Consider the following 115,343-nt stretch of genomic DNA (forward strand, 5'->3'; position numbering starts at 1 on the left):
CGGCTGCGGCTGCGGGTCCGAGCCGGAGAGGTCGCCGGCGGCCAGGGCGGCGACGGCGTGGTGGCGGGCGATCCGGTGGGCACCAGGGCCGGCAGCGCCGCCGCCGTGACCGCCGCGATCGACCAGCCGCGCGACGGCACCTGCGGGCGGGTCAGCAGGGCGCCGACCGCCGCCCCGACCAGCACGCGGACCGCCGCGGCGAGCAGGCTCGGCGAGGGTGGGCGTCGATCCCGGCGGCCGGCCGCAGCAAGGCGGCCTACCCGCTGCCGTTGGCGCCCTCGATCCGGACCGGGGTGCCGGCGGGGACGCCGAGGTGGGCGTCCGGCAGCACCCAGGGGCCGGTTCAGGCCGTAACGGCGGCCCACTGCTCGCGGTTCAGGACTGCTTCGCCTTCTCGGGGGTCAGCTCGCTGGGCCGTACGATCACGAAACCCTCGCCCTGCAGCATCAGTTGCACGGCCTCCCCGGACCCGCCCCGGATCATCGAGCCGAGGGACTGGGACCGGTGCAGCGAGGTGTTCAGCTGGGCGCTCCAGCCGACGACGGCGTCGGTGTCCACGTACACGGGCTGGTTGGTGGTGACCGGGATGACCAGGGGGCTGCCGTCGCAGATCACGGCGAGCTTGCCGTACCCGGCGAAGACGCTGTTGAAGAGACCGCCGCCGGTCATCCCGGCGCCCTTCACGGTCTTGATGTCGTAGGAGAGGGTCGCGTCGAAGCACAGGACGTTGCGGCCGTTGACGGTGAGCGCGTCGCCCTGCTCGACGTCGATGATGAAGCAGTTCTGGGCCTCGTGCGCGAACCATGCCTCGCCCTGCCCGCGGACGGCCATCAGCGGCAGGCCCTCGCCGGTGACGGCGCGCTTGAGCATGCCGCCCAGGCCCTGCCCCTTGCGCTCGAACTGGAGGTTGCCCCGGTAGGCGATCATCGATCCCTGCCGGGCGTGCATCTCACCGTTGACGGCGTACTTGACCGACTTCGCGTTCTGGAGGGTCATGCCGGGCACCGTCGCCTGCTGCGCCATGTTCTCGGACGCGAAAAGATCGCTTTTCATGCGGGCATCGTGTCCCGGAACTACCCATTCCGCCAAGAACGGCCCCCGGGCGGGCTGGCAGACTGTCCTGGTGAGCAGCAACGACGCCCCCCAGTTCGTCCTCCCCCTCGTCGTCCGGATCGAGCGCGCCGAGCCCCCGGCCCGTACCGACGCGCTGGAGACCGCCGCACGCGCGGTGCTGGTCATGCTGTCGGACGACCGCTCGCTCGGTGACGGGGAATGGGCCGGCGCCGTACGGGCCTGGGAGGACGCGCGGATCCGCAAGGTGGTGCGCCGGGCGCGCGGGACGGAATGGCGCAGGGCCTCGCAGCTGCCGGGCATCACGGTCACGGGCGCCTCGGCGGAGGTACGGGTCTTCCCGCCCGTCCCGCTGGACGGCTGGCCCAAGGAGCTGGCCAAGCTCCAGGTGTCGGGCACGGAACTGGACGACACCGGCGAGCCGGCCGGGACGCGCCCCGGGCAGGCGCTGCTGTGGCTCAACCCGGACCTGCGGATGTCCACCGGCAAGGAGATGGCGCAGGTCGGCCATGGCGCCCAGCTGCTGTGGCGGGCGATGACGGACGAGGACCGCGAGACCTGGCGGGCCGCCGGTTTCCCGCTCGCGGTGCGCACGGCGGGCCCCGGCCGGTGGACCGGACTGACCGCCTCGGGGCGCCCGTTGGTCCGGGACGCGGGTTTCACGGAGATCGCTCCCGGGTCCTGCACGGTGGTCGCCGACTTCCCCGCGCGGGGCCGCTGAAGGGGGCTCCGATTTCCGGCGCGGGGCGACTGAACGAGCCCGTCCCTGTATACGTACCTCCCAGTAATGCCATCAGGTTCGGGAGGCACCACCTTGTTGTTGCGACGCATCAACGGCTCGACACTCATCATCGCGGCCCTCGTCGTCACGGTCGGCGCGCTGGCGTTCCCGGTCTGGTCGTACGCCGACCGGTCCGGGACCGGCCAGGCCAACCTCAACGCGTCGACCGTGGCGACCCAGTGGGGGCCGCTGTCGGCGACGGACCGCGACTTCCTGGTGAAGGTGCGGCTGGCGGGGCTCTGGGAACTGCCGGCCGGTCAGCAGGCCATCGAGCGTGCCCCCAGCCAGGCCATCAAGGACGCGGGCGACCACCTCGTCGTCGGCCACACCGACCTCGACCAGCGGGCGCGTGACGTGGCGGCGAAGCTGGGGGTGGAGCTGCCCAACCAGCCGACAGAGCAGCAACAGGGCTGGCTGCGGGAACTGTCGGCGGCCGGCGGCGAGGAGTACGAGCGCAAGTTCGCCAACCTGCTGCGCAACGCGCACGGCAAGGTGTTCGGCCTCATCGCCCAGGTACGGCACACCACGCGCAACACGCTGATACGGCAGCTGGCGAGCGATGCCAACCAGACGGTGCTGGACCACATCACGATGCTGGAGGCGACGGGCAAGGTCGACTTCGACGCGATCGCCGACGAGGCGGCGGGGAACGCGACCGCGAGCCCGTCGGGTCCGCCCGCGCCCAACGGGAACCTTCCGCCCGCTCCGTCCCCGGCGGTGCCGTCCGGTACGGACCAGTCGTTCACCTCCCGGCCCTCGACGCAACCCGGCCCTCCGACGGCCGTCAACACGATCCGCCCGTAACCTCAAATCAAGCTCTGAACTGCGGTTCTCCCGTTTCGGGGTTCCTCTCGCGGGGCCATCACCCCTCCGATCGACACAGGAGGAGGGGGACATGGGGGAACTGGGTACCGGCATCGGCTGGCGTCCGGAGATCGCGGACACGGTGGAGGGGCTGGCCGGGGTGGACTGGGTGGAGGTGGTCGCGGAGAACATCTGCGTCGGCCACCTCCCCGACTCCCTTCTGCGGCTGCGCGAGCGGGGTGTCACGGTCGTCCCGCACGGCGTGTCGCTGGGCCTGGGCGGCGCGGACCGGCCGGACGAGGGGCGGCTCGCGGAGCTGGCGGCGAAGGCCACGGCGCTGGGGGCCCCGCTGGTGACCGAGCACATCGCCTTCGTACGGGCCGGGGGGCGGCTCACCGCGTCGCCCGCCCTGGAGGCGGGTCACCTCCTGCCGGTCCCGCGTACCTGGGACGCGCTGGACGTGCTGTGCGAGAACGTCCGCATCGCGCAGGACGCGCTTCCGGTGCCGCTGGCGCTGGAGAACATCGCGGCACTGTTCTCCTGGCCGGGTGAGGAGCTGACGGAGGGGCAGTTCCTGGCCGAGCTGGTGGAGCGCACGGGTGCCCGCCTCCTGATCGACGTGGCGAACCTGCACACCAACCACGTCAACCGGGGCGAGGACCCGGCCAAGGCCCTGGCGGAGCTGCCGGTCGAGGCCGTCGCGTACGTCCACGTGGCGGGCGGTATCGAGCGGGACGGCGTCTGGCACGACAGCCACGCCCACCCGGTGCCCCCCGCGGTCCTGGACATCCTGTCGGATCTCGCCTCCCGGGCCACCCCGCCGGGCGTGCTGCTGGAGCGGGACGACGACTTCCCGCCGGCGGAGGACCTGGCGGGGGAACTCGCCGCGATCCGCGCGACGGTGCGGAGCGCGGCGATACGCCCGAGGGCCTCGGCCGACGGCGCTGGTGCCGGTGCCGCAGCCGGTGTTGGTACTGCAGCCGGTGCTGGTGCCGCTGCCGAAGCGGGGGCTGATGCCGAAACCGGCGGCTGTGCTGGTGGCGAAGCCGGTGCTGGTGCTGGCGCCGGTGCCGGTGCCGGTGCCGGTATCGAACCCGGTACAGAAGCCGATGCTGCTACCGAAGCCGGCGGCTGTGCCGGGGCGGGGGCGAGGGCCGGGACGACAGCCGGGGCGGACCGGTCCGTGCCGGAGCCGGAGGCCGGGGGCGTCCGGCAGCGGGTGGGGATCGCGCAGGCCGCGCTGCTGTCGGCGCTGGTGGCCGGGACGCCCGCACCCGAGGGGTTCGACCACACGCGGCTGCGGGTGCAGACCCGGGCGCTGGCCGGCAAGCGGGCCGGGGTCGTCGCCAAGGTCGCGCCCGAGCTGCCGGAGATCCTCGGCGGCGGGTACCGCCCCGCGTTCCTCGCCTACGCCGCGTCCCGCCCCATGCGCGGCGGATACCGGCGCGACGCGCTCGACTTCGCGGAGCACCTCCTGATCGCCGGCCACCCGGAGGACCCCGGCGCCCGCCGACGGCTCACCGCATGGTGGCGGGATCGCGCCGGGGCGCGGCCACCGCGCCGGACCGGCCGGCTGGTACGTGCCGCCCGCGCCGCGTTCGCCGGGAGGCGGGCCGCGTGAACGCCGTCGCGTTGCTCCTCCACATCGCCGTCGCCGTCTCCTCGGTCCTCCTCGTCAACGGCGTGGCCGCCCACCGGCGCGGCCCCGGCGGCCCCATCCACCACCGGGTGGAGGCCGCGTTCCTCAACGGCGGGCCCGCCCGGGTCGTCGACTCCGCACTCGCCTCGCTCGCGGCGGACGGCCGCGTGGCCGTCGGCGGGCCGGGCATCGTGCACGTCGTCCGTGCCGTCGCCCACGACCCCGTCGAGCACGCCGTACTGCGGCAGATCTCCGTCGCGCCCAGCGGCGCCCTGCACGCGGTGCGGCTCGCCGCCATGCGCGACCCCGCCGTGCAGGAGATCGGCGACCGGCTCGCCGACCGCGGGCTGATCGTGCCGCGCGACGCGGGGCGCACGTGGCGGCGGTGGGGCAACGTCCAGGCGGTCTGCTGCTTCCTGCTCCTCATGGCCTCCGTCGCGGCGACCGTCGCCGAGTACGCCACCGCCGACTTCGGCGACGACATCCCGTTCCCCTTCGTCGTCAAGGTGCTGCCCGCTCTGATCGCCGGTCTGGTGACCGCGCTGATCTGCGCCAACGTCAGCAGTCGCCGGCTCACCGGAGCGGGCCGCCGGGCCGTCGCCGTGTACCGCCGGGCCCACGCCCACCTGATCGGGCCGGGGGACCTGGTGGCGCTGCACGGGCTGCGCGCCCTGCCCGACCCCGTCCTGCGGGAGCAGCTCCTCGCGGCGGCGCGATTGTCCGGCCGGAGGGGCTCCGGAGGGGGCACGCAGCAGGACGAGCTGTTCGTGACCACGACGGTCGCCGTGTGGTGCGCGAGCGCCGACACGGGCGGATCCAGCTGCGGAGGCGGCTGCGGCGGAGGTGGAGGAGGAAGCTCCGCGTGCAGCAGCGGATCCGGCTGCGGAGGCGGAGGAGGCAGCGGCGGCGGGTCCAGCTGCGGAGGAGGAGGGTCCAGTTGCGGAGGAGGAGGCGGCGGAGGCGGGGGCGACTGACCGGGGGCGCAACCCGCCGACGTACCGCCTGGACGACCCGGGGGCGGGAGGTCCTGTGAGAAGACGCCGGTGCGGCGCGCTGGCCGCGCGCCGCACCCGGAGCCGGACCCGGTGTCGCTGGAGCGGCGGGCGCGCGCCCGCCGTCTGATCTTCCGGGTCGGTGGGTGACGCGCGGGCGGCGTCCGTCGAGGAACGGCGCCCGCCCGTCACCGGGCCGGTCAGGTCGGGGCCCTCAGGCGAGACCCGCGACCAGGTCCGCGACCGACTTGCGCCGGCCGGTGTAGAACGGGACCTCTTCCCGGACGTGCATCCGCGCCTCAGAGGCACGCAGGTGACGCATCAGGTCCACGATCCGGTACAGCTCGTCCGCCTCGAAGGCGAGGATCCACTCGTAGTCGCCGAGCGAGAACGAGGCGACCGTGTTGGCGCGCACGTCCGGGAAGCCGCGGGCCATCTTGCCGTGGTCGGCGAGCATCCGGCGCCGGTCCTCGTCGGGCAGGAGGTACCAGTCGTAGGAGCGCACGAAGGGGTACACCGAGACGTAGTCACGCGGCGTCTCGTCGGCGAGGAACGCCGGGATGTGGGACCGGTTGAACTCGGCGGGGCGGTGCAGCGCCATGTTGGACCACACCGGCTCCAGCGCGCGGCCGACCTTGGTGCGGCGGAAGAGGTTGTACGCCTCCTGGAGCGCGTCCGAGGTCTCGGCGTGCCACCAGATCATGAGGTCGGCGTCGGCGCGCAGACCGGACACGTCGTACGTGCCGCGCACGGTGACGTCCTTGGCGGCGAGCTGGTCGAACAGCTCCTGGACCTCGTCGGCGTAACCGGTCCGGTCCTCGGGCAGGACGTCGCGCAGCTTGAAGACGGACCACAGGGTGTAGCGGATGACCTCGTTGAGGTCCTTCGCCTTCTTACCGGCGTTCGGGATCTTTTCGGGCGCACTCATGGGGCTATTCTCGCTCGTCACTCTGGGTGCCATGCGCCAGGGTCGGCGTGGCGAGGATCTCGTCGGCCGCGCGCCGCGCGCTCGCGATGGTCGCGGGGATGCCGACGCCGTCGTAGGCGGCTCCACAGACCCGCAGACCGGGCAGCTTGGCGACGGCGTCACGGATGCGGGCGACCCGGGCGAGGTGGCCGACGGGGTACTGGGGCAGACCGCCGATCCAGCGGGTGACCTCGGTGGCGACGGGCGCGGCGGCCAACCCGGTGGCGTGCGCGAGGTCCGTCAGGGAGACGGACACGAGGTCGGCGTCCTCGCGGTGCAGGTACTCCTCCTCGCCGTACCGGCCGACGGAGGTACGCAGGACGACGAGGTCGTCGGAGCCTTCGTCGGTCCACTTCCACTTCTGGGAGGAGAAGGTGGACGCCTTGATGGTGCGGCCGTCGACGGGCGGGACCAGGAAGCCGGAACCCGCGGGCAGTACCCTTTCGAGCTCCGCGCGCCGGAAGGCGAGGGTGACCAGGGCCATGGAGGCGTACTCGACGGTGGCCAGTTCGGCGGCGGCGGCCGGGGACTCGATGGCGAGCAGCTCGGAGGCGGACCAGGCCGGGGTCGCGACGATGACGGCGTCGGCGCGCAGTACACGGTCGCCGGTACGGACGTCCCAGCCCCCGGCGCGGGCACCGGACCCGCCGGAGCGGCCGGTGTCGCCACCCGCGTGCCGGATGAGGGCGTGGACGGGCGTGTCGGTGAGGATCTCGCCACCCCGCGCGGTGATGGCGTCGGCCACCGCGCCCGGCAGGGTGCCGATACCGCCCGCGATACCCATGAAGGCGGGCCCGGTCTGCCGGCGGCCCTCCTGCTGGAGGGAGCGGACGGCAGCGGTGAGGGAGCCGTGGGAGCGGGCGGCCTCGAAGAGCTTGGGGACTGCGGCACGCATCGAGATGCGGTAGGCGTCGCCCGCGTACACCCCGCCGAGGAGCGGTTCCACGAGCCGGTCGACGACCTCGCGGCCGAGGCGGTCGGCCACATAGCGGCCGACGGCCACGTCGTCGCCGAGGGCGGCCGGGTCGGCGGGGGGCAGGTCCCTCTCGTGTTCGATACGGGCGAGCCCTTCTGCGGACAGCAGCCCGGTGAGGGCGGCGGCGTCACCGGGGACGCCCATGACGTGCCCCTTGGGCATCGGCCGGAGCGCGTCGCGGGTCCAGACGGAGGCACTGGCGGTGGCGGGCGGCTGGAGGCGGTCGCCGAGGCCGACGGCGCGGGCGAGGTCCGTCGCCTCGGGGCGGCGGGCGAGCATCGACTCGGCGCCGAGGTCCACGCGGGTGCCCGCGATCTCGCCCGCGTGAAGCTTGCCGCCGAGCCGGGTGGTGGCCTCCAGCAGCGTCACGCGCCGCCCGGCGACGGCCAGCCGGTGGGCGGCGGCGAGGCCCGCGATCCCGCCGCCGATGACGACGACGTGGCCGCCTCTGGAGGTGTCGCCTGTGTCCGCGTTCATGTCCCCACTCTCTCAAACGCCGTTCCGCGTGCCGACCGTGACCTGTCGGTGAGCCGTGGACCGGCGACCGGCCCCCCACCCTGTTCGTCCGACCGGCGGCACACGATTCGCCGTGAGCAACCGGAGAGCTGACGGGCGTGTCCCGTCACAGGCTCGCGGCCGCGCTGCCAACCGCCTCGCTCACGCTCGCCGGGTACGTGGAGCCCGCCGGGGAGCGGGACGACGGCGTACCGGACGTCGGGGACGCGCCGGCGACGGCCACGAAGTGGCCCGGGAGCCAGGAGGAACGTACGGGTCCGGAGGGTGCCGCGTCGTAGCGTGGTCCGCATGGGACAGCTGGGACGAGAACGACTGTTGATCATCGGTGGGGACGCGGCCGGCATGTCCGCCGCGTCCCAGGCCCGCCGGCTGAGGGGCCGGGGCGAGCTGGACGTCGTCGCGTTCGAGCGGGGGCACTTCACCTCGTACTCGGCGTGCGGGATCCCGTACTGGGTCGGCGGTGACGTCGACGGGCCGGACCGGCTCATCGCCCGCACCCCGGAGGAGCACCGCGAGCGCGGTATCGACCTGCGGCTGCGGACGGAGGTGGCCCAACTCGACCTGGACCGGGGGCGGGTGCGGGTGCGGGACCTGGAGTCGGGCGCCGAGTCGTGGGAGGGCTACGACAAGCTGGTGATCGCGACCGGCGCCCGTCCGGTGCGGCCACCGCTGCCGGGCATCGACGCGGCGGGCGTGCACGGGGTGCAGACGCTGGACGACGGGCAGGCCCTGCTGGACACGCTGACCGGGCTGAACGGCGGGCCGGAGCGGCGCGCGGTGGTGGTGGGCGCCGGGTACATCGGGGTCGAGATGGCCGAGGCGCTGCTCACCCGCGGTTACGAGGTGACCGTCCTGAACCGGGGCGAGCAGCCGATGTCCACGCTGGACCCGGACATGGGGCGGCTGGTGCGGGAGGCGATGGACGGCCTCGGCATCACCACGGTCGGCGGCGCGGACGTCACCGGGATCCTGACGGGTGACGGGGGCCGGGTGCGGGCGGTCGCCACGGAGGACGGCGAGTATCCGGCGGACGTCGTCGCGCTGGGCATGGGCGTGGAACCGGAGACGACCCTGGCGCGGGAGGCCGGGTTGCCGGTCGGCGAGTACGGCGGGCTGCTCACCGACCTGTCGATGCGGGTGCGCGGCCGGGAGGAGGTCTGGGCGGGCGGCGACTGCGTGGAGGTGCTGGACCTGGTCTCGGGCCGTGAGCGGCACATACCGCTGGGCACGCACGCCAACAAGCACGGCCAGGTCATCGGCTCCAACGTGGCGGGTGGGTACGGCACGTTCCCGGGTGTCGTGGGGACGGCGGTCAGCAAGGTGTGCTCGCTGGAGATCGCCCGCACCGGGCTGCGCGAGAAGGACGCCGAGGCGGTGGGGCTGCGGTTCGTGACGGTGACGGTGGAGTCGACGAGCCGGGCCGGGTACTACCCGGGCGCCGCCCCGATGACGGTCAAGATGCTGGCCGAGCGCCGGACGGGCCGGCTGCTGGGCTGCCAGATCGTGGGCCGCGAGGGCGCGGCGAAGCGGGTGGACATCGCGGCGGTGGCGCTGACGGCCGGGATGACGGTCGAGCAGATCACGGCACTGGACCTGGGCTACGCCCCGCCGTTCTCACCGGTGTGGGACCCGGTCCAGGTCGCTGCCCGCAAGGCCGTGGCGGCGGTGCGGAACGCGGGCGCGTAGGGCCGGGGTCGAGCGCGGGCGTGAGGACCGGACGTCGCGTCACCACGGCCTGCCGATCCGCCCGTCGCCCACCGGCCGCGATCGGCGCCGGCCTGCCGGACGGGTCACCGGTGACGGTGTCGTTCGACGGGACGGGCCGGATCGCGCCGGTGGGCGTCGCCGCCCGGTGGCCGCGTCGTCAGCGCGCGGTGCGCGTGTGGACGTACTCGACCAGGCGGGTCAGGGCGTCCGGGTCGGTGGTCGGCAGGACGCCGTGGCCGAGGTTGAAGATGTGACCCTCCAGCCCGGCGGCGGCGTCCAGGACCTCGCGGGTCTTGGTCTCGACCGCCTCGGGGGTGGAGAAGAGGACGGCGGGGTCGAGGTTGCCCTGGAGCGCCTTGCCGGGGCCGACGCGGCGGGCGGCCTCGTCCAGCGGGACGCGCCAGTCGACGCCGACGACATCGGCGCCCGCCTCGCCCATGAGGCCGAGCAGCTCGCCGGTCCCGACGCCGAAGTGGATGCGCGGTACGCCGTACTGCTCGACGGCCCGGAACACCTTTGCGGACGCGGGCATGACCGAGCGGCGGTAGTCGGCGGGGGCGAGGGCGCCGACCCACGAGTCGAAGAGCTGGATCGCGGAGGCGCCGGCCTCGATCTGGACCTTCAGGAAGGCGGCGGTGATGTCGGCGAGGCGGTCCAGCAGGTCGGCCCAGAGCTCGGGGTCGCCGTACATGAGAGCCTTGGTGTGCTCGTGGTTGCGGGACGGACCGCCCTCGACGAGGTAGCTCGCGAGGGTGAAGGGCGCGCCCGCGAAGCCGATCAGCGGGGTGGTGCCGAGCTCACCGGTGAGCATGCCGATGGCCTCGGTGACGTAGCGGACGTCGTCGGGCGTGAGGGCGCGCAGCCGGTCGAGGTCGGCGCGGCGCCGGATCGGTTCGGCGACGACGGGGCCGACGCCCGGCTTGATGTCGAGGTCGATGCCGATGGCCTTGAGGGGGACCACGATGTCGCTGAAGAAGATCGCGGCGTCGACCTTGTGCCGCCGCACCGGCTGGAGCGTGATCTCCGTTACCAGCTCGGGCCGCATGCACGACTCCAGCATGGGGATGCCTTCGCGGACCTTCAGGTACTCGGGCAGCGACCGTCCCGCCTGCCGCATGAACCACACGGGCGTGTGCGGCACGGGCTCGCGCCTGCACGCCTTCATGAACGCGGAGTCGTAGGTCTTCGTCTGCTGGCCCGAAGGGCTGTCAATGGCACTCACGCCCAGAATCTTCGCATGTACGGCCAAGCGGCTGGCGTGGTGCGGGTGTCCCTCCCCGCGCGGGGCCGTCCTTCCGCCTACTCTTCCCCGCATGGCTGCGGCTCAGGGACAGTTCTCCGATCACTCCGACGACGCCGAGGGAACGACCGAAGGGGAGGGTACCTCCGTCCCGTCCGCCTTCCGGCTGGCGGTGGACGCGCTGCGCGGGACGCGGTTGCGGCCGGAGATCGAGGTCGAACCGTCCAGGCCTCCGCAGCGGCTCGCCCCCTACGCGTACGCCCTGGAGGCGGCGGTCGTCGAGGGCGACGAGGACCTGGCGGACGGCCGCCTGGTACTGCTGCACGACCCGGCCGGACACGACGCCTGGCAGGGCACCTTCCGGCTGGTGACGCTGGTGCGCGCGGAGCTGGAGCCGGAGATGGCGGCCGACCCGCTGCTGCCCGAGGTGTCCTGGTCGTGGCTGACGGGCGCGCTGGAGGCGCGGAGCCTGCCGTTCGAGGAGGCGTCGGGCACCGTCACCCGTGCGGGGTCTCACTACTTCGGTGGACTCTCCGACCGCCGCCCGGCGACGCAGATCGAGATCCGGGCGTCCTGGACACCGCGCGAGGGCCGGGGCGGGGTGCCCGACACGGGGGCGCACCTGGCGGCCTGGTGCGACCTGCTGTGCCAGATCGCGGGCCTCCCGCCGTCCGCCCCGGGGCCCCTGGACCCGGGCTCGGCGGCCGTGGTCTCGCTCCCCCAGCGCCGCGGCCCGCAGCACCCGTAGGGCGCCGCCCGCGAAGGTGCCCCCACCGGGGCCCGGCGGCGGCCCCTGCCCCTGCTTCACGCACCGGCCCGCCCGCCCGGCCTGCCCGCCCCGCCCACCGGTACCGGCCTTCCGCCGGGCCCGGGAGCCCCTCGGCGGCCGCGCCGCCGACCGGGCCCGCCGGCGCCGCGCCGCCGCCAGGTCCGCACCGCCCGGGCCCGTCCGTCGACCGTGCCGTCGCCGCGGGGGCGGTGACGGCACCCGGCGCGGGGCGTCGATCGGCTCCGCGGCCACCACCGGCTCGGGCCCGACCTCCTTCGAGCGGGTCGGCCGCCGCCCCGTGGCCGCCGTCCCGACGAACCGCCGACGCCCACCGCCACCCTGGGCATCCACCGGGCCGGGAAGCCCGCCGGCGGCGGACCGGCCCGCGAGCGGGGTGCCACCGCACGCCGCACGGCCGGTACCGAGCCACCGGCGCGCCGGAACCCACACCGCCGCCCGCGCACCGCGAGCCGCGCGCCGCCGCCCGTGCCCTCCCGTCGCCGCCTACAACCGCCGTCGCCGTCCGGGGCGCCGGGACGACCGGGCGGCCTGCGCGGCGGTACCGGGGCGGGCGGACAGCAGGGTCGGGCGCGGCGGCGAGGCCGGGACGGCTGCGGGCGGGCCCCGACCGGGTCCGCGTTCAGCGCCCGCGGGGGTGGCGCCGGGGCTCGGCGACCGCCGCGCCGCGCATCGATGCGACGCCCAACCGGGGCGGCGGGGCGTCAAGGCGACGCCTCCGGGCGTCACCGTGGGGACGACGGGGTTCCGCGCGGGCGTAGGCTGCGCGCTTCCGGCGCCGCGGCCGGACGCGGCGAACGGCCGACGCCCGTGTTCCCCGCCCTCACCGGCTTCAATCCGGCGCTCGGGGCATGGCGCGGGGGGCCGGCGGGCGCCCCGCGCGGGATGGGGCGCTCGTAGGATGATCGATCGCCCGTCCGAATTGCCCCAATTGTTACTCACTAAATCGTGATCTTCCCCTAAAGGCGGGCGCATGGGCTGCCGAAGAGGTCTGTGACCCTTCAAACACGGTTCGCCCGGCTTCTTCCCCGAGCCGGCTGTGTCCCGCACCTTCCCAGGAGGCCTGGTGTCCGTTCTCCTCGAGCAGCCCGCAAGCCTGGTCGCCTACCGCCCGAACAAGCCGACGGCCATGGTCGTCGTGGCCGACCCGCGCGTCCGCTCCACCGTCACCCGCCACCTGTGGGCTCTCGGAGTGCGTGACGTCATCGAGGCGTCGTCCATCGCGGAGGCTCGTCCCCGCGTCGGCAGCCCGCGCGACATCTGCGTTGCCGACGTCCACCTGCCCGATGGCTCCGGGCTCACCCTGCTGTCCGAGACCCGTGCCGCCGGCTGGCCCAACGGGCTCGCGCTTTCGGCGGCCGACGACATCGGCGCCGTACGCAACGCCCTCGCCGGGGGCGTCAAGGGCTATGTCGTCACCGGTACCCGTACGAACATCGGCCACCCGACCCGGCCCGGCGCCGCCCCCATCGGCGCCGCGGCCGCTCGGCTCGGCCACCGCCGCCCCCCGGGTGCCCCGAGCCACCCGGGCGGCTACCGCGAGCTCTCCGGCCGTGAGGTCGAGGTGCTCCGACTGGTCGCGGAGGGCCAGTCGAACAAGGCCATCGGCGTGTCGATGGGCCTGTCCGCGCTGACCGTCAAGAGCCACCTGGCACGGATCGCCCGCAAGCTGGGCACCGGCGACCGGGCCGGGATGGTCGCCGTGGCACTTCGTACGGGAATCATCCACTGACCGGTTCACCCCACCCCCGCGCCCGTCGACGGAACGTTCCGTCGGCGGGCGCCTGCCGTTGACAGATACCCTTGACAGGTGACCGACGCCCAAGAGACCGCAGCAGAGACAGCACTGCGCACCGCCGGGGGCGGCCCTCCGGACGACGGCGTCGCAGACGGCGTAGTCGACGAGACGCCGATCCCCTTGCTCGAGCCCCGCGAGGGCATCCCGCCCGTGGTGGCCGACGAGCATGCCCTCGCCGACGTGATCGCCGCCTTCGCGCGTGGCACCGGCCCCGTGGCCGTCGACGCCGAGCGCGCGTCGGGGTACCGCTACGGCCAGCGCGCCTACCTCGTGCAGCTGCGCCGCGAGGGCGCGGGCAGCGCGCTGATCGACCCGGTCGGCTGCCCGGACCTGTCCGGGCTCGGCGAGGCGCTGGCCGGCGTGGAGTGGATCCTGCACGCCGCCACCCAGGACCTGCCGTGCCTGCGCGAAATAGGCATGATGCCCACCCGGCTGTTCGACACCGAGCTGGCCGGCCGCCTGGCGGGCTTCCCGCGCGTCGGCCTCGGCGCGATGGTGGAGTCGGTGCTGGGGTACGCCCTGGAGAAGGGCCACTCGGCGGTGGACTGGTCGACCCGTCCGCTGCCCGAGCCCTGGCTCCGGTACGCCGCGCTGGACGTCGAGCTCCTCGTCGACCTGCGTGACGCGCTGGAGAAGGAGCTGGACCGGCAGGGCAAGCTGGAGTGGGCGTACCAGGAGTTCGACGCGATCGCCTCCGCCCCGCCGCCCCCGCCCCGCAAGGACCCGTGGCGCCGGACGTCCGGCATGCACAAGGTCCGCCGGCGCCGGCAGATGGCGGTCGTACGGGAGCTGTGGACCGCCCGCGACCGGATCGCCCAGCGGCGTGACGTGTCGCCCGGCAAGGTGCTGAGCGACGCCGCGATCGTCGAGGCGGCCCTCGCCCTGCCCCCCAATGTGCAGGCGCTGACCGCTCTGCCCGGGTTCGGGCACCGCATGGGCCGCCGCCAGCTGGAGCAGTGGCAGGCGGCGGTGGACCGGGCGAAGGCGCTGCCCGACGCCGAGCTGCCGCAGCCGGGCCAGCCGGTGCAGGGGCCGCCCCCGCCGCGCGCCTGGGCAGACAAGGACCCGGTCGCCGCGGCGCGGCTCTCCGCGGCCCGTACGGCCGTCTCGGCGCTCGCCGAGTCGCTGAACCTGCCGCCGGAGAACCTGATCACGCCGGACACGGTGCGCCGGGTGTGCTGGGAGCCGCCCGCCGAGATCACCGCCGAGTCGGTGGCGGGCGCGCTCGCCGGATACGGCGCGCGGCCCTGGCAGATCGAGCAGGTCACGCCGGTGCTGGCGACGGCGCTGACAAACGCCGAGGGCTGACCTCCGGCCCGGCGGCCCCCGCCCGGCACGTCGGCACGGCCGGGGGCGCCGCCGTGCCGGGGGCCGGGCCGATCCCGCCGTCCGGTCGTACCGAAGACGCCCTGGGTCCCGCCGTCGGCCTCGCGCTGTCCGTGCCAGTGCTTCGGCGGACCGTGCGCGTTCCCGCGCCGGATCCCTCCCGACGGGACGTGCCCGGTGCGGGACGGCCCGGCCACGAGCTTGTGGTGCCCGCAGCGGCGTCGGGGGGCGCCGGGCAGGGAGGTCGAGCTCCGGGTCCGGGTCCGGGTCCGGCGGCGTGGTGTTCACGTGCCCGCCGTGGTTCCCGTACAGGATGAGGGCGGGCACACTTCCGCCGAGGACGCCGCCCCGCGTCCGCCGTCGCCCCGTTCCGGCGGACGGTGTCCCGGGTCCGGCCGGGGCCCTCCGGTGTCCCCCGTGTCCACCGACCGTTCCGGCCCGTCGGGCAGAGGCCGTTCTCCTCGGCCGTTGCGGAGTGTGACCTTCACCGCTCCGGGCGGGGGGACTGTGCAGCCTGGTTACCCGCAAGTAGCATGGGGTGTGCAAGCGCGCGCTTAGCCGCGTGCCCGCAGCAGTGCCATCCCGCACCCTGGAGGAGAGCCATCGTGCCTCGTACCATCAGGGACGTCGTCTTCGTCGACGGCGTCCGCACCCCGTTCGGCAAGGCGGGCCCGAAGGGCATCTACCACGAGACCCGCGCCGACGATCTCGTCGTGAAGGCCATCCGGGAGCTGCTGCGCCGCAACCCCGGCCTGGACCCCGCGAAGATCGACGAGGTCGCCATCGCCGCGACCACCCAGATCGGCGACCAGGGCCTGACCATCGGCCGCACCGCCGGCATCCTCGCGGGCCTGCCGCAGTCGGTGCCCGGTTACTCCGTCGACCGCATGTGCGCCGGCGCGCTGACCGCCGTGACCTCGGTCGCCGGCTCGGTCGCCTTCGGTGCGTACGACGCCGTCATCGCCGGTGGTGTCGAGCACATGGGCCGCCACCCCATGGGCGAGGGCGTCGACCCGAACCCGCGGTTCGTCAGCGAGAAGCTGGTCGACGAGTCCGCCCTGTTCATGGGCATGACCGCCGAGAACCTGCACGACCGCTACCCGCACATCACCAAGCAGCGCGCCGACGAGTACGCCGTGCGCTCCCAGGAGAAGGCCGCCAAGGCGTACGCCAACGGCAAGATCCAGGCCGACCTGGTGCCGATCTCGGTACGCCGCACCAACGCCGAGGCCGGCGAGACCGGCTGGGGCCTGGTCACCGCCGACGAGCCGATGCGCCCGGGTACGACCCTGGAGTCGCTGGCGAACCTGAAGACGCCGTTCCGCGTCCACGGCAACGTCACCGCCGGTAACGCCGCGGGGCTCAACGACGGCGCCACCGCGTCGATCATCGCGTCCGAGGACTTCGCCCGCGAGAACGGCCTGCCGGTCAAGATGCGCCTCGTCTCGTACGCCTTCGCCGGCGTCGAGCCGGAGGTCATGGGCTACGGCCCGATCCCGGCGACCGAGAAGGCCCTCGCCAAGGCCGGACTCTCGATCGAGGACATCAACCTCTTCGAAATCAACGAGGCCTTCGCCGTCCAGGTGCTGGCCTTCCTCGACCACTACGGCATCGCCGACGACGACGCGCGCGTCAACCAGTACGGCGGCGCCATCGCCTTCGGCCACCCCCTCGCCTCCTCCGGCGTACGTCTGATGACGCAGCTGGCGCGGCAGTTCGAGGAGCAGCCTGAGGTCCGTTACGGCCTCACCACCATGTGCGTCGGCTTCGGCATGGGCGCCACGGTCATCTGGGAAAACCCCCACTGGGAGGGCAAGTGAGCACCACCGCTGAGCTTCTGAAGGGTGCGGCCGAGCTGTTCCCGGACGAGGTCGTCACCACCGCCCACGTACGCCACTTCGACCTGCCGTCCGCGGCCGGCCGGTTCGCGCTGATCACGCTGGACAACGGCTTCGACCACACCAAGCCGACCACCTTCGGGCCGCAGTCGCTGGCGAATCTCAACACCGCCATCGACCAGGTCGAGAAGGAGGCGGCCGAGGGCACCATCGTCGGTGCCGGCATCACCGGCAAGCCGTTCATCTTCGCCGTCGGCGCCGACCTCAAGGGCGTCGAGCTGCTCAAGCGCCACGAGGACGCACTGGCCATCGGCAAGGGCGGCCACGACGTCTTCAAGCGGCTGTCGTCGCTGGGCGTGCCGACGTTCGCGTACTACAACGGCGCGGCCATGGGCGGCGGTGTCGAGGTCGGTCTGCACTGCACCTACCGCACCGTGTCGGCGGCCCTGCCGGCGTTCTCGCTGCCCGAGGTCTTCCTGGGCCTGGTCCCCGGCTGGGGCGGCTGCGCCATCCTGCCGAACCTGATCGGCGCCGACCGCGCGGTCTCGGTGATCATCGAGAACTCGCTCAACCAGAACAAGCAGCTCAAGGGCGCGCAGGTCCACGAGCTCGGTATCGCCGACGCGATCTTCGAGGGCGCGGACTTCCTGGAGCAGTCGCTGCTGTGGACCGCGGCCGTCCTCAAGGGCGAGATCGTGGTCGAGCGCGCGGACGTCGACCGCGGCGAGGCCTGGGACGCGGCGGTCGCCCGCGGCCGGTTCATCGCGGACTCCAAGGTGCACGGTGCGGCCCCGGCCGCGTACCGCGCCCTGGACATCATCGAGGCGGCCAAGGACGGCGACCTCCAGAAGGGCTTCGACGCCGAGGACGCGGCGCTGGCCGACCTCATCATGGGCGGCGAGCTGCGCGCCGGCATCTACGCCTTCAACCTGGTCCAGAAGCGCGCCAAGCGCCCGGCCGGCGCGCCGGACAAGAGCCTGGCCCGCCCGGTCAGCAAGGTCGGCGTCGTCGGCGCGGGTCTGATGGCCTCGCAGCTGGCGCTGCTCTTCCTGCGCCGCCTCGAGGTGCCGGTCGTCCTGACGGACATCGACCAGGAGCGCGTCGACAAGGGCGTGGGCTACGTCCACGGCGAGATCGACAAGCTGCTCGGCAAGGGCCGCATCAACCAGGACAAGGCCAACCGCCTCAAGGGCCTGGTGTCGGGCGTCCTGGACAAGGCCGAGGGCTTCGCGGACGCGGACTTCATCATCGAGGCCGTGTTCGAGGAGATGTCGGTCAAGCAGAAGGTGTTCGCGGAGGTCGAGGCGGTCGCCCCGGCGCACGCGATCCTCGCCACCAACACCTCCTCGCTGTCGGTGTCGGAGATGGCCTCCAAGCTCCAGCACCCGGAGCGTGTGGTCGGCTTCCACTTCTTCAACCCGGTCGCGGTCCTCCCGCTGCTGGAGATCGTCCGCGGTGAGCAGACGGACGACGCGTCGCTGGCGACCGCGTTCGGTGTCGCGAAGAAGCTGAAGAAGACGGCCGTCCTGACGAAGGACGCCCCGGCGTTCGTGGTGAACCGCATCCTCACCCGCTTCATGGGCGAGATCCAGAACGTCATCGACGAGGGCACGCCGGTGGAGACCGCGGAGAAGGCCATCGAGCCACTCGGTCTGCCGATGTCCCCGCTGGTGCTCCTGGAGCTGGTCGGCCCGGCGATCGGCCTGCACGTCTCCGAGACGCTGAACCGTGCCTTCCCGGACCGCTTCACCGTCTCCCCGAACCTCGCGGCCGTCGTCAAGGCGGGCAAGCGCGGCTTCTACGTCTACGACTCGGGCAAGCCCGAGCTGGACCCCGAGGTCGCGGCGCTGCTGAAGCAGGGCGACGTCGTCCTGACCGAGCAGCAGGTGCGGGACCGCGTCCTGGACGCGGTGGCGCAGGAGATCGGTCTGATGCTGGACGAGGGTGTCGTCGCCGAGGCCCAGGACATCGACCTCTGCCTCATCACGGGTGCCGGCTGGCCCTTCCACCTGGGCGGCATCACGCCGTACCTGGACCGCGAGGGCGTGTCGGAGCGCGTGAACGGCAAGCGTTTCCTGGCGCAGGGCGTGGCGAGCGTCCCGGCGTAACGCGCCACCAAGCGAGCCTGCCGGACGGGCCGCGGGGGACTTCCCCCCGCGGCCCGTCCGCCGTTCTCCGGCCCGGCGGAGCCGCCGCTCCCCGGACCGCTCTCCCGCGCGGGCTCGGGGGGGGGACCGGGCACGGGGCGGGGGGCACGGCGCGATCCGGCACGGGGCGGCCGGGGAAGCCCCGCGCTTCGGAACCCCGCCCCGACGGTGGCCGCCCGTGCGGCGCGCCGGGGCGGCCGGGGTGCGGTCAGGGGGTGGCGAGCGCGGCGAGGACGGCCTCGCCGTACTTGGCGAGCTTGTTCTCGCCCACGCCGCTGACGCCGCCCAGTTCCTCGATGGTCGTGGGCGGGGCCGCGGCGATCTCGCGGAGGGTGGCGTCGTGGAAGATGACGTACGCGGGCACGCCCTGCTCCTTCGCGGTCGCCGCGCGCCAGGCGCGGAGCCGTTCGAAGACCGGCTGGGCCTCCTCGGGCAGGTCGGCGACCGCGGCGCGCTTGGCGGCGGCGCCGGACCTGCCCGCCCGGGCCGGGCGTTCCGGTTCGCTGCGCAGCAGCACCTCGCGGCGGCCGCCCAGGACGTCGGCGGAGGTGTCGGTCAGGACCAGCGTGCCGTAGTCGCCCTCGACCGCGAGGAGGCCCTGGGCGAGGAGCTGGCGCACGACGCCGCGCCACTGGGACTCGTTCAGCTCGGCACCGATTCCGAAGACGCTCAGGGCGTCGTGGTCGAACTGGATGACCTTCGCCGTCTTGCGGCCCAGCAGGATGTCGATGATCTGGCCGGCGCCGAACTTCTGGTTCCGCTCCCGCTTCAGCCGGACGACGGCCGACAGCAGCTTCTGGGCGGCGATCGTGCCGTCCCACGACTTCGGCGGCGACAGGCAGGTGTCGCAGTTGCCGCACGCCGTCGACTCCTGGCCGAAGTAGGCCAGCAGCCGCACCCGGCGGCACTCCACCGTCTCGCACAGCGCGAGCATGGCGTCGAGGTGCGCGGCGAGCCTGCGGCGGTGCTCGGCGTCGCCCTCGGAGCCGTCGATCATCTTGCGCTGCTGGACGACGTCCTGGAGCCCGTACGCCAGCCACGCCGTGGACGGCAGCCCGTCGCGCCCGGCGCGGCCGGTCTCCTGGTAGTAGCCCTCCACCGACTTCGGCAGGTCGAGGTGGGCCACGAAGCGTACGTCGGGCTTGTCGATGCCCATACCGAAGGCGATCGTCGCGACGACGACGAGCCCGTCCTCGCGGAGGAACCGGGACTGGTTCCGGGCGCGGGTCGCCGCGTCGAGGCCCGCGTGGTACGGGACGGCGTCGACGCCGTTCTCCACCAGGAACGCCGACGTCTTCTCGACGGAGGCCCGAGACAGGCAGTACACGATGCCCGCGTCGCCCGCGTGCTCGCCGCGGATCAGCTCCAGCAGCTGCCGCCTGGGCTCGTTCTTGGGGGCGATGCGGTACTGGATGTTGGGGCGGTCGAAGCTCGCCACGAAGTGCCGGGCGTCGTCGAGGTTCAGCCGCGTGGCGATCTCGGCGTGGGTGGCGCGGGTGGCGGTCGCCGTGAGGGCGATGCGCGGCACGTCCGGCCACCGCTCGTGGAGCGTGGACAGCTGGAGGTAGTCGGGCCGGAAGTCGTGGCCCCACTGGGCGACGCAGTGCGCCTCGTCGATGGCGAACAGCGAGATGCTGCCGCGCCGCAGCAGCTGGAGCGTGGACTCGACCCGCAGCCGCTCCGGCGCCAGGTACAGCAGGTCCAGCTCACCGGCGGCGAACTCGGCCTCCACCAGCCGCCGCTCGTCCAGGTCCTGGGTGGAGTTGAGGAACCCGGCGCGCACCCCGGCCGCCCGCAGCGCGTCGACCTGGTCCTGCATGAGGGCGATGAGCGGCGAGACGACGACTCCGACGCCCGGGCGCACCAGTGCGGGGATCTGGTAGCAGAGCGACTTGCCGCCACCGGTCGGCATGAGGACCAGGGCGTCACCGCCGCCCACCACATGGTCGATGATCTCCCGCTGCTGCCCTCGGAAGGAGTCGTAGCCGAAGACCTTGCCCAGCACCCGCAGGGCGTCGTCGGTCTCGTGGTGGTCGCCGGGGGAAGTCATCCGCCGATTCTACGAGCGGCCGCCCCGAACGGCCCAAACGGCGATCGGGGCGGCCGGCGGTCTGCTACGGCGACGGCTACGGCTACGGCTACGGCTACGGCTACGAGGCCTTGGTGCCCGCCGGCTGCCCGCGACGGCCCAGACGGCTGCGGGAGCGCCCGTACAGGAAGTAGACGACGATGCCGATCGCCATCCAGACGGCGAAGCGGAACCACGTCTCGTTCGGCAGGTTGAGCATCAGCCACACCGAGGCGGCCACGGACAGGATCGGGACGGCCGGCACCCAGGGGGTGCGGAACGCCCGCGGCAGGTCGGGGCGGGTGCGGCGCAGGATGATCACGCCGATCGCGACGACCACGAAGGCGAAGAGGGTGCCGATGTTCACCAGGGTCGCCAGCTCGTCGATGCTGGTGAAGCCGGCGACGAAGGCGATGACCACGCCGAGCAGGATGGTGGGCCGGTACGGGGTGCGGAACCTCGGGTGCGTGACGGAGAAGAACCGCGGCAGCAGCCCGTCGCGGCTCATCGCGAAGAACACCCGGGTCTGGCCGAGGAGCAGGATGAGGCACACGGTCGTGAGGCCGACCGAGGCGCCGAAGCTGATCACACCGGCGAAGAAGGGGCGTCCCACCGACTTGAAGGCGTCGGCGAGCGGTGCGCTGACGGACAGGTCGGAGTAATGCTGCATGCCGGTGACGACCAGGGAGACCGCCACGTACAGCACGGTGCAGATGAGGAGCGAGCCGAGGATGCCGCGCGGCATGTCCCGCTGCGGCACCTTGGTCTCCTCGGCGGCGGTGGCGACGACGTCGAAGCCGATGAAGGCGAAGAAGACGACGGAGGCGGCGGTGAAGATGCCCATGACGCCGAAGTTCGTCGGCTCGTAGCCGAAGACCGTCTGGACCAGGGAGGCGTCCCAGCCGGACTGGGTCTCCGGGGTCACCGCCTCGGGGATGAAGGGCGAGTAGTTGTCCCCGACGACGAAGAACAGCCCCGCGATGATCACGATCATGACCACGGTGACCTTGATGGCCACCACGATCGCGGTGATGCGGGCCGACAGCTTCATCCCGACGACCAGGACCGCGGTGAGCACCAGGACCAGGACGAAGGCGAGCAGGTCGAAGGTGCCGCCCACCGCGTCGGGGCCCTGGAGCCAGGCGGGCAGGTGCCAGTCGACGTTGTCCATCAGCGAGCGCACGTAGCCGGACCAGCCGACGGCGACCACCGCGGTGCCGAGGGCGAACTCCAGGACGAGGTCCCAGCCGATGATCCACGCCGGCAGCTCGCCGAGCGAGGCGTACGCGAAGGTGTACGCCGAACCGGCCACGGGCACCGTGGAGGCGAACTCTGCGTAGCACAGGGCGGCCAGCGCGCAGACGATACCGGCGGCGACGAACGCCAGCGCGGTCGCCGGTCCCGCGTTCTCCTTCGCGACCTTGCCCGTGAGGACGAAGATGCCGGTGCCGATGATGACGCCGACGCCGAAGACCGTCAGGTCCCAGGCGGACAGCGACTTCTTCAGTGCGTGTTCGGGCTCCTCGGTGTCCTGGATCGACTGCTCGACGCTCTTGGTCCGGAACATCCCGGTGTCGCGTGACTGCTGGCCCATACTCACCGGCGTACCTCCGTAGCCATCGGCCTCTCCCGCCCATGATCGAGAGGGGCACACCGGCCGCGCCCGCCCTGGGAAGCCCATTCACACGAATGGACCGGCCGGAAACCCCTCGGGGTGCTCCGACCGGCCCAACGCGCTGCCCGACGCGCTGCCCGGCGGGCGGCGCTACGGGACGGCGTCAGTCGCGGGTGGCCTCGACCTCCGCCTGCTCGTACCTGCCGTCCAGCTTGGAGACCAGGCCGGTGACCTGGCGGGCGATGTCCGGGGCGGTGAGCCCGATCTCGGTCATGACCTCCTTGCGGGAGGCGTGGTCGAGGAAGCGCGGCGGGATGCCGAAGTCGCGCAGCGGTACGTCGACGCCGGCGTCGCGCAGTGCCTGGGCGACCGCACAGCCGACGCCGCCGACGCGGCCGTTGTCCTCGACGGTGACGACGACGCGGTGGCGGTCGGCGAGCGGCGCCATGGCCTCGTCGACCGGCTTGACCCAGCGCGGGTCGACGACGGTGGTGGAGATGCCCTGCTTGTCGAGCAGATCGGCGATCTCCAGGCACATGGGAGCGAGCGCGCCGACGGAGACCAGCAGGACGTCCGGCCGGTCGGCGCCAGCCTCGCGCAGCACGTCCATGCCGCCGATCCGGCCCACGGCCTCGACGGCCGGGCCGACCGCGCCCTTGGAGTAGCGCACGACGGTCGGCGCGTCGTCGACCTCGACGGCCTCGCGCAGCTGCGCGCGGACCTGGTCGGCGTCGCGCGGGGCGGCGATCCGCAGGCCGGGGACGACCTGGAGGATCGACATGTCCCACATGCCGTTGTGGGAGGCGCCGTCGGTGCCGGTGACGCCGGCCCGGTCGAGGACGAACGTCACTCCGCACTTGTGCAGGGCGACGTCCATCAGGACCTGGTCGAAGGCGCGGTTGAGGAACGTGGCGTACACGGCGAACACCGGGTGGAGGCCGCCGGTGGCGAGGCCGGCCGCGGAGACGGCCCCGTGTTGCTCGGCGATGCCGACGTCGTAGACCCGGTCGGGAAAGGCCTTCGCGAACTTGTCGAGGCCGACCGGCTGGAGCATGGCCGCGGTGATGGCGACGATGTCCTCGCGCTCATGGCCGAGCTCGACCATCTCGTCGGCGAAGACGCCGGTCCAGTCGGCGCCGGAGGAGGAGATCGGCAGGCCGGTGTCCGGGTGGATCTTGCCGACGGCGTGGAAGCGGTCGGCCTCGTCGGCCAGGGCGGGCTGGTAGCCGCGGCCCTTCTCGGTGAGGCAGTGCACGATGACCGGTCCGCCGAACCGCTTGGCGCGGGTCAGCGCGGACTCCAGGGCCTCGATGTCGTGGCCGTCGATGGGGCCGACGTACTTCAGGCCGAGGTCCTCGAACATGCCCTGCGGCGCGATGAAGTCCTTCAGGCCCTTCTTGGCGCCGTGCAGCGTCTCGTACAGCGGCTTCCCCACGACCGGCGTGCGGTCGAGGATCTCCTTCGTACGGGCCAGGAAGCGCTCGTAGCCGTCGGTGGTGCGGAGCGTGGCGAGGTGGTTGGCGAGGCCGCCGATGGTGGGGGCGTAGGAGCGCTCGTTGTCGTTGACGACGATGACGAGCGGGCGGTCCTTGGCCTCGGCGATGTTGTTGAGCGCCTCCCAGGCCATACCGCCGGTGAGGGCGCCGTCACCGATGACGGCGACGACGTGGTCGTCCCGGTCGAGGACCTCGTTGGCCTTGGCCAGGCCGTCGGCCCAGCCGAGGACGGTGGAGGCGTGGCTGTTCTCGATGACGTCGTGCTCGGACTCGGCGCGCGCCGGGTAGCCGGACAGGCCGCCCTTCATCTTGAGCCTGGAGAAGTCCTGGCGGCCGGTGAGCAGCTTGTGGACGTAGGACTGGTGACCGGTGTCCCAGAGGATCTTGTCCTTGGGGGACTCGAAGACCCGGTGCAGGGCGATGGTCAGCTCGACCACGCCCAGATTGGGACCGAGGTGGCCGCCGGTCTTGGAGACGGCGTCCACCAGGAAGGACCGGATCTCCGCGGCCAGCTGGTCCAGCTGCTCCGGGGAGAGCCGGTCGAGGTCGCGCGGGCCCGTGATACGGGTCAGCAGAGCCACCCGTGCCTCCTTGCGTGTTGAGCTGGTCGAGCTGCCGATTTTGCCGAGTCTAATGTTCCGCCGCGGACGGTGGTCATCGGGCGGTGCGTAATCGCGTCGCGTCATGGGCTCAGACGCGGCAATGCCCGGCGCCGGTTGAGGGCGCCGGGCATTGCGGTGGTCACATTCGACCACAGGACGGGGTCACACTAAGCGCGGCCTGCGGTCTTCTGCGTACGGCGGGAGACCGAGTCGATCACGACGGCGGCGAGGAGCACCGCGCCGGTGATCATGTACTGGATCTCGGACGCCATGCCGAGCATGTTCAGGCCCTGCTGGATCGACTGGATCACGATCATGCCGAGCAGCGCGGACCAGACCTTGCCGCGGCCGCCGAAGAGGCTGGTGCCGCCGATGACGGCCGCCGCGATGACGAGCATCAGGGTGTTGCCGCCGCCCAGGCTCTTGGTCGCACCGCCGGAGAGGCTGGCCACGAAGAGACCGCCGAAGGCGGCGAGCAGGCCCGAGAGGCCGAAGACCAGGATGCGGACCCGGTCGACGTTGATACCGGCGCGGCGGGCCGCCTCGGCGTTGCCACCGACCGCGAAGACCTGCCGGCCGAAGGTGGTGCGGCGGGCGACGAAGTCGGCGACGACCAGGACGGCGAGGAAGAGCACCAGCGCGAGCGGCAGGCCGCGGGCGCCGGCGGGCTCGTTGAGGACGTACGCCACGACGAAGCACAGGACGGCGACGAAGCCGGCGCGCAGCACGATCTCGCCGACCGGGCGGGCCGGCAGCGCGGCGGCCTTGCGGCGCTTGCTGTCCAGCAGGAGCGAGCCCGCGTAGGCGAGGACGGCGACCAGGGCGAGGCCGTACGCGGCGGCCTTGTCCTCGAAGTAGTAGCCGGTCAGGTGCTCCACGACGCTGCCGGTAGGGGCGTTGATGGAGCCCTCCTGGCCCATGAGCCAGATCTGCAGGCCGCTCCAGCCGAGGAAGCCGGCGAGGGTGACGACGAACGCCGGTACGCCGATCTTGGCGAAGAAGAAGCCGTGGAGGAGGCCGAGGGCGAGGCCGGAGAGGACGGCGATGGCGACGGCGAGCCAGTCGTTCATGCCGTTGCTGACGTTGAGGACCGCCCAGACGGCGGCGCCGACGCCCGCCACGGAACCGACCGACAGGTCGATCTCGCCGAGGAGCAGGACGAAGACGATGCCGACCGCCATGATGCCGAGGCCGGAGGTGTAGACGGCGATGTTGGCGACGGAACTGGCGGAGAGGAAGTTGCTGTTCTGCGACTGGAAGACGATCGCGATGACGACGAGGCCGATGAACACCGGCAGGGAGCCCAGCTCGCCCCCGCGCACCTTGCGGGTGAACTCGGTCCAGTAGCCCTTGAGGCCCTCTTCGCGGACGAGCAGGCGCGGGTCGACGGCCGGGACGGGGGCGGCGGACTGCTCCGCGCCGGGGGCGGGGGTCTTGGTGAGGTCGCTCACTTCGCGTCCTCCTTCGTGGCCGTACGCGCCTGCCGGCGGGTCACGGCGTTGTCCGTGGCGCCGGTGATCGCGGCGATGATTTCTTCGTGGCTGGTGTCCTTGACGTCGAAGACACCGTTGTTGCGGCCCAGGCGCAGGACGGCGACCTTGTCGGCGACGGCGCGTACGTCGGCCATGTTGTGGCTGATGAGGATGACGCCGTGGCCGCGCTCACGCAGCCGCTCGACCAGGTCGAGCACCTGGGCGGTCTGCTCGACGCCGAGGGCGGCGGTCGGCTCGTCCAGGATGACGATCTTGGGGTCGCCGATCAGGGCGCGGGCGATGGCGACGACCTGGCGCTGACCGCCGGAGAGGGCGGCGACCGGGATGCGGACGCTCGGGATGCGGATGGACAGGGTGTCCAGCAACTCCTTGGCGCGCTTCTCCATCGCGATCTCGTCGAGGACGGAGAGGCTCTTCAGCTCGCTGCCGAGGAAGAGGTTGGCGACGACGTCGAGGTTGTCGCAGAGCGCGAGGTCCTGGTAGACGGTCGCGACGCCGAGTTCCTGGGCGTCGTTCGGCCGCTGGATCCTGACCTCGCTGCCCTCCCACTCGATGGCGCCTTCATCGATGGGGTGGACTCCCGAGATGGTCTTGACGAGCGTCGACTTGCCGGCGCCGTTGTCGCCGACCAGGGCGACGACCTCACCGGCGTGGATCTCCAGGTCTACGTCGGTGAGCGCTTGGACGGCGCCGAACCGCTTGGAGACTCCGCGCAACGCCAACACGGGCGTAGCGAACACGTGAATCATCTCCTTCGCCGCCTGTCCGGCGGGGATGGTGGTGCGTGAGGCATGAGGGGTGGGACCCGTCCGGCCGGCTGCCCGGTGCGGGCCGCGTACCGACGCCGCGTCCCAACGCCGTGTGCCGGGGCCGTGCGGCCGAGGGGTGCGCCGGAGGCCGTGTGTCCGGGGGGGCCGGCCGGAGCGCGGGGCGCCTTCGGTGGCCGGTCGCCGGGCGGGGCGGGGCGGTGGTGGCTGGACGGTGGTGGCTGGACGGTGGCGGATACGGCTCGCGGCGTGCGTGGCCGGGCCGGCACGGAGGGGTCCGGGGAGGTGAGTCCGGCGCCCGCCCGCGCTCGCGGGGCGTGGAGGGGCGGGCACCGGACCGGTCCGGGAGGAGCCGGTGCTACTTGATGCCGGCGGCGGCGCAGGCGGCCTTGTACTCGGCCGTGCAGATGTCCGCGGCCTTGTAGACCTTGTCCGCGACGATCGTGGAGGCGATGTTCTCCTTGGTCACGATCTGCGCGTCGTACAGCTTGGCCGGGATGTCCTTGAACTCACCGGTGAGGCTGGTGACCTTGGTCGGGGTGAGGGCGGCGATGTCCTCGCCCTTGAGGAGCTTGACCGCGATCTCGGCGGTGGTCTCGGCCTCCGGCTTGATCTGCTTGTAGATCGTGAAGGCCTGGTCGCCCGTCAGGATGCGCTGGAGACCGGCGAGCTCGGCGTCCTGGCCACCGACCGGGACCTTGACGCCCTGCTTCTTGAGGGCGGTGATGATGCCACCGGCCATGCCGTCGTTGGCGGAGTAGACACCCTGGAAGCCGTTCTTGCCCAGGGAGTCGATGGCGGCGCCCATCTTCTTGTTGGCCTCGTCCGGGGACCAGTCCGGGATGTCCTGCTCGTAGACGACCTTCTTGACGCCGGTGTCCAGGACGCTGTGGGCGCCCTTCTTGAAGAGCGGGGCGTTGGGGTCGGTCGGCGAGCCGTTGATCATGACAACGTTGCTCTCCTTGGCCTTGGCGCCGAGCGCCTTGACCAGGGCCTCGCCCTGGAGGCGGCCGATCTTCTCGTTGTCGTAACTGACGTAAGCGGCGATCGGGCCCTCGGCCAGGCGGTCGTACGCGACGACCTTGACGCCCTTCTTCTCGGCCTGCTGCACCCAGGACTTGGTGGCCTTGTAGTCGACCGCGTCGAGGATGATCACCTTGACGCCCTGCGTGACGAGCGCGTCGAACTGCTTCTTCTGGGTCTCGGTGTCCTGCGCGGCGTTGTTGTACTTGACCTCGCAGTCGCCGCACAGTTCCTTGATCTTCGCCTCGATGATCGGGCGGTCGAACGTCTCGTAGCGGGTCGTCTTGTTCTCCGGCAGCAGCAGACCGATGGTCTTGCCGTCGCCTCCACCGTCGCCGGCGTCACCGTCGCCCGCCTTGCCACAAGCGGCGAGGGAAGCGGCCATCGATACCGCTGCCGTGCCTATGACGATGCGTCGCGTCATTGCGTTCATGTGGGGTTGCCTCCCTGACGAGGCCGCGACGTTGCGGCCGAGGTGGCTGGAAGTCAACTCGGCCGCACCCTCGTCGTCAAGGAGTAAATTGACAACGAGATGACAACGGTGCCATCCGTTATCTAAGTGAACGCAGGAGTGACCGGCGCGAGGGCGTTCTCCAAGAGGGTCGAATCACCCATTTCGTTCAGCACCAGCGCGAGCGCCCCGAGCACCTCCGCGCGGCCCCCCAGGGCCCCCGGAGCGACCGAGAGCTGGCGGGCGGCGCTGGGGATGGCGTACCGGGAGACCGACTCGCGGATGGGCCCCAGCACCAGTTCCCCGGCCTCGGCGAGGTCGCCGCCCAGGACCACGCGGCTGGGGTTGAGCAGGTTGCACAGGTTGGCGACGCCGCTGCCGATGTGCCGCCCGACGTCCCCGATCACCCGGCGGCAGCCCGGGTCGCCCTCGCGCGCCAGCTGCACGACCCTCTCCATGGTCAGATCCGCCCCGTGGCCGGGCTGGAGCAGCGGCAGGACGTAGCGGGCGGCGGTGAACGTCTCCAGGCACCCGCGGTTGCCGCAGCGGCAGACGGGGCCGGACTCGTCGAGCGTGATGTGCCCGATCTCGCCGGCGGTGCCGCCCGGGCCCCGGTAGATCTGCCCGTCGATCACCAGGCCGGCGCCGACACCGCTGGCGACCTTGATGTACGCCAGGTCCTTGACCCCGCGCCCGCCGCCCCAGACCAGCTCGCCGAGCGCGCCGAGGTTGGCGTCGTTGTCGACGTACACCGGGACGCCGAGGCGGCTGGAGAGCTCCTCGCTGGGATTGATGCCCCTCCAGCCCGGCAGGATGGCGGTGGAGCCGAGAGTTCCGGAGGAGACGTCGATGGGGCCGGGGACACCGAGCCCGACGCCGATCACCTTGTCCTGACCGATCCCGGTGGCCGCGATCAAGCGTTTGACCAGCGCCTCCGCCCGGTCGAAGCCCTCTTTGGACGAGGCGTCGACGTCGAGCGGCTCCGCCTCCTCGGCGAGCACCTGGTGGGCCAGGTTGCCGACGGCGACGCGCAGGTGCGTGTGGCCGAAGTCGACGCCGATGACGATGCCGGCGTCCCCGCTGAGCGAGACGCTGCGGGCCCGGCGGCCGCCCGCCGACGTGGGGGTCACCTCGACCGTGCCGCCGTCCTTCAGCTCACGGACGATGTTGGAGACCGTGGCGGCGGACAGGCCGGTGGTCCTGGCGATCTCCGCCTGGGTGAGCGAACCCGCCATACGCACCGCGCGCACGACCCGCTCGAGATTGGCCCGATGCAGAGATGTCTGCGACCCCGGAGTCTCCATCGACTCACTCACTCCTGCCGTTTTCTCCAACATGTGAACTCTAAGCTGAGCCTTTTGGGTTGGTCCCCGTCAAGACCTTGAGCGTTGCAGGCCTCCGATGAGCGAATTAGATGCGGAGAAATCGGATATTTGCCTCTGGCCGTAGGAAAACGGCCCGTCGGGAGCGCGGGCTCCACCGACGGGCCGTTTCGTTTCGTGATGTGACTACTTCAGCGCACCGGCCGTGAGGCCGGACTGCACCTGCCGCTGGAAGATCGAGTACACGATCAGTACCGGCAGCATGGCGATCATCATGCCGGCCATCAGGGCGCCCCAGTCGTTCTCGTAACCCTGCTGCAACGCGATCATCGCCAGACCCTGGGTGAGGACGTATTTGTCCTCCTGCTGGTTGAGCACCATCGGCAGCAGGTACTGGTTCCACTGCCCCAGGAAGTTGAAGATGCCGATACTGATCAGCCCGGGCTTGGCCATCGGCAGCATCACCTGGAAGAAGGTCCGCGTGTGCGAGGCGCCGTCGATCATCGCCGCCTCGGCCACCGAGGTCGGCAGCGTACGGAAGAACGCCGTCATGAAGAAGACGGTGAACGGCAGCGAGTACGCGATGTAGACCAGGATCAGTCCCTGGTACGTGGCCAGCAGCGAGCTGCCCGGGAAGTCCCGCAGGACGAAGAAGAGCGGAATGACCAGCATGAAGACCGGGAAGGACATGCCGGCGACGAACAGGTAGTAGATGAAGCGGTTGCCGGGGAAGGTGAAGCGGGCGAGGACGTACGCGGCCATCGACCCGAGCACCATCGTGCCGACGACGGACCCGCCGACCACGATCGCGGTGTTGACGAAGTACTGGCCCATGTTCGCGTCGTTCCACGCGTTGGACCAGTTCTCCCAGCGCAGGACGGTGGGCAGGCCCCACGGGTCGGTCAGGATGCCGTTGCTGTCCTTGAAGGCGCTCCACAGCACCCACAGCAGCGGCACGCCCACCATCAGCGCCCACACCACGAGGATGCCGTGGGAGAAGACGTTGAGCACGCCCCCCTCGGAGGTGCGGCCGGCCGTGGGGCCGAGCCGCCGGGTGACCTCGGCAGGGGCGGCGGGCCCCCGCTTGGTCACGGCTTCGATCTCTTCGGTCGTCATCCGCCGCACCCCTAGTACTCGATCCGCTCACGGCGCGCGAAGCGCATCGTGAGCACTGCGAAGGTCATGGTGACGATGAGCATCGCGACGCCCATCGCGGCGGCGTAGCCGAACTGGCTGTCCCGGAAGGCCGTCAGGTAGAGCCGCAGCGGCATGACGTCCGTGGCACCGTCCGGGCCGCCCATGTTCACCGACATGATCTGGACCAGCGCGAACGCGTCCAGGGCGATGATGCCCATGTACACCCAGCCGGTCTGGACGGTGTCCCACAGCAGCGGGAGCGTGATCCTGAAGAAGGTGTCGAACCGGTTGGCGCCGTCGAGCAGGGCCGCCTCGTACATGTCCCGGGGGATGGAGGCCATGGCGGCGGAGAACAGCACCACGTAGAAGCCGACGTGGCTCCAGACCATCACCGCGCTGATGCACCACAGGGCCAGGCTCTTCTCCCCCAGCCACGCGTTCTGCAGGGAGTCCAGCCCCACCGCGCCCAGCAGGGAGTTGAGCATGCCGTCGTCCGGATCGGGGTTGTAGATGTTGAACCAGATGACGGCGATGATCGTGATGGAGATGACCTGGGGGAAGAAGAAGACGAACTTGTAGAACCTGGAGCCGGCGACACCGGTGACGACTTCGTTCTTCCGGCGGCGTCCGCCCACATTGAGCATGAAGGCGAAGAAGAGGCCGAGTGCGAGCGTGACCAGCGGGACGAACGCCAGCATGTAGACGTTGTGGCGCAGCGCGTTCCAGAACTCGTCGCTCTCCCAGAGCTTGCCGAAGTTGTCGAGGCCGACGAACTCCGCGGTCCCCACCAGGCCGGACCAGTCGGTCATCGAGATCTGGAACGCCTGGACGAACGGCGAGATGACGAAGACACCGTAGATGAGCAGAGGCAGGGCCAGGAAGCCCACGATGAATCGGTATTTGCCGTGTTGCATGGTGCTCCCCGGCCCTTCCCCTCTTTGTGCCGGAACTGTCAGGTCAGGTGATCCATACCTCGGGCGTCACGCCGTGCGCCTGAACTTGGTGACGGAGTCGTCCTTGGCCACCTTGTCGCACTCCGCCTGCGTCTTCCTGATCCAGTCGGCGGCCTTGAGCTCGCCGGCGAGCAGCTGTCCGGTCAGACCGCCGATCTTCTCGTCGGTCAGTGCCGGGTACCACTCCTGGAGCTGAAGGCTGATCAGGTTGTCCCCGGCCTCCTGGAAGACCTTGCTGGCGGACGCCAGTCCGGGTGAGAGGGTCATGCCCTCGGTGGCGTCCATGACACAGGTCAGGGACTTCACCTTGGTCGCGAAGTTCTGCGCGTGCTTCCGGGAGAGCATGATGCGCAGCAGCTCCATGCCGCCGGCCGGATTCCTGCCCTTGCTCGCGACGATGTACGGCTCGCTCGGCTCGGCGCGCAGGGTGCCGTGCGGCATCTTGTCGCCGGTGCCGTCGAAGAGGGCGCCGACGGCCATGCCGAAGTCGGCGGGCGTGGTGGGGGCGGCCTCGTTCTCGACCCAGGAGCCGTTGGGGATGAAGACCGCCTTGCCCTTGGTCCAGGCGGTCTGCGACTGGATGTGGGTCAGGCCCTGGCTGCCTTCGAGGAAGTACTTCTTGGCCGCGAGCTCCTCGTAGTGCTCGATGACCTCCTTCACCGCGTCGCTGGAGGTCCAGGCCTTCGGCTCCAGGTTGTCGATCGCGATCCACTTCTCCATGCCGCCGATCTTGGCGATCTGGGCGAAGAGGTTGAAGTGTACGTAGTAGGGGAATTTGCCGGCGTACGTCCAGGGGGCGATGCCGGCCTTCTTGATCTCGCCGCAGAGCGCGACCATCTCGGAGAGGCTCTTGGGGTACGCCCAGCCCTTGTCGGCGAGCAGCTTGCGCGAGTACCAGGTGCCGTAGATGGTGAAGGCGTAGTAGAGCACGTCGAAGGTGTCGCCGTGCCTGCCCTTCTCGACGGTGCTCGGGTGGATCGTGTCCCGGACCTTCTTCGCCGGGTCGTCCATGGAGGGCGCGTCGAGCAGTGCGGTGAGGTCCTGGAGCTGGCCCTGGGTGGACAGCTTGTTCATGTCGAGGTGGTCCGCGCCGGAGTTGTCGATGACGTCCGGCGGGTTGCCGCCCGCGAAGCGCGGGGTGAGCTTGGGGCCGACCTGCTGGGTGCCGGTGTGCTTGACCTCGGCGCCGTAGGTGGCCGCGTAGTCGGCTTCGGCGTCCTTGGCGTACTGGTCGCCGAGGCCCCCCTTGAAGATGAACGCCTCCAGCGGGGCGCCCTTGACCACGCCGAGCGGGTTCTTCTCGGACTTGGGGCCCCCGGGGGCCTTGGTCTCCTTGCCGCCGTCACCACCGCCACCGCCGGTGGCGCAGGCGGACAGGAGGCCCGCGGTCGGTACGGTGATCAGGCCGAGTGCGGCGGACCGCTTGATCAGGTCGCGACGGCCGAGGCCGTCACCGTTCTTGCGGGCGGAGGTGGATCCCATGCTCAAGTCCTCGCCTTCTCCAGGACTCAGGCGGTGTACCGGTCACCCGTTCTGCTCGCCTGAGGCGAAGGGCCCCGCCACCGCGGTCATTTGCTGGGTCGTGCAGGTGCTGGGTGTTTCACGCAGTACGGGTGGCGCGATGTCACTCGGACGCCGACAGGTATAGTCCACTTCGCGTCAGATGAGCAAGATCGAAAGCAACTTTGGTCAGCAGTCTTTCCCGAGTTGAGACCTCGGGGAAAGCGCGAAGGCCCCGGTCCGCATTCCCCGGCCACGGCTTACGGCGAAACGGCTGAATCAGGTCTTCCCACGCCGGCAACACCCTTGACACCGCCTGCCACTTGGCTCCCTACTGGTTCCTGCGCACTTCGCCTGACAACGTTGTCCAACGCGCTTCGGCAGGAGGCAGGACGCGGGATGCAGCCCAGACAGCCCAGCACGTCCGGACCGGGAACCCGACACCGATTCGCCCGTACGGCCGCCCTCGTGGCGGCCGCTTCGCTGATCGCGGCGGCCGCCCCGCCGGCCGCCGGCCTCGCCCTCCCGGGCGACCGACCGGGCGCGGCCGGAGGGGAGTTCCGGTCGTCCTTCGAAGCGGACGAGCGCCCGCCGGACTGGCGCGACACCGTCGACGTCGGCGCCGACGGCCACCGCAGGGCGTCCGGCGTCGACGGCGCCTTCACGGCGGGGATACCGGGGAACGTCACCGACAAGGTCACGGCGGTGCGCGCCAGCGGCGAGAACGGCGGCGCCGGGGAGACCAAGGAGAATCTGGTCGACCTCCAGCCGAGCACCAAGTGGCTCACTTTCTCCCCCACCGCCTGGGCCGAATTCGACCTGGACGAACCCGTCAAGGTGGTGACATACGCGCTGACTTCCGCGAACGACCACGCCTCCCGGGACCCCAGGAACTGGACGCTCAAGGGGTCGGTGGACGGTACGGAGTGGAAGGTTCTGGACACCCGAGAGGGCCAGACCTTCGAAAAGCGCTTCGAAACCCGGACCTACGACTTCAACAATTCAACGGAGTACGCGCATTACCGGCTGGAGATCTCCGGCAACAACGGCGCTCAGGGCATCACCCAGCTCGCCGACGTCCAGTTCTCGAACGGTGACACCTCCACCCCCGTCCCGCCCGACATGCGCAGCCACGTCGACCGCGGGCCCGGCGGCTCCCCCACCGCCAAGGCGAACGCCGGGTTCACCGGGGTGCGCGCGCTGCGGTACGCGGGCACGCACAGGCCGGACGGCCGGGCGTTCTCGTACAACAAGGTCTTCGACGTCCACACGCTCGTGCGGCGCGACACCGAGCTGTCGTACCGGATCTTCCCCTCCATGCCGGAGACGGACCTGAACTACCCGGCCACGCACGTCGCCGTGGACCTGGCGTTCACCGACGGCACGTACCTGAGCGACCTGCGGGCCGTCGACAGCCACGGCGGGGCGCTCACACCGCGGGGGCAGGGCGCGGCGAAGCGGCTCTACGTCAACCAGTGGAACCAGGTGACCTCGGGGATAGGGACGGTCGCGGCCGGGCGGACGGTGGACCGGATCCTGGTGGCGTACGACTCGCCCAAGGGCCCCGCGAGGTTCCAGGGCTGGATCGACGACATCACGATCGGGCGCGCCGAACCCGCGAAGCGGCACGCGCGCCCCTCCGACCACGTCTCGACCGTCCGCGGCACCAACTCCAGCGGCTCCTTCTCGCGCGGCAACACCTTCCCCGCGACGGCCGTGCCCCATGGCTTCAACTTCTGGACGCCGGTGACCAACGCCGCCTCCAAGAGCTGGCTGTACGAGTACGCGCGCGGGAACAACGCGGACAACCTGCCCACGGTCCAGGCGTTCAGCGCCAGCCACGAGCCGAGCCCCTGGATGGGCGACCGGCAGACCTTCCAGCTCCTGCCCTCCGCCGCCGCCGGAACGCCGGAGACCGACCGGGTGCGCCGCGCGCTGCCCTTCCGGCACGAGAAGGAGACGGCCAGGCCGCACTACTACGGTGTCACCTTCGAGAACGGCATCAAGGCCGAGATCACTCCGACCGACCACGCCGCGATGATGCGGTTCACCTACCCCGGCGCGGACGCGTCGGTGGTCTTCGACAACGTCACCGACGAGGGCGGCCTGACGCTCGACCCGGCGACCCGGTCCTTCACCGGGTTCTCGGACGTCAGAAGCGGCCTGTCGACCGGCGCGACGCGCATGTTCGTGTACGGCGTCTTCGACGCGCCGGTCACCGGTTCGGCGTCGGCGGGCGTCAAGGGACACCTGCGGTTCGACGCGGGCGCGGACCGGACCGTGACGCTGCGCATGGCGACGTCCCTGATCGGCGTGGAGCAGGCGCGGCGGAACCTGGCCTCGGAGATCCCCTCCGGCACCCGGTTCGCCCAGGTGCGGGAGCGGGCGCAGGACGCCTGGGACGGCCTCCTGGGCCGGGTGAGCGTCGAGGGCGCGACCCGGGACCAGTTGGTCACCCTGTACTCCAACCTCTACCGGCTGTACCTCTACCCCAACTCCGGCTTCGAGAAGGTCGACGGCAAGGACCGGTACGCCAGCCCCTTCTCGCCGCGGACCGGGCCGGACACCCCGACCCGGACGGGCGCGAAGATCGTCGACGGCAGGGTGTACGTCAACAACGGCTTCTGGGACACGTACCGGACGACCTGGCCCGCGTACTCCTTCCTCACCCCACGCAAGGCGGGCGAACTGGTCGACGGCTTCGTCCAGCAGTACAAGGACGGCGGCTGGATCTCCCGCTGGTCCTCCCCCGGTTACGCGGACCTGATGACCGGGACGTCGTCCGACGTCGCGTTCGCCGACGCGTACGTCAAGGGGGTCGGCTTCGACGCGGAGGCGGCGTACGAGGCGGCGCTGAAGAACGCGACGGTGGTGCCGCCCTCGTCGGGCGTCGGGCGCAAGGGCATGGTGACGTCCCCCTTCCTCGGTTACGCCTCCACCGAGACCCACGAAGGCCTGTCCTGGTCCCTGGAGGGCTACCTCAACGACTACGGCCTGTCGAAGATGGCCGACGCGCTGCACAAGAGGACCGGGAAGACCCGGTACGAGGAGGAGGCGGCCTACTTCCTGAACCGGGCGCGCAACTACGTCACCCTCTTCGACAAGGAGGCCGGCTTCTTCCAGGGGCGGGACCCGAGGGGCGCGTGGCGGGTGCCGTCGTCCTCGTACGACCCGCGGGTGTGGGGTCACGACTACACGGAGACCAACGGCTGGGGCTACGCCTTCACCGCGCCACAGGACAGCCGGGGCCTGGCGAACCTGTACGGCGGCCGGGCCGGTCTGGCGAAGAAGCTCGACACCTACTTCGCGACGCCCGAGACGGCGTCCCCGGAGTTCGTCGGCTCGTACGGCAGCGTCATCCACGAGATGACGGAGGCGCGGGACGTACGGATGGGCATGTACGGCCACTCCAACCAGGTCGCCCACCACGTGACGTACATGTACAACGCCGCCTCCCAGCCGTGGAAGACGCAGGAGAAGGTGCGCGAGGTGCTGTCGAGGCTGTACACGGGCAGCGAGATCGGGCAGGGGTACCACGGCGACGAGGACAACGGCGAGCAGTCGGCCTGGTGGCTGTTCTCGGCGCTGGGGTTCTACCCGCTGGTGATGGGCAGCGGGGAGTACGCGATCGGCTCGCCGCTGTTCACCAAGGCGACCGTGCGGATGGACAACGGCGCGAAGCTGGTGGTCAAGGCCCCGGAGAACAGCGCGCGGAACATCTACGTGCGGGGGCTGAAGGTCAACGGCAAGCGCTGGACGTCCACGGCGCTGCCGCACGCGCTGGTGGCGCGGGGCGGGACGCTGGAATTCGACATGGGTCCAAAGCCGTCGGCGTGGGGCACGGGCCGGCACGCGGCGCCCGTCTCCATCACCCGGGACGACGCGGTGCCCTCGCCGCGCCGGGACGTGCTGGCGGGCGCGGGTGAGCTGTTCGACGACACCTCGGCGACGGCGGCCGCGGTGGAGGCGGTGGAGCTGCCGGTCCCGGCGGGCGGTACGCGGGCGGTGCAGTACACGCTGACCTCGTCGGCGCGGGACGAGGCCCCCTCGGGCTGGGTGCTCCAGGGGTCACGGGACGGTACGGCGTGGACGGACCTCGACCGGCGGTCGGGTGAGGCCTTCGTGTGGGACCGGCAGACGCGGGTGTTCACGGTGGCGCGGCCCGGTACGTACCAGCGCTACCGGCTGGTGCCGAGCGCGGTGTCGACGCTGGCGGAGGTGGAACTGCTGCGCTGAGCCCGCGCCGGTCCGGTGCGAACGGCGGCCCGGCGCGCGGGGGAGCACCCGCGCGCCGGGTCTCCATCCATGTCCGGACGTTCACCCCTGGCTCTGGATGCCGGTGGCGCGAACGCGGCACTACGGTGCGTACTTGGCGGGGACATGCTCAGCGGAAAGGCAGCCTGATGACACACGCTCCTCACAGGTCCGCTTCCCGTACCTCCGCACCGAAGGCCCCCGGGACACCCGGGGAAGCGACGTCGCTCTTCGTCAACGGCCACTTCCCGCGCCGACGGGGGCTGATCGTGCTCGTCAGCGCGCTGTTCGGCTTCGCCATGACGGTGGTGTGGTCGGCGGAGTTCGTCGACCGGACGATCGGCGACAACGTCGCGGGCGCCCTCCTCGGGCACGAGGCGCGGGACGTGCCGATCGGCGGTGTCCCGGCCGGGATCGCGTTCGCGCTGGCCACCGGTGTGGCGGGCACGTTCACCGCCTGCAACGTGGCCGCGTTCAGCGCGATCGCCCCGCTGGCGGGCAGCGTCCGGACCCGGCGCGGGCGGCTGGCGCGGGTCCTTGCGCCGCTGGGGCCGCTGGCGGCCGGGGCGGTGCTGGTGTCGGCGCTGTACGGCGTGGTCGTCGCGCTCGTCGGGACCGGGATGCCGCAGTTCCAGGAGGGCGCCGGCGGGACGTCGGCCGGCCTCTCGCCCAGGCTGGTCCAGGCCATGGTGGTGTTCGGGGTCATCGGCGTGGTGATGGTGTGCCTCGGGCTGGCGTCCATGGGGCTGGTGCCGGATCCGCTGGCGCGTCTGTCGGCGCGGTACCCGGGCGCTCCGATGTTCGTGATGGGCGCGCTGATCGGCGCGTTCCTCGTCGGGCGGCCGTTCGCCCTGTTCCGGCAGTTGTTCCGGGACGCGGCGGAGAGCCACAACGTGCTCTACGGGGCGGTGGCGTTCAGCCTCCAGGCGCTCGGCAACGTGCTGATCATGGCGGTCGTGTTCGTCCTGGTGGCGCTGTCGGCCGGTGACCGGCTGGGCCGCTGGTTCGCCGCGAACCCGCGCCGGGCGTCCGCCGTGACCGCGGCCGCGTTCATCGCCGCGGGCGTGTTCATGATCCTGTACTGGGACGTACGGATCCTGGCCCGCAGGGAGATCATCTGGTACCCGATGGCTCCGTGGGCCTGATCGATACGGGATTCCGTGGGCCTGATCGATACGGGAAGGGCCGCACCCCCGTCACCGGGAGTGCGGCCCTTGCGCGTGAGCGCTGTCCGATCAGTTGCGGATCAGGTTGCGCAGCACGTACTGCATGATGCCGCCGTTGCGGTAGTAGTCGGCCTCACCGGGGGTGTCGATGCGGACGACCGCGTCGAACTCGACGCCCGTGTCGGTGGTGACCTTCACCGTGCGCGGCGTGGTGCCCTCGTTGAGCTCGGTGACACCGGTGATGGAGAACGTCTCCTCGCCGGTCAGACCGAGCGACTCGGCGGACGCGCCCTCGGGGAACTGGAGCGGCAGGACGCCCATGCCGATGAGGTTCGAGCGGTGGATGCGCTCGTAGGACTCGGCGATGACGGCCTTGACGCCGAGGAGCGCGGTGCCCTTGGCCGCCCAGTCGCGGGACGAGCCGGAGCCGTACTCCTTGCCGGCCAGGACGACGAGGGGGATGCCCTGCTCGATGTAGTTGCGCGAGGCGTCGTAGATGAACGACACCGGGCCGTCCGCCTGGGTGAAGTCGCGGGTGTAACCGCCCTCGGTGCCCGGCGCGATCTGGTTGCGCAGGCGGATGTTGGCGAACGTGCCGCGGATCATGACCTCGTGGTTGCCTCGGCGCGAGCCGTAGGAGTTGAAGTCACGACGCTCCACACCGTGCTCGGTGAGGTACTGGCCGGCCGGGGTGTCGGCCTTGATGGCGCCGGCCGGGGAGATGTGGTCGGTGGTGACCGAGTCGCCCAGCTTGGCCAGGACGCGGGCACCGGTGATGTCGGCGACCGGGGTCGTCTCCATCGTCATGCCCTCGAAGTAGGGGGGCTTGCGGACGTAGGTGGACTCGGTGTCCCACTCGAAGGTGTCGCCGGTCGGGATCGACAGCGCCTGCCACTGGGCGTCGCCCGCGAAGACGTCCTGGTAGGACTTGTTGAACATGTCCTCGCCGATGGCGTTGGCGACGACGTCGTTCACCTCGGCCTCGGAGGGCCAGATGTCCTTCAGGAAGACCGGGTTGCCGTCCTGGTCGCTGCCGAGGGCGTCCTTGGTGATGTCCACCTTCATGGAGCCGGCGAGGGCGTACGCGACCACCAGCGGCGGGGACGCCAGGTAGTTCATCTTGACGTCGGGGTTGATCCGGCCCTCGAAGTTGCGGTTGCCGGAGAGGACCGAGGTGACCGCGAGGTCGTGGTCGTTGACGGCCTTGGAGACCTCCTCCGGCAGCGGGCCGGAGTTGCCGATGCAGGTGGTGCAGCCGTAGCCGACGAGGTTGAAGCCGACCTTGTCGAGGTACGGGGTCAGACCCGCCTTGTCGAAGTAGTCGGTGACGACCTTCGAGCCCGGGGCGAGGGTGGTCTTGACCCACGGCTTGCGGGTCAGGCCCTTCTCCACGGCCTTCTTCGCGACGAGCGCGGCGGCGACCATGACGTACGGGTTCGAGGTGTTGGTGCAGGAGGTGATCGCGGCGACGGTGACGGCGCCGTGGTCGAGCTCGTACGTCGACCCGTCGGGGGCGGTGACGGTGACCGGGTTGGACGGGACCGCCCCGCCCATGGCCTCGTCGTGCTGCGGGGCGCCGGCGCCGTTGTCGTCGTGGCCGTAGGCCGGGGCGTCGGAGGCGGGGAACGACTCGGCGCTCGCCTCGTCGACCGGGGACGCCACGCCGTGCGGCCGCTCCTGCTGCGGGACGCCCGACTTGCGGTCGTCGCCACCGGTCACGCCCGCCTCGACGTAGTTGAGGACGTCCTGGGCGAACTGCTCGGCGGCGTTGGCGAGGACGATGCGGTCCTGCGGGCGCTTGGGGCCGGCGATGGAGGGGACGACCGTGGAGAGGTCGAGCTCCAGCTTCTCGGAGAAGTCCGGCTCGGCGGCCGGGTCCAGCCAGAGGCCCTGCTCCTTGGCGTACGCCTCGACGAGCGCGACCTGCTGCTCGGAGCGGCCGGTGAGCTTGAGGTACTTCAGCGTCTCGCCGTCGATCGGGAAGATCGCGGCGGTGGAGCCGAACTCGGGCGACATGTTGCCGATGGTGGCGCGGTTCGCGAGGGAGGTGGCGGCGACGCCCTCACCGTAGAACTCGACGAACTTGCCGACGACGCCGTGCTTGCGCAGCATCTCGGTGATGGTGAGCACCAGGTCGGTGGCGGTGGTGCCGGCGGGCAGCTCGCCGGTGAGCTTGAAGCCGACGACGCGCGGGATCAGCATGGAGACCGGCTGGCCGAGCATGGCGGCCTCGGCCTCGATGCCGCCGACGCCCCAGCCCAGCACACCGAGGCCGTTGACCATGGTGGTGTGGGAGTCGGTGCCGACGAGGGTGTCGGGGTACGCCTGGCCGCCCCGGACCATGACCGTACGCGCCAGGTGCTCGATGTTCACCTGGTGGACGATGCCGGTGCCGGGCGGGACGACCTTGAACTCGTCGAAGGCGGTCTGGCCCCAGCGCAGGAACTGGTAGCGCTCCTTGTTGCGGCCGTACTCCAGCTCGACGTTCTGGCCGAAGGCCTCCGCCGTGCCGAACTTGTCGGCGATGACGGAGTGGTCGATGACCAGCTCGGCCGGGGCCAGGGGGTTGATCTTCGCCGGGTCGCCGCCGAGTTCCTTGACGGCCTCGCGCATGGTGGCGAGGTCGACGACACACGGCACACCGGTGAAGTCCTGCATGATCACGCGGGCGGGCGTGAACTGGATCTCCTGGCTCGGCTGAGCCTGCGAGTCCCAGCCGCCGAGCGCCCGGATGTGGTCGGCGGTGATGTTCGCGCCGTCCTCGGTGCGGAGCAGGTTCTCCAGGAGGACCTTGAGGCTGTAGGGGAGGCGGGCGGAGCCCTCGACCTTGTCCAGCCTGAAGATCTCGTACGACTCGTCGCCCACGCGCAGCGTGCTGCGGGCGTCGAAGCTGTTCGCCGACACGACAGTCTCCTTCATCAATGTGCGCGTTCTTACCGCATCCTGCCGCGTCAGGCTCCTCGCCGATCCGCTAAGGTAAGGCTTAGTTAGGTAACCCTTACCGGCTTGCGCGGCTGCGGTGCGTCTTCCGGCAGATATCTCGATGTCGAGATAACTCTAGTACATGACCGCGCCCGGCGACGAGGCGCGCCCGCCGGCATTCCTTCCGGGCGAGGCGCCGCCGCGCGGAAACACCCGCATCCGGGGCACCGGGAACGAGCGGCGCCTGATGCACTGAGGGCATGACGACACCGCCGAACCGCCTGCTCAGGGCAGTCGAACGGTTCAACGCCTCCCACCCCTGGGACCACAACGCCCACTACCACCCGTGGATCCTGCGGCAGCTCCCCCGGCGCTTCGGCAGCGCCCTGGACGTCGGCTCCGGCGCCGGCGACCTGGCCCGGCTCCTGGCCGCCCGCGCCGGCACGGTGCACGGCATCGACGCCGACCCGGCCATCACCGCCCGGGCGCGGGAGCGTACCCGTACGGAGCCCGGGGCGGCGCCGGTGACCTTCACGGTCGCGGACGCGCCGGCCGGGATCCCGGCACGCCCCTACGACGTCATCACCTGCGTCGCCACCCTCCACCACCTGCCGTTCACCGACGCCCTCACCGCCCTCCGCGACCACCTCGCGCCCGGCGGGACCCTGGTGGTCGTCGGCCTGTACCGCCCGCACACCGCCACCGACCACCTGCTCGGCGCCGCGGCGGTCCCGGCCAACGCCGCCGTGGGGTGGCTGAGGAACAGGGGCCGCACCGCGCCCCGGCCGGTCTCGATGACCGCCCCGACCCGGCCGGCGACCATGACCTTCGCCGACATCGCCCGCGAAGCCCGGGGCGTCCTGCCCGGCGCGGTCGTACGGCGCCGGCTGTTCTGGCGCTACACGCTCGTGTGGCGCCACCGCCCACTGCCGCCCGGCGATCAGCGGCGCGTCAGCCGGTGACGGCGAAACGCCGGACGAAGCGGCGCTGCCAGGGCGTCTCGACGGCACGGCGGTCGTAGTTCCGGCGCACGAATCCCACCGCGTCGTCCGCCGGAACACCGTCGAGGACGGCCAGACAGGCCAGGGCCGTACCGGTCCGGCCGCGACCCCCGCCGCAGGCGAGCTCGACGCGTTCGCCCGCCGCGCGCTCCCACGCCTCGCGGAGTACGTCGCGGGCGTCCGCCGCGTCGGCGGGCAGCCGGAAGTCCGGCCAGCGCAGCCAGCGCGCCTCCCACGGGACGTCGGGCGGCTGCTTGCCGAGCAGGTACACGGCGTACTCGGGCGTCGGGCCGGCCGGCCGCGGCCGCCGGAGGCCGCGGCCCCGGACCAGGCGACCGGAGGGCAGCCGCAGCACGCCCGGGCCGGTGGTGCTCCAGGTCTGGGTCATCCGTTCACCGTAGCCGCCGAGTTCCCGCCCGGACGGCGGAACCGGGGTTGCGGGGGCCGGCGGGGGCACCGAGCATCGGAGCATGTCCAGTGGCGCGCACCCCGTCCTCCGCACCGAGGTGGGCGCCCGGCACGACCCCGGCGGGACGTCCGGTCGGCGCCCACCCGCCGTGGGCCTCCGCGCCCCGGTCCGTCAACTTCCGCGGCGCGCCCCCGATGTCGGGGCCGGGTGTGCGGCGGTTCCGGCGGACGCGGGCGGCAGTCCGGGGGCGAGCCGGCCGCGTCCGGCGTCGACGCGGCCGAACCGGCCGGAGTTGGGCCGCCGGTGGCGGTACGGCTGCCGAGCGGTGCCGAACTGCCGCTCCACGAACGGTGCCACCCCACGGCCCGTGACCTGTCACCCTGACGGCGCACCTCAACGCGAGGGTCATCTCATATCTGAGATAGCCTTCCTCCATGGCAGACGACTACCTCGTACGCATCGGCAAGCTCATCCGTGACGCCCGGCAGCACCGCGGCTGGACGCAGACGCAGCTCGCCGAAGCGCTGGCCACAAGCCAGAGCGCGGTCAACCGCATCGAGCGCGGCAACCAGAACATCAGCCTTGAGATGATCGCCCGAATCGGTGAGGCGCTCGACAGTGAAATCGTGTCACTCGGGTACGCGGGTCCCATGCACCTCCGCGTAGTGGGCGGGCGCCGGCTGTCCGGCTCCATCGACGTCAAGACGAGCAAGAACGCGTGCGTGGCGCTCCTGTGCGCGTCGCTGCTCAACAAGGGCCGGACCACGCTGCGGCGGGTCGCCCGGATCGAGGAGGTGTACCGGCTCCTCGAGGTCCTGAACTCCATCGGCGTACGGACACGTTGGATCAACGACGGGATGGACCTGGAGATCGTCCCGCCGGCCCACCTCGACATGGCCGCCATCGACGCGGACGCCGCCCGCCGCACCCGGTCCATCATCATGTTCCTCGGCCCGCTGCTGCACCGGCTGCGGCAGTTCAAGCTCCCGTACGCGGGCGGCTGCGACCTGGGTACGCGCACGATCGAACCGCACATGATCGCGCTGCGCCGCTTCGGCCTGGACATCACGGCCACCGAGGGGCTGTACCACGCGGAGGTCGACCGCCAGGTCGCCCCCGACCGCCCGATCGTGCTGACCGAGCGCGGCGACACCGTGACCGAGAACGCGCTGCTGGCCGCCGCGCGCCACGACGGCGTCACCGTCATCCGCAACGCCTCCTCCAACTACATGGTCCAGGACCTGTGCTTCTTCCTGGAGGCCCTGGGCGTCCACGTGGAGGGCATCGGCACGACGACGCTGACCGTCCACGGCGTGCCGTCCATCGACGTGGACGTCGACTACTCGCCCTCGGAGGACCCGGTCGAGGCGATGAGCCTGCTGGCCGCGGCCGTCGTCACCGAGTCGGAGCTGACGATCCGTCGCGTACCGATCGAGTTCCTGGAGATCGAGCTCGCCGTCCTGGAGGAGATGGGCCTCGACCACGACCGGACGGCGGAGTACGCCGCCGACAACGGCCGTACCCGGCTGGTGGACCTGACCGTGCGGCCCTCCAAGCTGGAGGCACCGATCGACAAGATCCACCCGATGCCGTTCCCCGGCCTGAACATCGACAACGTGCCCTTCTTCGCGGCCATCGCCGCGTCCGCCCAGGGCCAGACCCTCATCCACGACTGGGTCTACGACAACCGGGCCATCTACCTCACCGACCTCAACCGCCTCGGCGGCCGGCTCCAGCTCCTCGACCCGCACCGCGTCCTGGTCGAGGGCCCCACCCGCTGGCGCGCCGCCGAGATGATGTGCCCGCCGGCCCTGCGGCCCGCCGTGGTCGTCCTCCTCGCCATGATGGCGGCCGAGGGCACGTCCGTGCTGCGCAACGTCTACGTCATCAACCGCGGTTACGAGGACCTGGCGGAGCGCCTCAACTCGGTGGGGGCGCAGATCGAGATCTTCCGGGACATCTGAGCAGCGGGTGCCGCCGCACCCTGTCTGGCCCGGGTGATTCAGGTCTGCAGGGGGTGCGGCGGCACCTGTGGGACGTCTCTGGTCCTGCAGGCCCGGACCTGGCTTACGCCAGTCGGCTTGCGCTACGCCAAGACCTCGTCGTTGGCGGTGCTACCTCGGGTTCCCGCGCGGGGCAGGAAGTGCGCGAACCCGAAAGCCGGGGCCGTCGAAGTGCTGGTCGTCCCCCTCGTCCGCCGCGCCGCTGTCCCCGCGGAGGCGGCTGCGCGGCCCAGCCGTATGTACGACGACGGACCTGCCAGCGGGAGGGAGACAGCCGGTGGGCCTAACGGCGTGTTGTTGCCCGGCCACACATACGGGGGTGTGAAATGATATGCAGTTACCTCCGGGGGTCGTCGCGACGATGCCCTGTGCGCTCGGCTCAGGAGGTACTCACCGCATGCCCGCCCCGTTCCACACGCCGCACACCCCCGTCGGCGATCCAAGTCTCGACCGTATGAAGGCCGTTCTCGAAGAGTGGCGCAAGTCCCTGCTGGACATGGGCGGGCGAAACCGGCTGTTGAACTTCAGGCACACGAGGACCGCGACCCTCGAGATGGTGTTTCCGAACGCCGACGCCCTGTTGGCCGGCCTTGGGCAAGGGTGGGATTTCGCTCCGGTCGCCGAAGGGCCGGACGACGACGCGGGCGCAGACGGCGCGGTCGCCGGCGGCGGCTCGTACCGCCAGGCAGCCGGCCTGATCACCCAGAAGACCACTCAAGTCGGCCTGAACAGCGCTCTGTACCAGCTGCGCGGCAGATCGGGCCAGATGTTCAACGACTACGGGCTGTGGGTCCTCTGGCTCGGCGTCGGCATGCTCAACTGGTGCGAGGAGGGTGCGTACGAGAGCAGCGCCGCACCCCTGGTCCTGATTCCCGTCGAGCTCCGCCGGGAGGAGAGCAGCCGCCGGTACCGGCTCCGGCCGGCCGAGGGTCAGGAGCGCACCCACAACCCGGCGCTCGCGGTCAAGATGGAGCACCTGGGAGTCGACTGGAGCCCGGTCGGCGACACCGACATCACGGACTTGCCCGCAGTGCTCTCCGCGGCGCGGAAGGTCGCGGCGGGCCTGGAGGGCTGGTCGGTCGACGAGCGCGTGGTACTCGGACTGTTCGCGTCCCACCGGGAGTCCATGTATCAGGACCTCCGGCAGAACGAGGCACAGATCCTCGCTCACCCGCTGGTGCGGGCCGTCGCCCTCGGCCCGGATGCCGGCCTGCCCGACGACGTCATCGGCTTCGACCCTCCGGAGTTGGACCGTATCGACGAGGTCCAGCTGCCCGAGTCGACCCCGATGGTGTTGGACGCCGACGCCTCCCAGCGTCAGTGCATCGCCGCTGTCCTCGATCAGCGTTCCTTCGTCATGAGCGGTCCGCCGGGCACGGGCAAGAGCCAGACGATCACCAACATGATCGCCGCCCTCATGCACGCCGGCCGCAGCGTGCTCTTCGTCAGCGAGAAGGCCGCGGCGCTGGACGTCGTACGCAACCGCCTGCGCAGTGTCGGACTCGGCGACTTCGTCCTGGCCCTGCACAGCAGCGCTACGAGCAAGAAGGCCGTGGCCACCGAGCTCGCCCGCGTCCTGACGACCGAGGCCCGGGTCACCGGCGCCGCACAGCACGAGTTGGAGCAGGCTCGGCAGTTGCGTACGGAGCTGTCCGCATACGCCGCAGCCATGAATCTGCCCCGTGAGCCTCTCCAGCGCACCCTTCACGATGTCCTGGGGCGTCTGGTGCAGTTGGATCAGGACAGCCTCCCGCAGTTGCCTGTGTCCGCGCGGAACGACACGGTGGTCCGGAGCCTGAGCGCCGGCTCCCTCCGAGAGGCCATCGACGCAGCGCGGGCGATCAGCCGGGCCTGGCGGCCGGCGGCGCAGGGAGCGGCGTTCGCGTGGCGCGGCCTCGTGGGCGGCGCGGCGCAGACCGTGGTCTCCGAGGCTGCCGGCGCCCTGACCGCGCTGGAGGCGTCCGTCAGCCGACGGCCCTTCGCCGCCTCCCAGGACGAGCCCGGGTCGGTACGGGAGCTGAGGCAGCTCGTACGAGCCGTGGGTGAGGGCCTTCCTCATGTGCCACAGGCGCCTGCCGACGGGCAGTTGCCCGATGACATCGACGCCGAGCTGCGCCAGCTCGCCGATCTCTTCGGAATGCCTCGCGAGACCTCAGGCCCGGATGCGGCCTTCACGCTGTGTGCGCTGGCCGACCTGACGTCGGCCGAACACCGGCCGCCTCGCGCGTGGTTCGACTCCCCGGGTCTCGCACAGGCGCACGCCGCTGCGGACGAGCTGCGCCGGGCGATCGCGGCAGAGGCCGAAGCCCGGGCCGCTGCCGAGGACCTCTTCGGCGATCAGGTGCTGGGTGAGGCGGAACTGCACGCCCTGGCGGGCCGGTTCTCCGCAGAGCACCGGGGTCTGCTGTCCCGTTTCTCGGCACAGTTCAAGGCCGATCGCGCGGCCGCGGCCGCGCTCACGGTCGGCGGGAGCTGGGACAAGTCGGTCGGCGCCCGGCTCGACCAGGCCGTCGCCTGGCGGGACGCACACGCCGAGGTGGCTCGCCTCGCCGAGCGGCACTCGTCACTCCTTGGGCCGTACGTACCCCGGACAGGTCAAGCGGTCGGCGCTCTCGACGCGGCATTGGCCAACGCCGACCGCATCGCCGTGCTGACGCGTGGCACCGAACGCCCCGGGGACGCTGCGCACCAGCTGGCCCACGACGCGGACCAGGATCGACTCGCCGCGCTGCTCGCCGACAACATCCGGCGCGCTCTGGGTGACTGGTGCGCCGTCGCGGCGCAGCGTGCCGACCGCTGGGAGGCGGCCGTGGGGTCGCTGCTCGTCCTCTTCGATCAGGCGCGCTCCGCCCAGCTCTCGCCGTCCCTGCTCGGCTCCTTCGACCAGGCCCGGGAAGTGATCGACACGCTGGCCGATGATCCGCGCGGGCCCGAGGAGTGGCGTGCCTACCGGGACGGGCTCGCGGTGCTCGCCCGGCACGGCGCGGACGACCTCGTCGCGGTGGCGGCCGAGCGTGGCCTGGACCCGAGGCAGCTGCCCGATGTCGTCGAGCAGTCGCTCCTACGGGCCTGGGCGGACGGCGTCCTCGCATCCGACGACCGGCTGCGCACCACACGCGCCGACGACCTCGACGCCCGGGTCGCCGACTTCAAGGAGGCCGACCGCCGGCTGATCGCCGCCGCCGGGCGGACCGTCATCGAGGCATGCAACACGCGGCGGCCCCGTCGCTTCGGCAGCGGCGGCGGCGCGGTCATCACCCGAGAGGCGGAGAAGAAGACCCGGCACATGCCGGTGCGCGACCTGCTCGGCAGAACCCGTGAGGTGGTGCAAGCGATCAAGCCCTGCTTCATGATGAGCCCGCTCACCGTCAGTCAGATGCTGCCCGCAGACTTCCAGTTCGACGTCGTCATCTTCGACGAGGCCTCCCAGGTCCGCCCCGGGGACGCGATCAACTCCGTCTACCGCGGCCGCACGCTCGTCGTCGCGGGGGACGAGAAGCAGCTCCCGCCGACCTCGTTCTTCGACGCCACCGTCGAGGACGACTCGGACGAGTACGCCGAGGACGTACCCGACTCATTCGAATCGCTGCTGCACGCCTGCAAGGCCGGGGCCATGCGAGAGCTGCCGCTGCGCTGGCACTACCGCAGCCGCCACGAGAACCTGATCACGTTCAGCAACCGCCAGTTCTACAAGAACTCGATGATCACGTTCCCCGGCGCGCAGGAGGAGGGGAACGACGTCGGGGTCGCCTTCTTCCAGGCCGACGGCGTCTACGACCGCGGTGGACGCCGCGACAACCACACCGAGGCCGAGTTCGTCGCTCAGCGTGTCCTCCACCACTTCGACACCCGCCCCGGCCTCACCCTCGGTGTCGTCGCCCTCTCGCAGGCCCAGGCCTCCGCCATCGACCTGGCCGTCCAGCAGGCCCGGCTGAGCCGGCCGGACCTGGAGGACTGCTTCACCGAGGACCGTCTCGACGGCTTCTTTGTCAAGAACCTGGAGTCGGTCCAGGGCGACGAGCGCGACGTGATGATCATGTCGGTGGGGTACGGCCCCGACGAGCACGGCAAGCTGGGGCTGAACTTCGGCCCGATCAACAAGACCGGCGGATGGCGCCGCCTGAACGTCGCGGTCACCCGTGCCCGCTACCGCATGGAGGTCGTCGCCTCCTTCCGCGGCGGCAGCCTGCCCGACAGCCCGAACGAGAGCGTCCGCCACCTGAAGCGATACCTGGAGTACGCGGAAAGCGGCCCGTCGGTGCTCGCCCAGGAGCTCGGCCCGGCGGACGCCGAGCCCGACAGCCCCTTCGAGGAGTCGGTGCTCGAGGTGCTGCGAGGGTGGGGTTACGAAGTCCAGCCGCAGGTCGGAGTCGCGGGGTACCGCATCGACCTCGGTCTGCGTCACCCCGCCCTGCCCGGCGCCTATGCCCTCGGAATCGAGTGTGATGGCGCGATGTACCACTCGTCCAAGGCCGCCCGCGACCGGGACCGGCTGCGCGAGCAGGTCCTGAACGGGCTGGGGTGGCGGCTGTACAGGATCTGGGGCACCGACTGGTACCGAGGCCGGACGGCAGCCGAGCTGCGCCTGCGCGAGGCGGTCGAGCAGGCCATCGCCCAGGGGCCGTTGGCCCGAACGGCCCCCGTGACGCTGCCTCGGCAGGCGGGTCCCGTGGACGAACCCATCGACGGTCCGGAGCCGGTGCACGTGGCGGCCCGGACAATTTTGGACGATGGTCCGCGGACGCTCGCTGTGACGCCTGGGCCGCCCACTCCGTCGGCGCGGCTCGACGTCGAATACGAGCGCGTACCGGTGGACACGCAGGTCCAGCGGCAATGGAGCGCACCGTACGAGACCAAGTGGATCAGCATCGCCTCGCCCCATGAGATCCACACCCCGGAGGCCAAGCCGGCCTTGCGCAAGGTGCTAACCGGCATCATCGAGGCCGAGGGGCCGATCCACGTGGACCTCCTCGTGCAGCGGACTCGCGAGGCTTGGGGGCTGTCCAAGGCGGGCAGTCGGGTCCGGCCCGCCATCGTGCAGGTGGCGCAGGCTCTCGTCCGGTCAAAGGTCGTCTCCGCGGACGGCGCCTTCTACGACGTGGCACACCGGACGACCTTCACGGCGCGCAGACCGGGCGCCGGTCAGACCGCGCGGAAGGTGTTGCACATCGCTCCGGCCGAGCGCACGCTCGCCCTGTGGGAGCTGGCGGCCGAATGCCCCGGCATGTCGGACGAGGAGCTGATGAAGCAGGTCTGCGAGTTCTTCGGCTGGCGGCGCCTGGGCCCCGACATCCGCGCCACGCTGACCGCTGACATCGCGGAACTCCAGCGCCGCCACCTCCTGTCGGGCGCGCCCGGTCGCATCTCGGTGGTGCGCTGAGCCTCAGCGTCGCCGCATGGTGTGGGCAACGTACGCAAGGTGCTGAGCGTTGCCCACGCTCAGCCACTTCTCGAAGCCGCCGGTGCTCCCCTCCCCGTGCGCGCAGTCGCGTAGCCAACTTTCGCCGGCACTTGCCAGTGGGCCGCGGAAGTCGGTCAACCGGACGAGGTCGCGCGCCGCCGCCCGGTTGAACGCGATCTTCCCGCTGCCTCGGTGCAGGACCTTCGTCATGACGAACGCCTGCTCGGTCGTGTAACGGAGGAACCCCCAGTCCGGTCCGCCCGTCTGGTCCGGCCGCGGCACCCTTGCGATCGCGTCGGCGGACTGTGTTCCGTAGTCGCCGTAGCTCAACAGGGGCGCGTATGCCCGGCGACTGTGCGTTACTTCGTGCCACACCGCCCAGTCCCACCGGGGCTCTTCATGCATGCCGTGGTCCAGCATCTCCGCTGCGACCCTGGGAAAGCCGCCGCTCAGAACGGAGACCGAACGCCAGTGAGTGAGGGGAACAAGAGCGTCGAGCGCCCGCAGCGCCTCCTTCCCGGCATCGGGCCGGTCCGCGAGTACCCCACCCATGTCCAGGAGAAGGTCAGCACTGACCGTCGGCTCGGCGCAGGCCAACAGGGAACGTACGCCCTCCGCCGCCTCGGCGGCCCATTCCCCCGTGACCCGGACGCGGACCCCGATGCCCCGTCCGCTGCGGGCCGCCGTTTCGAGGGATGCCGTTTGCTGAAACGGTGACCGGTCCGGTCCGGTCACCGGCTGAAGCGTCCCGAACGTGCAGTGCTCGTCGAGGAGGTCGGCCAGCGCGGCCACCTGCGTCTCGTCGGCGAAAGGCGCATCGATCCACGCGGCACGACGGCGCTGGACATGGCTCACCGAGCCGAGCTCCTTACGGAACGCCACGGCGAGGGCGGAAGCGGCGACTCCCGGCCTCGGAGGCAGGTTCCACAGGGGTCGAATGTCCCGCTGGTCGGTCGGTGGCAGCCATCCGTAGGCCTCCACCGCATGCGGTCGAACTGGCAGCACGGGCACGTACGACGGCTCAGACACGGCGGATTCCCCCTCGGCTCTGCCGACTCCGATGGCCCGTAGCCAGAGTCCGCCCTGCGTGCCGAGTCCGAAACCACGCCGATTCGGCCTCTTTGGCCAGAACCTCCCATAGCCGCCTGAAACGATCACCGCTTCTCGCGGCCGTCGACTACCGCTTCCGCCGGACCCGCCCCTTCTGTCACCGCCCACCATTAGGATTTCTCCCGGATGCGCCCTGGTCGGGACGGCCTGGACGGCCTGAAGCCACTGGACGGTCCATCAGCGGGCACGGGAAACGAGACGGGCGGGGACAGCGCATGCGGGAAGGCCGGTGGACGACGGTCGCCGACTCCGAGTTCGACCATGAGCGTCGCGGCCTGGAAGCCATCCGCTCCCAGCTGCCGGACGCGGACCCGTGGCGTGCCTGGTCGAACTTCACCTTCACCGCGATCACCGGGCACGTCCGCGAGGTCGATCTGCTCATCGTCGCCCCCGGCGGCATGTTCATGATCGAGCTGAAGGACTGGCACGGCTCCGTGACCAGCGAGAACGGCACCTGGGTCCAGACCACCCCCGGCGGCCACCGCCGCCCCCACGGCAACCCCCTCCACCTGGTCAACAAGAAGGCGAAGGAGCTGGCCACGCTCCTCGGCCAGAACGGCAAACGGGTGTGGGTGGGTGAAGCGGTCTGCTTCACCGACGGTGGTCTGCGGGTCCGCCTCCCGGCCCACGACCAGAACGGCGTGTACACCGTCCCCGAGCTCGTGGCCATGCTGAAACAGCAGCCGCGCGACGAGCGACGCCGCATCACGGCGATCGACTCCCGCGAGATCAAGACCGCTCTGGACCGCATCGGCATCAAGCGCAGTGAGGCCGCGTACAAGGTCGGCCCGTACCAGCTGGAGCGCAAGTCCTTCGATTCCGGCCCCACCTGGGCCGACTACCGGGCCACCCACAGTGAGCTGCCGGAGGTCGCCCGGGTCCGGGTCTATCTGAGCGAGCGCGGTTCCGACGCCTCCCTCCGACGCTCGGTCGAGAACGCCGCCCGCCGCGAGGCCGCGGTGCTCCAGCGCTTCCGTCACCCCGGCGTCGTGCAGCTGAAGCAGTACTTCCCGTCCGGGCACACGGCCGGTCCCGCGCTGATCTTCGACTACCACCCGCAGACCCTCCGGCTGGACGAATACCTGCTCCAGCACGGCAAGCGGCTCGACATCCTCGGCCGGATGGCGCTCGTCCGCCAGCTCGCCGAGACCATACGGTCCGCCCACTCGAGCCGGATCCACCACCGCGCCCTCGCCGCGCGCTCGGTGCACGTCATCCCGCGCAACCGGGGCCGGGAGGGCAAGGCGATCGGTGAGGACGCCGCCTGGCTGGCTCCGCGGCTCCAGATCTCGGACTGGCAGATCGCCACCCAGCGGTCCTCCGGCACGGACGGCTCCACAGGACAGGGCATGACCCGCTTCGCCCCCACGGCCCTGTCGGTGACGCACATCTCCGAGGGCTCCGACCCCTACCTGGCGCCCGAGTTGACCGCACTCAAGGCGGACCCCGTGTATCTCGACGTCTACGGCCTCGGTGTCCTCACCTATCTTCTCGTCACCGGCAAGGCGCCCGCCGCCAGCCAGGCCGAGCTGCTCGCACGGCTGGAAGCCGGCGAGGGCCTGCGCCCCAGTTCTCTTGTGGACGGCCTGTCCGAGGACATCGACGATCTGGTGCAGGCGGCCACCGCGTACCGCCCCGGTCAGCGGCTGTCCACGGTGGACGAGTTCCTGGAGATGCTGGAGTGCGTCGAGGACAGCCTCACCGCACCGACGCCCCCCGCGGAGACCGCGACCGCCGACGTGCCCGAGAAGGACCCGCTGGAAGCTGTCGCCGGTGACGTCCTCGGCGGCCGGTGGGTGGTCCGCCGCCGCCTGGGCACCGGCTCCACCAGCCGCGCCTTCCTCGTACGGGACCTGGAGGCGGAGGTCCGGAAGACCCGCGCGCTCGCCGTGCTCAAGGTGGCACTCTCCGACAGCCGGGGCGAGATCCTCGTCCACGAGGCCGAGGTCATGGGCCGGCTGCGCCCGGACTCCCGGATCATCCGGCTCGTCGAACCGGAGCCCCTGCGGATCGCGGGCCGGACCGTGCTCGCTCTGGAGTACGTCGGGGACGAACGCGACCAGGACACCGACCCTGACGGCGTCGGAGCCGAGGGCTCCGACGCTGCTCCCCTCAAGAGCACACGGCACCGCCGCCGCGAGGAGACCGTCGCCCGCCAGCTCCGCGAGCGCGGCCGGCTGCAGATGGACCAGCTGGAGGCGTACGGCGACTACCTCTTCGGAGCCGTGGACTTCCTGGAGGGCGAGAGCGTCTGGCACCGCGACATCAAGCCCGACAACATCGCCATCCGCATCCGCCCCAACCGCACCCGCGAGCTGGTGCTGATCGACTTCTCCCTCGCCGGCTACCCGGCGACGGACCACGATGCCGGTACGGAGGGCTATCTCGACCCGTTCATCGGCGGCCTCACGCGCACCGCGTACGACTCGCACGCCGAGCGGTACGCGGTGGCCGTCACGCTGCACCAGATGGCGTCCGGCGAGCTCCCGAAGTGGGGCGACGGCTCGGTGCCGCCGCACATGACGAGCGAGGTCGAGTTCCCGTACCCCGTCATCGCGGCCGACGCCTTCGAGCCTGCCGTACGTGACGGGCTGGTCGCCTTCTTCCGCAAGGCGCTGCACCGGGACACCGCGAAGCGATACCCCGAGCTCAAGCCGATGCGGGACGCCTGGAAGAAGATCTTCCTGGACGCCGCGCAGGCGGTGCCGTCCAGCCACCGCACCCGTCACCCCGAGCCGGCCTCCGAGCAGACCGCCCCGATCGGCGCACCCGCCATCGCGGAGGCCGAGCCGCTCACCGCCGACGAGCAGCGCGAACGGCTCGCCGCGGCTGTCACCCGGGACACCCACCTCTCCTCCGCGGGCCTCACCCCGGCCGCCGAGTCCTTCCTCTACGGGCTCGGCATCACCACTGTCGGCGGGCTCCTCGACTACAGCCGCAGCAAGCTCCTCAACGCCCCCGGTCTCGGCACCAAGACCCGCACCGAGGTGCAGCGCCGCCAGCGCCAGTGGGGCAAGCTGCTGCGGGAGGCCCCCGTCTCGCCGCTCACGCCGAAGGGCCGCGCCGAGGCCAAGGAAGAGCTCGCCCAGCTCACGGCCGCCGAATCGGCCGTTCTCGGCTCGCTCGCCACCAGCGAGGGAGCGGGCGGACTCACCGCGTCCGCCCTGCGCTCGGTCAGCCTGGACACCCTCGCCACGATTTTCGTCCCGGAGCTCAACAACAACCGCTCCAACAGCAACAAGATCGAAATGGTGCGGCTGCTGCTCCGCCTCCCCAACGAGCGCGGCGAACTGCCCGACATCGGCGTATGGCCCAAGCAGAAGGACGTGGCGGAGGCCCTCGGACTGTCCGCCGGCCGCATCCCGCAGATGCTCAAGGAGGAGCGCAAGCGCTGGAAGAAGCACCCGGCTGTCCAGGCGCTGCGCACGGAGATCATGGATCTCCTCGCGGGCCTCGGCCGTGTCGCCTCCGCCCTGGAGATCGCCGACGCCCTCGCCGTACGACGCGGTACGCAGCTGGCCGAGCGTGAGCAGCGGCGCGCCCTTGCCCTCGCGGCCGTACGGGCCGTGGTGGAGGTGGAGCAGCTGGAGCCGGAGGAGGCCGAGTTCCAGCACCAGCCCAACCGCAAGGCCACCGAGGACGCCCTTGCCGCGGGGCTGCTCGCCCTGGACGTCCGGGAGGGCGACGCCCCGGACACCCCGACGGCTCCCGGGCTCCTCGACTACGCGATGCGGCTCGGCAAGACCGCCGACCGGCTCTCCCGCCTCGACACCCTCCCGACGGCGACCACGGTCCTCAGCGAACTCGGCGCGCTCACTCCGCCGCCCGGCCTCGTCGAGTGGGACGAGCGCCGGCTCGTCGAACTGGCCGCCGCGGCTTCGGCCAACGCCGCCGCCACCCCGCGCCTCGAGATCTACCCGCGCGACCTGTCGCTGGTTCGCGCCCTGCGGCTCACGCAGGCCGGCCTGGTCCCGATGATCCCGGGTGTCCCTGAGGCCCGACAGCCGGGCCTCACCGGCGAGGACATCCACGAGCGGGTCCGCGCCCGCTTCCCCGAACTCGTCGTCACCGACGCGCGCGGGGTCACGACGTACGAGCTGCCGACCGGCAGCCGCCTGACGAAGGCCCTCTTCGACGCCGGCTTCGAGCTCACCCTGTCCACGCGCGAGGACACGAAGACCCTGCGCTATCTGCCCACGCGGATGGACGGCACCTCCAGTTATCTGACCGGCGGCATCGGGCACACGTCGAGCGGCGTCGGCACGGTGACGCGGTACTCCGACGACCCGCTGCTCGCGGGCGCGGTCCGCACGGACGAGCGACTCCTCGCCTCAGCCCGCCAGGATGGCTACCGGGTCCTGACCGTGCACCACGGCCGTACGGTCGAGGCGGTACACAGGCTGACCGGCGACCGGATCGGCGCGCGCCCGGTGTCGGTGACCGAGCTGTTCCTGGAGTCCATGCACGCCCTCGTACCGCCCGCCACGAAGCCGACGTGGGAGACCCTGTTGAAGGCCGACGTCGCAGAGCCGGGCACGCGGGGGGCGATGAAGTTCGCCGAGTACGCGCGGACGGCGTGGGGCACGGTCGAGCCCCGGGTACGGGAGCTGCTCGACCCGGCGACGGGCGCGGGCCCGGTGCTGCTGACGGAGACGGCGGTCTTCGCGCGGTACGACGCGATGGGCGTCCTGGACCGGCTGGCGGAGGCCGCCCGGCAGGGCGGGCGTGGCCTGTGGCTGCTCGTGCCCCAGCCGGACCCGGCGCGCGAGCCGAAGCTGGGGGCTGTGGCCGTGCCGTACCAGGCGGGGCTCGGCGAATGGATCGACTTGCCCGACTCGTGGGTGAAGAACGCCCACCGGTCGGGTCTCAACGAAGTCAAGGCAACTGGAGACGAGAAGTGATCGACCGCAAAGCCCTGTTGGACGACCTGAAGCAGCAGGTCAAGGCGGTCGAAGCCGACCTGGGCAAGCAGGTGAAGGTCGTCCCGGAGGGCGCACGCCTGCGGGACGAGTACGACCGGGCTCGGAAACTCGGCCGTACGGCGGCGACGTGGAACACGTGGCTGGACGAGCGCATCACGCAGGTCGCGGTGGCGTGGGTGCTGGGATCGGTGTTCGTGCGCTTCTGCGAGGACAACGGCCTGATCCCGGAGCCGTACCTGACGGCGCCGAGCGCCGACCGGCGGGACCTGGCGCTCGCCCGGTACGAGGACTACCTGGCGACGTCGGAGGACCCGACGTACCGAGGGTGGCTGGAGCGCGCCTTCGAGGAGCTGGGCTCGGGTCAGGCGGGCCGGCTGCTGTTCGACCGCCGACACAACCCGCTGTACCAGATCCCGTTGTCGCATGACGGGGCGCGGGAGCTGGTGGACTTCTGGCGGGGCAGAGACGGGGAGGGCCTTCTTGTCCACGACTTCACGGATCCGCTGAACGAGGACGGTACGGAGGGGTGGGACACCCGGTTCCTGGGTGACCTGTACCAGGACCTGAGCGAGGCGGCGCGTAAGACATACGCGCTGCTGCAGACCCCGGAGTTCGTGGAGGAGTTCATCCTCGACCGGACGATGGACCCTGCGGTCCGGGAGTTCGGCTACGAGGGCCTGAAGATGATCGACCCCACGTGCGGGTCGGGTCACTTCGTGCTGGGCGCGTTCCGGCGGCTGGTGCGGCTGTGGGGCGACGGCCAGCCGGGCAAGGACCTGCACGAGCGGGTTCGGGCTGCGCTGGACTCGGTGCATGGGGTGGACCTGAACCCGTTCGCGGTGGCTATTGCGCGGTTCCGGTTGCTGGTTGCAGCGATGGCGGCGAGTGGCGTACGGACGCTGGGGGAGGCGGCGCGGTATGAGTGGCCGATTCACCTGGCGGTGGGCGACTCGCTGATCAAGCACCGGCACCGTCAGGAGAGCCTGTTCGAGGGGGACGGGAGCGAGGGCTCGGACGAGCTGGCCGAGTTCAAGTACGAGACGGAGGATGTGCACGAGCACCCGGATATTTTGAGGCCGGGGCGGTATCACGTGGTGGTGGGCAACCCGCCGTACATCACGGTGAAGGACAAAAAGCTCAATGAGCTGTATCGCGAGTTGTACGACGCTTGCTCCGGGAAGTACGCACTTTCGGTTCCGTTCGCGCAGAGGTTCTTCGAGCTTGCCCAGGCTGGCGACTCTGCGAGCGGGCGCGGATATGGCATGGTCGGCCAGATCACCGCGAACTCCTTCATGAAAAGGGAATTCGGCGCACGACTCATCGAGACATTTTTCGGCCACGAGGTGGAGCTGACCGAGGTAATCGACACCTCAGGGGCATACATTCCAGGACATGGAACACCCACCGTCATCCTAATTGGGCAGCGACGTGGCGGGGGTGGACGTTCAACTACCATTCGCACCGTCAGAAGCGTACAGGGCGAGCCGTCGGCACCTGCCAACCCAGAGGAGGGGCACGTCTGGCGCGCAATCGTAGAACAGATCGACAAGCCCGGATTCACTGGTAAGTGGGTTTCGGCAGGTGATCTTGAACGCTCCCGCTACTTCGCACGACAGCCATGGATCTTGGCAGATGGCGGTCTAGAAATGGTCGAAAGAATCGAGGCATCCTCTGCCGCAACCCTAGCTTCGAGGGCAACAGCTGTCGGAATGACGGCACTTACTGGCGAGGATGCCGTTTTCCAGGCATCCGAGGCGCAAGCGTCTAGGCGTGGCTTCGCAGACGAGACGCTTACAGCCGTAGATGGAGACGGGGTACGCGACTTTGCGATTCAGTCACCTACGGTCACACTCATGCTTCAGCAATGGAATGGATCAAGGCGTGAGCCAAGCCCAGCGGCAGCCCGCTACCTTTGGCCGTACCGCTCAAACCTGCGGCAGCGCGTCTACTTCGGTCGCACTCCCGAAGCCCGTAACCTACGCTGGTTCGACCTTGCCCTCTTCTTCGCCGAGCGCCACCGTGCTCAACTTTCGATCTCGTTTGCCGAAGTAGCTACACACAATCACTTCGCCCTAGACCGCGGAGGAAAGGTATTCAAACAGACGGCACCAGCAATCAAGCTACAGGAAGGCGCTAGCCTCGACGCCCATTTGCAGATCCTGGGGCTCCTGAATAGCTCATCAGCAGCCCTGTGGCTGAAGCTTAACTGTCACGACAAAGGAATCCGAGGCGAGGGTGGTGGATTTACGAGTGGCGAGTGGGAACGTTTCTATCAGTTCAATAGCACGAACGTTGAGCGCTTTCCCATCCCTGCACATCAGCCAGTCGCGCTCGCTACTGCGCTCGATCGCCTGGCCAGTCGGCTCACGACGGCGCAGCCGTCGGCTCTCGTAACTCAAGCCACGGTGACGGCATCTGCCCTACGAGAAGCGCGCGACAACTGGACCCTCACGCGCGGCCGCATGATCGCGCTCCAAGAAGAGCTCGACTGGCAGGTGTACACGCTCTACAACCTGTACCCCGAAGATCTGCGGGCCTCGAAGGACCCCGATTCCCCCGACATCCCCGAACTCGCTCTTGGTGAGCGCGCCTTCGAGATCGTTCTGGCCCGCCGCGTCGCCGCAGGCGAAGCCAGTGACGAGTGGTTCAAGCGGCATGGGTCCACGCCCATCACCGAGATTCCGGCGCACTGGCCCGCCGCCTACCGTGAGGTCGTGCAGAAGCGGATCGACGCCATCGAGTCTTCCCGGGCCATCGGAATGGTCGAGCGGCCGGAATACAAGCGGCGCTGGGCCACGGAGGGGTGGGACGCGCTGCAGGAGAAGGCCCTGCGGTCGTGGCTGCTCGATCGGATCGAGAGCCGGGACCACTGGTTCGATGAGAACGGGATGCCCGCCCTCGTCACGCTTTCCCGCCTCACCGACAACCTGTCCCGCGACGAGGACTTCGTCTCCGTCGCGAAGATCTACGCGCCCCGCAAGGAACTGCCCACCGTCGTCGCCGAGCTGATGACCGACGAGCACGTGCCGTTCCTCTCCGCGCTGCGCTACAAGCCCTCCGGACTCAAGAAGCGCGCCGACTGGGAGCACGTCTGGGATCTTCAGCGGCAGGAGGACGCCGCCGAGGACGAGCTGGCCAAGCGGAAAATCCGGGACACCATCCCCGTACCGCCGAAGTACACGTCGGCCGACTTCCTGCGGCCCTCCTACTGGCGGGCTCGGGGCAAGCTGGACGTGCCCAAGGAGCGCTTCATCGCGTACGGGCAGGCCAATGTGCCCACGCCCGACCTGTACGGCTGGGCCGGCTGGGACCATCAGGAGCAGGCGTACGCGCTCACCACGTACATCGCCACTCATGAAGCCCTCACTGACGAGGAAGTCACCCCGTTCCTGGCCGGCCTGCTGGAGCTGCAGCCGTGGCTGGACCAGTGGCACAACGAGTTCGATCCCACCTTCGGAACGTCTCCGGCCGACTTCTTCCGGGGCGACCGGCAGATGGAGCAGGGCAAGCACGGTCTGACGGACGACGACCTGCGCGCGTGGCGCCCTGCCGCGGCCACGCGACGACGTACGACCAAGAAGTAAGCCCAGGTAAGACAACGGTCCCCGCGATCCGGAAGGCTCGCGGGGGCCGTGTCGTCTGCTCAGCCGATCAGTTGCCCGGTCTTGACCGCTGTGACGAAGGAAGACCAGTCGTCTGCCGGGAACACGAGAACCGGGCCCCGCGGGGCCTTACTGTCCCGCACCGGGACGACGGAGGTGAAGTCGTCGGAAACCTCTACGCACGCGCCGCCATCCGAGTTGCTGTGGGAGCTCTTGCGCCAGGTCGCAGCGTTCAGGTCATTGGGTCGCACGGCACTTCCTCCAACAGGCGCAGGATGAACTTCCGCGACTCGGCAGGGGACAGAGCCATGTCGCGCACTGCATCGTAGGCACGTTGCAGCCGCTCAACAGACGCGCTTTCCTCGATCAGCTCGCCAGTGTGCGCGTTCTCTGTGTAGGCCACCGTACGGCCCTGCGCAAGCCGGAGGAACCACACGTCCGTGCTGTCGAGTCCGTACGGCCCGGCGCTGAACGGCAGCACGTGGATCGCCACGTCCGGCCGCTCTGCCATCTCTGCCAGGTAGTCGAGCTGGCCCTGCCACTCCCCGGCATCCCTCAAGCCCATCCTCAGCACAGCTTCCGAGAGGATCGTCCGAAACGGCGGCGCATCCTCCCCCTCCAGCAGCACCTTCCGGCTCATCCGCGCCTCGACCTGCTGGTCCAGCTCCTTCCCCTTGTACCCGCCCGCCGCCAGCACTTCTCGCGCGTACCCCGGCGTCTGCAGCAACCCCGGCACCACGCTCACCGCGAAGTGCCAGAGGCTCACCGCCTCCGCCTCCAGCTTCATGTACCGCCGGCACCGCTCCTTGAACTGCGACTTGTCCCCCGTCGCCAGCTCCCACAGGGTCATCAGGAAGTCAGGTGTCCCATAGAACGTGTCCAGCGCCTGGACGACCTCCGGGCTGCTGATCGTCTCGCCCTTCTCCATCTTCCCGAACAAGGACCAGTCCCAGCCCACCCGTTCCCCGAGCTGCCGCAGGCTCACCCGCCGCTCACCCCTCAGTCTCCGCAGCTCCTCCGCAAACCGTTGCCGTGGTTCCTGGCTGCGGCCGCTGATCACTCGTCGCTGCGGCATGACGCGCGCTCCCCTCCGAGTCGCTCGCACACGGGCAGAGGTGTGGACGGGGCGTGGAAGGTGTGGAACCGGCGTCGTACGCCGGGGAAGCACTTCCCCGTCCACGGCCCGCCCGCCCACATCCGGACACATCCTCGTCACACCCGGACTACGCAGCGTAATTCACCACACGTCAGCGGGCCGGAGAAACAGCGCAGTCCACCCACGAGGAGTGACCCCCATGGCACCCACCACACACAATCCGGCCAATACTCCGAAGGCCGTCCCCACCCCGCAGGTCCAGGAGGCCTTGGACGCCCGCGACGCTCTCGCTGCCGCGCTCAGCCGGGCCAGCATCCAGCTTCCCGCCATGGACATCCGTACCCCGTGGTTGGACGACCGCGAGGCAGAAGCGTCCTACGCCCTCGTCAACCTCGGGATTTGTTCGGCACCCGTCGCCCACGCGCTCGCCGCCGCGATTATGAACGGGCTGGCCACTTGACCGGCGGCAAGGCCGACCTCCCACCCGTCGGCGCCATCGTCCTCGACACCACCCGCAACCACGTGGGCCGCGTCATGGGCGCCGACGGCCCGTACCTCCAGCTCCGCCCTCTCGGCGGCGGTCGCGAGTGGGACGTCGAACCCACGCACCTTCATCCGCTCACCGGCGCGGAGCTGCTGAGCGCGCTCGTCGCCGAGGCCAACGCGCGCAGCTGGCGCAGGCGCAACCTCGGCAACGGGCCGCCGTCCGCGAGCTGAGCGAGTCCGGACCGGCGCCCTCCCCGTGATCCACACGCTGTCTTAAGATGACGGAAATCATCTCAGCGGCCCGACGGGCTTCCGTTCCGCTTAGCGGACTTCGAGGACATGCCCCCACCCGCACGAGCTTTTCTGTGCTGCCTGGGGGCCTGTCTTGCTGTTCCGTGAGTCCGCGGCGTCGGTTGCCGCCCGCACGCTCGAGGGTTCTCTGGCGCTGCTCCTGATCGAGAACTTCCGGCACAAGCACAGTCACCAGCCCGGCGGCTCCGAGGTGCGCTCCTGGGAGCGCAGCCTTCCCGCGCTCGCGAACGCTCTGGTCGAGGCCGGGCTCGGCGATGTCGAGGTGATGGTCGAGTACGGGCTGCCCCTCACCAGCAAGCGGGCGGACGCGATACTGGCCGGCGTCCGCCCCACCACCGGCGAGCCGTCGTACGTCGTGGTGGAGCTCAAGCAGTGGAGCGAGGCGCACCCTGAGGAGGAGGACCCGCTCCTCTGCCGGATCGATGCCTACCCGCACCCCGTTCTGAACCCGATCGAGCAGGTCAGGGGCTACTGCGAGTACCTGCTGTCCTTCAACGGGGCCGTGGAGCGGACTCCCGAAGCCGTCGCAGGTGTGGCCTACCTGCACAACGCCACCGAGTTCGGGGTCGGCTCGCTGCGGACCGTGCCCGAGACGCTCCACGGGCGCATGTACACCGGCGATGAGCGCGGCGCGTTCCTGGACTTCCTGCGTTCGCGCCTCGCGCCCAAGCCGGGTGCCGAGGCCGCCGACGTACTCCTGCAAGGCAAGGTGCGGCCCTCCAAGCAGCTGATGAGCGTCGCGGCGGCCGAGGTGCGGGAGCGGGAGCAGTTCGTGCTGCTCGACGAGCAGCGGCTCGCGTACGAGCTGGTCATGTCGGCCGTACGGAAGGCGCAGCGCGCCAACCACAAGCAGGTCATCGTGGTGACCGGCGGTCCCGGGTCCGGCAAGAGCGTGATCGCGATGCAGCTGCTCGGAGAGCTGTACCGTCGCGGTGTCCCCGCGCTGCACGCGACCGGGTCGCAGTCGTTCACCAAGACGATGCGCAAGGTCGCCGGGGCGCGGAAGCCCGAGGTGCAGAAGCTGTTCAAGTACTTCAACAGCTTCATGGAGGCCGAGCCGAACGACCTCGACGTGCTGATCTGCGACGAGGCGCACCGGCTCCGCATCACCTCGGCCAACCGCTACACGAAGGCCGCTCTGCGCACCGGCAAGCCGCAGGTGTCCGAGCTGATCGACGCGGCCCGGGTGCCGGTGTTCCTGCTCGACCAGCACCAGGTGGTGCGGCCGGGCGAGATGGGGACCGAGGAGCAGATCCGGCAGGCCGCCGCCGCGCACGGTCTCGAGTGCACGGTGGTGGACCTGGACAGCCAGTTCCGCTGCGGCGGCAGTGACGCGTACGTGCGGTGGGTCGCGGATCTGCTCGGTCTGGAGGGAGAGACGCCGACGCTCTGGGAGCCGGACGGCAAGGTGGAGCTGCGGGTCGCCGACAGCCCTCAGGAGCTCGAGGATTTCCTCGTCGCGCGCCGTGACGAGGGCTACGGGGCCCGGATGTCGGCCGGCTACTGCTGGCGGTGGACGACGAAGATCACCCCGGACATGCAGGCGCTGCCCGCCGATGTCGTCATCGGGGACTGGGCCCGGCCGTGGAACGTGTACGGGGACCGGTCGGTGCTCGGGGCGCCGCCGGCGCCGCTGTGGGCGACCGACAAGGCCGGTTTCGGTCAGGTGGGCTGTGTGTACACGGCGCAGGGCTTCGAGTACGACTGGTCCGGTGTGATCATGGGGCCCGATCTGGTGTGGCGTACCGACCGGTGGGTGGTGGACCGTGCAGCGTCGAAGGACCCGTCGTTCACCAAGGCGACGCCCGACGCCCACATCGACCTGCTCGTCAGGAACACGTACAAGGTGCTGCTGACCCGGGGGATGGTCGGCACGATCATCTACTCGACGGATCCGGAGACGCGGGAGAAGCTGCGGTCGCTGATCCCTCCGGCGTAGGGCGCGAGGGACCGTCCCCGTTCCCGTCGGACTGACGTCCGACGGGCCTCCGACAACCGGTGTCCGAAAACGGTCAACCGCTGTCAGACCGACGCCATACGATCGGACGAGCTTCAAGCATCACATCAGTACCGTCGGCAGCGCCCGCCCGTCGAGAGTGAGACCGTCCATGGCCCAGCAGCCGCCCCTGCTCCGCGATGTCATCGACATCAAGGAGAAAGTCTCCACCTCGGACTTCGTGCTCCAGCTCGCGGAGGCGACGACCTCCGAGGGTGCCGAGCGCGCGCTCCGGGACTACGTGGTCACGGAGCGGCTCCTGGAGAACTTCGACGAGGCGCTCGGCCTGATCAAGTCGGCGCTCGACGGGGCCACGTCCAAGGCCGCCTACCTCCACGGCTCCTTCGGTTCCGGTAAGTCGCACTTCATGGCCGTGCTCCACGCGCTGCTCAGCGGCAGCCCGGCCGCCCGTGCGCGCGAGGACTTCGACCCGGTGCTGACGAAGCACGAATGGCTCGGCACGGACGGGAAGAAGTTCCTGCTCGTGCCGTACCACATGCTCGGGGCCAAGGCACTGGAGCAGCGGGTCCTCGGCGGGTACGTCAGCCACGTCAAGAAGCTGCACCCGGAGGCGCCAACACCGCAGGTGTACCGGACGGACGCCCTCTTCGAGGACATCCGGTCGATGCGGGCGCGCATGGGCGATCAGGCGGTCATCGCCGGCCTCGCCTCGCTGGACGGGTCCGACGAGGCGGACGGCGAGGAAGAGGACGAATGGGGCGAGTCCCTCGCCTGGGCGTGGACGCCGGAGCTGCTCGACACCGCGCTCGCCGCGGAGGAGGTTCACGAGAGCGGCACGGCCCTGAACCTGGTCCGGCCGTCCACCCCCTCCGAGCTGCGGGCACGACTCGTGCGCGACGCGAGCACGAATCTGCTGCCCGGCTTCGCGAAGAACGCGGCCGAGGACGAGCACGGGTTCATCTCGCTCGACGCCGGCCTGTCCGTGATCGCCGAGCACGCGAAGGGGCTCGGCTACGACGGACTGATCCTGTTCCTCGACGAGCTGATCCTGTGGCTCGCGACGCTGATCCACGACCAGAAGTTCGTGGCCCGCGAGGCAAGCAAGATCACGAACTTCGTCGAGGGTGGCGATGCCCGCCGTGCCATCCCGGTGGTCTCCTTCATCGCCCGCCAGCGTGACCTGCGCGAGCTCGTCGGCGAGGAGGTGTCCGGTGCGGCGGAGTCCTCCATCCAGGACACGCTCAACCTGGCCTCGGGCCGGTTCGACAAGATCACCCTGGAGGACCGCAACCTCCCGCAGGTCGCCCACGCCCGCCTCCTGCAGCCGAAGGACGCCGACGCCGCGGCGCTCATCAAGGCGGAGTTCGACAAGACGCGCAAGGTCCGGCAGGAGGTCTGGGACACCCTGCTCGGTTCCGACCGGGGTGCGGACGGCGTCGGCGCGGACGAGGAGAGCTTCCGGCTCACGTACCCCTTCTCGCCGGCCTTCATGGACACCCTCGTGCACGTGTCCTCCGCGCTGCAGCGCAACCGCACCGGTATGAAGCTGATGGGACAGCTGCTCGCCAACCACCGCAACGAGCTGCGACTCGGCGACCTGATCCCGGTCGGCGACCTGTACCCGCTGATCACCGCGGGCGGCGACAAGCCGTTCACCGACAGTCTGAAGGTCGTCTTCGAGGCGGCGGACAAGCTGTACAAGACCAAGCTGCGCCCCTACCTCCTCCTCACGCACAACGTGTCGGAGGAGGACATCGAGAAGTACACCAACCGCCCGGACGACATCACCGACCCCGCGCTGCGCGGCCGGATCAAGCTGTTCGTCGGCGACAACCGCATCGTCGGTACGCTGCTCCTTTCCGCTCTCGCCCCGAGCGTCCCCGCGCTCTCCGAGCTCACGATCCGCCGCCTGTCGGCCCTCAACTACGGCTCTGTCGTCGCCCCGATCCCCGGCCGCGAGTACGGCATCCTGAAGAACAAGATCGCGGAGTGGGCAGGACGCTTCCCGGAGATCAAGGAGACCGGCACCGAGGCCAACCCGGGTGTCCGTCTCGAACTGTCCGGCGTGGACGTGGACTCGGTCATCGCCAACGCCCAGATCAACGACAACCCCGGCAACCGCAACGCGCTCGCCAAGCGGCTCCTCGCCGAAGAACTCGGCATCACGCAAGGGCAGTTGATCGACGAGCTGAGCCTGGTCTGGCGTGGCACCGAGCGCAGCGTCGAAGTGATCTTCGGCAATGTCGTGGACGAGGACGAGCTGCCCGATCACGATCTGATGCCCCAGCTCGACGGGCGCTGGCGGCTCGTGATCGACCTGCCCTTCGACGAGGGTGAATACGGGCCGGTCGAGGACGCCGAGCGCATGCGACGGCTGCGCGAGAAGCAGGGCGAGCCGTCCCGTACGGTCGCCTGGCTGCCCACCCACCTCTCCAACCAGCGGTACGCCGACTTCCGCCGCCTCGTCGTCATCGACAAGGCGCTCGCGGACGAGCAGCGCTTCGACGGGCAGTACGCGGGACATCTGAGCCCCGACAACCGGGCCCGGGCCAAGGGGCTCCTGGAGACACAGCGGGAGTCCCTGCTCAAGAACGTCAAGGCGGCCTTCAAGCAGGCCTACGGGCTCGCCGAGAAGAAGGCCACCGATGTGGAGCTCGGGTTCGCCGAGCATCTGCAGTCGCTGCGTGCGGTCGACGGGCTGACGCTCTCCTTCGGCCAGTCGCTGCGCGACGGCATCCGGCACATCGTCGGCAAGCTGCTTGCGAGCCAGTTCCCGGAGCACCCGGACCTCGACCCCGACGGCACCGGTACCGCCGTCCGGCAGGCCGATGCCAAGAAGGTCTTCGGCCACGTCCAGGCAGCGGTCGAGGCACGCGACGGGCGGGCCGAGATCCCGGCCACCGACCGGAACCTGATGCGCAGGGTCGCCGGGCCGCTGCGGCTCGGCCGGCAGAAGGAGGCGTACTTCGAGCTCTCCCGCTACTGGGCCGACCACTTCCAGCAGCTGGCCCGCGAGCAGGGCGTGACCGGCGACCTCAGCCTGATCACTCTGACCGACTGGACGGACCGGCCGACTCCGCGCGGCCTGCCGGCCTTCCTCAGTCGGCTTGTCGTGGCCTCGTTCGCCGAGATGGACGACCGGGTGTGGGTACGGGCGGGCATGCCGCTCGACCCTCCTCCGGGGCTGAACGAGATCAGGGAGCAGGACTCTCTGCGGAGCCAGCCGCTTCCATCGGAGGAGGACTGGGACACTGCCCGGCAGCGGTTCACGACCGTATTCGGTGTCCCCGCGCCGACGCTGCGCCGTGGTCGCATGGTGAACCAGCTGGCCAGGCTGATCGCCACCGAGGCCGGCAAGTACCGCGAGGAGGCCCGCCAGCTGGTGGTGGAGCTGGAGCGGCATGCCGGCTTCCTCCAGCTGGACGAGACGGTGGAGACGGGACGGCTCACCATCGCCCGCAGGGCCGTGGAGCTGCTCGACGTGCTCACCCGCTCGGCCGGTCAGGGTGCCGCGGGGGCCAGGAAGACGGTCGAGGCGCTCGCCGCCTTCGACTTCGGTCCCGTCAGCCCCGATCGCTTCGGTACGTCCATCAAGCAGGCCGGTACAGTGGCCCAGTCGCTGGACTCGGCCTCCTGGAGCACGCTCGACCTGGCCTCGTCCGAAGGGCCCGAGGGCGAGGCGCTGCTCGAGTCCCTCCGTAACGCCGCGCGCAGCGACCAGCGGACCAACGACCTCAAGGACGCCCTGGCGCGCGCTCAGCGTGACGTTCTCGCACTCGTGAAGCGGAACCGTGCCGCGGCCACCCCGCCGCCCGCTCCCGCTCCCCCGGCTCCACGGCCCGGCGACATCGCCCTGGACACTCCGACCAGTCACCCGAAGGTGCCCGAGGAGACCGAGCCGAAGGCCGGTCCCGCTTCCGGCGTCAGCGGCACGAGTACTCGGGTGCGCTGGTCCGGCGGCGGCCGGACGACGGCAGTGCGGGCCGTCGCGGAGCTCCAGGCGGAACTCGCAGAACTGGTCGCCCAGGAGCCCGGCGCCACGATCGAGATCACCTGGCGGGTGGTCGAGTCATGAGCACGGTCGCCACCGGCACGGTCGCGGTACGGCTGAACCTCGCGACGATCACCCAGTACCTGTCCGCCCAGTCCTCCCTGGCCGACGCTCTCGCCGGGCGTGGCAGGCGTCGCGTCGTCCTGCTGCGCTCCACTCCGCGGTGGGAGGGGCCCGGCGATCCGGCCTGGGGTGACGGGCAGTCCGCTCGCGTCGTGGCGGCGCCGTCCCCGCTCGCGGTGCACGAGCTGGTGCTCGACCATCTCGCCGACCGGGCGGCGGGTCCGGCCGTCCTCGTCGTCCTCACGGACCGGGAGCAGAACGAACTCGACCCGGCGATCCTCGCCCGGGCCCACAAGCAGCGCATCGACGCGGTCGACAGCTGGGACGTGGTCCGTGATGCCTTCGGTGCTCAGCAGGTGGATCCGCGACTCAAGGAGGACAACTGGGCCGCGGAGTCGCTGTTGGATGCCGCTCCGCCGGCCGGCTGGAGCCGCCTCGGCGGCGGTCTGCTGTCCCGGTCCGTCGCGCTGTCCGCTCTCGCGCTGCGGCGCCTACGGCTCGGGCCGTACCGAGACGAACAGGAGAACGGCCCGCGGGATCACACCGCGGCGACCGACAGCCTGGACACGCACGCTCTGCTCGGCTGGTCGCTGACGCCGACCGGGCCCGAGAGGTTCCTCGAGCTGCGCGGACCCGAGCGCTCCGGACTCGTGTCGTTCCTCGGCGAACCGGACCAGGCCGGGCTCGCAGGCCAGGCGATCCTCGCCCTGGTCGAGGCGGAACACGGACCTGACGCCGTCCCCTTCGGTCTGGTGTGCTCCGCGCTGTGGTGTCACGCAGAGCCGGACGCTGCGACGTACACGGCACGCGGTCGGGCCGAGCGCTGGTTCGGCGAGCGGCCCCCGGCGAAGGGCGAGCAGTTCGACGTGCTGGCGGCCGCCTTCGGCCGGGCCGCGGAGGACTACGTCACGGGACTGCTGGCCAGGGCGGGCAGGGCCGGTGGCGATGGCTCCGACGAAGCGCGTGAGGCACGCAGGATCAGCGAGACGGCCCTGGACCGGGCCTCGGTACTGGTGCGCCAGTTCGGAGCGGAGACCGCGGCCGAGGCGAGTCCCGTCCTGTCCGTGGGTCTGGAAGCCAGGTTCAAGGCCGCCGGCCAGGCGCTTGCCGCGCGCGAGCCTGGAGCGCTGGCCCGCGCGGTCACTGCTCTGGGAGATCACCGGCGGGCGAAGGGTCCGGAGATCAGGGCGCGGGTCGAGCGGGCGAGGATGAGTCAGCGGCTCGTCCAGTGGTTGAGCATCGAATCGATCGACGCGAACCGGCCGGTGTTCGACGCGATACAGCACCACGTCCAGGAGACGGGCTGGGTCGACCGTGCCCTGGAGCACATCGAAGCCGGCGGCGACCCCGATCCCGCGCTCGCCGCCGCGTACGACTCGCTCGCCGCTCGGGTGCGCGAGCGCCGCCGCGAGATCGACCGCGACTTCGCCCACACGCTGGCGACGTGGACGGCTGGGGGAACCGGGCCCGGTACAGGGCTGGTCGTGGAGAACTTCCTGGAGCGGGTCGTGAAGCCCGTCGTCCAGGGCCCCGGCGACCGACGGGTGCTGCTGCTTGTCCTCGACGGCATGAGTGCGGCCATCGCCACCGAGCTGGGTGAAGAACTGCGCGCCTCGTGGGCGGAGTTCGACCCAGTGGAGAAGGGGAGCCCGCGGCGCCGGGCCATGGCCGCTGCCCTGCCGACGCTGACGGCCGTCTCCCGGACCTCTCTCTTCGCGGGTCGGCTCATGCAGGGATCGCAGAAGGACGAGGCTCAGCTGTTTCCCCGGCTTCCGCTCTGGGGCGGAGCGCCCGCCGCTGTCTTCCACAAGGACGACCTGCGGGCGGAGAGCGCGGGTGAGACGTTCGGCCCGGCCCTCAGCAAGGCGCTGGCAGACGGCCGTACGCATGTCGCGGTGGTCCTCAACGCCATCGACGACCGGCTCGCGAAGGAGCAGAAGCTCGGCGACGGGTCCTGGCATGCGGCGCACATCCCGGGGCTTCTGGACCTGATGCGGGTCGCGGCGGAGCAGGGCATGGCCGTACTCATCACCAGTGACCACGGGCATGTGGTGGACCGGCACGGGGTAAAGGTCGAGGCCGGGTCGCCGCTGTCCGCCCGTCACCGAACTCCGGGTGGTGACACCGGCCCCGCGGAGATCGAGCTGCGAGGGAGTCGGGTCGTCGCGCCCGAGCCCGGCGCCTCGATCGTCGCTCTGTGGGATGCCGATTCCCGGTACACAGCCCGGAAGGCCGGCTACCACGGGGGCGCGTCAATCGCCGAATTCACCATCCCCGTCCTCGCGTTTCTGCCGTTCGGGGCCACCCCGCCACCGGCATGGCGGGAGCTGGGCGACCAGCGGCCCCTCTGGTGGCACCTGGGGGCGAGGGCGTCCCAGCCCGTGGCTGCCCCGGCGCCCCAGCCGACCGTATCCGCGAAGCGTCCGGCCAAGCAGAAGTCCAGCAAGGAGCAGGAGCGGCTGGCGCGTACCCACGACTCGCTGTTCGACGTCGCCCTCGTTCCGGCAGCGGAGCATGAGGACGCGCTGATGACTGCTGCCGTGGTCGACCCCGGCGACGCCCTGGTCGCGGCGCTGTTCGCATCGGAGACGTTCAAAGGTCAGCAGGAGCTGCTCGCGCGCAAGCCCCCCGAGGGCAAGCTGAAGCAGGCGATTCGCGCCCTGATCGATGCCGGTGGCACCCTGCCGGTGACGGCCCTGGCCCAGCGCGTGTCGTATCCGACGACACGAGCCGACGGGTTCGCCGCCATCCTGCGTCAGCTCCTCAACTACGACGGCGTACAGGTCCTGGAGACGCTGCCGGACGGCAGAACGGTCCGCCTCGACCTGCCCTTGCTGCGCGTGCAGTTCGACCTCGACTGACCGTCCCGTCCGCCCGATTTCCCGATCCTTCACGATGAGCCAGGAGCCATGAGCGCCAACGACCGTGTTCTGATCAACCAGATGATCGACGAGTGGCGGAACGCCCGGGCCGTCCCCCTGTCGTTCGATGCCGCCTTCGAACGGTTCGCAAGCGAACACGCATTGCACGGATTCGGCCTGTCGGAGGAGGAGATAGAGGCAGGCATCATCGGGGGCGGGAACGACGGCGGCGTCGACGGCGCGTACGTGTTCCTCGGCGGCCGGCTCCTGCACGAGGACAGCGAGATCTTCCAGCAGTCGTCGGCCGTGTCACAGGTGGAGGCCGGAACGCAGCTGACTCTGTGGCTCGTTCAGGCCAAGACGAGCCCCGCCTTTTCCGAGCTGGCACTGGACCGCGTGGCCGCCACCTGCAAGGACCTCCTGAACATGGAGGTCGACGAGAGTGCGGTGTCGATCCTCTACAACGAGGACCTCCTGGCCCGCTTCAAGCTGTTCCGCGAGGCTTTGAAGCGACTCGCGCACCGCCACCCGACGATGCTGATCAAGTTCTCGTACGTGACACGCGGCGAAGCCTCCGAGGTCCACGTCAAAGTGCAGACGAAGGCGAAGCTGCTGGAGGCGCAGCTCACCCAGGCGTTCGCCATCTCGACAGGCGAGGTGGAGTTCCTGGGCCCGGCCGAGCTCTGGAAGCGGGCCAGCACTCTTCCCTCCTACACCTTGGAGCTTCCGTATCGGGAGAGCATCACCCACGGCACCAGTCACATCGCGCTGGTCGGCCTGGGCGAGTACATCGACTTCCTCAGCGACGAGACCGGCACGATCAAGTCGCACATCTTCGACTGGAACGTCCGCGACTACCAGGGCAACGTCGAGGTCAACCGGGAGATCACCGCGTCTCTCCAAAAGGCCGACGCGCCCGAGTTCTGGTGGCTGAACAACGGCATCACGATCGTGTGCTCCCAGGCCACGTCGGTCGGCAAGCGCCTGAGTCTCTCCGATGTGCAGATCGTCAATGGCCTCCAGACCTCGTACACGCTCCACGAGACGTTGCGCGAGCTGTACGCCGCCGAGCCGAGCGACCCCGTCTTCGACCGGCTGGTGCAGGTGCGCATCCTCGTCACGGCCGATCAGGCGGCCCGCGATGCCGTGATCCGTGCCACCAACCGGCAAACCAGCGTGCCCGTCGCCTCCCTGCGGGCCACCGATGACATCCAGCGGCAGATCGAGTCGTACTTCTTCGAGCACGAGTGGTTCTACGACCGCCGCAAGAACTTCTACCGGAATCAGGGAAAGCCCGCCGACCGCATCATCAGCATCCCGCTCCTCGCCCAGTCCGTGATGGCGATGGCTCTGGGGCAACCCGACCATGCGCGCGCCCGACCGTCCAGCTTGTTGAAGTCGGACACGGACTACCGGCGGGTGTTCTCCGAGAAGACGGAGCTCCCCGTGTACCTCTGGCTCGCCAGGGCGCAGCGGCAGGTGGACGAGTTCCTCCAGTCGACCTCGGAGCCCGTCTCCCGCTCGGAGTACACCAACCTCCACTTCCATCTGGCCATGCTCGGTGCGGTCGATCTGGTCGGCCGTGTGTTCAACAGGCCGGACATGCTGGGCAACGCCGCCCGGGAGGACGTCTTCCCTACTCCCGCGCGTCTCGAGTCCCTGTGGACTTCGCTCCGCAAGCAGTTCGACCTCTTCCAGCAGGACCGGCAGTGGGGGCCGGACAAGACCGCGAAGAGCGCGGACTTCGTCGCCCACCTGACGACGACGCTCGGCTACGGCAGCCTGCGCCGACGATGACGCAACCGGGAGCCGGGTCCGTGGCGGATGGGAGAATGCGCGGGTGAGCGCTCCTCGTCCCACCGCCGTCTCCGCCGCTCGACGGCGCACCGCCATCGACGCCCTCCGGCGTGGAGCGGTCCCCGAGAGCGGCCTGGATCTGCTGGCCACGGGCCTCGACCGCTTCGAGTCCGCGCTCGACGCGGAGCTCGACGCGGTTGCCTCCGGTGCCTCGGTCTTCAAGGCCGTGCGCGGAGAGTACGGCTCGGGCAAAACCTTCTTCACCCGCTGGCTCGGCGAACGTGCCAAGCAGCGGAACTTCGCCGTCGCCGAGATCCAGGTCTCGGAGACCGAGACCCCGCTGCACAAACTGGAGACCGTCTACCGGCGGCTCACCGAGCGACTGGCGACGGCAAGCTTCACGCCGAGCGCCCTACGCCCCGTGGTGGACGCTTGGTTCTACGCACTGGAAGAGGACGCTCTCGCCGCCGGCGCCGACGAGCAGGACCTGGACGGCGAGGTGGAGCTGCTGCTGGCCGCCCGGCTGACGGAGGTCTCGCGCCACGCGCCGTCCTTCGCCACCGCCCTGCGCGGCTACCGCTCCGCACTTTCGGACGGCGACGAGGCGACGGCGGCAGCCGTCCTCGCCTGGCTCGGCGGCCAGCCCCATGTGGCCGCGGCGGCCCGGCGCTCCGCGGGCGTCCGCGGAGACCTCGACCACTTCGGAGCCCTGGGATTCCTCCAGGGGCTGCTGACCGTGCTCCGGGACTCGGGGCACCGGGGGCTCTTCGTCGTTCTCGACGAGGTCGAAACCCTCCAGAGGGTGCGTGCGGACGCACGCGACAAGGCTCTGAACGCACTCCGACAGCTCATCGACGAGGTCCACTCCGGCCGCTTCCCCGGCCTCTACCTCGTCATCACCGGAACGCCTGCCTTCTTCGACGGTCAGCAGGGTGTGCAGCGGCTCGCCCCACTCGCCCAGCGGCTGGCCACGGACTTCACGACGGATCCGCGCTTCGACAACCCGCGCGCGGTGCAATTGCGCCTGCCCGGATTCACCCAGGAGTCCCTGACCGGCCTCGGGGTGACCATCCGCGATCTGTACGCGTCCGGCGCCGCGGCCCCTGACCGGATCAAGAAGATGGCCGACGACGCGTATATCGCCGACCTCGCCCGTGCGGTGGGCGGATCGCTCGGCGGGAAGGTCGGCGTGGCACCCCGGCTCTTCCTCAAGAAACTGGTCGGTGACGTCCTCGACCGCATCGACCAGTTCGAGGACTTCGACCCGCGTCAGCACTACCGGCTGACGGTGACGAGTACCGAGCTGACCGATGTGGAACGGAACCTGGCTGCCGCGACGTCCGCCGACGGCATCGACCTGGAGCTGTGATGGCGCATGCCGCGGACCCTGTCGACCGGCTCGACCCTGTGGTCCTGCACCACGTGGTCAACACCCTCGGCTGGCCGGACCTCCGGCCTCTGCAGCGCGCCGCCATCGGCCCGGTGATGGACGGCGAGGACGCGGTGCTGCTCGCCCCCACGGCCGGTGGGAAGACCGAGGCAGCATGCTTCCCGATTCTCTCGGCCATGACCGCCGAAAACTGGACCGGCACCTCGGTCCTCTACCTCTGCCCCCTCAAAGCGCTCCTCAACAACCTGGTGACACGCGTCGACGGGTACGCGCAGTGGCTCGGACGCACCGCCGCCCTCTGGCACGGCGACACCAAGGAATCCCAGCGACGCCGGATCCGTACCGAAAGGCCGGACATCCTGCTGACCACGCCGGAGTCGCTGGAGGCCATGCTCATCGGCGTGAAGACCGACCACGCGCACATGCTGGGAGGTGTCAGGGCCGTCGTCGTGGACGAAGTACACGCCTTCGCGGGCGACGACCGCGGGTGGCATCTTCTGGCCGTCCTCGAGCGCCTGGAGCGAGTGACGGGACGTTCCATCCAGCGGATCGGGCTGTCCGCGACCGTCGGTAATCCGCAGCAGCTCCTCACCTGGCTGCAGGGCGCGAACACAGGACAGCGCGCCGGCAGGGTCGTGGCCCCTGACGTGTCGTGTGCCCGGACGGCGTCGCCACCGCCCGGAGACGTGGAGCTCGACTACGTAGGATCCCTCGACAACGCCGCCAAGGTCATCGCCGCCCTGCACAGGGGCGAGAAGCGGCTGGTCTTCTGCGACTCCCGGCGTCAGGTGGAGGAGCTGGGTGCAGCGCTCCGAGCGCGGGACGTCACCGTGTTTCTCTCGCACGCCTCTCTCTCCGCCGAGGAACGAGCCAGGTCCGAGCAGGCGTTCGCCGAGGCACGCGACTGCGCCATCGTCGCCACGTCCACCCTGGAGTTGGGCATCGACGTCGGCGACCTGGACAGGGTCATCCAGATCGACTCTCCTGCCACCGTCGCGTCCTTCCTCCAGCGAATCGGCCGCACGGGCCGACGCCCCGGTTCCGTCCGGAATTGCCTGTTTCTGGTCACCCAGAAGGAGACCCTGCTGCAGGCCGCCGCGCTGCTCCTGCTCTGGGGCCGAGGCTGGGTCGAACCTGTCGTCGCACCACCCGACCCGCGCCACCTGCTCGCCCAACAGCTCCTCGCCGTCACATTGCAGGAACACAAGCTGGGTGATCACCTGTGGTCGGAGCAGTGGAACGGCCTCGCCCCCTTCGACCGCTCGGCCGCCCCCGTCCTGCGCCATCTCGTGGAGGAGGGCTTCCTGGAGTCCGACGGCGGCATGCTGTTCATCGGCCAGGAGGCCGAACGCCGCTTCGGACGAAGGCACTTCATCGAGCTGACGGCGTCATTCACCGCGCCACCCCAGTTCACCGTCCTGTCCGGACGGACGGAGATCGGCCGGATGGATCCCGCCGTCCTCACCGAGGAGCGGCGGGGCCCCCGCAGACTCCTGCTTGCGGGCCGCAGCTGGCAGGTGACGTTCATCGACTGGGGACGCAAGAGGGTCTTCGTCGAGCCGGTCGAGAGCGGCGGAATCGCCAAGTGGTCGAGCGGGTCGGTCGCCGGCCTGTCTCACGCACTCACACGCGCGATGCGCGAGGTCCTGCTCGGCGCGACTCCGCCCGTGGCACTCACCCGCAGAGCCGAGGTCTGCTTGCAGGAGTGGCGCGTCGCGGATGCCCCCCACCTGGCCCACCCGGACGGCACGCTCGTGGTGCGGAAAGGGAACGACGTCCGCTGGTGGACATGGGCGGGTTACCGCGCCAACGCGACACTCGGCGCAACACTGGGGGATATCGCCGACCCCGTCCAACGTCCCACCGACTGCTTCGTCCGGCTTCGGGAAGATCTGACCCAGGAGATGTGGAAGAGCGCACTCAAGTCCGCCGAGACCGGTCCGGCTCTCGTGCTTCCGGACGTCGATCAGCGTGCGGTGGCAGGCCTGAAGTTCTCCGCCGCCCTGCCCTTGCGTCTTGCAACGGCAACGGTCGCGGCACGACTGGCCGACTTCGAAGGAGCACGCGCAGCGCTCTCGGAGCGGACCAGATTTCAGTCGGCATAGTCGCGCCCCGGTTCACGCGTTAATCAGGCACGAGCAACTCGCCGATGCACTAATGTTGTTTGCGCTGCGCGCCTTCCCGGAGGGTACGTCAGCGGTGTTCAGTTGCCGATTCTCGGCCGTGAAACCCAGGAGTGGTTTCCCTCGCGTCCCGTACGTGGGGTGAGTGCGGATGCCCGGTAGGGCAGTCCCTGCCATTCCGATTTCACGCCGAGGAGTGGTGTTCATGATCCCCGTCGAGTACAAGCCTGCGCGTCGTAACCGGTTTCGCACGATCCTGGTCGACGTCAGCGTGAGTGTCGTCGCCAATCTCGTGGTGACGGCCCTGACGGCAGCGGCGCACCTAGTCTTCTGACTCGGTCAAGTGGCGGGCCCGGAGAGCCCGCCACTCCATCCTTCTGTGCGCCCACCGTCAGAAGAGCCTCAGGTCAGCCTCGTACACTCCTTCGGATGAGCGGTTTCTCCGGCTACGTCGTCCTCGTCGCGGCCGGGGCAGATGCGGTCGGCGGGCTTCTTGCGGCAAGTTCTCCCACGTGGGGCGGAGGCCGTGAATCGCCACCTCGCCGACGAGTTCCTTGAGGTAGGCACGTGTTTCCGCATCCGTGGAGTACAGGACCGTCGCTCGGCTGGCCCTGGTCATCAGCACGTGGTAGGCGTGGCGTACGAGCCGGGCGAAGTCGTCGTCGTCGACGCTGGCGGGCTTCACCTTCGGATCAAACGATCCGGGTACGGCGACGCGTTTGACGCCGGACTCCGGGTCGTGACGCTCCTTGCCTCGCCGAAACGCCCACTTTCCTTCACGACGCACCATGTCCTCGCCCATGATCACACCGCACCAGTCCCATTCAAGGCCCTGCGCCGTATACACGCAGCCGATTTGATCAAGGCCGTTCTCGTGCACAGACCAGATCCTGGACGGAGGTGCGCTGTTCTCACAGAAACTGTCGCTGTCCGCATTCCACGGCCGGTGCCAGCTTCCGATACGGACGTCGGCCTCCAGCCGCTTGCTTTTCCCTTGCGGCTTTGTCCACGGCCAGCAATAGCCCGCGACCATGCGCGCCGAGGCGCCGGCCAGCGCTTCGGCGCGGATGATCTGTTCAAGTTCCTCCGGAGTGTCCGCCACCTCGATGTGCATCAGCCCATCCGGTGTCCACTGCTCGGGTGTCTCGTCCGTGACTCCCAAGACTGCTTGCACCCAGCGGATGTAGGCATCGCTACCGCCGCAACGGAACTGCTCCCGCAGCGCATATCTGACGAGTGTGGCGTCGTGCCGGTCGGCCGCCTCCTCGATCAGTTTCACGGTGCCCACTTCGTTCGGCCGCACGGACTGGGCCTCGTCCAGAAAGAACACGGTCAAGCGGGACGCTGCGAACAGCTCGTCCACCTGCGGCCCGGTGCCCTGCTCCTCGGGCTGCCAGAATCGGCTCGTGGACCGGTCACGCAGACGGTGCGCTTCGTCACAGATCAGTACGTCCAGAGGCGGATCAGGCGGAGTGACGAAGTTCCGGAAGTAGGTGAACGAATCCCGGAACTCGCGATCTCCGTAGCCGACATGTTCCTGCATGGCACCATTGAAGGCTCTGCTGCCACTGGCGTAGTTCACCGTGCGGCCCCGGGACTCCAATTCAGCTTTCATCTGCAGGCCGATGGCACTCTTTCCCGTTCCGGCGCCACCGGTTACCAGAAACACCACGCGACGCTCGTCCGGAATAAGAGCAGGCGCGTTTGGATCCGGTAGGACTTTGGAAGCGGTTTCAAGGATCTGGTCGGCGACCTCCTTCTGCCGCCCTCGCAGAGTGAAGACGGTGTCGGCACCGCGCGACCAGATCATGGCATCCAAGAGGGGGGTATTGCGCAGCCCCATGCCTTGCAGCAAGATCTCCGCGACCGAGGACGCTCCCTCCTTCGCGAAACTCCTCCGGAGATCCGAGAGGAGCTGCTCACGGCAGTCACTCGTGTAGATACGGGCGTACGCCCCGGTCGGCGCGTCCACCTCAAGGAGTGGGCGAACGGATTCTTCCGTCGCATTGTGCAGGTAGGTAAATCCTGCGCACTCGAATGCGAACCCCTGGAACGGCCCCCGGCCGCTCGTGAACGCCTCGTAGTACTCTCGCAACTGCAGAGCCGGGTGGGCCTTTGCCCCCATACCTCGCACGTACACCAGGTCCGCGGTGGCTTGTTCCACCCTGGTGACCCTCGACCAACGCTTCAGTTCAACCAACTGAACGGAGGGCCGGTTCGCCTCAGGATGGCGGCCCACGAGGACGACATCAATCAGCCGCGGGGCACCCGCGCGGTTCGACTCGTCGAGAGTGGCGGCACATTCGACGATCATCTCCACGTTCCCCCGGCCCGCAGCCACCAGATCGTTCGCCAGACTCACCAAGCTCTCCGCCCACGCGGATCGCTCGCTGAGCGAGGCATCGGCACCACGGAAGTACCGCCACCGCGCAGCGAGATGCGGCACCATCAGACGCCGCGCATTGAGGGTGAGCAGATCTTGCGCCGACATTTTCAGCAGGAGCATGGACACGAGGTGGTTCCCCCAGGGCACGAGTAACTCGTGCGGATGGGGGCATGTCCTCGCGAGGAAGCCCGTCGGGCCGCAATTCTTACCAGTGATCTTACTGAACGGGGCAGCCGCTTGGAGATGTGACGATCGACAGCGCGTAGGTCCTACCCGCTCCAACCAACTCGGGCGCAGGGCGCTGCTGAGGACGCGACACCGTGGCCCGCACTGACGCATGCGCACCAAATCCCCCGTGGTACAGGCTGCACAGCACCGAAAGTGTGGTCGTAGGCGAAGGGGCACCGGGCACTGTTTCTGGGACACCGTCTGCATCAGCGAAGGTCCGTTCGCGCAGGTCAGGGCATTCGCTGCCCCTTCCCCGAGACATCTGAACGGCGAAGCAGCCGCACCCTGTCTGACGGGTGTCCAGACAGTGCTGGTGCTCCTCTCCTGCACGGCAGGTATGACGCGGAGGGCGGTGCGTCCGTCAGTCAGTCAGTCAGTCAGTCACGGTCGAGGACACGCGGCCGGAGCTGGGCGGCCGCAGGTGCGCGGCCGGGGCTGGGCGGCCCCGCGAGGTGGGCCGCTCGATGAAGCTGCCGTCGACCCGTTCGGGGCCCGCTCCGGTCACGGGCCAGTTGGCGTCCGGCTCTTGAGGAAGTGTTCACTCCCGGGCGGGCGAGCGGGCGACAGGCGACGCCCACGGCCGGCCGGGTGACGGCGTGCGGTCGGCATCGCGGACGACACCGCACGGCGCCACCACCGGCGTGGGCTGCCGGCCCCCGGGGCGCGACACGCGCGAGTCACGTGGGGATCGCGGGAGACAGCCACTGAGACATGCCGTCACTTCTTGAAGCGCTTGCCACCTGGTGTGCGTGGACGAATTCCGCGCGTTCTCCCCGTGTCGCCGAATTCCGGGCGGCAGGCCCGTCTTCCTGCGGCGGAGCGCCCGGCCGCGCGACCGGCGGCTCGCCGCGCCGCATACGGCCGGGGAGTCGCCGCGGGGCTTGGTACGGGCCCTGCGTACTGGGTGACCTGGGGTGGGACCCATGGGTGCGCCGCCAGGCCGGTCGGGCGCCGAAACACCCCTGACACATGCGCGCATGGCGCGAATCGCACGGCCGACCGCGCGTCCCTTCCTACGCTCGACCCCGCAATGTTCGAGAAGTGAAGGGATGATCTCCGGTGCAGCGCTTGAAGCGTTCAACCAACCGTATGGCCATAGCCGTCCTCTCGACGGCTGCCGCCTGCTTCGCGCAGACGATCGGCGGCACCAGCGCGGTCGCCGCCCCGGCCGAAGCGACGCCTTCCTGCCTCCAGCACTCGACGAGCTGGCGCTACACGTTCGTCACCAACGACTGCGCCTCCACCCAGCACGTCACGGTCGAGTACCGCGACGGCACCACCGTTCCCTGCCGGACGGCGGAGCCGGGCGACACGGTGACCTTCCCCGGCTACGGCACCGGGGGCAACGAGGTTCTCGGCGTCGCCCCCTGCTCCACCGTCTCACCCTGAGCGGCCCTTCCGGCCACCGCGAGAACGTCAGGTCACCTGACATTACTGCCGTTCCCGTGCCGGAGGTTTCCATGACCATGGAGTTCGCCCGTCCGTACCGCTCGCACTCCCACATACCGGCCGAACCCGGCAGGCCGTACTTCATCGAGAAGGGGATGGGCGACCGGGCCCACCTCTTCGGTGACCTCGTCACCGTCTGCGCGGGCGGCGAACAGACCGAGAACACCTTCAACTTCTTCACCGTCGAGGGCCCGAAGGGCGACGTCATCCCGGCGCACCTCCACCCCGACACCTACGAGGTCTTCTACATCACCGACGGCGCGGTGCGGCTGTTCGTGGAGGACCTGGAGGGCGAGCAGCACGAGAAGGTGCTCACCGTCGGCGACTTCGGCTTCGTACCGAAGAACTGTCCGCACGCCTACCGCATCGAGCGGCACCACAGCCGGGTCGTCGGTGTGGCCGCCGGACCGGGCGGGACCTTCGAGCGGTTCTTCGAGAGCCTCGGGACCCCGACCGACGAACCCGGCCTCCCCCCGGAGCCGTACGTGCCCGAGCCGCACAAGTTCGGCACCGTGCCGCACCGGTACGACGTGCGGTTCCTGCCCGGCCACCAGTGGCGCACCGGGAGCTGATTCCGGCGGCTCGCGCCTGCGGCCTGCTCGGCCTGCTCGGCCGGGTGGCGCGAGAACCGCCCCTGCTCACATGGTGACCGACCACCCGCCATGATCCCGCGCGGTCCCGCCGGGCGGCGGCCTCCTTCACGCCGGTCGGTGAGGGGCACCGTGCGCTGGGCCGGGGCTCACCGCGCCCGCGCCTGCTCCGCCTGGCCGGGCCGGGCCGGTGCGCGTCGGCCTCCACAAGCGAGCGGTCGCCGCGCCCGCGCCCGGCTGGTCCGCCGCCGCACAGCGCGCGGAGCCGCGCCCCCGTCACGCCCGCGCCACCCTCGCGCCCCTCGTGAGGTACCGGCCCCGCCGGCCGCCCCGACGCCACCCCGATCCCGGAGAGAGGCTCCCTTGCTTCCCGCGCCCGACCTCGCCGCGTTCCTCGCCCCGCCCGCCCACGCGCGGCTGCCTCTCCCGCCCGCCGCGCACCCCGAGCCGGGGTGCGGCTGTTGCGCGGCGTCCCGTACGCCCCTCGTCCCAGGGTCCGCCCCCTCGAACTCGACCTGTGGCTGCCCGACGAGCCCCGGGGCCCCCTGCCGGTCGTCGTCTTCGTCCACGGCGGCGGCTGGCGCACCGGCACGCGTACGGAGATGGGGCCCGCCTTCCGCCACTGGCGCCCCGGTCCCTTCTCCCGGCTCGCGCGGGCCGGGTTCGTCGTCGCCAGCCTCGACTACCGGCTCAGCGGCGAAGCCGTCCACCCGGCCCAGCTGGAGGACGTCATCGCCGGCCTGGTCTGGCTGGACGAACGAGCCGGCGAACTCGGTGTCGACACCACGCGCACACCGTGGCCTGGGGTGAGTCCGCCGGCGCCCACCTCGCCTCCCTGCTCGCCCTCTCCCGCCCGGTGCGCGGCTGCGTCTCGTGGTACGGGCCGACCGATCTGACCACCCTGCCCGGGCAGTCCCGGCCCGGGACCTACGACGCGGCCGACCCCACCACGCGTGAGGCGTTGCTGCTCGGGGCGGCGATCAGCGAGGCACCCGCTCTCGCCCGGGCGGCCAGTCCGGTCGCCCATGTGTCGGCCGGCGCGCCGCCGTTCCTCGTCCTGCACGGCACCGACGACTCGCTCATCCCCCTGGCCCAGGGCGCGCAGTTCGCCGCCGCCCTGCGCGAGGCGGGGGCCGGGTCGACTTCCGGCCCGTGCCGGGCGCCGACCACGGGTGGGCCGGCCTGCCGGAGGATGCCGTCGAGCGGTGCTTCACCGACTCGCTCCAGTTCGCCCGCGCGTGCACGGCGGGCTCCGAGCGGGCGGTGACCTAGCGGGCGGCTCCCGAACGCGGGCGGTCTCCGAGCGCGGGCGGTCCCCGAGCGCGCAGGGTCGAGCGCGCAGGGTCGGGCCGGCGGCGTCCGAGCGGTGAGCCGGCGCGGCACCCGGTGTTCACGGCGTGGGCCTGAGCTCCCTCCCCGGAGCGCGCTCCCGGTCGGTGGCTGCGGTCAGGGCCTCGGGGCCCGGGCCCGCGGGGTGGAGCGGTCAGCCGCTCCTCTCCGCCCACAGCGAGCGCACGTGTCCCAGGTGCCGGGCCATGCACGCCTCCGCCGCCGGCGCGTCGCCCGAGAGCATCAGGTCGAGCAGCTCGTGGTGTTCCTGTGCCGAGGCGACCAGCAGGCCGCGCTCGGCGAGGGCGGTCAGGCCGTAGAGCCGGGCACGCTTGCGGAGGTCGCCGACCGTCTCGACCAGGCGGTCGTTGCCCGAGAGGGCCAGCAGCGTGAGGTGGAAGCGCCGGTCGGCGTCGAGGTAGCGGATGAGGTCGTGGTCGCGGGCGCTGGCGACGATCTCCTCAGCGACCGGCCGCAGCTCCTCCAGCCGCTCACGGTCGGCCGAGGCGGTGAGGGAGCCGATGGTCGGCACCTCGATCAGCGCGCGCAGTTCGGTGTACTGGTCGAGGTCGCGCTCGCTGACCTCGGTGATCCGGAAGCCCTTGTTGCGTACCGGCTCCACCAGGCCCTCGCCCGCCAGGTCGAGCATCGCCTCCCGCACGGGTGTGGCGGAGATGCCGAAGTCGGCGGCGAGGGTCGGGGCGGAGTAGACCGTTCCGGGCTGGAGCTCGCCGGCGATCAGGGCGGCGCGCAGGGCGTGCGCCACCTGGTCGCGCAGGCGTTTCTGGCTGGTGATGAGGTTCTTCAGGTGCCGGCCTGCCATGCGCCGCCTCCCGGGGTCGTAGGGATGGGGATCGTCGGCGATCAGAGGAGGAAGCCCGCCGGAAAGGGGTCGTCCGGATCGAGGAGATACTGGGCGATGCCGGTGATCCAGGCGCGGCCGGTGATGGCGGGGACGACCGCGGGCAGGCCGCCGACCGTCGTCGTGCCGGTGAGCCGCCCGGTGAAGTGCGTACCGATGAAGGACTCGTTGACGAAGTCGCGCCCGAGCGGCAGTTGTCCGCGTGCGTGGAGCTGGGCCATGCGGGCCGAGGTGCCGGTGCCGCACGGCGAGCGGTCGAACCAGCCCGGGTGGATGGCCATGGCGTGCCGGGAGTGGGCGGCGTCCGAGCCGGGGGCGGTGAGGTAGACGTGCTTGACGCCGCCGATGGACGGGTCCTCGGGATGGACGGGGCGGTCGCCGGCGTTGATGGCGTCCATGACGGCGAGCCCGGCTCTCAGCAGGTCGTCCTTGCGGGACCGGTCGAAGGGCAGCCCCAGGGCGTCCAGTTCGACGAACGCGTAGAAGTTCCCGCCGTACGCCAGGTCGTAGGCGACCTCGCCGTGTCCCGGGACGTCGGCGGTGCGGTCCAGGGCGACGCAGAAGGCGGGGACGTTGGTGAGGGTGACGGACCTCGCCGCGCCGTCCTCGACCCGGACGTCGGCGGAGACGAGCCCGGCGGGGGTGTCGAGGCGGACGGTGGTGACCGGCTCGGTGACGGGCACCATGGCGGTCTCCACCAGCACGGTGGCGACCCCGATGGTGCCGTGCCCGCACATCGGCAGCAGCCCGGAGACCTCGATGAACAGGACGCCGTAGTCGGCGTCCGGCCGGGTCGGGGGTTGCAGGATCGCGCCGCTCATCGCGGAGTGGCCGCGCGGCTCGTACATCAGCAGGGTGCGCAGGTGGTCGAGGTGGTCGATGAAGTGGCGGCGCCGTTCGGCCATGGTGGCGCCGGGGATGGTGCCGACCCCGCCGGTGATGACGCGGGTCGGCATGCCCTCGGTGTGCGAGTCGACGGCGTGGTAGGCGTGGCGGGTCCGCATGGTCAGGCGAGCCCTTCCGCCAGTGCCTTCTCGGTGGCGGCGCGGACCACGGCGGCGTGCGCGTCGGTGAGCGGGGCGCGGGGTGGGCGGCACGCCCCGCCGTGGTACCCGGCGATGTCCATGGACATCTTGATGGCCTGGACGAACTCGGGCCTGGAGTCCCAGCGCAGCAGCGGGTGCAGGGCGCGGTAGAGGGGCAGGGCGGTGTCCAGGTCGTGGGCGGCGGCGGCCCGGTAGAGGGCGACGGAGGCGGCCGGCAGGGCGTTGGGGTAACCGGCGATCCAGCCGACCGCACCGGCCAGGGCCAGTTCGAGCAGCACGTCGTCGGCGCCGGCCAGCAGGTCGAGCCCGGGCGCCAGTTCGGCGATCTCGTAGGCGCGGCGCACGTCGCCGCTGAACTCCTTGACGGCCACGATGCTGCCGTCGCCGTGAAGTCGCGCGAGCAGCTCCGGGGTCAGGTCGACCCGGGTGTCGAAGGGGTTGTTGTACGCGACGACCGGCAGGCCCGCCCTGGCCGCCTCGGCGTAATGGGCCCGTACGGAGGCGGCGTCGGCGCGGTAGGCGTTGGGCGGCAGCAGCAGGACGGACACGGCCCCCGCCTCCGCCGCCTGCTCGGTCCACCGGCGGGCTCCGGCGCTGCCGTACGCGGCGACGCCGGGCATCACGCGGGATCCGTCGCCCGCCGCCTCGACGGCGACCCGCACGACCCGGGCGCGCTCGTCGTCGTCGAGCGTCTGGTACTCGCCGAGCGAGCCGTTGGGCACGACCCCGTCGCAGCCCGCGGCGACGAGCCGGGTGACGTGCTCGGCGTAGGCGTCGTAGTCGATGGTGAGGTCGTCGCGCAGCGGCAGGGCGGTGGCGACCATGACACCGTGCCAGGGGTGGGGGCGCTGGTTCATCGTTCGGCTCCTGGTGGTTGTGCCAGCTGACTGAGCGGTACGGGGCAGGAGAGCGGGCGCCGGTCGGGGGCGGGGTCCTCCCCCGCGAGGCGGGCGACGGCAGGTCCGCACACGCGGCCCTGGCACCAGCCCATTCCGGCGCGGGTGAGCAGTTTGACGCTGCGGGCGTCCCGGGCGCCCAGGTCGGTGACGGCTTCGCGGACGCGGTCGGCGGTGACCTCCTCGCAGCGGCACACCTCGGTGGTGCCGTCCATCCAGTCGGTCCAGCCGGGGCCGGGCCGGTGGGCGGCGGCCATCGCGTCGGCGAAGGCCCGCAGGCGGGCGCGGCGGCGGGCGAGGGCGGTGCTGTGCCGTCCGGCGACGGAGAGTGCGGCGATCTCCCCCTCCGTGCGGGCGAGTCCGGCGCCGCCGGTGCCGCAGGTCTCGCCGGCCGCCCAGATGCCCGGTACGGAGGTGCGCTGCTCGGCGTCCACTTCCAGGGCCGGGGTCCCGTCGGGGGTGCGGCGGGTGGCGCAGCCGAGTCCGGTGGCGAGTTCCAGCTGCGGTACGAGGCCGTGGCCGACGGCGAGCACGTCGCACGGGATGCGGCGGCCGGTCCCGGGGAGGGGGCGCCAGTCGGCGTCGAGCCGGGTGACGGTGACGGCCTCGACGCGGGTGGTGCCGTGGGCGGCGGTGACCGCGTGCCGTGTGAGGAGGCGGGTGGCGCGGCGGAGGAGAGCGCCGCCGTGCAGGGCGCCCTGGGCGAGCTTGGCCGGGTTGCGGGCGAGGGCGGCAAAGTGCCGGGCGTACGCGGTGTAGCCGGCCGCCTCGACGAGGGCGGGGACCCGGGCCCCGGCGGCGGCGAGTGTGGTGGCGACGGCGAGCAGCAGGGGCCCGCTGCCCGCGACGACGATCCTTCCCCGGGCTCCCGGCTCCGATCGGGCAGGCGACGCTCCTGTGCCGGGGAGGGCGAGTCCGCCCTTGAGCATCGCCTGGGCGCCGCCCGCCCCGACGACACCGGGCAGTGTCCAGCCGGGGAAGGGCAGCTGGCGTTCGTACGCGCCGGTGGCGAGGAGCACGGCGCGGGCGCGGACGGCGGCGGGGGCCTCGCCGGGGCCCACGACGGCGTGCAGCAGCCAGGTGTCGCCGTCGGGTACGACCGTCCAGACGTGGTGGGCGGGCAGGTGGGTCACGCCGTTCAGCCGGCGTACCAGCCGGCGCGCCGCGCGGGGCACGGGGCCGCCCGCCGCGTGCCGGTGGATCTGGCCGCCCACCCGCTCGCCCGCGTCCAGCAGGGTGACGCGCAGCCCGAGCCGGGCGGCGGTCGCGGCGGCGGTGAGCCCGGCGGGCCCGGCGCCCACGACGGCGAGGTCAGCGGTCATGGCCGGTGCCCCGCTGCGTGGTGACCGTGTCGCCGGGGCGGGCGGGCAGGAGGCAGGCGCGCTGGTTGGGGCGGCCGTTGACGGTGGCCAGGCAGTCGTAGCAGGTGCCGATCCCGCAGAACGCGCCGCGCGGGGCGCCGCCGTGCCGGGTGGTGCGCCAGGCGAGGACGCCCGCGTTCCACAGGGCGGCGGCGACGGACTGGCCCGGCAGGGCGGTGATGGTCCGGCCGTCGAAGGTGAGCGTGAACGGCGCGGGGGTCGGCGGGCGGTTTCTCACCAGGTGGCTCCTTCCGTGTCGTCGAAGCGGTCGGGGCGGAAAGGCTCCGTGTCCAGGGGCGGTGGTTCGCCGCGCAGCGCGGCCGCGACGAGCAGGCCGGTCGCCGGGGCGAGGCCGATGCCGGCGCCCTCGTGGCCGCACGCGTGGTAGAGGCCCGGGACGCGGGGGTCCGCGCCGATGGCCGGGAGGTGGTCGGGCAGGTAGGGGCGGAAGCCGTGGTACGTACGGATGGCGCGTACGCCGGAGAGCACCGGGAACAGGGCGATGGCCTGTGCCGCGAGCCGCCGCAGCGCCTCCGTGGACACCGTCCGGTCGAAGCCGACGCGCTCGCGGGTGGCGCCGATCAGGACCGTCCCGGCGGGGGTGCCCTCGACGACGGCGGAGGACCGCAGGTCCGCCGAGTCGCTGGCGACGCCGGCGATGTAGTCCGCCGCGTACACCTTGTGGCGCACCAGGCGGGGCGGCAGCGGTTCGGTGACGAGGACGAAGCCGCGCCGGGGCAGGACGGGGAGGCGGACGCCGGCCAGTCCGGCGAGGGCTCCACCCCAGGTGCCGGTGGCGTTGACGACGGCGGGGGCGTGGAGGTCGCCGCGCGTGGTGCGGACGCCGCGGACGGCGCCGCGCCGGTCGGTGAGCACGGCCGTGACCTCCTCGCCGAGCCGGACGTCCGCCCCGGCGGCGCGCAGGAGTCGGGCGGTGGCCATGGCGGGCTGTACCTGGGCGTCCTGCGGGTAGTGGAAGGCGCCGGTGAGGCCGGGGGCGAGGTGCGGTTCGAGGTCGCCGAGGCCGTCGCCGGGGATCTCGTGCGCCTCGACGCCCGCCCTCGCCTGTCCTTCGGCGAAGGCGCGCAGTGTGGTGAGGGCGGCCCCGTCGTGTGCGACGACGAGACCGCCCTTGCGCTCGTACTCGATCTCCGGTGGGAGCGTCTCGGCGAGTTCGCGCCACAGTCGGGTGGACAGCAGCGCGAGGTCGAGCTCGGGGCCCGCCTCCTTGTCGGAGACGAGCAGGTTGCCTTCTCCGGCACCTGTGGTGCCGGCCGCGACGGGACCGCGGTCGACGACGGTGACGGTGAGGCCGGCACGGCTCGCGTAGTAGGCACAGGCCGCTCCGATCACTCCGGCTCCGACGATCACGGCGTCCGGCACATCACTCACGTGTCTCGTGGGCACGGCAGTAACATTTCACATACTACAACCACTGTACAGGCCGTTGTCCGTCAACTCCCTTGTCCACAGGGTCACTTCAGCCCCGCCGGGCACCTTCGCACCTGTAGTCCGCGGCGCCCGAGTCGGTGAACGCCTCCGGCACGCGGCGTGTCACCTCATCGAGGGCGTACGGAGCGGCGGTGGCCGCCGGGTACGCCGGTGTCCGGAGCCCAGGGGCCCGGGGGCCGGTCGGCCGCCCGCCCGCCGGGGGCGGGGGTGGGTTCCGGGGCGGACCCGGGCGCGGTGGCGAGTCGTTCGACATCGTCGTGGGGATGGTCAGGGGTGGTCACCGGCGGGGGTGGTCAGGCGCGGACACGGCGCCTGGGCCTGGGCGGTCGGTGCGAGCTGACCCGCCGCGCCGAGCAGCGTCACGGTGACGACGGCCGCGGCCAGGGCTCTGCGTACAGGGCGGGGGCTGCTTGTGGATCGCTGGGACACCTGCGGCTCCTGGGTCGGAGGTGGGGAGTGGTCCGTTCAGCGGTGCGCACGGTCGGCGGCCGGATGTGACAGGCGCGTGCCACTGCCGTGTGACGCGCAACGTAATAATGTGACATTGCACTGACAACCCTTCGGCGCCCGCGGGATCCGGAGCGCCCGCTTCCTCAGTGCCTCACACGTCGGCGATCAGGGCGTACCGCTCGTCCTCCACCGGCCCGCCCCACAACTCCGCTTCATCACCGAGGGGTTCGACACGGACCCCGCCGCCGGCCAGCGGGCGCACCGCCTCGGCCAGCTCCCCGGCCCCGACGCCGCCGCACCACGGCAGCGTGTCCGCCCCGGCCACGTACGGCCGGCCGCCGCTCCGGTCCGCCTCACGCCACCGACCCTCGATCAGCACCAACCGGCCTCCTGGCCGAAGCCGGTTCACCCACGCGCGCAACGCCGACTCCGGGTCGGGCAACGTCCACAGCAGGTGGCGGCAGAGCACGACGCCGAACCGCTCCTCCCCCGTCGGGAGTTCCATGGCGTCGCCGGCCAGGAACCGGCCCGCCCGCCCGGCGGCCGCGAGCTTGCCCCGGGCCCGCTCGACCATGCGGGGCGCCAGGTCCACGCCGGTCACCCGGTGTCCGTCCTCGGCCAGCAGCAGGGAGAGCGAGCCGGTGCCGCAGCCCACGTCGAGCACATCGGCCGGTTCGGCCGGCAACCACGACCGCAGCCGCCGCGCCCAGGCGGCGCGGGTCGGGGCGGCGCCCAGGCCGTGGTCGGCCTCACCGTCGAAGGACGCGGCGGCGGCGTCCCAGTAGGCGGCGATCAGGGCACGCCGGTCGGCACGCGGACCGGTACGGGGATCGGCACTGGCACCGGTACGGGGATCGGCACTGGGACCGGCACTGGCACCGGTACGGGGATCGGCACTGGCACCGGTACGGGGATCGGCACGGCGTTCGGTCATGACCTCGATGCTGCCAGCCACCACTGACAGTCAGTCGAGGACCGCGAACCCGTCCAGCTCCACCAGCGCCTGTTCGTCCCAGAGCCGGGCGGCACCGATCACAGCCATCGCCGGGTACACGCGGCCCGCCAGCCGCCGCCAGACGCCGCCCAGTTCGGCGGCGTGCGCCCGGTAGTCGGCGACGTCCGTGGCGTACACCGTGACCCGGGCGAGGTCGGCGGGGGTGCCACCCGCCGCCTCGAGGGCGGTCAGCAGGTTGCCGAGTGCCGTCTCGAACTGTTCCGGCAGGGTCTCCCCCACCACGCGCCCGTCGCCGTCGAGGGCGGTCTGGCCGGCGAGGAAGACGAGGCGGGAGCCGGTGGCGGTGACGGCGTGGGAGAAGCCGGAGGGCGGGGACAGCCCGGCCGGGTTGAGGCGTTCCAGGCTCATGACGCGTACAGCTCCTTCGCGATGACGGTGCGCTGGACCTCGGTGGCGCCCTCGTAGATGCGCGGCGCGCGCACCTCCCGGTAGAGGTGCTCCAGCAGGTGTCCGCGTTGCAGGGCGCGGGCGCCATGGAGCTGGACGGCGGCGTCGACGACGTACTGGGCGGTCTCGGTGGCCAGCAGCTTGGCCATGGCGGCCCGCTTCGGCACGTCGGTGGCGCCCGCGTCGTACGCCGCCGCCGCCGCGTACACCAGCAGGCGGGCGGCCTCCGTCCGGGTCGCCATCTCGGCCACCTGGTGGGAGACGGCCTGAAGGTCCTTCAGCACGCCACCGAAGGCGGCCCGTGCGGCGGTGTGGGCCAGCGTCGCGTCCAGAGCCGCCTGGGCCATGCCGACCGCGAAGGCGCCGACGCTGGGCCGGAAGAGGTTGAGGGTGGTCATGGCGACGCGGAAGCCCCGGTCCACCTCCCCCAGGACGTCTTCGGGGCCGACCGGGACGCCGTCGAGGAGCAGGCTGCCGATGGGGTGCGGGGAGAGCATGTCCAAGGGGCTTCCGGTGAGGCCCGGCCGGTCGGCGGGCACGAGGAAGGCGGTGACGCCCCGCGCCCCGGCACCCGGGGTGGTGCGGGCGAAGACGGTGTAGAAGTCCGCTTCGGGCGCGTTGGAGATCCAGCGCTTCTCGCCGGCCAGCCGCCAGCCGGCACCCTCCGGCACCGCTTCCAGGGCGAGCGCCGCCGCGTCCGAGCCCGCGTCCGGCTCGCTGAGCGCGAACGCGGCGACCGCGCGGCCCGCCGTCACCTCCGGAAGCCGGCGTGCCCGCTGCTCGGCGGTCCCGAAGGCGGCGACCGGGTGGGCGCCGAGTCCCTGGAGGGCGAGGGCCGTCTCCGCCTCCGTACAGGTCTGGGCGAGTGATTCGCGCATCAGGCACAGGTCGAGGGCGCCCGCGCCGAAGAGGCGCCCGATCAGGCCCAGTTCGCCGAGCGCGGCGACGAGCGGGCGGTTGACGTGGCCCGGCTCGCCCTTCTCGGCGAGCGGCCGCAGGCGTTCGGAGCCCAGAGCTCGCAGCTCGGCACACCAGGCGGTCTGGACCGGATCGAGTGAGAATACGGGCATTCGTGCCCCCTCAAAGTCATCTATCGCGGGCCGTTGACTGTCGTCACATGAACGATACGCTCGATGAGCGTTCCCACCACGACAAGGGGGCGAACCATGGAGCTCACGCCATCGGCGCATCGTGACACCTTCGCCCGGGACCATCTGCCACCGCGCGAGCAGTGGCCGGAACTCCTCTTCGACCTCCCGGAACTGCGCTACCCCGACCGGCTCAATTGCGGGGCGGAACTGCTGGACCGCACGGTGGAACGGTTCGGCGCGGACCGGCCGGTCTTCCGGGACGGCGCGGGCCGCGTCTGGACGTACGGCGAGCTGCGCAGCCGCGTCGACGGGATCGCCCAGGTGCTCGCCCACGACCTGGGCGTCGTCCCCGGCAACCGGGTGCTGCTGCGCGGGCCCACCACACCGTGGCTGGCCGCCTGCTGGCTGGCGGTGATGAAGGCGGGGGCGGTCGCCGTCACCGTCCTGGCGGGGGCGCGCGCACCGGAGCTGGCCGTCATGTGCCGGATGGCCCGCGTCGGCCACGCCCTGTGCGACGTCCGGGCGGTGGACGACCTGGTGAGGGCGGAGGTGCCCGGACTGCGGATCACCGCGTACGGCGGTGACGCGCCCGGGGACCTGCTGCGCCTCGCGGCCCGGCACCCCGGCGCCTACGAGGCGGTCGACACGGCGGCCGACGACGTCGCGCTGATCGCGTTCACCTCGGGGACGACCGGACGGCCCAAGGGGTGCATGCACTTCCACCGCGATGTGCTGGCCGTCGCCGACACGTTCTCCGCGCGCGTGCTGCGCCCAAGCCCGGACGACCTGTTCGCGGGCAGTCCGCCGCTCGGGTTCACCTTCGGGCTGGGCGGGCTGGTGATCTTCCCGATGCGGGCGGGCGCCTCGGCGCTGCTGCTGGAGCAGGCCGGGCCCAGGCAGCTCCTGCCCGCCGTCGCCGAGCACCGGGTCACGGTGCTGTTCACCGCGCCGACCGCCTACCGGGTGATGCTGGACGAGCTCGACGGGTACGACACCGCCTCACTGCGCCGCTGCGTGTCGGCGGGCGAGAACCTGCCCGCGGCCACCTGGCGGGCCTGGTACGAGCGGACCGGACTGCGCCTGATCAACGGCATCGGCGCGACCGAGCTGCTGCACATCTTCGTCTCGGCGGCCGACGACGCCATCCGCCCCGGCACCACGGGGGTACCGGTCCCCGGGTGGCACGCGCGCGTGGTGGACGATCACGGCGAGCCCGTCCCGGACGGGCAGGAGGGGTACCTGGCCGTACGCGGCCCGGTGGGCTGCCGCTACCTGGCCGATCCGCGCCAGGGCGAGTACGTCCGGCACGGCTGGAACATCACGGGCGACACCTATGTGCGCGAACCGGACGGCTACCTGCGCTACGTCGCCCGCGCGGACGACATGATCATCTCCGCCGGGTACAACATCGCCGGCCCCCAGGTCGAGGAAACCCTGCTCGCCCACCCCGATGTGCTGGAGGCGGCGGTGGTGGGCCACCCGGACGAGGTGCGCGGCCAGGTCGTCGTCGCGTACACGGTGCTCCGCGACGGCCTGCCCCGCGACGACGCCACGGCCGAGGCCCTGCGCGCCTTCGTGAAGGACCGTCTCGTCCCGTACAAGTGCCCGCGCCGGATCGTGTTCCTGGACGCGCTCCCGCGCACGGCCACCGGGAAGCTGCAACGGTTCCGGCTGCGCGGCCGGGACAGGCCCGAGGACGCGCCCGTAAAGTGATCACGTGGCCGAGCAGCACACCCCGCGTTCCCTGATCGTCTCCCTGTACGGCGCGTACGGGCGGACGCCCGACAACGCCCCGCTGCCGGTGGCCGAGCTGATCCGGCTGCTGGCGGTGCTGGGCGTGGACGCGCCGTCCGTGCGCTCCTCGGTGTCCCGGCTCAAGCGGCGCGGCCTGCTGGAGCCGCGCCGCACGGCGGACGGGGCCGCCGGGTACGCCCTGTCGGAGGACGCCCGGCAGCTCCTGGACGACGGTGACCGGCGGATCTACGCGGCGGGAGAGCCGCACGAGGACGACGGCTGGGTGCTCGCCGTCTTCTCGGTTCCGGAGGCCGAGCGGCACAAGCGGCACCTGCTGCGCTCGCGGTTGGGCCGCCTGGGCTTCGGGACGGCGGCGCCTGGCGTGTGGATCGCGCCGGCCGCGCTGTTCGAGGAGACCCGGCACACCCTCCAGCGGCTCCAGCTCGACCCGTACGTGGACCTCTTCCGCGGCGAGCACCTGGGGTTCGCGGCGACCGCGGAGGCGGTGGGCCGCTGGTGGGACCTGGCGGCGATCGCCAAGCTGTACGAGGAGTTCCTGGACCTCCACGAGCCGGTGCTGCGTGCCTGGTCGACCCGTGAACCGTCGCCGCGGGAGGCGTACCGCGACTACCTGCTCGCGCTGGACTCCTGGCGCCGCCTCCCCTACGCGGACCCGGGCCTGCCGGCCGCCCTCCTCCCGGCGGGCTGGCCGGGAGGCCGGGCGGCGGCGGTCTTCGGCGGCCTGCACGGGCTGCTGCGGGACACGGGCGGGGAGTTCGTCAGGACCGGGGCGCCGGCCGAGTCAGGCTGAGGCGCGGTCTGGGCGCGTCGGTGCGGCCCGTCGGGGGCTTGCGGCTGCCCGCGCGGTACGGGGCGGGCCAGGGGGCGCCGGGCCCCTCGTACCCCTGGTCGGCGGCGGCGTGCAGGGTCCAGTGCGGGTCGTAGAGGTGGGGGCGGGCCAGCGCGCACAGGTCGGCGCGGCCCGCCAGCAGCAGTGAGTTGACGTCGTCCCAGGAGGAGATCGCGCCGACCGCGATGACGGGCACCTTGAGGACGTTGCGGATCCGGTCCGCGTACGGCGTCTGGTAGGAGCGGCCGTACTCGGGGCGTTCGTCGGGCACGACCTGGCCGGTGGAGACGTCGATCGCGTCGGCGCCGTGCTCGGCGAAGGCGCGGGCGATCCCGACCGCCTCCTCGACGGTGGTGCCGCCGGGTGCCCAGTCGGTGGCGGAGATCCGCACGGTCATGGGCCGCTCGCCGGGCCATGCGGCCCGTACCGCGTCGAACACCTCCAACGGGAAGCGGAGCCGGCCGGCCAGGGAGCCGCCGTAGGCGTCGGTGCGGCGGTTGGTGAGCGGGGAGAGGAACCCGGACAGCAGGTAGCCGTGGGCGCAGTGCAGTTCGAGCAGGTCGAAGCCCGCGCGGGCGGCGCGCCGGGCCGCGGCGGCGAACTGCTCCCTTATGTCGGTGAGCGCGGCCCGGTGCAGCTCCTGGGGGACCTGGTTGACGCCGGGACGGTAGGGGATCGGGGAGGCGGCGACCAGGGGCCAGTTGCCGGAGTCGAGCGGCTGGTCGATGCCCTCCCACATGAGCTTGGTGGAGCCCTTGCGGCCGGAGTGGCCGAGCTGGACGCCGATGGCGGTGCCCGGCGACCGCTGGTGGACGAAGTCGGTGACGCGGCGCCAGGCGGCGGCCTGGCCGGGGGTCCACAGTCCGGCGCAGCCGGGGGTGATGCGGCCCTCGGGGCTGACGCAGACCATCTCGGTCATGACGAGCCCGGCGCCGCCGAGGGCGCGGGCCCCGAGGTGGACGAGGTGGAGGTCGCCGGGCACGCCGTCGACGGCGGAGTACATGTCCATGGGTGAGACGACCACCCGGTTGCGCAGGGTCAGGCCGCGCAGCCGGAAGGGCGTGAACATCGGCGGGGTGCCGGGCGGGCAGCCGAAGTCCCGCTCGACGGTGTCGGTGAAGCGGGCGTCGCGCAGCCGCAGGTTCTCGTGGGTGACGCGGCGGCTGCGGGTCAGCAGGTTGAACGCGAACTGGCGGGGCGGCTGGTCGAGGTGGCCCGCCAGGTCCTCGAACCAGCGGAGGCTGGCGGCGGCCGCGCGCTGGGTGGACTCGACGACGGGGCGGCGCTCGGTCTCGTACGCGGCGAGCGCGTGGCCGAGATCGGGCTGTTCCTGGACGCAGGCGGCGAGCGCCAGGGCGTCCTCGACGGCGAGTTTGGTGCCGGACCCGATGGAGAAGTGCGCGGTGTGGGCGGCGTCGCCGAGGAGCACGATGTTGCCGTGCGACCAGTGGTCGGTGACGACGGTCCGGAACGCGGTCCACGACGAGTGGTGGGAGGCGAGCGGCCTGCCCCGGAGGGCCTCGGAGAAGATCTTGGCGCAGCGGGCGACGGACTCCTGTTCGCCGAGTTCGTCGAAGCCGGCCGCCCGCCAGACCTCCTCGCGCATCTCGACGATGACGGTGGAGGCGCCGCCGGGACCACGCTCCGGCCCGGAGGACCTCGCCGGGGGGCGGTGGCCGGGCGACGGGCGGGCGTAGGGGTAGCCGTGCAGCTGCATCACCCCGTGCTCCGTTTCGGCGATCTCGAAGCGGAAGGCGTCGAAGGCGAAGTCGGCGGCGAGCCAGATGTAACGGCAGCGGTGGGTGCTGAGGTGGGGAACGAACACGTCGGCGTGCGCCTGGCGGGTCCTGCTGTGTACGCCGTCGGCGGCGACGACCAGGTCGTGCGTGGCGGCCAGCTCGGCGGCGGGCGGCGCCTCGGAGCGGAAGCGGAGGGTCACGCCGAGGTCGGCGCACCGCGCGTGGAGGATCTCCAGGAGCCGGCGGCGGCCGAGTGCGGCGAAGCCGTGGCCGCCGGAGGTCAGGACGCGGCCGCGGTGGACGATGTCGATGTCGTCCCAGCGGACGAACTCCTCCTGGAGGGCGGCGTACACGGCGGGGTCCGCGTGCTCGATGCCGCCCAGGGTCTCGTCGGAGAGGACCACCCCGAAGCCGAAGGTGTCGTCGGGCGCGTTGCGCTCCCACACGGTGATGTCACGATCGGGGCCGAGGCGCTTGAGCAGGGCGGCGGCGTACAGCCCGCCGGGGCCTCCTCCGATGACGGCTACGCGCACGGCACTTCACCGCCCCTGCCACTTGGGCGGCCGCTTCTCGGTGAACGCGGCGTGGAACTCGGCGTAGTCCTCGCCGTTCATGAGCAGCGCCTGGGTGGCCGCGTCGAGTTCGACGGAGGCGGCGAGCGGCATGTCGAGCTCCGCCGTCAGCAGTGCCTTGGTCTGCGCGTACGCGAGGGCCGGGCCGTCGGCGAGCCGGCGGGCGAGCTCGGCGGCCCGGGTGTCGGCGGCGCCTTCCTCGGTCAGCTCGCTGATCAGGCCGATGCGCTCGGCCTCGGGGGCACGGACGGCCTCGCCGAGCATCAGCAGCCGGGTGGCGTGCCCGAGCCCGACGACGCGCGGCAGGAGGTACGCGGCCCCCATGTCGCCACCGGAGAGGCCGACCTTGGTGAAGAGGAACGCGAAGCGGGCGGAGGGGTCGGCCACGCGGAAGTCGGCGGCGAGCGCGAGGACGGCGCCGGCGCCGGCGGCGACCCCGTGGACGGCGGCCACGACCGGGAAGGGGGCTTCGCGCAGCGCCCGGACGACCTGGCCGGTCATGCGGTTGAAGTCCAGGAGCTGGGCGGTGTCCATGGCGAGGGTGGCGCCGATGATGTCGTCGACGTCGCCGCCGGAACAGAACCCCCGCCCTTCGCCCGCGAGGACGAGGGCGCGGACGGCCCTCTCCCGGGACAGCTCGGCGAGCAGGTCCCGCAGGTCGGCGTAGGCACCGAAGGTGAGGGCGTTGAGCCTGGCCGGGCGGGCGAGCGTGACGGTGGCGACTCCGTCGTCGACGGCGAGCCGCACATGGCGCCACTCCTCGGTGCGGGTCGCGGAGCTGGAGAACGGGCTCATGAGGTGCGGCCTCCCTCGGTCTGCCTGCGCAGATGCCTGCCCCTCGAAGCTATCACTTGTGCGTGACTTCCGTCACGTATGCGCGATACGCTGAGCGGTGACCTTGTAACAGCTGTCCGTAACCAACGCAGATCCAGTACCAGCTGTGGCACAGGTCTCCCGGCGGGTATGCGGGGACCTCTGGTACGGCGGGCGGCCCTACGTAAGGTGGACGGCAAACCTCAGCGGTCTCTTCCGCCCCACCGCTCTCTCCCCCGCCCCACCCGGCCGCTGTTCCCCGTCGTTCCCCACCGCTCCCCGCCGTTCCCCACCCCTCCCCGCCGTTCCCCACCGCTCCTCACCGTCACCACGCTGCCGTCGCGGTCACCCCCGCCACCGCCGCTCCGCTCCCCGCTCCTGCCCGCCGCTGCTCTCTGTCGCTCCTGGTCGCCGCCCCCACCCGCCTTCCCTGCTCCCGAACGGAACCGGCTTCACCGAACGGACCCCGCCTTGCTCGAAGCATCCGGCCCCTCCTCCTGGCGCATCGCCCTGCCGCACACCACGGCCGCGGTGCCCCTCGCCCGTGCCCTGATACGGACGGCGCTCGCGGACCTGGACGCCTCGGCGTACCGGGACACGGCCGAGCTGCTGACGGCCGAGCTGGTGGCGAACGCGGTGGAGCACACCGCGGGCAAGGGCCCGATAGAGCTGGTGGTCCGCCTGCTGCCGAGCGGCTGCCGGGTCGAGGTCCACGACCGGGACCCCGAGCCGCCCGGCGACCTGTCGCCGGAGCACGACACCCCGCCCGACCCCTGGCAGGAACACGGGCGGGGCCTGCTGCTGATCCGCACCCTCAGCGGGGCATGCGGTCACCGGCGGACCGGCCGGGGCAAGGCGGTCTGGTTCACGCTCCCGGGGTCGCAGGGCCCGTGACCGGCCCGTGCGGGCCGTCGGGGCCCCCACGGTCGGCCGGGGCTGCCGCCAGCCGGGAATTGCGGCGCCCGTACAGCGCGTAGACGACCGCTCCCACGACCAGGAAGACGGCGAACCGCGCCCACGTCGTCCAGCCGGTGCCCCAGATGAGGTACAGGCACATGGCGACGCCCAGGACGGGACTGAGCGGGTAGAGCGGCACCCGGAAGCCGCTGTCGGTGCCCCGGTAGCGGCGGCGCAGCGCGATGACCGCGATGTTGACCACGACCATGATGGCGAGCGTGCCGATGGTGGTCAGGTTCAGCACCACGTCGAGCGGCACGACGGCCGCCGGGACGGCGAAGACGACGGCGACGATCCAGGTGTTCGCGACGGGGGTGGCCGTCTTCGGTGAGACCTTCTCGAAGACGTGCGGGATCAGCCCGTCGCGGGACATCGACATCAGGATGCGGGTCTGGCCGTACATCACCGCCAGGACGACGGACGCGATGGCGACCACCGCTCCGAAGGCGATGACGCCGCCGCCCACCGCGGAGTCGGTCACCCGGTCGACGATCAGCGAGAGCGCGGCCGGCTGGCCGGCGACCTGGTCGGCGGAGAGCGCCCCGATGGCGGCGACGGCGACGAGGCAGTAGAGCAGGGTGACGATCCCGATGCAGATCATGATCGCGAGGGGGATGTTCTTCCGGGGGTTCTTGACCTCTTCGCCGGCCGTCGTGATCGCGTCGAAGCCGATGTACGAGAAGAAGGCCACCGAGGCGCCCGAGGTGATCCCGGCGACGCCGTGCGTGGCGAAGGGCGCGAGATTGTCGCCCTGGTAGGCGCGGAAGGCGATCGCGCAGAAGAGGACCAGCACGGCGATCTTCACGACGGCCATGACGGCGGTGGCGCGGGCGCTCTCCCGGATGCCGCGCACCAGGAGGACCGCGGCGAGGCCGATCACGACCACGGCCGGGATGTTGAGGACGCCCCCGTCACCGGGCGGGCTGGACAGCGCGTCGGGCAGCCGCCATCCGACGAGACTGTCGAGGAGCTCGTTGAGGTACTGGCCCCAGCCGACGGCGACGGCGGAGACGGAGACCCCGTACTCCAGCAGCAGACACCAGCCGACGAGGAAGGCGACGCGCTCACCGAGGGTGGCGTACGCGAACGAGTACGAGCTTCCGGACACGGGGATCGCGCTGCCCAGCTCGGCGAAGGAGAAGGCGGTGAAGATACAGGTGATCGCGGCGAGGAGGAAGGAGACGACGACCGCGGGCCCGGCCTCGGCCACACTGTCGGACAGCCCGACGAAGATCCCGGTGCCGACGATGGCACCGACGCCGAAGCACACGAGCTGGAAGAGACCCATGGTGCGCTTGAGGCCATGCCCCTCGAGGTCCGCACCGGAATCGGCGATCAGCTGGGCGGGGCTCTTGATGCGCGGCGGTCCGGTGGGACGCATGGGGTGGTTCTCTTCTCTGGGCCATGAGGGCGGGCACAAACGAAGCGGGGTTCGGGCGTGCGAGCCCGAACCCCACCATGTGTACCGATATTAACCGCCACACCACATATTCACCCCACCTGGCGTATTGCTATGCCGCGTCGGCCGGAGACCCGAGCCGGGGCCTGAGCCCGTCCCGGAGGCGGAGCCCGAGCCCGATCCGGAATCGGAGCCCGCCGGAGGCGGAGCCCGATCCGGAATCGGAGCCCGATCCGGAATCGGAACCGGAGCCCGGCGCCGGAGTCCGAGCGGGACCCCGGCCGGGTCCGGGATCAGGCCCCGGAACCCCCGAGGGTGGCCACCATGACGGCCTTGATCGTGTGCATCCGGTTCTCCGCCTCGTCGAAGACGACCGAGTGCTCCGACTCGAAGACCTCGTCGGTGACCTCCAGCTCGGTCAGGCCGTGGCGTTCGTGGATCTCACGACCGACGGCGGTGCCCAGGTCGTGGAAGGCGGGCAGACAGTGCAGGAACTTGACCCGCGGGTTACCGGTCGCGCGCAGCACGTCCATGGTCACGGCGTACGGGGCGAGGGCGGCGACGCGCTCGTCCCACACCTCCGCCGGCTCCCCCATCGAGACCCAGACGTCGGTGGCGACGAAGTCGGCCCCCCGGACCCCTTCGGCGACGTCCTCGGTGAGCGTGACCCGGGCACCGCTGGCCCCGGCGAGCTCGCGGGCGCGGGCGACGATGTCGTCGGCCGGCCAGTACGTCTTCGGCGCCACGATCCGGACGTCCATCCCGAGCAGCGCACCGGTGATCAGGTAGGAGTTGCCCATGTTGTAGCGGCCGTCGCCGAGGTAGGCGAACGCGACGGCTTCGAGCGGCTTGTCGGTGTGCTCGGTCATGGTGAGCACATCGGCGAGCATCTGGGTGGGGTGCCAGTCGTCGGTCAGGCCGTTGTAGACGGGAACGCCGGCGTGGGCGGCGAGCTCTTCCACGGTGGCCTGGGCGTCACCCCGGAACTCGATGGCGTCGAACATCCTGCCGAGGACCCGGGCGGTGTCCCTGGCGGACTCCTTCTTGCCGATGTGGGAGCCGGCGGCTTCGAGGTGGGTGGTGGAGGCCCCCTGGTCGGCCGCGGCCACCTCGAACGCACAGCGCGTACGGGTCGACGACTTCTCGAAGATCAGCGCGATGTTCCGGCCGCGCAGCCGCTGGACCTCGGTACCCGCCTTCTTGGCCGCCTTGAGTTCGGCGGCAAGATCGATCAGGCTGCGGAACTCCTCGGCGGTGAAGTCCAGCTCCTTGAGGAAGTGGCGGCCGGTGAGGTCGGTGGCCATGGGGGCGCTCCTGGGTCCGGGTACGGGGAATCATGGAAGTCTATACGAGGCCCCACATTTATATACGGGCACGTGTGTACCCGCTCGTCCTGGGGAGGAGCCACGGCCGTGTGACCCGCCACCGAGCCACCGAGAAGGCCGGCCTCCAAGGACATCCCTAACCCGGGTCGGCGTCGCGCACCACCGGACAGCTCATACAGCGCGGGCCGCCCCGCCCCCGCCCCAGCTCGCTGCCCGGGATCTCGATCACCTCGATACCCTCCCTGCGCAGATGGGTGTTGGTGGTGACGTTGCGCTCGTACGCGACGACGACGCCCGGCTCCACCGCCAGGACGTTGCACCCGTCGTCCCACTGCTCGCGCTCCGCCGCGTGCACGTCCTGCGTCGCGGTCAGCACCCGGATCGCGGGCAGGTCCAGCGCCGCGGCGATGGCGCTGTGCATGTGCTGGGGCGGGTGGTCGGTGACCTTCAGCGCGCGGTGCCCGTCGCCCGGCTCGATGGTGTACGAGCGGAGCATGCCGAGACCCGCGTACTGGGTGAACGTGTCGTGCGCGACCATCGTCATGACCGTGTCGAGGTGCATGAACGCCCGGCTCTTCGGCATGTCCAGCGCGACGATGGTGCGGGCCGAGCCGGCGGCGAACAGCCCGCGTGCCAGCATCTCCACCGCCTGGGGCGTGGTGCGCTCGCTCATCCCGATCAGCACCGCGCCCTTGCCGATGACCAGGACGTCTCCGCCCTCGATGGTGGACGGGTAGTCGTCCTGCCCCTCCGACCAGTGGTGGAAGGTGCCCGCCTCCGGGCCGGTGAAGAGCGGATGGTGCTTGTAGATGGCCTCGAAGTGGACGGTCTCGCGCTGCCGGGCGGGCCAGCGCATGGCGTTGATGGACACGCCGTCGTAGATCCAGGCCGACGTGTCCCGGGTGAAGAGGTGGTTCGGCAGGGGCGGCACGAGGAAGTCGTCCAGGTCCATCACATGGAAGCGGACGGAGGTCGGCTCGGAGTGGCCGGCCAGGAAGTCACGTTTCGTCATCCCGCCGGTCAGCGCCTCGACGAGAGATCCGGTGTCCATGCCGTCGAACACCGCCCTTATGTGATCGGTGGCGAGCGGTCCGTACTCCTTCTCGTCGAAGACCCGGTCCAGGACCAGCTTCCTGGCCGCCGGGATCTCCAGCGCCTCGCGCAGCAGGTCACCCACGAGGTGCACCTCCACGCCCCGGTCACGCAGCACGTCGGCGAACCCGTCGTGCTCCTGTCGCGCCCGCCGCACCCAGAGCACGTCGTCGAAGAGCAGCGCGTCCTTGTTGGAGGGCGTCAGCCGCTTCAGCTCCAGGTCCGGCCGGTGCAGGATGACGCGGCGAAGCCGCCCGGTCTCGGAATCGACATGGAATCCCATGCCTCCATCCTCACCGCGCGAGCCCCACTTCACCCACGAACAGCCGCAGATCCCCCAGCCCCCACGACTGCGGCACGGTCGGCGGGCCGGGCGTGGGGACGGTGGACCGGCGCGGGCACCCGTGCCCGGACCGCGAGCCGCGAGCCGTCGGCGGCAGGCAGCGGGCAGCGGGCCCGGACGGCCGCCCCGGGCAGGGCCGGTGAGGACCACGCCCGCCATCGGCCCCGGGCGGCCGGGGCGTGCCCCGGCCGCCCGGGCCTCGCAACCGGAACGGCAGGCGGTCGGACGAGCCCGGCGAGGGACGGCCGCTCGCCCGGCGGGGGACACCCGCCATGAGGCCTCGCGCGGCGCGGCCACTCGCGGGCCGGAGGCCGGGACGGTACGGGCCCGGGCGGCGGCCGAGGACGCGGCCGGACCGCGCTGCCCGGGGGCGACGCCATCCCCGCCGGGCGGAAGCACCTCGGCCCGCGTCCGGCCTCCGCGAAGGCCGGGCACGGTGCCGGACGCGGGGCCAGGTGCGGGGCGGGCGGGACGCGGACCGGAAGCGGACCGGAAGCGGACCGGGCCGGGGGCAGACCGGACACGGGCGGGACACGGGCGGGACACGGGCCGACACAGGCCGGGCGGACCGGACACGGGCGGGACGCGGGCCGGACACGGGCCGGACGCGACCCGCGCCGCGCACCGCGCCGCGCCGCACCGCGCGGCGCCGTCGGGTGCGTACCGGACGGCGCCGGGGACGCGCCCCGGCGCCGAGCGTCAGAGGCGGGGGTCGACCGGCTCCGACTCCAGGGCGAGCACGGCGAAGACCGCCTCGTGGACGCGCCACAGCGGTTCGCCGTCGGCGAGCCGGGCGAGGGCCTCCAGGCCGAGGGCGTACTCGCGCAGGGCGAGCGACCGCTTGTGCCCGAGGTGGCGCTCACGCAGCCGGGCCAGGTTCTCCGGGCGCGTGTACTCCGGACCGTAGATGATCCGCAGGTACTCCCGGCCGCGTACCTTGATGCCGGGCTGGACCAGCCGTCCCTTCCGGTCGCGTGCCAGCGCCTGGAGCGGTTTGACGACCATGCCCTCGCCGCCCGCCTCCGTCAGCCCCAGCCACCAGTCGGCACCGGCGCGGACCGACGCGTCGTCACCCGTGTCCACGACGAGCCGGCGCGTGACCTGGAGCAGCCCGGTCGGGTCCTGCTCCACCAGCCGGTCGAGCCACGCCAGCTGCTCGTCGCGCGGAACGTCCGCGAGCGACCGGCCCCGTCCGGCGAGGATCTGGAACGGCGCGAACCGCACGCCCTCCAGCCCCTCCGTGTCCCAGCAGTAGCGCCGGTACGCCTCCGTGAACGCCGCCGCGTCCGCCGCGCGCTCCCGCTGCCTGCCCAGCAGTCCGGCCACGTCGACGCCCCGGCCAGCCGCCGCCTCCAGCGCCGAGACCGCGCCCGGGAACACCGCGCCCGAGGCCGCGCCGACCGCCGCGTACTGCGTGCGCAGCAGACCGGACGCCTTGAGCGACCACGGCATCAACTCACCGTCCAGCAGCAGCCAGTCGGTCTCCAGCTCGTCCCACAGCCCAGCGGCCCCGACGGCCGCCCGCAGCCGGTCCAGGATCTGCTCGGTCAGGGCCGGGTCGTCGAGGAACGGCCGCCCTGTGCGCGTGTGCAGCGCGCCCGTCACCCCCTCCGCTCCGAACCGCTCGCGCGCCACGTCCGCGTCCCGGCACACCAGCGCCACCCCCCGGGAGCCCATGTGCTTCTCCTCGCACACGACCCGCTCGACACCGTCGGACCGGTACTGCGCGAAGGCCTCCGCCGGGTGCTCCAGGAAGCCGTCCTCCCGGGAGGTGGCTGTGGGGGCCATCGTCGGCGGCAGGTACGCCAGCAGCCGCGGGTCCACCGCGAAGCGGCTCATGACCTCCAGCGCGGCGGCCGCGTTCTCCTCCCGTACGCCGACGTTGCCCGCGTACCGCGTCTCCACCACCCGTCGCCCGTGCACGTCCGCCAGGTCCAGCGGCCTGCCCTGGTGCCCGCCGGGCGCCTCGACGGCGAGCGGTCGCACCGGCTCGTACCAGACCTTCTCGGCGGGTACGTCGACGAGTTCCCGCTCCGGCCAGCGCAGCGCGGTCATCCTCCCGCCGAACACCGCGCCGGTGTCGAGGCAGATGGTGTTGTTGACCCAGGACGTGGTGGGCACGGGTGTGTGTCCGTACACCACCGCGGCCCGGCCCCGGTAGTCCTCCGCCCACGGGTAGCGCACCGGCAGCCCGAACTCGTCGGTCTCACCGGTCGTCTCGCCGTACAGCGCGTGCGAACGCACCCGTCCCGACGTGCGCCCGTGGTACTTCTCCGGCAGCCCGGCGTGGCAGACGACGAGCCTGCCCCCGTCGAGGACGTAGTGGCTGACGAGCCCGTCGATGAACGCCCGGACCCGCTCGCGGAACTCCTCGGTCTCCCCCTCCAGCTGGGCGATCGTCTCGGCGAGACCGTGCGTCCGCTGCACCTGCCGCCCCTGGAGCCAGCGCCCGAGCTTGTTCTCGTGGTTGCCGGGCACGCACAGCGCGTCGCCGGACGCGACCATGCCCATGACGCGGCGCAGCACCCCCGGGCTGTCCGGGCCCCGGTCGACGAGATCGCCGACGAAGACCGCGGTACGGCCCTCGGGGTGCGCCCCGTCCACGTACCCGAGCTTGGTGAGCAGGGTCTCCAGCTCCGCGCTGCAACCGTGGATGTCACCGATGATGTCGAAGGGGCCGGTGAGGTGGCGCAGGTCGTTGAACCGCTTCTCCAGCACGACCTCGGCCGACTCCACCTCCGCCACGCTCTTCAGCACGTGCACCTTGCGGAAGCCCTCGCGCTCCAGGCCGCGCAGTGAGCGCCGCAGTTCGCGGCGGTGGCGCTGGATCACGTGCCGGGGCAGGTGGGCGCGGTCGGGCCGGGCGGCGTTGCGCTCGGCGCACACCTCCTCGGGCAGGTCGAGGACGATCGCGATGGGCAGGACGTCGTGCTCGCGGGCCAGCCGCACCAGCTGCCGGCGGCTCTCCTGCTGCACGCTGGTCGCGTCGACGACGGTCAGCCGGCCGGCGGCCAGGCGCTTGCCGACGATGTAGTGCAGGAGGTCGAAGGCGTCACCGCTCGCGCTCTGGTCGTTCTCGTCGTCGGCGACGAGCCCCCGGCAGAAGTCCGAGGAGATGACCTCGGTGGGCTTGAAGTGCTGGCGCGCGAAGGTCGACTTGCCGGATCCGGTAGCGCCGATGAGCACGACGAGGGACAGGTCGGTGACCGGCAGCCTGCGGCTGCCGTCGGTCCCGGTCCCGGCCCCAGTCTTGGTTTCGATTGCTGTTGCGGTCTCGGTCTCGGTCTCGGTCCCGGTCTCGGTCATGCGGCCTGCTCCTCGTCTGCGGCGGCCAGGGTGAACACGGCCATCTGCGTGGGCGGTCCGACCTCCGGGTCGTCCTCTCCGACGGGTGCGAACTCCACGCCGTACCCGTGCCGCTCCCCCACCTGCCGCGCCCAGCAGCGGAACTCCTCGCGCGTCCACTCGAACCGGTGGTCGCCGTGGCGGACGTGCCCGGCGGGCAGCGTCTCCCAGCGGACGTTGTACTCGACGTTCGGCGTCGTCACGATCACGGTCCTCGGCCGAGCCGAGCCGAACACCGCGTACTCCAGCGCCGGCAGGCGTGGCAGGTCCAGGTGCTCGACCACCTCGCTGAGCACGGCAGCGTCATAGCCCTTGAGCCGCTTGTCGGTGTACGTGAGCGAGCCCTGGAGCAGGCTCACACGGCCGGCCTGCCGCTCCCCCAGACGTTCCAGCCGGAGCCGCCGCGCCGCGACGGTCAGCGCCCGTGTGGACACGTCGACGCCCACGATGTGGGTGAACCGGACGTCCTTGAGCAGTTCCCGCACCAACTGCCCCTGGCCGCAGCCCAGGTCGAGCACCTTGCTCGCCCCCGCCTCGCGCAGCGCCCGGAGGATCGCCCCGCGTCGCCGCTCGGCGAGCGGGACCGGCTTCTCCTCCGTGTCGGTGGTCTCGTCGACCGCGTTGTCGACGTCCTCGACGTCCAGGTCGTCGGCCTCGGCCAGCCGGACCAGCTCCAGGCGCTCCATCGCCTGCCGGGTCAGGCCCCAGCGGCGCGAGAGGTAGCGACTGGTGATGAGCTTGTGCTCGGGGTGGCCGGACAGCCACCCCTCACCGGCCCGCAGGAGCTTGTCGACCTCGTCGGGCGCCACCCAGTAGTGCTTGGCGTCGTCGAGGACGGGCAGCAGGACGTACAGGTGGCGCAGGGCGTCGGCGAGCCGCAGCTCCCCCTCCAGCACCAGCCGTACGTAACGCGAGTCGCCCCACCGCGGGAACCGCTCGTCCAGCGCCACCGGCCGCGCGTCCACGGACGTCCAGCCCAGCGGGCCGAAGAGCGCGCGGACCAGGTCGGCACCGCCCCGCGCGGGCAGTGCCGGGATCTCGATCCGCAACGGCAGCGGCCGGGCCGCCCGCTCCGGCCGCGCGGCGCACACACCGCGCAGGGCGCTCTTGAAGACCGTGCTCATCGCGACGGAGAGCAGCGACGAGGCGGCGTACGGCCGGTCGTTGACGTACTGGGCGAGCGCCGAGTCGGGCGCGCCGCCCCGGCCCTTGCCCCGGCCGCGCCGGACCAGCGCGACCGGGTCCACCTCGAGCAGCAGCGCCGCCGTGCAGCGCTCGGCGGACGCCTCCGGGTAGAAGACGTGCGCGGTGCCGTACGAGGTGGAGAACGTCTGCGCCCTGTCGGGATGCTTGTGCAGCAGGAAACCGAGGTCGGTGGCGGGACTCTGTGGGCTACCGGTCGTACCGATCGTCAGGAACACACGTCCGAGTATCGCCTTGCCCGCACCTCCCGACCAGCGGTTTTCCGCACGCCGCAGGGCCTCAGCGCAGCTGGGACATGACCCGGGAGGAGATCAGCTCCAGGTGGTCGAGGTCGTCCAGGTCCAGCACCTGGAGGTAGATCCGCGAGGAGCCGAGCGTCTCGTATCTGCCGATCTTCTCGACGACCTCGCCGGGCGAGCCGGCCAGTCCGTTCGCCTTGAGCTCCTCCACCTCCCGTCCGATGGCCGCCGCGCGGCGGGCCACCTCGGCGTCGTCCTTGCCCACGCAGACCACCAGCGCGTTGGAGTACACGAGGTCGTCCGCCTTGCGCCCGGCGTCCTCCGCGGCGGCCCGGACCCGGCCGAACTGCCGCTCGCTGTCCTCGAGGGAGGCGAACGGGATGTTGAACTCGTCCGCGTACCGCGCGGCCAGCCGTGGAGTGCGCGTCGCCCCGTGCCCGCCGATCAGGACGGGCACCTTGGCCTGGGCGGGCTTGGGCAGCGCGGGTGAGTCGGTGAGCTGGTAGTACGTCCCGTCGTACGAGAAGGTCTTCCCGGTCTCCGTGGCCCACAGGCCCGTGACGATCGCCAGTTGCTCCTCCAGGCGGGCGAACTTCTCCTTGGGGAAGGGGATGCCGTACGCCTTGTGCTCGTCCTCGAACCAGCCCGCGCCGAGCCCGAGTTCGACACGTCCGCCGGACATCTGGTCGACCTGGGCGACCTGGATGGCCAGCACACCGGGGAGCCGGAACGTCCCGGCGGTCATCAGTGTGCCGAGCCGGATCCGCTTGGTCTCCCGGGCGAGCCCGGCCAGGGTGATCCAGGCGTCCGTGGGGCCGGGCAGCCCGTCGGCGGATCCCATCCGGAGGTAGTGGTCGGACCGGAAGAAGGCGTCGAAACCGAGGTCCTCGGTGGCTTTCGCGACGGTCAGCAGAGTGTCGTAGCTCGCCCCTTGCTGGGGCTCGGTGAAGATTCGAAGATCCATGCCTCCATCCTGCACCGTCGAACGATCGTCAATGTCCCTTTCCCGGCCGGGTGAACCCGGTCGAAACGGCGACCCGGGCCGTCGCGGCCAGTGACCCCCTGCCCGTACAGGTCGTTGACTCGCGGAGCCGGGCCGCCCGGCCCGCGCGCCGACGGCGGATCTCGGCGCGTCGTTCTTTCTCCTGTCGCCCTTCCCCGTCGGGGAGGGCCTGCCGTACACCCTGCCCTCAGAACGAGCCCGCCGCCGACGAGTCCGCCGGGTCGGGGGGTCTGGTGCGCTCGCGAACCACCAGGCGGTGGAGCATCACGCGCACCCGGTCCCCCGCCTCGTCCGCGGCGTCGATCGCTTCGATGCACTGCCAGTACAACCCCTCCTCGTCGGTGGCGCAGGCGACACCGACGAGGGCGATGCCGACCTCGCCCAGCAGCGCGCCCAGGCCCAGTAACGTGCCGCGCACGCTTCCGATCCCCGAGAGCCGCAGGGCCCGCGCCGGGTGGACCGGGCCCGCTGCTCCCCGGCTGCCCGTCTCACTGAGCTCCCGCGCCTCGCCCCTCAACTCGGGCGGGCCGGCCAGCGCCAGGTGGTTTCCGATCGCCTGCGCGAGCATCTGCGCCTGCCAGGCCTCCCCCACGATGTCCAGCGCCACCCGGCTGTCCGCCAGGGCGCGCCGGCCGGTCGCGATGAGCCGCTCCGCTTCCATGTACGCCGCCCCCGTTCGTACGACTGTCCGCCCATATACTCACTACCCAGAGTGAAGGCGAACGGACCCAAAAGCCAGGGGAATTCGGAAATCTGTGGACAGGAAGCTCAGTGTGCATAAGTGGATCACTCCATAGAGTGACGATCGGGCTCTTTCGGCGCCCTGGCGGCACGTCCCGGCGGCCGCCCGACGGGGAACCGCACCTCGTTCCGGTCGATCTTCGCGGACAGCGCCGCCAGTGGATCGACGCCCAGCGCACCGCAGAACTGGAGCAGATAGGCCAGGACGTCGGCCACCTCGTCCGCCACCCGGTGCGCGGTGTCCGGGTCGTCCATCACCCGGTCGGCCTCCTCGGGCGTCAACCACTGGAAGATCTCCAGCAGTTCGGCCGCCTCCACACTCAGCGCCGCCGCCAGGTTCTTCGGCGTGTGGTACGGCTGCCACTCCCGCGAGGCCGCGAACTCGGCGAGCCTGCGCTGCAATCCCTGCACATCCGGTTCTGTCACGGGTTCAGGTCTACCACCGTCACTCCGGCGCGCCCGCGCGCGGCCCTCGCGCCCGCCTCGCCGACCGTCCCCACCAGCCGGATGTGTCCATCGGCGCAGATCTGGGCGGCCAGGCCCACCAGTTCGCGGATCTGGCGCCGGTCCAGGCAGCGGTCGAAGCCGTCGGTGAGCACGGTGAGCGTCTGCATCGCGTGGGGCACCTCGGCCGCCGGGTCCATGGCCAGCACGCCCGGACCGGTGAGCAGCACCAGCGCGAGCGCCAGGTAGCGCAGTTCGCCCTCGCCGAGCCGCCCGACGGGCATCCCGCCGTCCGCGCCGCGTCCGAGTACCGCCCGGACCGTCCCGTCGGCGAGCTCCTCGACCTCCAGTTCCCGCACCGGACCGGAGCAACCCGCCCGGGCGACGGCCGCCAGCCGGGCGTGCCGGCGCGGGCAGCCGGTGCGCGTGCGGTGGAGTACCTCCGCGAGGTTGTCGCAGCCACGCCGCAGCCGTCCGTCGCCCGCCGGCACGGGGGCCCGCATCCGCTGCGGCTGCGGGTCGCAGGGGAACACGGACCGGAGGGCCACGACCACCTGCTCGGCGGCGGCCAGCACGTGGCGCTGCCCCTCGGTCTTGCCCGCCACCCGCAGCGGCAACAGCGCGGTACCGAGCCGGTCCCCGGGCAGCGGGGCGCGGGTGACCGGCACCGAGCCAGCGGTGTGCCACTCGGCCTGAACGGTGCCGCGGCCGGGGTCGCGCAGCGCCGTGGTGAGCAGTGTCCGCCCGTCGCCGCCGGTGAGCCGTTCGCCGACGACCCGCAGCTCCGGTTCGGCCTGCACCGCCAGGTCGAGGCGCACCGGCCCGGCCGGGCCGTCCACCGTGCAGCCGATCCGGAAGCCGCGCCGCCCCTCCGCGTCGGCCTCCGCGCGGGCGGGGACGCAGCCGACGGGATCGGGGAAGGCACTGCCGAGCGTGGCGCCCGCGCCGAGGAGGGCGAGTGCTTCGTACGCCTGTAACGCGCTCGACTTGCCGGTGCCGCTCGCCCCCGCGAAGAGCGTCACCGGCGCGAGCCGGAAGGCGGCACCACGGTGTGCTTTGAAGGCGGACAGCCGCAGTTCCGTGACGACGGGGCGGGCGGGCGGCGCGGCGGGCGCCCAGGAGGGGGCGGGGCTGGTTGCGTGCATGCTCGGACCGTATGAGGGCGGGTCATGCTGAACCGTTCCGCCCGAACGGCCTTCCTACGAATGGGGGAAAGGCCTAGGAATGCGGAACCGCCGCGGCGGCTGCGCCCTCGACCTCCGTACCGGCCGGGGCCAGCAGGAAGACGTTCCGGTCGACGCGGTGCATCCCGCTGCCGAGCCCGAAGACGACACCGCTGCTGAAGTCCAGGATCCGCTTGGCGACGTCCGTGTCGGCCGCCGTCAGGTCCAGCAGGACCGGGATCTGTGCGATGAGGTACTCGGCGACCTCCCGCGCGTCGGCGAACACCTGCACCCGCAGTACGACCATGCGGCGGTGCTCGGCGGCCTCGTACTCCTGCGGGATCGTGCTGTGGTCCACCCTGGACGGCCACTCGTCGCGCCCCCTCAGCGGGACGACCTGTGCCAGGCCCTCCCACTGTTCGTCGGTGACGTCGTACCTCTCGTACCTACTCATACGCCTATCCTCGCCTCCCTCACCCGTTCGGCCCAACTGCGACACGGCGCCACCCGCACCGGGCCGGCCGGCGCCGGACCGGAGGGACTGGCCGGAGCACCGCCGACGCCGACCGGAGGCCGTACCTGACGCTCCGTCCCCTCTTGCCCCGGATGCCAAAAGTGACGTGTCGTCCGAACGAGTGGGTGGCTGGCCCCAGGGCCGTCACGGTGGCCTGCCGGGTGGCCACGGATGGCGCAGCCGCGCAGCATTGACAGTGCAAAACAGCCCAGCTACTTTCGGCCCAGGCCGAAACTGTCCAGGTTTTGACAGGCCTTCCGGAGGCCCAGCATGAAGACAGGGTTCAAGCGCGCCACCGTCCCTCTCGCACTCCTCACCCTCACCGCGCTCACCGCGGCCGGCTGCAACGGCGGCGACAGCGGCTCGGCGGCGAACAAGGTCACCGTCTGGATGTATCCGGTGATCATGGACCCGAAGGCCAACGCCGCGTACTGGGACAGTATCGAGAAGGGCTTCGAAGCGGCCCACAAGGGTCTCGACCTCACCATCGAGCAGCTGCCCTGGGAGAACCGGGACCAGAAGCTGGCCACCGCCTTCGGCAGCGGCAAGGGGCCCGACGTGGTGCTGCTCGGCCCGGACCAGATTCCCCAGTTCGAGGCGGCCGGCGCCGTCCAGCCCGTCGACCGGGCCATCGAGAAGTCGCGGGACGCCTTCCGCCCCGCCGCCCTCGATGCCATGACCCAGGACGGCAAGGTCTACGCGGCACCGATCTACCACACCGTCACCAGCACGCTCTACAACAGGAAACTGCTGGAAAAGGCGGGGATAAAGGAACCTCCCGCCACCTGGGACGCGCTGAAGGCCGCCGCGCCGAAGCTGAAGCGGGCCGGCGTCGCCACCCTCGACTACTCGGCGAGCAACGAGGCATCGCTGAACATGAGCTTCTACCCGCTGCTGTGGCAGGCGGGCGGCCGGGTGTTCGACGACAGCGGCAAGAAGACCGCGTTCAACAGCCCCGAGGGTGTCGAGGCGCTCAGCTTCCTCGTCGGCCTCTACAAGAGCGGGTCCGTGCCCAGGTCCGCGCTGACCAACGCCAACCTGTTCACCGACCACGCGCTGGGCAAGGAACAGGTGGCGATGGGCTACACCAACACGCCCTCAGACGCGGCCCTCGCCGAGAAGACCTGGGGCAAGGGCAACGCGATCGTCGGTCCCGCCCTCACCGGGCCCAGGAAGCAGGTCTGCTTCGGCATGCCGGGCGGCCTCGGCATCAACGCGCGGACGAAGAACCTGGCAGGAGCGGAGAAGTTCATCGCCTATATGACCGAGCCCGCGCAGATCGCGTCCATGGGCAAGGCGGGCGGGTTCTTCTCGCCACGTACGGACGTCTCGGTTCCCCACGAGGGCGCCTTCGCCAAGGAGTACGAAGCCGCCCTGGCCCACACGTTCCCCGGCGAGCCGCACCCGGCCGCACGCCAGCTGATGGCGCTCATCACGCCGGAGATCCAGGCCGCCCTCACCGGTAAGAAGACCCCTGAGCAGGCGCTGGAGGCAGCGGCCAAGGAGGGCGACGACCTGCTGGCGCGGCAGCGTTGAGCAAGGTCGAGCCGCGCGAGGCGTTCCCCGACGAGCCGGAGCCCTCGGAGTCCGGCACCACCGCGAGGCGGGGTCCCGCGGCGCGCCCCGCGCCGCCGGACGGCCCGCCTCCGGCGACCGAGGCGGTGCCGACGACCGTCGCGGGTGCCGCGCCGGGCGCCGTGGCCGGCTCCACGCCGGAGGCCGCGCCGGGTGCCGTGGCGGGCGCCCTGCCGAGCCCGGGCGAGATCATCGGCGGTCCCCCGGCGGGCGTCCGGCCGGGTGCCGCCGCCGGGCCGGATGCCGCCGCCGGGGCGGATGCCGCCGCCGGGGCGGTAACAGGCACGCTTCCGGGCGACCCCTCCGGCGTGGCCTCCTCGCGGGGCGTCCCGCCGGGCGCTGCCGCCGGGCCAGGGGCTGCCGCCGGGGCGGATGCCGCCGGGCCGGGTGCTGCCGTAGGGCCAGGGACGGACGCCACCAGGGCGGACGCTGCCGCCCAGGCGGATGCTGCCACCGGGGCGGTCGCGGCGGGATCCCCGGCCGCCCCGGCGGTCGTGGCCTCGGCGCCGGGCGGACCGGCCGGGCCGGGCGAGGCGCGCGGGGGCGGTCGGCGCGGTCCCATGCGACGCCGGGAGGCACTGGTGGGGTTGGCGTTCGTGGCGCCGATGCTCCTGCTGTTCCTGGTGTTCCGCTTCGGTCCCACGCTCGGTGCCGCCTTCCTCTCGCTCACCGATTACCGGCTGAGCGGCGAGTGGACCTTCATCGGCGCGGCCAACTACACCCGGCTCCTCGAGGACGACCTGTTCTGGGAGAGCCTCGGCGTCACCGCCGTCTACACCGCGCTGTACGTGCCGATGACCGTGCTGCTCGCGCTCGGCACGGCCGTGCTGCTGCACCGCGCGTTCTGGTTGCGCGGCTTCTTCCGCGGCCTGTTCTTCCTGCCGTACGTCACGAGCATCGTGCTCGCCGCGGTCATCTGGAAGTGGATCTACGAGGTCGAGGACGGGCTGCTCAACGCGGCCCTCGGCGTCCTCGGCGCCGGTCCGGTCGACTTCCTGGGCGACGAGTCCCTCGTGCTGCCCTCGATCGCCGCCGCCTCCGCCTGGAAGGGCTTCGGCTACTCGATGCTGATCCTCCTCGTCGGCCTCCAGTCCGTCCCGCGCGAGGTCACCGAGGCGGCCACCATCGACGGCGCGAGCGCCTGGCAGCGTTTCCGCTGGGTGACCCTGCCCCTGCTGCGGCCGGTCCTCTTCTTCGTCCTCGTCATCGAGGCCATCCAGGCCTTCCAGGTCTTCGACGCGATGTACGTCATGACCGCCGGCGGCCCCGTACGGGCCAGCTACTCGCTGGTGTACTTCCTCTACGACTCGGGCTTCAAGTTCTTCGACTTCGGCTACGCGAGCGCGGTCGGCCTCGTCCTCTTCCTGATCGTCCTCGTCTTCTCGCTCATTCAGCGGCGGCTCATCGGAAGGGAGGAGGACTGATGGCGCGGCTGAGGCTGCCGGTCCTGCTGGTCCTGGTCGCGTTCGTGACCGTCACCCCCTTCGTCGTCATGGTGCTGGTGGCGTTCGCACCACCCGGCGGCCGGACCCTGCCGGGCGCCTTCGACGTCACCCGGGCGACTCTGCGGAACTTCACCGATGTACTGCAGAGTGCCGACATCACGCGCTGGGCGCTCAACTCGCTGATCTACTCCCTGGTGTCGGTGCTGCTCATCCTGCTGTTCGCGTCGATGGCCGGGTACGCGTTCGCGAAGAAGCGCTTCCCGGGGCGCGAGGTGCTGTTCTGGTCGTTCCTGGCGACCCTGATGGTGCCGTTCCAGGCCACCCTCATCCCGTACTACATCCTCGTCTCCGAGATGGGCGGCGTGGACACGTACTGGGGCCTGATCGTGCCGACCCTCGCCAACTCGCAGGCCGTCTTCCTGATGCGGCAGTTCATCGTGCAGCTGCCCGACGAGCTGTTCGAGGCGGCGAAGATCGACGGGGCGTCGGAGTGGCGGGTGTTCACGACCGTGGTGCTGCCGCTGATCCGGCCGGTCCTCGCCACCCTCGGTGTGTTCGTCTTCCTGTGGCACTGGAACGACTTCCTGTGGCCGCTGGTCATCGGTCAGTCCGAGGCCATGCGCACACTCACGGTCGGGCTGGCCACCCTGGAGGGGGAGAACGTGACGATCAACCAGATCATGGCCGGTGCCACCATCACCGTCATCCCCTGCCTGCTCGTCTTCGGCCTGCTCCAGCGGTACCTCACCGACTCCGTCGCCACCAGCGGCATGAAGTCATGACCGCGGTCGTCGACATCAACCGCACGCTCGGCCCGGTCCCCTACGACGACGTCCCCGGCCGGGACGGGACCGGACTCGTCGCCGAGCTGGACCGGCTGCGCATCGACGCGGCGTGTGTCAGCCACTCGTACGCCCTCCACGGCGACCCGCGCGACGGCAACGACGAGCTGACCCGCGTCGCCCACCCCCGGTTGTGGCCCGTACCGGTCCTCGTGCCCGGGCCGCTCGGCACCGGCCCGTGGGCCGGCGGCACCCCGCTGGTGCGCCTCTGCCCCCGGCAGCACGGCTGGGACGTCACCGGGCCGCACGCCCGGCAGTTGCTCGCCGAGCTGGCCGCGAGCGGCACGACCGTGCTCCTGCCGTGGGACGAGGTCACGACCGGGGAGGTGCACCGGCTGGCCTCCGCCGTGCCCGCGCCGCGCACCGTGCTGACCGGCACCGGGTACCGCGCGCTGCGGGAGCTGGCCGAGCTGCTGGAGGCCCACCCCTCGCTGTACGTCGACACCTCGACGCTCTGCGGCCACCGCCAGGTGGAGTGGGTCGCCGAGCGGTACGGCGCCCACCGGGTGCTGTTCGGGACGGGCGCCCCGGCCACGGACGACGCCGGACCCCGTTACCTGCTGGACACCCTGGACCTGCCGCCGGACGACGCGGCGCTCATCGCGGGCGGCAACGCGCTGGTACTCATGGGCGGCGGGCCGTGAGAACGGCCGGGCGCCCGGCCATGGACATCATCGACGCGCACGGGCACATCGGGCGTTGGGGGGCGTTCGCCGTAGCGGACGGTTCGGCGGAGAGCCTGGTCGCGATGATGGACCGCTGTGGCGTCGCCACCGCGTGCGTCTCGCACCTTCTGGCGGTGGGCCCCGACACCCGCGCCGGGAACGCCCTGCTGGTCGAGGCCCTGCGGGCGCACCCCGGCCGGCTGCTGGGCTGGGCCGTGTACCAGCCGCACGACCCGCAGGGCCCCGAGAGGCTGCGGGACCTGCTGGACGTGCCCGGCGTCATCGGGGTCAAGCTCCATCCGGAGGTGCACGAGACGGCGCTCGACGACCGCGCGTACACCCCCGCCTTCGAGGCGGCCGCCGAGCACGGGCGGCTCGTCCTGGCGCACAGCCAGCACGGCGGCGCCTGGTCGGACGCCCGCCACTTCGCCACCGTCTCCCCCCGCCACCCGGGCGTCCCCCTGCTGATGGGCCACGCGGGGTTGTTCCCCCAGGGCCTGCGCCCCGCCATGGAGGCCGCGGTGCGCTGCCCCGACCTGGTGCTGGAGACCTGCGGGTCCCGGATGACGGCGCGTCACCTCACCCGGATGGTCTCGGGCATCGGGGCGGACCGGGTGGCGTTCGGCTCGGACGCCGTCTTCCTGGACCTGCGCACCGGGCTCGGCCGGGTGCTGCTCGCCGACCTGCCGGAGACGGACCGGGAGCAGGTCCTGCACGGCACCATGGACAAGCTGCTCAAGGGCATCGTGTGAACGAACACCCCCAGTGGCCGGCCTGGCCGCCGCCCGCGACCGACGAGCAGCGCCGAGCCCTGCTGCGGGTGCTGGACAGCGGGCGCTGGGGGGCCACGTCCGGC

General features: G+C 71.4%; 82 protein-coding genes and 1 pseudogene (1 of these 83 only partly in view). 40 read left to right on the forward strand and 43 right to left on the reverse strand.

Going from position 1 to position 115,343, the window contains the following annotated elements; genetic code table 11:
- A pseudogene (locus ABD347_RS10615) lies at positions 1-185 on the reverse strand (hypothetical protein); the annotation flags it as partial.
- Between the two features lie 190 nt (positions 186-375).
- Positions 376-1,053 (reverse strand): AIM24 family protein, encoded by a 678-nt coding sequence (locus tag ABD347_RS10625; protein ID WP_344359465.1) that lies wholly within the window; start codon positions 1,051-1,053, stop codon positions 376-378.
- 70 nt (positions 1,054-1,123) lie between these two features.
- On the opposite strand from ABD347_RS10625, the gene ABD347_RS10630 reads away from it, so the two are divergent.
- The 4 genes from ABD347_RS10630 to ABD347_RS10645 all read left to right on the forward strand — a co-directional run bounded on the left by ABD347_RS10630 (position 1,124) and on the right by ABD347_RS10645 (position 5,269).
- Positions 1,124-1,792 carry an aminoacyl-tRNA hydrolase gene (locus tag ABD347_RS10630; protein ID WP_344359467.1) on the forward strand — a complete coding sequence of 223 codons (669 nt, stop codon included), beginning with the start codon at positions 1,124-1,126 and terminating at the stop codon, positions 1,790-1,792.
- Positions 1,793-1,891: 99 nt separating this feature from the next.
- Positions 1,892-2,656: a DUF4142 domain-containing protein gene (locus tag ABD347_RS10635; RefSeq protein ID WP_344359852.1), complete on the forward strand. Its 765-nt coding sequence runs from the start codon at positions 1,892-1,894 to the stop codon at positions 2,654-2,656.
- A gap of 91 nt (positions 2,657-2,747) precedes the next feature.
- Complete coding sequence (locus tag ABD347_RS10640) at positions 2,748-4,277, forward strand: MbnB/TglH/ChrH family RiPP precursor modification enzyme (protein WP_344359469.1); 1,530 nt, start codon at positions 2,748-2,750, stop codon at positions 4,275-4,277.
- Positions 4,274-5,269: a TIGR04222 domain-containing membrane protein gene (locus ABD347_RS10645; RefSeq protein WP_344359472.1), complete on the forward strand. Its 996-nt coding sequence runs from the start codon at positions 4,274-4,276 to the stop codon at positions 5,267-5,269. Before ABD347_RS10640 ends, ABD347_RS10645 begins: the two co-directional genes overlap by 4 nt.
- A gap of 232 nt (positions 5,270-5,501) precedes the next feature.
- Here the strand turns inward: ABD347_RS10645 and hemQ are convergent, their stop codons facing one another.
- Positions 5,502-6,215: a hydrogen peroxide-dependent heme synthase gene (gene hemQ / locus ABD347_RS10650; RefSeq protein WP_344359474.1), complete on the reverse strand. Its 714-nt coding sequence runs from the start codon at positions 6,213-6,215 to the stop codon at positions 5,502-5,504.
- A 4-nt stretch (positions 6,216-6,219) separates the two neighbouring features.
- On the reverse strand, positions 6,220-7,707 hold the full coding sequence (gene hemG, locus ABD347_RS10655; RefSeq protein WP_344359477.1) for a protoporphyrinogen oxidase: 1,488 nt from the start codon (positions 7,705-7,707) through the stop codon (positions 6,220-6,222).
- A gap of 137 nt (positions 7,708-7,844) precedes the next feature.
- On the opposite strand from hemG, the gene ABD347_RS10660 reads away from it, so the two are divergent.
- Positions 7,845-8,024 (forward strand): hypothetical protein, encoded by a 180-nt coding sequence (locus tag ABD347_RS10660; RefSeq protein ID WP_344359480.1) that lies wholly within the window; start codon positions 7,845-7,847, stop codon positions 8,022-8,024.
- A 10-nt stretch (positions 8,025-8,034) separates the two neighbouring features.
- Positions 8,035-9,432, forward strand: a complete 1,398-nt coding sequence (locus ABD347_RS10665; RefSeq protein WP_344359483.1) for an FAD-dependent oxidoreductase — start codon at positions 8,035-8,037, stop codon at positions 9,430-9,432.
- 178 nt (positions 9,433-9,610) lie between these two features.
- Here the strand turns inward: ABD347_RS10665 and hemE are convergent, their stop codons facing one another.
- Positions 9,611-10,675, reverse strand: a complete 1,065-nt coding sequence (gene hemE, locus ABD347_RS10670) for a uroporphyrinogen decarboxylase (RefSeq protein ID WP_344359485.1) — start codon at positions 10,673-10,675, stop codon at positions 9,611-9,613.
- Positions 10,676-10,766: 91 nt separating this feature from the next.
- On the opposite strand from hemE, the gene ABD347_RS10675 reads away from it, so the two are divergent.
- The 5 genes from ABD347_RS10675 to ABD347_RS10695 all read left to right on the forward strand — a co-directional run bounded on the left by ABD347_RS10675 (position 10,767) and on the right by ABD347_RS10695 (position 18,550).
- Entirely contained in the window at positions 10,767-11,441 is a 675-nt protein-coding gene (locus tag ABD347_RS10675; protein ID WP_344359488.1) for a DUF3000 domain-containing protein, read from the forward strand.
- A 1,105-nt stretch (positions 11,442-12,546) separates the two neighbouring features.
- Entirely contained in the window at positions 12,547-13,212 is a 666-nt protein-coding gene (locus ABD347_RS10680; RefSeq protein ID WP_064068756.1) for a response regulator transcription factor, read from the forward strand.
- Positions 13,213-13,290: 78 nt separating this feature from the next.
- The gene (locus ABD347_RS10685; protein WP_344359492.1) at positions 13,291-14,586 is read left to right on the forward strand and encodes a ribonuclease D; all 1,296 of its coding nucleotides are present in this window, start codon (positions 13,291-13,293) and stop codon (positions 14,584-14,586) included.
- Positions 14,587-15,209: 623 nt separating this feature from the next.
- Positions 15,210-16,424: a thiolase family protein gene (locus tag ABD347_RS10690; RefSeq protein ID WP_344359495.1), complete on the forward strand. Its 1,215-nt coding sequence runs from the start codon at positions 15,210-15,212 to the stop codon at positions 16,422-16,424.
- Entirely contained in the window at positions 16,421-18,550 is a 2,130-nt protein-coding gene (locus ABD347_RS10695) for a 3-hydroxyacyl-CoA dehydrogenase NAD-binding domain-containing protein (RefSeq protein WP_344359497.1), read from the forward strand. The genes ABD347_RS10690 and ABD347_RS10695 overlap by 4 nt, the downstream gene beginning before the upstream one ends.
- Before the next feature lie 247 nt (positions 18,551-18,797).
- Here ABD347_RS10695 and recQ read toward each other — a convergent pair whose 3' ends face one another.
- From recQ to ngcE, 10 genes are all read right to left on the reverse strand, one after another.
- Positions 18,798-20,639, reverse strand: a complete 1,842-nt coding sequence (gene recQ / locus ABD347_RS10700) for a DNA helicase RecQ (RefSeq protein ID WP_344359500.1) — start codon at positions 20,637-20,639, stop codon at positions 18,798-18,800.
- 100 nt (positions 20,640-20,739) lie between these two features.
- Positions 20,740-22,224 (reverse strand): amino acid permease, encoded by a 1,485-nt coding sequence (locus ABD347_RS10705; protein ID WP_344359854.1) that lies wholly within the window; start codon positions 22,222-22,224, stop codon positions 20,740-20,742.
- 211 nt (positions 22,225-22,435) lie between these two features.
- The gene (gene dxs / locus ABD347_RS10710) at positions 22,436-24,349 is read right to left on the reverse strand and encodes a 1-deoxy-D-xylulose-5-phosphate synthase (RefSeq protein WP_344359502.1); all 1,914 of its coding nucleotides are present in this window, start codon (positions 24,347-24,349) and stop codon (positions 22,436-22,438) included.
- A gap of 188 nt (positions 24,350-24,537) precedes the next feature.
- Entirely contained in the window at positions 24,538-25,821 is a 1,284-nt protein-coding gene (locus ABD347_RS10715) for a sugar ABC transporter permease (RefSeq protein ID WP_344359504.1), read from the reverse strand.
- Entirely contained in the window at positions 25,818-26,612 is a 795-nt protein-coding gene (locus ABD347_RS10720) for an ATP-binding cassette domain-containing protein (RefSeq protein ID WP_344359507.1), read from the reverse strand. Before ABD347_RS10720 ends, ABD347_RS10715 begins: the two co-directional genes overlap by 4 nt.
- A 376-nt stretch (positions 26,613-26,988) precedes the next feature.
- The gene (locus ABD347_RS10725; RefSeq protein ID WP_425575619.1) at positions 26,989-28,086 is read right to left on the reverse strand and encodes a substrate-binding domain-containing protein; all 1,098 of its coding nucleotides are present in this window, start codon (positions 28,084-28,086) and stop codon (positions 26,989-26,991) included.
- 122 nt (positions 28,087-28,208) lie between these two features.
- Positions 28,209-29,408, reverse strand: coding sequence for an ROK family transcriptional regulator (locus ABD347_RS10730; protein ID WP_344359510.1), 1,200 nt, complete (start codon positions 29,406-29,408; stop codon positions 28,209-28,211).
- Positions 29,409-29,612: 204 nt separating this feature from the next.
- A complete protein-coding gene (locus ABD347_RS10735) occupies positions 29,613-30,542 on the reverse strand; it encodes a carbohydrate ABC transporter permease (RefSeq protein WP_344359512.1) in 930 nt (309 codons plus the stop codon).
- Positions 30,543-30,553: 11 nt separating this feature from the next.
- Entirely contained in the window at positions 30,554-31,477 is a 924-nt protein-coding gene (locus ABD347_RS10740) for a carbohydrate ABC transporter permease (RefSeq protein WP_344359514.1), read from the reverse strand.
- Positions 31,478-31,543: 66 nt separating this feature from the next.
- Positions 31,544-32,998 carry an N-acetylglucosamine/diacetylchitobiose ABC transporter substrate-binding protein gene (ngcE, locus tag ABD347_RS10745; protein WP_344359517.1) on the reverse strand — a complete coding sequence of 485 codons (1,455 nt, stop codon included), beginning with the start codon at positions 32,996-32,998 and terminating at the stop codon, positions 31,544-31,546.
- A 417-nt stretch (positions 32,999-33,415) separates the two neighbouring features.
- On the opposite strand from ngcE, the gene ABD347_RS10750 reads away from it, so the two are divergent.
- Both ABD347_RS10750 and ABD347_RS10755 read left to right on the forward strand, forming a co-directional pair.
- Positions 33,416-37,252 (forward strand): GH92 family glycosyl hydrolase, encoded by a 3,837-nt coding sequence (locus ABD347_RS10750; RefSeq protein ID WP_344359521.1) that lies wholly within the window; start codon positions 33,416-33,418, stop codon positions 37,250-37,252.
- 167 nt (positions 37,253-37,419) lie between these two features.
- The gene (locus ABD347_RS10755) at positions 37,420-38,415 is read left to right on the forward strand and encodes a hypothetical protein (RefSeq protein WP_344359523.1); all 996 of its coding nucleotides are present in this window, start codon (positions 37,420-37,422) and stop codon (positions 38,413-38,415) included.
- Positions 38,416-38,505: 90 nt separating this feature from the next.
- Here ABD347_RS10755 and ABD347_RS10760 read toward each other — a convergent pair whose 3' ends face one another.
- Positions 38,506-41,340, reverse strand: coding sequence for an aconitate hydratase (locus tag ABD347_RS10760; RefSeq protein ID WP_344359525.1), 2,835 nt, complete (start codon positions 41,338-41,340; stop codon positions 38,506-38,508).
- A 278-nt stretch (positions 41,341-41,618) separates the two neighbouring features.
- On the opposite strand from ABD347_RS10760, the gene ABD347_RS10765 reads away from it, so the two are divergent.
- Complete coding sequence (locus tag ABD347_RS10765; protein WP_344359528.1) at positions 41,619-42,320, forward strand: class I SAM-dependent methyltransferase; 702 nt, start codon at positions 41,619-41,621, stop codon at positions 42,318-42,320.
- On the opposite strand, the gene ABD347_RS10770 is transcribed toward ABD347_RS10765, so the two are convergent.
- On the reverse strand, positions 42,310-42,747 hold the full coding sequence (locus ABD347_RS10770; RefSeq protein WP_344359530.1) for a protein-tyrosine phosphatase family protein: 438 nt from the start codon (positions 42,745-42,747) through the stop codon (positions 42,310-42,312). The genes ABD347_RS10765 and ABD347_RS10770 overlap by 11 nt on opposite strands.
- Before the next feature lie 455 nt (positions 42,748-43,202).
- On the opposite strand from ABD347_RS10770, the gene ABD347_RS10775 reads away from it, so the two are divergent.
- Positions 43,203-44,732: a helix-turn-helix domain-containing protein gene (locus tag ABD347_RS10775; RefSeq protein WP_344359533.1), complete on the forward strand. Its 1,530-nt coding sequence runs from the start codon at positions 43,203-43,205 to the stop codon at positions 44,730-44,732.
- 493 nt (positions 44,733-45,225) lie between these two features.
- Positions 45,226-50,151: a DUF3320 domain-containing protein gene (locus ABD347_RS10780; RefSeq protein WP_344359535.1), complete on the forward strand. Its 4,926-nt coding sequence runs from the start codon at positions 45,226-45,228 to the stop codon at positions 50,149-50,151.
- Between the two features lie 3 nt (positions 50,152-50,154).
- Here ABD347_RS10780 and ABD347_RS10785 read toward each other — a convergent pair whose 3' ends face one another.
- A complete protein-coding gene (locus ABD347_RS10785) occupies positions 50,155-51,201 on the reverse strand; it encodes a beta family protein (RefSeq protein WP_344359537.1) in 1,047 nt (348 codons plus the stop codon).
- A gap of 296 nt (positions 51,202-51,497) precedes the next feature.
- On the opposite strand from ABD347_RS10785, the gene pglW reads away from it, so the two are divergent.
- Complete coding sequence (gene pglW, locus ABD347_RS10790; RefSeq protein WP_344359539.1) at positions 51,498-56,183, forward strand: BREX system serine/threonine kinase PglW; 4,686 nt, start codon at positions 51,498-51,500, stop codon at positions 56,181-56,183.
- Positions 56,180-59,788, forward strand: a complete 3,609-nt coding sequence (pglX, locus tag ABD347_RS10795) for a BREX-2 system adenine-specific DNA-methyltransferase PglX (RefSeq protein WP_344359541.1) — start codon at positions 56,180-56,182, stop codon at positions 59,786-59,788. The genes pglW and pglX overlap by 4 nt, the downstream gene beginning before the upstream one ends.
- Positions 59,789-59,847: 59 nt before the next feature.
- Here the strand turns inward: pglX and ABD347_RS10800 are convergent, their stop codons facing one another.
- Both ABD347_RS10800 and ABD347_RS10805 read right to left on the reverse strand, forming a co-directional pair.
- A complete protein-coding gene (locus tag ABD347_RS10800; RefSeq protein ID WP_344359544.1) occupies positions 59,848-60,057 on the reverse strand; it encodes a DUF397 domain-containing protein in 210 nt (69 codons plus the stop codon).
- A complete protein-coding gene (locus tag ABD347_RS10805) occupies positions 60,039-60,881 on the reverse strand; it encodes a DUF5753 domain-containing protein (protein WP_344359547.1) in 843 nt (280 codons plus the stop codon). Before ABD347_RS10805 ends, ABD347_RS10800 begins: the two co-directional genes overlap by 19 nt.
- A 220-nt stretch (positions 60,882-61,101) precedes the next feature.
- Here ABD347_RS10805 and ABD347_RS10810 point away from each other — a divergent pair, with 220 nt between their 5' ends.
- From ABD347_RS10810 to ABD347_RS10850, 9 genes are all read left to right on the forward strand, one after another.
- Complete coding sequence (locus ABD347_RS10810) at positions 61,102-61,362, forward strand: hypothetical protein (RefSeq protein WP_344359549.1); 261 nt, start codon at positions 61,102-61,104, stop codon at positions 61,360-61,362.
- A gap of 74 nt (positions 61,363-61,436) precedes the next feature.
- Positions 61,437-61,619 (forward strand): hypothetical protein, encoded by a 183-nt coding sequence (locus tag ABD347_RS10815; RefSeq protein ID WP_344359857.1) that lies wholly within the window; start codon positions 61,437-61,439, stop codon positions 61,617-61,619.
- 154 nt (positions 61,620-61,773) lie between these two features.
- Complete coding sequence (locus ABD347_RS10820) at positions 61,774-63,639, forward strand: DNA/RNA helicase domain-containing protein (protein WP_344359551.1); 1,866 nt, start codon at positions 61,774-61,776, stop codon at positions 63,637-63,639.
- A 169-nt stretch (positions 63,640-63,808) separates the two neighbouring features.
- Positions 63,809-67,732, forward strand: coding sequence for a BREX-2 system ATPase PglY (pglY, locus tag ABD347_RS10825; RefSeq protein ID WP_344359554.1), 3,924 nt, complete (start codon positions 63,809-63,811; stop codon positions 67,730-67,732).
- Entirely contained in the window at positions 67,729-70,632 is a 2,904-nt protein-coding gene (gene pglZ / locus ABD347_RS10830) for a BREX-2 system phosphatase PglZ (RefSeq protein WP_344359556.1), read from the forward strand. Before pglY ends, pglZ begins: the two co-directional genes overlap by 4 nt.
- A 48-nt stretch (positions 70,633-70,680) precedes the next feature.
- Entirely contained in the window at positions 70,681-72,429 is a 1,749-nt protein-coding gene (locus ABD347_RS10835; RefSeq protein WP_344359559.1) for an AIPR family protein, read from the forward strand.
- Positions 72,430-72,472: 43 nt separating this feature from the next.
- Positions 72,473-73,798, forward strand: coding sequence for a BREX system ATP-binding protein BrxD (brxD, locus tag ABD347_RS10840; protein ID WP_344359561.1), 1,326 nt, complete (start codon positions 72,473-72,475; stop codon positions 73,796-73,798).
- The gene (locus ABD347_RS10845; RefSeq protein WP_344359563.1) at positions 73,798-75,924 is read left to right on the forward strand and encodes a DEAD/DEAH box helicase; all 2,127 of its coding nucleotides are present in this window, start codon (positions 73,798-73,800) and stop codon (positions 75,922-75,924) included. The genes brxD and ABD347_RS10845 overlap by 1 nt, the downstream gene beginning before the upstream one ends.
- 223 nt (positions 75,925-76,147) lie before the next feature.
- Positions 76,148-76,276, forward strand: a complete 129-nt coding sequence (locus ABD347_RS10850) for a DUF6408 family protein (protein WP_344359565.1) — start codon at positions 76,148-76,150, stop codon at positions 76,274-76,276.
- Between the two features lie 57 nt (positions 76,277-76,333).
- On the opposite strand, the gene ABD347_RS10855 is transcribed toward ABD347_RS10850, so the two are convergent.
- The gene (locus tag ABD347_RS10855; protein WP_344359859.1) at positions 76,334-78,448 is read right to left on the reverse strand and encodes a DUF2075 domain-containing protein; all 2,115 of its coding nucleotides are present in this window, start codon (positions 78,446-78,448) and stop codon (positions 76,334-76,336) included.
- Between the two features lie 1,176 nt (positions 78,449-79,624).
- On the opposite strand from ABD347_RS10855, the gene ABD347_RS10860 reads away from it, so the two are divergent.
- The 4 genes from ABD347_RS10860 to ABD347_RS10875 all read left to right on the forward strand — a co-directional run bounded on the left by ABD347_RS10860 (position 79,625) and on the right by ABD347_RS10875 (position 81,862).
- Positions 79,625-79,945, forward strand: coding sequence for an alpha-amylase (locus ABD347_RS10860; protein WP_344359567.1), 321 nt, complete (start codon positions 79,625-79,627; stop codon positions 79,943-79,945).
- 71 nt (positions 79,946-80,016) lie between these two features.
- Complete coding sequence (locus ABD347_RS10865; protein WP_344359568.1) at positions 80,017-80,577, forward strand: quercetin 2,3-dioxygenase; 561 nt, start codon at positions 80,017-80,019, stop codon at positions 80,575-80,577.
- A 470-nt stretch (positions 80,578-81,047) separates the two neighbouring features.
- Positions 81,048-81,491, forward strand: a complete 444-nt coding sequence (locus tag ABD347_RS10870; RefSeq protein ID WP_344359570.1) for an alpha/beta hydrolase fold domain-containing protein — start codon at positions 81,048-81,050, stop codon at positions 81,489-81,491.
- The gene (locus tag ABD347_RS10875) at positions 81,392-81,862 is read left to right on the forward strand and encodes a prolyl oligopeptidase family serine peptidase (protein WP_344359572.1); all 471 of its coding nucleotides are present in this window, start codon (positions 81,392-81,394) and stop codon (positions 81,860-81,862) included. The genes ABD347_RS10870 and ABD347_RS10875 overlap by 100 nt, the downstream gene beginning before the upstream one ends.
- Before the next feature lie 216 nt (positions 81,863-82,078).
- Here the strand turns inward: ABD347_RS10875 and ABD347_RS10880 are convergent, their stop codons facing one another.
- The 10 genes from ABD347_RS10880 to ABD347_RS10925 form a co-directional block, all read right to left on the reverse strand.
- Positions 82,079-82,747: a GntR family transcriptional regulator gene (locus ABD347_RS10880; protein ID WP_344359574.1), complete on the reverse strand. Its 669-nt coding sequence runs from the start codon at positions 82,745-82,747 to the stop codon at positions 82,079-82,081.
- A 41-nt stretch (positions 82,748-82,788) separates the two neighbouring features.
- Positions 82,789-83,790 carry a proline racemase family protein gene (locus tag ABD347_RS10885; RefSeq protein WP_344359575.1) on the reverse strand — a complete coding sequence of 334 codons (1,002 nt, stop codon included), beginning with the start codon at positions 83,788-83,790 and terminating at the stop codon, positions 82,789-82,791.
- Between the two features lie 2 nt (positions 83,791-83,792).
- Positions 83,793-84,689 (reverse strand): dihydrodipicolinate synthase family protein, encoded by an 897-nt coding sequence (locus ABD347_RS10890; RefSeq protein ID WP_344359577.1) that lies wholly within the window; start codon positions 84,687-84,689, stop codon positions 83,793-83,795.
- Complete coding sequence (locus ABD347_RS10895) at positions 84,686-86,050, reverse strand: FAD/NAD(P)-dependent oxidoreductase (RefSeq protein WP_344359579.1); 1,365 nt, start codon at positions 86,048-86,050, stop codon at positions 84,686-84,688. The genes ABD347_RS10890 and ABD347_RS10895 overlap by 4 nt, the downstream gene beginning before the upstream one ends.
- Positions 86,040-86,330 (reverse strand): (2Fe-2S)-binding protein, encoded by a 291-nt coding sequence (locus ABD347_RS10900; protein ID WP_425575625.1) that lies wholly within the window; start codon positions 86,328-86,330, stop codon positions 86,040-86,042. Before ABD347_RS10900 ends, ABD347_RS10895 begins: the two co-directional genes overlap by 11 nt.
- Positions 86,324-87,496: an NAD(P)/FAD-dependent oxidoreductase gene (locus tag ABD347_RS10905; protein WP_344359582.1), complete on the reverse strand. Its 1,173-nt coding sequence runs from the start codon at positions 87,494-87,496 to the stop codon at positions 86,324-86,326. Before ABD347_RS10905 ends, ABD347_RS10900 begins: the two co-directional genes overlap by 7 nt.
- A 312-nt stretch (positions 87,497-87,808) precedes the next feature.
- Positions 87,809-87,970, reverse strand: a complete 162-nt coding sequence (locus ABD347_RS10910) for a hypothetical protein (RefSeq protein WP_344359584.1) — start codon at positions 87,968-87,970, stop codon at positions 87,809-87,811.
- Positions 87,971-88,142: 172 nt separating this feature from the next.
- Positions 88,143-88,925, reverse strand: a complete 783-nt coding sequence (locus ABD347_RS10915) for a class I SAM-dependent methyltransferase (RefSeq protein ID WP_344359585.1) — start codon at positions 88,923-88,925, stop codon at positions 88,143-88,145.
- A gap of 30 nt (positions 88,926-88,955) precedes the next feature.
- Positions 88,956-89,354, reverse strand: a complete 399-nt coding sequence (locus tag ABD347_RS10920; protein WP_344359587.1) for a RidA family protein — start codon at positions 89,352-89,354, stop codon at positions 88,956-88,958.
- Positions 89,351-90,463, reverse strand: coding sequence for an acyl-CoA dehydrogenase family protein (locus ABD347_RS10925; RefSeq protein WP_344359589.1), 1,113 nt, complete (start codon positions 90,461-90,463; stop codon positions 89,351-89,353). Before ABD347_RS10925 ends, ABD347_RS10920 begins: the two co-directional genes overlap by 4 nt.
- Before the next feature lie 96 nt (positions 90,464-90,559).
- Here ABD347_RS10925 and ABD347_RS10930 point away from each other — a divergent pair, with 96 nt between their 5' ends.
- On the forward strand, positions 90,560-92,197 hold the full coding sequence (locus ABD347_RS10930) for an AMP-binding protein (RefSeq protein WP_344359592.1): 1,638 nt from the start codon (positions 90,560-90,562) through the stop codon (positions 92,195-92,197).
- 4 nt (positions 92,198-92,201) lie between these two features.
- Positions 92,202-93,029, forward strand: coding sequence for a PaaX family transcriptional regulator (locus ABD347_RS10935; protein ID WP_344359595.1), 828 nt, complete (start codon positions 92,202-92,204; stop codon positions 93,027-93,029).
- Here ABD347_RS10935 and ABD347_RS10940 read toward each other — a convergent pair.
- Positions 92,998-95,340 carry a bifunctional salicylyl-CoA 5-hydroxylase/oxidoreductase gene (locus ABD347_RS10940; protein ID WP_344359598.1) on the reverse strand — a complete coding sequence of 781 codons (2,343 nt, stop codon included), beginning with the start codon at positions 95,338-95,340 and terminating at the stop codon, positions 92,998-93,000. The two genes, ABD347_RS10935 and ABD347_RS10940, sit on opposite strands and share 32 nt — an antisense overlap.
- A 6-nt stretch (positions 95,341-95,346) precedes the next feature.
- Positions 95,347-96,174 carry an enoyl-CoA hydratase family protein gene (locus ABD347_RS10945; RefSeq protein WP_344359601.1) on the reverse strand — a complete coding sequence of 276 codons (828 nt, stop codon included), beginning with the start codon at positions 96,172-96,174 and terminating at the stop codon, positions 95,347-95,349.
- A 489-nt stretch (positions 96,175-96,663) separates the two neighbouring features.
- Between ABD347_RS10945 and ABD347_RS10950 the strand changes: the two genes are divergently transcribed.
- The gene (locus ABD347_RS10950) at positions 96,664-97,086 is read left to right on the forward strand and encodes an ATP-binding protein (RefSeq protein ID WP_344359603.1); all 423 of its coding nucleotides are present in this window, start codon (positions 96,664-96,666) and stop codon (positions 97,084-97,086) included.
- Here ABD347_RS10950 and ABD347_RS10955 read toward each other — a convergent pair.
- From ABD347_RS10955 to ABD347_RS11000, 10 genes are all read right to left on the reverse strand, one after another.
- The gene (locus tag ABD347_RS10955; RefSeq protein WP_344359606.1) at positions 97,058-98,530 is read right to left on the reverse strand and encodes an amino acid permease; all 1,473 of its coding nucleotides are present in this window, start codon (positions 98,528-98,530) and stop codon (positions 97,058-97,060) included. The genes ABD347_RS10950 and ABD347_RS10955 overlap by 29 nt on opposite strands.
- Positions 98,531-98,841: 311 nt before the next feature.
- The gene (gene argF / locus ABD347_RS10960) at positions 98,842-99,852 is read right to left on the reverse strand and encodes an ornithine carbamoyltransferase (RefSeq protein WP_344359608.1); all 1,011 of its coding nucleotides are present in this window, start codon (positions 99,850-99,852) and stop codon (positions 98,842-98,844) included.
- 157 nt (positions 99,853-100,009) lie between these two features.
- Positions 100,010-101,248, reverse strand: a complete 1,239-nt coding sequence (locus tag ABD347_RS10965; RefSeq protein ID WP_344359611.1) for an arginine deiminase — start codon at positions 101,246-101,248, stop codon at positions 100,010-100,012.
- Positions 101,249-102,007: 759 nt separating this feature from the next.
- Entirely contained in the window at positions 102,008-104,614 is a 2,607-nt protein-coding gene (locus tag ABD347_RS10970; protein ID WP_344359614.1) for a polynucleotide kinase-phosphatase, read from the reverse strand.
- A complete protein-coding gene (locus ABD347_RS10975; protein ID WP_344359617.1) occupies positions 104,611-106,074 on the reverse strand; it encodes a 3' terminal RNA ribose 2'-O-methyltransferase Hen1 in 1,464 nt (487 codons plus the stop codon). Before ABD347_RS10975 ends, ABD347_RS10970 begins: the two co-directional genes overlap by 4 nt.
- A gap of 61 nt (positions 106,075-106,135) precedes the next feature.
- Positions 106,136-107,059: an LLM class F420-dependent oxidoreductase gene (locus ABD347_RS10980; protein WP_344359621.1), complete on the reverse strand. Its 924-nt coding sequence runs from the start codon at positions 107,057-107,059 to the stop codon at positions 106,136-106,138.
- A gap of 226 nt (positions 107,060-107,285) precedes the next feature.
- Positions 107,286-107,759, reverse strand: a complete 474-nt coding sequence (locus tag ABD347_RS10985) for a DUF6099 family protein (protein ID WP_344359624.1) — start codon at positions 107,757-107,759, stop codon at positions 107,286-107,288.
- Between the two features lie 125 nt (positions 107,760-107,884).
- On the reverse strand, positions 107,885-108,265 hold the full coding sequence (locus ABD347_RS10990; RefSeq protein ID WP_344359625.1) for a nucleotide pyrophosphohydrolase: 381 nt from the start codon (positions 108,263-108,265) through the stop codon (positions 107,885-107,887).
- Positions 108,262-109,428, reverse strand: coding sequence for an AAA family ATPase (locus ABD347_RS10995; RefSeq protein ID WP_344359627.1), 1,167 nt, complete (start codon positions 109,426-109,428; stop codon positions 108,262-108,264). Before ABD347_RS10995 ends, ABD347_RS10990 begins: the two co-directional genes overlap by 4 nt.
- Positions 109,429-109,501: 73 nt before the next feature.
- Positions 109,502-109,900: a cell division protein SepF gene (locus ABD347_RS11000; RefSeq protein WP_344359628.1), complete on the reverse strand. Its 399-nt coding sequence runs from the start codon at positions 109,898-109,900 to the stop codon at positions 109,502-109,504.
- Between the two features lie 330 nt (positions 109,901-110,230).
- Here ABD347_RS11000 and ABD347_RS11005 point away from each other — a divergent pair, with 330 nt between their 5' ends.
- The 6 genes from ABD347_RS11005 to ABD347_RS11030 all read left to right on the forward strand — a co-directional run.
- Complete coding sequence (locus ABD347_RS11005) at positions 110,231-111,496, forward strand: ABC transporter substrate-binding protein (protein WP_344359631.1); 1,266 nt, start codon at positions 110,231-110,233, stop codon at positions 111,494-111,496.
- Between the two features lie 620 nt (positions 111,497-112,116).
- A complete protein-coding gene (locus ABD347_RS11010) occupies positions 112,117-112,959 on the forward strand; it encodes a carbohydrate ABC transporter permease (RefSeq protein ID WP_344359634.1) in 843 nt (280 codons plus the stop codon).
- Positions 112,959-113,762, forward strand: coding sequence for a carbohydrate ABC transporter permease (locus ABD347_RS11015; protein WP_344359637.1), 804 nt, complete (start codon positions 112,959-112,961; stop codon positions 113,760-113,762). Before ABD347_RS11010 ends, ABD347_RS11015 begins: the two co-directional genes overlap by 1 nt.
- Positions 113,759-114,466, forward strand: a complete 708-nt coding sequence (locus tag ABD347_RS11020) for an amidohydrolase family protein (RefSeq protein ID WP_344359640.1) — start codon at positions 113,759-113,761, stop codon at positions 114,464-114,466. The genes ABD347_RS11015 and ABD347_RS11020 overlap by 4 nt, the downstream gene beginning before the upstream one ends.
- Before the next feature lie 20 nt (positions 114,467-114,486).
- Positions 114,487-115,239: an amidohydrolase family protein gene (locus ABD347_RS11025; RefSeq protein ID WP_344359642.1), complete on the forward strand. Its 753-nt coding sequence runs from the start codon at positions 114,487-114,489 to the stop codon at positions 115,237-115,239.
- Positions 115,236-115,343: the 5' end (the start) of a DegT/DnrJ/EryC1/StrS family aminotransferase gene (locus ABD347_RS11030; protein ID WP_344359645.1), read on the forward strand. 1,029 nt of this gene lie beyond the right edge of the window; only the first 108 of its 1,137 coding nucleotides appear in the window; it begins with the start codon at positions 115,236-115,238; the stop codon falls past the right edge of the window. The genes ABD347_RS11025 and ABD347_RS11030 overlap by 4 nt, the downstream gene beginning before the upstream one ends.

The organism is Streptomyces gobitricini (assembly GCF_039532985.1).
GTDB classification, from domain to species: Bacteria; Actinomycetota; Actinomycetes; order Streptomycetales; family Streptomycetaceae; genus Streptomyces; species Streptomyces gobitricini.

Excerpts from the sequence above, each read along its gene's own strand:
- ABD347_RS11005 (WP_344359631.1), top strand. The coding sequence starts at position 110,231 with ATGAAGACAGGGTTCAAGCGCGCCACCGTCCCTCTCGCACTCCTCACC.
- ABD347_RS10835 (WP_344359559.1), top strand. The coding sequence starts at position 70,681 with ATGAGCGCCAACGACCGTGTTCTGATCAACCAGATGATCGACGAGTGG.
- ABD347_RS10705 (WP_344359854.1), bottom strand. The coding sequence starts at position 22,224 with ATGTTCCGGACCAAGAGCGTCGAGCAGTCGATCCAGGACACCGAGGAG.
- ABD347_RS10970 (WP_344359614.1), bottom strand. The coding sequence starts at position 104,614 with ATGACCGAGACCGGGACCGAGACCGAGACCGAGACCGCAACAGCAATC.
- ABD347_RS10865 (WP_344359568.1), top strand. The coding sequence starts at position 80,017 with ATGACCATGGAGTTCGCCCGTCCGTACCGCTCGCACTCCCACATACCG.
- ABD347_RS10925 (WP_344359589.1), bottom strand. The coding sequence starts at position 90,463 with ATGCCCGTATTCTCACTCGATCCGGTCCAGACCGCCTGGTGTGCCGAG.
- hemG (WP_344359477.1), bottom strand. The coding sequence starts at position 7,707 with ATGAACGCGGACACAGGCGACACCTCCAGAGGCGGCCACGTCGTCGTC.
- recQ (WP_344359500.1), bottom strand. The coding sequence starts at position 20,639 with ATGACTTCCCCCGGCGACCACCACGAGACCGACGACGCCCTGCGGGTG.
- ABD347_RS10725 (WP_425575619.1), bottom strand. The coding sequence starts at position 28,086 with ATGAACGCAATGACGCGACGCATCGTCATAGGCACGGCAGCGGTATCG.
- ABD347_RS10805 (WP_344359547.1), bottom strand. The coding sequence starts at position 60,881 with ATGCCGCAGCGACGAGTGATCAGCGGCCGCAGCCAGGAACCACGGCAA.
- ABD347_RS10880 (WP_344359574.1), bottom strand. The coding sequence starts at position 82,747 with ATGGCAGGCCGGCACCTGAAGAACCTCATCACCAGCCAGAAACGCCTG.
- ABD347_RS11000 (WP_344359628.1), bottom strand. The coding sequence starts at position 109,900 with ATGAGTAGGTACGAGAGGTACGACGTCACCGACGAACAGTGGGAGGGC.
- ABD347_RS10980 (WP_344359621.1), bottom strand. The coding sequence starts at position 107,059 with ATGGATCTTCGAATCTTCACCGAGCCCCAGCAAGGGGCGAGCTACGAC.
- ABD347_RS10885 (WP_344359575.1), bottom strand. The coding sequence starts at position 83,790 with ATGCGGACCCGCCACGCCTACCACGCCGTCGACTCGCACACCGAGGGC.
- pglZ (WP_344359556.1), top strand. The coding sequence starts at position 67,729 with ATGAGCACGGTCGCCACCGGCACGGTCGCGGTACGGCTGAACCTCGCG.
- ABD347_RS10770 (WP_344359530.1), bottom strand. The coding sequence starts at position 42,747 with ATGACCCAGACCTGGAGCACCACCGGCCCGGGCGTGCTGCGGCTGCCC.
- ABD347_RS10985 (WP_344359624.1), bottom strand. The coding sequence starts at position 107,759 with ATGGAAGCGGAGCGGCTCATCGCGACCGGCCGGCGCGCCCTGGCGGAC.
- ngcE (WP_344359517.1), bottom strand. The coding sequence starts at position 32,998 with ATGGGATCCACCTCCGCCCGCAAGAACGGTGACGGCCTCGGCCGTCGC.
- ABD347_RS10995 (WP_344359627.1), bottom strand. The coding sequence starts at position 109,428 with ATGCACGCAACCAGCCCCGCCCCCTCCTGGGCGCCCGCCGCGCCGCCC.
- hemQ (WP_344359474.1), bottom strand. The coding sequence starts at position 6,215 with ATGAGTGCGCCCGAAAAGATCCCGAACGCCGGTAAGAAGGCGAAGGAC.
- ABD347_RS10735 (WP_344359512.1), bottom strand. The coding sequence starts at position 30,542 with ATGACGACCGAAGAGATCGAAGCCGTGACCAAGCGGGGGCCCGCCGCC.
- ABD347_RS10895 (WP_344359579.1), bottom strand. The coding sequence starts at position 86,050 with ATGACCGCTGACCTCGCCGTCGTGGGCGCCGGGCCCGCCGGGCTCACC.
- ABD347_RS10930 (WP_344359592.1), top strand. The coding sequence starts at position 90,560 with ATGGAGCTCACGCCATCGGCGCATCGTGACACCTTCGCCCGGGACCAT.
- ABD347_RS10955 (WP_344359606.1), bottom strand. The coding sequence starts at position 98,530 with ATGCGTCCCACCGGACCGCCGCGCATCAAGAGCCCCGCCCAGCTGATC.
- ABD347_RS10810 (WP_344359549.1), top strand. The coding sequence starts at position 61,102 with ATGGCACCCACCACACACAATCCGGCCAATACTCCGAAGGCCGTCCCC.
- pglY (WP_344359554.1), top strand. The coding sequence starts at position 63,809 with ATGGCCCAGCAGCCGCCCCTGCTCCGCGATGTCATCGACATCAAGGAG.
- ABD347_RS10855 (WP_344359859.1), bottom strand. The coding sequence starts at position 78,448 with ATGCTCCTGCTGAAAATGTCGGCGCAAGATCTGCTCACCCTCAATGCG.
- ABD347_RS11020 (WP_344359640.1), top strand. The coding sequence starts at position 113,759 with ATGACCGCGGTCGTCGACATCAACCGCACGCTCGGCCCGGTCCCCTAC.
- ABD347_RS10965 (WP_344359611.1), bottom strand. The coding sequence starts at position 101,248 with ATGGGATTCCATGTCGATTCCGAGACCGGGCGGCTTCGCCGCGTCATC.
- ABD347_RS10850 (WP_344359565.1), top strand. The coding sequence starts at position 76,148 with ATGATCCCCGTCGAGTACAAGCCTGCGCGTCGTAACCGGTTTCGCACG.
- ABD347_RS10945 (WP_344359601.1), bottom strand. The coding sequence starts at position 96,174 with ATGAGCCCGTTCTCCAGCTCCGCGACCCGCACCGAGGAGTGGCGCCAT.
- ABD347_RS10920 (WP_344359587.1), bottom strand. The coding sequence starts at position 89,354 with ATGAGCCTGGAACGCCTCAACCCGGCCGGGCTGTCCCCGCCCTCCGGC.
- ABD347_RS10755 (WP_344359523.1), top strand. The coding sequence starts at position 37,420 with ATGACACACGCTCCTCACAGGTCCGCTTCCCGTACCTCCGCACCGAAG.
- ABD347_RS10740 (WP_344359514.1), bottom strand. The coding sequence starts at position 31,477 with ATGCAACACGGCAAATACCGATTCATCGTGGGCTTCCTGGCCCTGCCT.
- ABD347_RS10720 (WP_344359507.1), bottom strand. The coding sequence starts at position 26,612 with ATGATTCACGTGTTCGCTACGCCCGTGTTGGCGTTGCGCGGAGTCTCC.
- ABD347_RS10890 (WP_344359577.1), bottom strand. The coding sequence starts at position 84,689 with ATGAACCAGCGCCCCCACCCCTGGCACGGTGTCATGGTCGCCACCGCC.
- ABD347_RS10665 (WP_344359483.1), top strand. The coding sequence starts at position 8,035 with ATGGGACAGCTGGGACGAGAACGACTGTTGATCATCGGTGGGGACGCG.
- ABD347_RS10750 (WP_344359521.1), top strand. The coding sequence starts at position 33,416 with ATGCAGCCCAGACAGCCCAGCACGTCCGGACCGGGAACCCGACACCGA.
- ABD347_RS10765 (WP_344359528.1), top strand. The coding sequence starts at position 41,619 with ATGACGACACCGCCGAACCGCCTGCTCAGGGCAGTCGAACGGTTCAAC.
- ABD347_RS10730 (WP_344359510.1), bottom strand. The coding sequence starts at position 29,408 with ATGGAGACTCCGGGGTCGCAGACATCTCTGCATCGGGCCAATCTCGAG.
- pglW (WP_344359539.1), top strand. The coding sequence starts at position 51,498 with ATGCGGGAAGGCCGGTGGACGACGGTCGCCGACTCCGAGTTCGACCAT.
- ABD347_RS11015 (WP_344359637.1), top strand. The coding sequence starts at position 112,959 with ATGGCGCGGCTGAGGCTGCCGGTCCTGCTGGTCCTGGTCGCGTTCGTG.
- ABD347_RS10845 (WP_344359563.1), top strand. The coding sequence starts at position 73,798 with ATGGCGCATGCCGCGGACCCTGTCGACCGGCTCGACCCTGTGGTCCTG.
- ABD347_RS10780 (WP_344359535.1), top strand. The coding sequence starts at position 45,226 with ATGAAGGCCGTTCTCGAAGAGTGGCGCAAGTCCCTGCTGGACATGGGC.
- ABD347_RS10815 (WP_344359857.1), top strand. The coding sequence starts at position 61,437 with ATGGGCGCCGACGGCCCGTACCTCCAGCTCCGCCCTCTCGGCGGCGGT.
- argF (WP_344359608.1), bottom strand. The coding sequence starts at position 99,852 with ATGGCCACCGACCTCACCGGCCGCCACTTCCTCAAGGAGCTGGACTTC.
- ABD347_RS10625 (WP_344359465.1), bottom strand. The coding sequence starts at position 1,053 with ATGAAAAGCGATCTTTTCGCGTCCGAGAACATGGCGCAGCAGGCGACG.
- ABD347_RS10775 (WP_344359533.1), top strand. The coding sequence starts at position 43,203 with ATGGCAGACGACTACCTCGTACGCATCGGCAAGCTCATCCGTGACGCC.
- ABD347_RS10675 (WP_344359488.1), top strand. The coding sequence starts at position 10,767 with ATGGCTGCGGCTCAGGGACAGTTCTCCGATCACTCCGACGACGCCGAG.
- ABD347_RS11025 (WP_344359642.1), top strand. The coding sequence starts at position 114,487 with ATGGACATCATCGACGCGCACGGGCACATCGGGCGTTGGGGGGCGTTC.
- ABD347_RS10915 (WP_344359585.1), bottom strand. The coding sequence starts at position 88,925 with ATGACCGAACGCCGTGCCGATCCCCGTACCGGTGCCAGTGCCGATCCC.
- ABD347_RS10640 (WP_344359469.1), top strand. The coding sequence starts at position 2,748 with ATGGGGGAACTGGGTACCGGCATCGGCTGGCGTCCGGAGATCGCGGAC.